This is a genomic window from Rhodococcus sp. RCBS9 (assembly GCF_029457415.1).
Lineage (GTDB): Bacteria > Actinomycetota > Actinomycetes > Mycobacteriales > Mycobacteriaceae > Rhodococcus_F > Rhodococcus_F qingshengii.
This window is the reverse complement of sequence record NZ_CP120422.1, coordinates 4293820-4407197: the sequence shown is the minus strand read 5'-3', so window position 1 is coordinate 4407197 and position 113378 is coordinate 4293820. Positions and strand designations below refer to the sequence as shown.

The following is a 113378-nucleotide window of genomic DNA, read 5'->3' as shown; positions in this document are numbered from 1 at the left end:
AGGGTGCCGAACTTCGCGTCGGATGTGCTCGACGCAAGGTCTGCGCTGACGCCGGGTCCGCCGACAGCGACGGCGTAGGGATCGTCACCACGATTCGATGCGCAGGCTGACGCCAGAACGGCGGTCGCGGCGAGTGCCACGATCAGCTTCGTGGACTTGTTGGGCTTCACGGTCGGAGCTCTCCTTCTCACTGACAGACACCGAGAAACAGGGGTGAAACCCCTGTTCCGGTGCGCTCGGTGCCCGTAGGTAATCAGCGTTTAAAACGGTCCGAATGTGCCTTCCCGGTGAGTGAGACCAAAAAGTGAGGTCCCACACAGGGTTCCGATTTCGTGGCGCTGAACACATCGCGAACGGCAGCGCCGCAGCCCACGCGCGGGGACGTACTCCGCGGAGCCCCTGTTCGCATCCCGTTCGCTGTACTTTTACGCGTTCGATACGCACAATTCACGTTGTGACCGCAGAGCTCGTAATCCTCCTGGTGGTAGTTGTCACCGCCCTCGCGTTCGATTTCACGAATGGTTTTCACGACACCGGTAACGCAATGGCCACCTCCATCGCGACCGGAGCACTCAAGCCCAAAGTTGCGGTCACACTTTCCGCGATCCTGAACCTGGTCGGTGCGTTCCTGTCCGTCGAGGTCGCCGCGACGGTAGCCAAAGGCGTCGTCAACCTCGGTGCGGTCAGTGGGCAGGATCTGCTGCTGATCGTCTTCGCCGGTCTCGTCGGCGGAATCATCTGGAATCTGGCGACCTGGCTGCTCGGATTGCCGTCGAGCTCCTCACACGCACTGTTCGGCGGATTGATCGGCGCCGCAATCGCCTCCATCGGTATGGGCGGCGTCGAGTGGGGTGGAGTTCTGACCAAGGTCGTCGTCCCCGCGATCCTCGCGCCGGTCGTCGCGGCCCTGGTCGCAGGCGTCGGTACCAAGCTCGTGTACCGAATCACCGCATCCGTCAAGGAAGACGAGCGTGAGCGCGGTTTCCGTTTCGGCCAGATCGGCACCGCCTCATTGATCTCACTTGCGCACGGCACCAATGACGCCCAGAAGACTATGGGCGTCATCTTTTTGGCCCTGGTCGCTCACGGCACCATCACCGCCGAGACCGAGATGCCGTTCTGGGTGAAGTTCACCTGTGCCGTCGCGATCGCTCTCGGCACATACCTGGGCGGTTGGCGCATCATCCGCACCCTGGGCAAGGGCCTTGTCGAGATCGCCGCGCCGCAGGGTCTGGCAGCCGAAGCGTCGTCCGCAGCCATCATTCTCACGTCGAGCCACCTCGGACTCCCCCTCTCGACCACCCACGTCGCCACCGGATCGATCCTCGGTACCGGCATCGGGCGCAAGGGCGCCGAGGTCCGCTGGGGCGTCGCAGGCCGGATGGCCGCCGCCTGGTTGATCACCTTGCCGTCGGCCGCAGTGGTCGGCGCCATCTGCTGGGCACTCGCGCATCTGATCGGCGGCCTGGCCGGCGTGCTCGTCGTCTTCGCTGCCCTCATCGCGTTCGCGATCTTCATGTACCTGCGTTCGCGTAAGGAACCCGTAGACGCCGCCAACGTGACCGCCGAATGGGACGAGAATCCGGATGCGACGGCTCGCGAGATTCCGACTGCTGATCCCACTCCGTCCACCGAACCCACTCGCAACTCCTGAAAGGGGCGCAAGAGAATGCATCTACTCACCGATACCCTCGATTCGCTCTGGCAGGTAGTGGCAGTCGGACTGCTCTTCGGAGCCGGACTGCCGGCGATCTTCGCCTTCGGCCTCAAGTCGCTGAGTCTGCCGAACGCCGACGGCACCGAAGGACCGTCCACCCTGGGTAAAATGGGTGCGTACCTCTGTTTTGCGGTCGTGCTCGTCACGATCTTCGCCGGAATTCTGTTGTTGATGAAGAACTTCTTGGCCAGCACGTTCGGAATCCACGTCTTCTGAGTGGTCGTCGCGGCGCACCACTGAAACCACCGAAACGAAAATGAGGCCGAGGATTTGAGCAAGTATTCATTGCGCAGCGTGCTCGACTGGCTGCGTGCCGGGTATCCCGAGGGCATCCCGGACAAGGATCATTTTGCGCTGCTCGCCGTTCTCCGTCGTCGTCTGACCGACGAGGAGATCGAGCAGGTCGTTTCGATGTCCATCGAGTCGGCACACGAAGTGCCGGACCGCCACGTCGACTACGACACCATCCGCGCCATCATCGAGGGAATCCTCAACGAGGAGCCGTCCGAGGACGACGTCGATCGTGTCACCGAAAGGCTGCGCGCAGGTGGGTGGCCGGTCATCGAAGACGTGGACACCGACAACGAAGTTCGAGACGTGAGCTGACGTCATGGCCCTTCCGCCCTTCCTCACGTCGATAGTCGGCTGGTTGCGGGCCGGCTATCCCAATGGCGTCCCCGAGCAGGACTACATCCCACTTTTCGCGCTCCTCACTCGCAGACTCTCCGAAACCGAGGTCGACGCCGTCGCCGACGCGTTGATCGAGGACGGCGATCTACCCATCGAGAAGACCGACATCCAGGTCCTCATCACGAAGATCACCAACGAGATGCCACTCGAAACCGACGTCGACCGCGTACGAAGCCATCTGGCTGCCGGTGGTTGGCCGCTGGCTGGACCGGACGTCCGGTGAACGTTCTTCGCACACTGGCTGTTCCACAGGGTGAGGCGGTCTTCGAGGTACTGCCTGCCATCGCGCAGATCCTGGACGGCGTGCACGACGCCGTGCTTCCCGTCCCTGCGGCCGACGCACGCGAGACGGCCCGACTGAGCGACGCTCTGCACCCAGATCAGCCCATCGACGACGGCATCTCGCTGGTGGTCGCCACGTCGGGGACCACCGGAACCCCGAAGGGCGCGATGCTCACCGCGAGCGCACTGCGAGCCAGCGGCGACGCGACCCATGAACGCCTCGGCGGCACCGGATCCTGGTTGCTGGTTCTCCCCCCGCACCACATCGCCGGGATGCAAGTTCTGTTGCGCAGTGTCCTCGCCGAAACACGACCGGTGATCGTCGACGTCAGTGCGGGTTTCGACCCTGCCGCATTGCCGGGCGCTGTCGCCGCGATGAGCGGACCGCGCCGCTACACCTCGTTGGTGCCGACGCAGTTGGTCAAGGCACTCGGTGATCGCTCCGCGGTCGAGGCTCTGGCTTCGCTCGACGCGGTTCTGCTCGGCGGCGCTGCTACTCCCGCACCGGTACTCGCGCAGGCCACCGAAGCGGGCATCACCGTCGTCCGCACCTACGGGATGAGCGAAACGTCCGGCGGTTGCGTCTACGACGGAATCCCGTTGTCCGAAGCACAGATTCGTATCGACGACGGGCGAGTACTGCTGGGCGGACCGATGCTCGCGTCCGGGTACCGCGGGCTTCCCGACCACCCCGCTTTCGCCGAGCCCGGGTGGTTCCGGACCGACGACGCCGGATCAGTGGTCGACGGAGTCCTGCGCATCACCGGCCGGTTGGACGAGGCAATCTCCACCGGCGGGCTGACCGTCGTACCGCAGGTGGTCGAGGCCGCGCTGGCCGATCACCCCGCCGTTCGCGAGTGCGCGGTGATCGGCATCGAGGACCCGCGGCTGGGGCAGCGGGTGGTGGCCGTCGTCGTACCAGAGGGCGAAGCTCCGACGCTCGACGAACTGCGCGCACATGCTCAGCGGACACTCGACGTCACCGCGGCGCCGCGGGAACTCTTCGTCGTGGACGCGCTCCCCCTGCGTGGACCGGGCAAGCTCGACCGCGCCGCCCTGGTGGCTCGGTTCAGCTAGCAGCCGCAGCACCGACCTCGCGCGCTGTGCAAGTAACCGCAAGTTCCACGCAAGGTCCATGCAAGATCGGTCTGCCAAGCTTCATCCCATGAACCACACAGCTTCGCCTCTTGCCATCGAGGCCGACGGACTCGTCAAGAAGTTCGGCGAGCACCGCGCGGTCGACGGCGTCAGCCTCACCGTCCCCACCGGCTCGGTGTTCGGCGTCCTCGGGCCGAACGGCGCCGGCAAGACCACCACCGTCCGCATGCTCGCCACTCTCCTGCGCCCCGACGGCGGTGAGGCGCGCATCTTCGGCCACGACGTCAGCCGTGAACCCACCGCGGTCCGATCCCTGATCGGCGTCACCGGTCAGTACGCCTCCGTCGACGAGGATCTGACGGCGACCGAGAACCTCGTGATCTTCTCGCGGCTGCTCGGCCTGAGCCGCCGCGATGCGCGCACCAAGTCCCTGGAACTCCTCGAGGAGTTCGATCTGGTCGAGGCCGCGACCAAACCGCTGAAGAACTTCTCCGGTGGCATGCGTCGACGCCTGGATCTGGCGGCAAGCCTGATCGCGCGCCCGCCGCTGCTGTTTCTCGACGAGCCCACCACCGGCCTCGATCCGCGCACCCGCGCCCAGATGTGGGTGACCATCCGGCGACTCGTCGCCGAGGGTTCGACGGTGTTGCTCACCACGCAGTACCTCGACGAAGCCGATCAACTGGCCGATCGCATCGCGGTGATCGACCGCGGCCGCGTGATCGCCAACGGCACCGCCGACGAACTCAAGGCTTCGGTCGGGATCTCCTCGCTCCAACTCAAGCTGGTCGATCGTGATCGCACCGAGGAGGCTCGCTCGCTCATCGCCGCTGCGCTGAGCGTCGAGGTGGGTGTCACTCCCGAGGTCGGGCGGATCACCGCCCCGCTGAGCGACCCGTCGATCACGGCGGACCTGTTGATCCGTCTGCGTGAGCAAGGTATCGCCGTCGACGAAATCAACGTACAGAAACCCAGCCTGGACGAAGTGTTCCTGACCATCACCGGGCACCAGCCCGAAGACACTGGTCGCAACGACGCCCAGTCCGACAACGACTCCGATCGGAGCGTCGCATGACAACCACTCTCACCAAACCCCGGTCGCCGATAGCCCAGCCGGATGCCGCACCCCGCCGCATCAGCCTGCAGCAGAGCTTCGCGAACACGTTCACGATGGCGTACCGCGGAATTCTCAAGATCAAGCACAACCCCGAGCAACTGTTCGACGTCGTCATCCAGCCGATCATCTTCACGTTGATGTTCACCTACATCTTCGGCGGCGCGATCGCCGGTGACGTGACGGCATATCTGCCGACGATCATCCCCGGCATCCTCGTCCAGACCGTCATCACCGGTTCCATCGTCACGGGCACTCAGCTTCGTGAGGACATGGACAAGGGCGTGTTCGACCGCTTCAAGTCCCTTCCCATCGCTCGTATCGCCCCGCTGTCCGGTGCATTGCTCGCCGACGTCGTGCGCTACGGCATCGCCACGACCATCACGTTCATCGTCGGTTTCGCGATGGGTTACCGCCCCGCAGGCGGCGTGGTCGGCATTCTGTCTGCCGCGATCCTGGTCATGGTGTGCGCGTTCTCCATCAGCTGGATCTTCGCTCTCATGGGCGTGCTGATGAACAAAGCGTCCACGGTGCAGGGTGTTTCGATGCTCGTGCTGTTCCCGCTGACGTTCCTGTCGAATGCGTTCGTCGATCCTGCCACCATGCCGAGTTGGCTTCAGAAGTTCGTGAACGTCAATCCGGTCTCACACCTGGTGACCGCGGTTCGCGAGCTGGCCAACGACGGCCACTTCGGTATCCACGTCGTGTGGTCGCTGGTGGGCGCCGCGGTGATCGTTGCCGTCATGGCACCTTTGACCGTGCGGATGTACATGCGCAAGACATAAGTCCCGCACCATCGTCCAGACCTAGTCCAGCACCGGTCCGCGAAGCGCAGCCAACACTGCTTCGCGGACCGCTCTGCGTGAGTAACCCGATACCTTCTCGGTTTCCACAGACCACCTGTCGGCTCCGACCAGACCAACCGCGAAGTCGGAGAGGCGCGCGTGATGGAGCGAGACGAAGTCTTGTCTCCCCGGCATTTTCAACGACAAAGCCATCAGTTCGACTCCGCGTTCGATGTTGCCCGTGACAAGATCGAACGACCCGATCGCCGACGCCAACGAACCCGCGAGCGGCAGGTCCGCGTAACCGTTGGGATCGAGCTTGAGAGCACTCGACTCCTTCATCTGCAGAACGCGGCCCGCCACCAGTTCGTGCCGGCCGTGAACTGCGTGAGCGCACACAGCCGCGGCACCGAGCAGAACGACGAAGGGATCACCGAAGATGTTCTCGATCGCAGAACCCAACAGCTCCAGCGCTTCTCGATACCGAGCCAAGCCCTCGTCGATACGGCCGTCCGCGAGATCCGCCTCGGCGATACTCGCTATGAGCGCCGCGCGCCGTTGATCGGTTTCGATGGCCCCGGTCCCACCCGAATGCGCCAATGCCGGACGTGCACGATCGAGAAGCACCCGACCACCAGCGGTGTCACCGGCCGCGATCATTGCTCCGGCTTGAAAGCAGATGAGCTGCATCGCCTCGTCACGCGCACCGAGGCGTTCCATCGACGCCGCCGCGATCGCGTAGAACTCGATGGCCTCGCCATAGCGGGCGGATTGGCTGTGAACCGACCCGACATGTTGGGCCGCCATCGCCAGACCCCACTCGTCACCGATGCTGGTGGCGTAGTCGAACAGAGTCTCCCCGTCCAGCAACGCACCGCGCAGATCTCCGATGTTCTCCCGCATGTTCGAACGCGCGGACAGCGCCGCCATTCGGGTCTCGGGATCGGAACTGCGAACGCCTTCGGCCACCAACCGCGCAAGTTTGTGGTTGGCGATCCCACTCGTGGCCAGCTTGATCAGAAATGCGAACAACGGACCGAGATCATCGCGCTCACGCAACAGCTTTCGAAGTCGGATCCGCGCACGGGCATGGTTTCGATCGGCCTCTCCGAAGAAGAGATGCATCGCCACCAGGATGAACGTAGCGCCCACCAGTTCTGCATTCACGTCGCGCAGATCGTTGTCCGCGGTCGCCCCGACGATCTTCGACGCCCAGTTCGAAATTTCCGAGTTCGATCCTCGTACGGCCCACAGAATCGCAAGGACGGGGAAGACGTTGGCTACGGTCACCGCGTCGCCGCGTTCCACGGCCCAGCGAAGTACAGCCAGAAGGTTGTCGTGCTCGGCATCGAGGTCGGCAATCAGACGGAGCTGATCCGTCCGTGCACGCACGACGGCATCCTCGGCGATCGCAATCGCCCAGTCGTCGAGGCGCCGAATCACTTCCGGTCCCTCCCCGGACGCGGCGAGTTGCTCCTCGCCGTATTCACGGACAGTCTCGAGCATGTAGTACCGAAGATCTCCCTGCCCGTCGCTGACGGATAGAAGTGACTGATTCACCAGCGCTTCGACGGCGCTTGCCACATCGGTCAACTCGCCCCACCCGGCAACGGCCTGCGCCGAAGAAAGGGTGAAGCCGGCCGGGAATCGGCACAATCGACGCAGCGCAATCTGATCCCCGCTGCCCAACAGATTCCAGCTCCAGTCGATCACCGCGTGCAGGGTGCGATGCCGATCCGGAGACGTCGGATCATCGGAGCGCAACAACGCGAACCTGTCTCGCAGTCTCGAACCGATTTCGTCGACGCTCATGGTGCGGACCCGCGCGGCAGCGAGCTCGATCGCCAGCGGGAGTCCGTCGAGCGTCGTACACAGCTTGACTACCGCGTCGACGTCCAGATGAACAGACGGCCGCACCGCACGGGCTCTCGCCGAGAAGAGTTCGACTGCCGAGCCGGTTCCGTCTTCGATCGCCAACGGCGGCAACGGGTACACCGCCTCGGCACTGATCATGAGCGGAGAACGACTGGTGGTCAGAACCGTCAGCTGACGACCGGCCGCGATCATCTCGGCCACGATCTCCGAACACGCGCCGATCACGTGCTCACAATTGTCGAGGATGAGCAACATCGGACCGGCGGACAGCGCCTCTTTGAGTCGCTCTCTCGCCGAATGCGTTCGGCCGACGGTCAATTTGCCTGGCGCCAGATCGGATTCGCTGATTCCGAGGGTGCCTCCGATGGCCGCGATGACATCTTCGCTGCTGCGCAACGACGCCAACTCCACGAGGACCACCGAGACGCCCGGCTGATTCACGGATCCGCGCAGGCCCAATTCGTGTGCGAGACGGGTCTTTCCGGCGCCACCAGGTCCGAGAATGGTGACGACGCGCGAGCGGGCGAGCAAGGATTCGATCTGGTCGATGTCGTTGTCGCGACCGAGCAAGGTGTTGGGGGCAGCGCGGAGACCGATCGCACGCGCGGCCCGCGGTGTAGCCGCAGGTGCCCCGAGAAGTTCCGCGTTGAGAGTCACCAGTGCGGGTGACGGATCAGCGCCCAGGCGATTGGCGAGGTGGTTGCGGAACTCCGCGAACACTTCGAGTGCCTCGTTGACTCGGCCTGCTCCGGCGAGCGCACGCATCAACGCCTCGGCCGCTGTGTCGTCGAATGGGCTCGCCAGATGGCGTCCGCGCACCAGGGGAATGGCTGCCGCGTACTCCCCCAATGTGAGCAACGCGTCGATCTGCGCCGTCTCCAGTTCGTCGTACACCCGGCCTGCGTCGAGCGCCAGACGATCTGCAACGTCGCCGACGACGTCACTCCCGGGGGTACCGCGCCACAGGCGCAATGACGCGGTCGTGACGGCGAGCGCTTCGGACGCTTCGGCGCCGACGGTGCGCAGACCACGGGCGGCGTCCGCTGCCCTGGCCAGGTCGACACGCTCCCGAGCGAGAGTGAGCCGGTATCCGGCCGCCGTGACTTCGAGGGCCCCGTCCGGGAGTGCAGATCGCAGGCGCGAGACCTGAGTGTGGAGGGCGTTCATCGGTGAGCGCGGCGGCTCCAGCCCCCAGACGTCGTCGATCAGGCTCTGCGCGGTACGTGGCTCACCCGGATTGCGAGCCAGCGCAACCAGCAGAGTTCGAGCTCGCGGACCCGGCAACGGAACCAGACGACCGCCCACTTTGGTCGAAACGGGTCCGAGCAAGGCAATGTCTGCCAGGTCTTCGCCCGACTGCGCGTACCTGGCGCGCTCACTCACGTCTCGAGTCATGTGCTGATCCACCGCGTTCGATCGTATTGCACAGTGCAAAGATCGTTGTATGGCAACAGCTGCTCAATGGATCGAAGGCGCGAGGCCGCGCACACTCCCGAACGCGATTGCGCCCGTGCTGGTCGGCACCGGAGCCGCGGCGTCCCTGGACCTCGCAGTGTGGTGGAAGGCGCTCCTGGCACTGATCGTCTCCTTGGCCTTGATCGTCGGGGTGAATTTCGCGAACGACTACTCCGACGGAATCCGCGGAACGGACGACGACCGCGTCGGGCCACTGCGCTTGGTCGGATCGAAGTTGGTCAGTCCCGGAGCCGTGAAGGCCGCGGCGATCAGCTGCTTCACCGTTGCCGCGGTAGCCGGGTTCGTTCTGGCGGCGACCACAGCCTGGTGGCTGGTTGCGGTCGGCGTGTTCTGCATCATCGGTGCCTGGTTCTACACCGGCGGCAAGAAGCCGTACGGATACAGCGGGTTCGGCGAGATCGCCGTGTTCATCTTCTTCGGACTGATTGCAGTGCTGGGAACTCAGTTCGTACAGGCCGAACGGGTGGATCTGGCCGGGCTGGCCGGCGCGATCGCCATCGGTTCGTTCTCGAGCGCGGTGCTCGTTGCCAACAATCTTCGAGACATCCCGACCGACACCGAGTCCGGAAAGATCACTCTCGCAGTCCGGCTCGGCGACGCCAAGACCCGCACACTGCACGTGATCCTGCTGGCCGTCCCGTTCGTCGCGACCCTGCTGCTGATCCTGCGCACTCCGTGGGCATTGCTCGGATTGCTGGCGTTGCCACTGGCAATCCGAGCCAACGCCCCACTGCGTTCGGGCGGGCAGGGTATGGCCCTGATCCCCGCGTTGCGCGACACCGGACTCGCCATGCTCGTCTGGGGTGCCGCGACCGCAGTTGCGCTCAGTCTCGCCTGAAAGTCGACGGACTCAACGGTTGTCCGGGACGAACGCGCTGAGCAGGAAGTTCACGATCGAGATGATCAGCGCGCCCCAGACTGCCGTCCAGAAGCCGTCGACCGTCAAGCCGTAGGACGTTCCAGACGAGATCCACGCCGTCAGCATCAGCATTAGGGCGTTGATCACGAGCGTGAACAATCCGAGAGTCAGGATGAGCAGCGGTAGCGAGAGAAGCTGCACTACCGGCTTGATGAACGCGTTGACCACCGTGAAGATCAAAGCGATCACCGCGATCACGAGAACCGTGCCCCAGGTGCCGTTGTCGTGGTTGGCGATCGTGATGCCGGTGACCCACGCCGACGCCAGCCAGATGGCTATGCCGTTGATGATGAGACGTGCCAGAAATGTCATGTCTGAATGCTGGCACATCCCGCCCCGTGCATGCGGAGCCGTGCCGAATCTAGGCGGCGCGATTCATCTTCGCTTCCAAGCGCTCACGGATCACCGACATCGTGACCTGCGTTTCGAGGGCCTGACGGGTAGGCCCGTCGGCGACACGCAGGATGCCGAGCAGGATGTGTTCGGCGCCGATGCGGTTGTCCTTGTGCGCGAGCGCTTCACGGAGCGAGAGTTCCAACACCTTCTTGGAGTCCTTCTCGAATCGTGAACGAGGGAACCCGAATCGGCTCTTGCGAGAAGTGTCGACGCCGTCCGGCACAGGAGTCTCGTCCAGCACACCTTCGCCGAAGGACTGCTCGAGACTCTCCCGAACCGCATCGAGATCGATGCCGATCGACTTGAGTATCTCGGCGTCGTCGTCGAAATTGTTGGAGCTACCTTCGTTCGATCCGGCGCCGGCGTGGCGGATCACGTCGAGCGTGACACCAGACTCGGTGAGCACCTCGGTGGCGATGCCCCGATCAGAGGTGATCAGCGCGGTCAGAAGTTCCATCGGCGTGACAGGACCGGAGCCGGCGACAGCATCGACAACGACGCTTCGAGCCTGTGCGGAGAACCTTTCGAACATGGCAATTACCTGCCCTTCTCGCGCAGTGAACGCAGCATCGATTCCGACTGCGCGGACGCGTATTTCTTGTGGACGGCTTGACGGCTGACCTCGAGAGCTTCCGCGATCGCCTGCCAGGACCATCCGTGACGGCGCGCATTGGCGACCTGAATGGCCTCGAGTTTTTCGAGAAGACGACGCAGCGCTCGAACAGCACGCAATCCCTCGGTGGGATCCGGGCTACCGGCGGCAGCAGCGAGAGAGGTTGCTTCGGTCATGTTGTCAATTTAGGTTGACAACCGGAATTTGTCAACCAAAATTGACAGGCGCGCCTAGTACCCGGCGACGGCCCCGTCCACTGCCACCTGCAAGTCGGCCTGCACAGTTCGGGCGATATCCATCGGCTTGTCCGGAAGTTCGGTCACCGGCATTCCGACAAAGACACTCGCAGCCTTGACGTCGCCGGCCACTGGACCGTAATTGATGCCGATCGACACCAGTGCCGGTGAGCATCCCAACTTCTCGGCGCGCGCGACGATGTGGCCGATTCCGCTGTTGACGTGCTGCAGCCGCGTCGGATCTTCGGTGTTGCACGTCCCTTCCGGGAAAATCGCCAGACAGTCCCCGTTGCCCAGCCGCTCGGCCGCGACGTCCATCATCACTCGGCCGGCATCCGAAACTGCACGGAGGCCGTAGTTCTTGCTGCGAAAAACCGGGATGCTGCCCATCATGTCGACCTTCTTGCGCTGTGAAGGATCAACGAAGAGTTCGTCTTTGGCGAGGACCCGGGTCCGTCCGATCACTCGACGCAACGGAGTACGCCACGCGGTCGCGGCGAGCGTGAACTGGTCGCTCTCGGTCAGATGATTGACTGCCACGACCAACTGCGTCTTACGTTCCAGCAGAGTCTTCAGCGCACCTTCCGCACCCGGCGCGTACCTCACTCGCGGGCGGTACTTCAGCGCCAATGCGGCATAAGCGAGCTTCGCCACGAATCGGTTCTGCTGATGACTGCGGTAGTACTCGTACACAGCCTCGTAATTGTCGAGTGAAACTTCAGGATTGCCCATGATCCGCCCTCGCTGGAGAAGTGCCCCTTGACCAAACGATACACAACCTACGGTTGCGTAGGTTTGCGTTACAGAAGGCGTAGCGCTGGGAGAAACGCACTTCTCGAGGTAAAACGGTTTCTGTGATCCGCTCGGCCATATCCACCGACCTACCCGCACTGCAACAGATCGAGATCGCCGCGGGCGAACCGTTCCGAGACATCGGGATGGACGCCATCGCAGACGATCCACCGCCGACGCTCGACGAGTTGAACGATTTTCTCGCAGCCGAGCACATCTGGGTTCAGACCGACGCGAACGACGTACCCGTTGCGTACGCACTCGTCGAGATCGTGGACGGCGGCGCGCATATCGAGCAGGTCTCCGTTCACCCCGATCATGCCCGGAAAGGCCTCGGAGCCCAGCTGATCGACGCCGTCACCGAATGGGCGGCGGACCATCACCACGATCTCGTGACTCTGACGACGTTCGTCGACGTTCCGTGGAACGCGCCGTACTACGAGCGCCTCGGGTTCGTGCGCCTGGCCGAGAACACGCTCTCCCCCGGCCTGATACGCATCAGAACGGACGAGCAGTCGTCCGGGTTGGACGCCTGGCCGCGCGTGACGATGAGCCGCCCGTCACACGGTCCAGCGCCGGCGATTCAGGAACTGGCCGTCCACGCACCCGAACGGACGAACTCGTCCAGCACTGTCGTCGGGCCGAGCAGGTCGATCCCTTCCGAAGCCACCCATTCGTCGTTGTAATACGTGCCTGAGTAACGCTCTCCGCCGTCGCACAGGAGGGTGACGACGCTGCCGCTGCGCCCGGCCGCCATCATTTCGGCAATCAACGCAAAAGCTCCCCACAGGTTCGTCCCCGTCGAGCCGCCCACTTTGCGCCCCAGGGCTGCGCTGGCATGCCGGGCAGCCGCGATCGAGCCTGCGTCCGGCACCTTGATCATTCGGTCGACCACCTGACCGACAAAAGACGGTTCGACGCGCGGACGGCCGATGCCCTCGATCCGGGAACCTCGAGTACCGACGATCGACGGATCGCTCGCTCGCCACGCGTCGAAAAACACGGAGTGCTCCGGGTCCACCACGCACAGCCCCGTGTCGAATTTCCGGTAACGAAGAAAGCGGCCGATCGTGGCACCGGTTCCGCCCGTCCCGGCTCCGACGACCACCCAGTCGGGAATCGGATGTTCCTCGTGTTCGAGCTGAGTGAAGATCGATTCGGCGATGTTGTTGTTTCCTCGCCAATCCGTCGCGCGCTCGGCGTGGGTGAACTGGTCCATGTAGTGACCGTTCAACTCACTCGCGAGCCGATGCGATTCCGAGTAGATCGACGACGGATCGCTCACGAAATGACAACGTCCCCCCTGCGCCTCGATCAACGCGATCTTGGCGGGACTCGTGCTCGCGGGCATCACCGCGACAAAATCCAGGCCCAGCAACTTCGCGAAATACGCCTCGCTGACAGCCGTCGATCCGGACGACGCTTCGATGACAGTGGTCTCTTCGGTAACCCAGCCGTTGCAGATCGCGTAGAGGAAAAGCGACCGTGCGAGTCGATGCTTGAGACTCCCCGTGATGTGGGTCGACTCGTCCTTCAGATAAAGCTGGACGGTCCAGTTACTCGGCAGCGGATAGCGCAGCAGGTGAGTGTCCGCGCTGCGTTGCGCGTCGGCTTCGATCAACCGCACCGCGTTGTCGACCCACTGGCGTGAGGTCCGACGGTCGACGTCGAGCGACCCCGTGGTCACCGCCCGTCTCCGCGCAGCTTGGAGCGAAGATCGTCACGATCGGACCGACGCTGGGCGTCGACCGCCGCAATGCCCGCATTGACACGCTTGCGCAGTTTCGCGAAGAGCAGCAACGACAGCGGCAGCGCGATCAGAACTGCGAACAGCGCCGCGACGATCAAGGGAACGTCCGTGCCGGCGAGCTTTCCGCCACCGATGATGACGGCACCGATCACGACGACAAGCAGCAGCCGAGCGACCGAGTACAGCACCACATCGCGGGCTAGTTGACCCTTGGTCACCGGCCCGGAAGCCGACTTTGCTTGCCCAGAGTTTGCGGAAGGTTTACTGGCCTTGACCGGCTCAGAAGGAACATTTTCGGGGTTTTCAGACAACTGACTCACCCTCTCAGGTTACCCATTCCGAATACGGGTGGGACCGAGCCCGCTATATCCATTTTGTCCTTTACTTAAACATTACTTTTTCTTGAAAGATCGACTACCCGGCTATATCTGTGCAAACATTGCGCTACCACTCAGAAAACGGTCGAATGTGAGCGAAGGACTTCGAAACAAACTCGACGCAGGTTTTTGGCAACTGGTCGACACACCGGTTCGGAACCAAAGTTCGGAATCACTGCTCGGTTCGGAATCACTGTTCGTCAAACGTTCGACATCAACATGGAGGACCTCACAATGAGCGCACCAACCTTCAATACCGCCGCAGACGCACTCATGACGCCCGGACAGGTAGCGGCATTGTTTCATGTCGATCCCAAGACCGTGACCCGCTGGGCACACGCAGGACGACTGGGCTCGCTTCGCACGCCAGGAGGACATCGTCGATTCCGTGAGACCGAGGTCATGCAGCTTCTGCGCTCGCTGACCACCGAAGCAGACAACAACTGAGCAACTTCAGCTCACTTCGAAGCACTTTGCGGTACCCGACAGATCTTGCAGTACCCGACAGATACAGCACTAGCGCACTGAGCCGAAACGCTTGTCCGCACCACTTCTGGTGAAGCGGGGCGGAGACTGAGTAGGCTCGACTTCAGTTCCCTGAGGAGGTGCGCCGTGTTGTATCTGTTGGCGTTGGTGGGTTTGGTGACATTGATCGTTCTGATGTGGAAGGCATTCGGGCCCGATCCGTCGACGCGCACCCCGGTGAGCGGTGTACGCGGGCCGGATGACGATCCCGAATTCCTGTGGAATGTGAACCAGCAAACACGACGCAAGCGCACGGAAGGTCCGGACGTACCGCCGACTGACGCGTCGACGTAGCGTCCGGGCTCGCCCGGCTATCCGATTACCGCCCCGTCAACGCGAACGGGGAGGCCGGAAAGTCCTGCGCAACCACCGCAGCCAACTCCAGCACCGCTTCCCGAGTACCTGGACGCAGCCGGTCCAGATCGATTTCGGCGCCCTCTTCCAAATGCGGATCGAACGGAATCAGTTTCACCGCTCGACAGCGCTGCTCGAAGTGCTCGACGACCCGCGGCAGATCAACCTTGCCCGAGCGAGGCCGTACCGCGTTGATGACAGCCACGGACGTGGCGACCAGCCTGCTGTAACCGTGAGCGTCGAGCCAGTCAAGTGTTGCGGAGGCGCTACGTGCACCGTCGACGGAACCGGAACTGACGACGATCAACGAATCTGCACCTTCGAGAATGGCCTGCATCGCCGAGTGCATCAATCCGGTGCCGCAATCGGTCAGAACTATGCTGTAGAACTTCTCGAGCATGTCGACCGTGCGCGTGTAGTCCCCACCGCTGAAGGCCTCTGAAACTGCTGGATCGCTGTCGGAGGCAAGCACTTCGAGCCGGTGTCGATTTTGCGATGTGTAGCCACGGACGTCGCTGTACTTCTCGATGCTGTTCTCGTCGCGCAGCAGGTTTCGCACTGTTGCCGGAGTTTCGAGCGGGATCTTCTGGCTCAGCGTTCCCCGGTCGGGGTTTGCATCGACAGCGACGACGCGATCGCCGCGGATCGAGCCGAACATCGACCCCAGTGTCGCTGTGGTCGTGGTCTTTCCGACGCCGCCTTTGAGACTGAGCACCGCAACCTTGTAGCAGCCCTGCAGCGGCTGGTTGATCTGGCGCGTCAACTCGACGAGGTGCTGCTCCTTTGCACCGTTTCCGAGGTTCACCGATCGGCCGGACAACGTGTACAGCGCCTTGCGCCAGCCGCCCACCGGCGCAGGCCGGACAGGCCGCTTGACGAGGAGCGCAGCCGAGAGATCTTGCGCAGTCATCGGGAGAGCGGACTCGAAGCGACTGTCCGGAGCCGAGGTGAGTCCGGTCTGCGGCATCGGAGCGCGAGTAGGTGGCACTGTCGGCGGGGCCATCGGCACGGCCTGACCATTCTGGAGGGTGTGGCCGTTCTGCACCGGCGCAGCGCCGGGATGACCGAACTGCCGAATCGCGGGATTGGGCGGATGGACGCCGGGCGAAAAAGGTGCCTGCGGTTGCTGGAGCGGTCTCGCGGATGAATGCGCCGTCGGGCCGGGCTGCGAATTCTGAACAGGATGCAGGTTCCGAACAGGCTGCGAGTTCCGAACAGGCTGCGAATTCTGAACAGGCTGCGGAACGCCAGTTCGTGAATCCGGAAGCGACCCTCCACGATTCGTAGGTTCGTAGGTCTGCATCGGCATCGCAGGCGAGGTCGAGAACTGGCCGTTGATCGGGCCTGGCTGCGCTGCCGGATACTGGATGACCGGAGTCTTGGGACCTGGTACCGGAGCCGCTGGGGTCGTCGTCGGCGGCGGAGCGGCGGGTGCACTGGGCGCCTGGCCGGCGACTTGCTGGAGCGGCCCGGAGTCGACCGGGGCCACGAAGAGACTACGAACGTCGCTGGGAACCGAGTCCGATGACGGCTCGGGCGCGGATGCGCGCGGCTCGCGCCGCGTCGGCTCGGCAGGGCGCACCGGCTCCCACAATCCTGCTCCGGCGTCTTCAATCTTGTCGGCCATCTCGCCGCTCCCCCTCGTCGATCCCACAGCTACCAGACAGCTAGTAATTCGCCAAGCTGCATCGTAACTGTTGCCCGCCCCTGACGTACCTACCGGTAATACCTACAGACCGGTCGGCAGCCACCCACGGTACCTCGAGAGGATCAGGTGAGTCCCGCGTAGGAGTGCAAGCCGGAGACGACCATGTTGATGATGAAGAGATTGAACAGCATCGCAACAAAACCGGCGATGTTGATCCAGGCGGCCTTCGTCTCCCGCCACCCGGAGGTTGCCCTCGCATGCAGGTAGGCCGCGTAGATCACCCAGGCGATGAAGGACATCGTCTCCTTCGGATCCCAACCCCAGAAGCGTCCCCACGCAGCTTCCGCCCAGATGGCACCGAGGATGACGCCGGCGCCGAACAGCGGAAACGCGATGATCGTGCTCTTGTACGCCAAGCGGTCGAGAGTCTGGGCATCCGGCAGTCGCTCTGCGATCCGGCCACCGATGCTCGTGCCTTCCTCACCGGGCGGGAACTTCAGTCGCAGCAGGAACAGAAGGCTCGCGATACCGCCGATCATGAAGATTCCGGAGCCGACGCTGACGATCGTCACGTGAATCGGAAGCCAGTACGAGCGTAGCGCCGGCACCACGGGAGCCGCGTCGGCGTAGAGGACCGTGCCGGCGAGGAACATCAAGATCAGAACCGGCACCAGCAAGAAGACCCACATCGGACGGTACGCCGGCTTGATCAACAGGACGTGCCCGACCAGCAACGACGCCGCACACGCCATCGCCACGAATTCGTACATGTTGCCGAGCGGGAATCGTTCCGTCGCAAATCCGCGGAGCACGATCGACGCGATGATCAGCACCGTTCCGACGACCAGGACAGCTCGGCCCATTCCGCCGAATCGTTCCGAGAGCGACTTGCTCGGAGTCTCCGCGACCCTGCCAGGCACGGATGCGTCGACACCGCCGGCGGAGACCAGTTCCTTGTCCTGAACCGCCTTTGCTCTGGCCGACGCGTACTGCACGATGAGCAGCACAAACGCCAGCACGAGCACGGTGAAGGCGGACTTGAAGGCCCAGTCGCTGTACTGCGCGAGTGTCTCGTTCGTTGTCATCGGGCGTTCTCCTGCGCGTGCGGTTGGTTCACCGCGGTGGTCGGATTGCTTTTCAGCAAGCGGTCGGCGAGGCGGTCGAACTCGTCGCCCCAGCCTGCGTGGTCGGTGCGGGCAAGCCCACCAAGTTCTACTACAGTACGTCGTTCGTCATCTGGATAGATACGTGCCCAGACGCGGCGACGCTTGATCACGAGCGAGACGAGTAGGCCCGCCATCATGGTCAACGCCGAAACCAACACCCACACCTGAGCGGGATCGTGGGAGACCTGCAGGTTCACAAAGTCGACGGCACCATCGAATCGCACCTGGGTTCCGTCGGCAAGCGTCGCGCTCTCCCCCGGAAACAGATTGACTCGATCCTGCTTGACCAGTCGGCCCTGATTGATCAGTTCGGTGTTGAGTTCGAACAGCGATTGCGGGTTACCGGTATCGAGTCCGGTGTCGCCCTTGTAGATGTCGATGGCGACTGCCGGATCGTTCATCGCCGGGTAACTCGACGACAGCAGGTTGCCGTGGAACAGCGCGGTGGGCGCGAACAATCCTTCGATGGCAATCTGATTCTTCCGACGCTCGTCCGCATCGGGATACATGCCGCCCGGCGGGTCGAAGCGCATCGCGCCACTGCTCAGGAACGTCGTGGCGTCGTCCGGACGCCACTGGAGCGTCTCGGTGCGGGTCTCACCGTTCGGGAACGTGACGGTGAACGTCGGCGCGTATCCGTGTCCCTGCAGGTACACACGATCGCCGGCGATCCGCAGCGGGTGGTTCACCTGGATGGTCGTGTCCCGCCAGGTATCGGACTCGAGGTCGTCGCCTGCCTGGTACGAGATGTCCGAGGTGAACATCTCGGCCTGACCGGTCTCGAGGTAGTCGGCCTGGAAATTCTTCACACGTACACACAGCGGGGTCATGCCGGTGCCGTCGAGGCTCAGACCGGCGACGAAGGAGTCGAACACTGCCGGCGAGGTCGTGCAGAACCCGGGGCCGTCGTTGGCGATGACGATGCGATTGCCCTCGTAGCCGAACAACTTGCCCGCGGCGATCGCGATCAACAATCCGACCAGCGAGAGGTGGAACACGAGGTTGCCGAACTCGCGGAGGTATCCCTTCTCCGCCGAGATGGTGATCTCGCCTTCGCGTCGTGATTTCGAATCGCCGCGACGCGTTTCGACGCGCCACCCGCGCAGTTCTTTCGACACCCGGGCAGCAAGTTCGTCGGGAGTCTCGCCGTCCACGACGCTCGTGGTGTGGTGCGGCAGGCGAGCAAGATTGCGCGGCGCATTCACCGGACGGGTGCGCAGCGCCTTCGCGTGCTCCACGCAACGCGGCAGGATGCAGCCGACCAGCGAGATGAAGAGCAATGCATAGATCGCGGTGAACCAGAAACTGCTGAACACGTCGAACAATTCGAGGCGGTCCATCCACGGACCGAGCGTCGGACGCGCGGCGATGTAGTCGGTGACCTTGCCCTCGTTGAGGGTTCGCTGTGGCAGCAGGGCGCCGGGGATCGCAGCGAGCGCGAGGAGGAACAGCAGTACCAGCGCGGTCCGCATCGAGGTGAGCCCGCGCCAGGTGTTGCGCCCGAGTGCAACGACTCGACCGATCACCGACTGCTTCGGCAGCACGGGTTTCGGGTGGTCGTTATTGTCGTCAGCTGTCATATCGGCAGCGTCACCTCCGAGATAAATGCGTCGCGAACCCAGCCGACGAACTGGTCCCACGCGCCGGTGACGAGGGCGATTCCCACTGCCACCAACATGATTCCGCCGAAAATTTGAATGGTGCGTGCATTACGACGCAACCAGCCGACGCCGGTCAGCGCGCGCGCCGATCCCAGCGCCAAGATGATGAACGGCAGGCCGAGTCCGATGCAGTACGCGACGATCAACGTGACACCACGCGCGGCGGTCATCCCGTCGGTTCCCGCCGCTACGGACATCACGCCTGCCAATGTCGGACCGAGGCACGGCGTCCAGCCCAGAGCGAACACTCCCCCGAGCAGCGGCGCACCCACCAGTGACGACACGCGACGCGGTTCGAAACGAACGTCCTTCTGCAGCGCCGGAATCAGCCCGATGAAGACGAGACCCATTGCGATGGTGACGACACCGCCCACTCGCATCAGGACCTCGCGGTTGACGAGCAGCGTGGAGATCACGCCGAATACCGACGCGGTCGCGAGGACGAACACAACGGTGAAGCCCGCGACGAACAGTCCGGCCGCACCGGCCACCCTCAGTCGACTGCTCCGGGTGATCGTCCGCGTCTTCGCCTCTTCGGCGGTGATCGCGGGAGCGTCGGCACCGACGACGCCGGCCAGGTAGGACAGGTAGCCGGGAACGAGCGGCACGACGCACGGTGAAGCGAACGACACCAGACCGGCGAGCACACAGGCGCCGAGGGCGAGCAGAAGCGGACCGGACGACGCCGCGTTCTGAAACGCTTCGCCCACACCGGCACTCAATGTGTCGCTGCCGGCCAGCAGCGTAGTGGTCGTGGTTGTCATCTTTACTGCGCGTCTTCCTGAGCTACTCGCTGGACGACGGGCAGTAAATCCTCGGCGAGAAGTTCTTGGAGGAACACCGCGGCGACGCGATGCTGGCGGTCCAGGACGATCGTCGTCGGAATGACCGACGTGGGGTAGCCGTCACCGAGGGCGATCAGCGAACGCATCGACGGGTCGTAGATCGACGGGTACGAGACCTTGTTGTCGACCACGAAGTCCTGCGCTTTGTTCTTGGTGTCGTCGCGGACGTTGATGCCGAGGAACTGCACGCTCGAATCCTTGGTCTGCTCGTAGACCTGTTCCAGGTCGTCGGCTTCGGCGCGGCACGGTCCGCACCACTGACCCCAGACGTTGAGAACGACGACCTTGCCCTCGAAGTCCTCGACACCGACCTTCTGACCTTCGTTCATCAGGTCGGGCCCGGAGAGCTTGCCGATGGTGCCTCGGTCGGACGGCGGATCGTAGAAGATCTTGGTTTGTCCGCCCGGTGAGACGAAGTCGAAAGTTCCGCCCTGTGCGACGGCGTCATCGCCGGTCGCGCAGGACGAGAGAAGAAGCATCGCCGACGCAGCGGCTGCGAATGCTGCGGCGATGCGGCGCGAAATCATGCTCCTGTCACTCTCGGGTCGGAGGCGCCGGCAGGTTCGGAGTAGACGATGTCGACCAGGGTGTCGCCTTCGTAGACCAGTGAAGTCAACGAGGCCAGTCCACACTGACGGTGACGGGGATCGTGCCAGAGACGCTCGCCCTGCAGGAATCGACGCAGTGTCCAGACCGGAAGTTGATGGCTGACGACGACGGCTTCGTGTCCGACTGCCGCGACGCGTGCGGCATTGACGGCTGCGAGCATGCGATGGGCGATCTGCAGGTAGGGCTCGCCCCAGGACGGGGTGAACGGGTCACGCAGTTTCCACCAGTGACGCGGACGCGAGAGCGCACCGTCCCCGACGGCAACCTTGAGACCCTCGAACTCGTTGCCTGCCTCGATCAGGTTTTCGTCCGTGACGATGTCGAGCTTGTGTGCCTCGGCGATCGGAGTCGCGGTCTCTTGTGCCCGCTGCAGCGGCGACGCGACCACGTGGGTGATGTCGTGATCGGCGAGCACCGACGCGACCGCACGAGCCTGAGCTTCGCCCGCCACCGACAACCGGAAACCCGGGAGCCGTCCGTAGAGGATCCCGCGCGGGTTGTGTACTTCGCCGTGGCGCAGGACGTGGACGATGGTGCGGGTGGACGTGTGGTCGGGGTGATCGGCGTCGGTCACAGTCGAGGGTCCTCGCTGAAGATGATGGATGTCGGAAGCGTGCGGTGTTCTGGAACTGGAACTGCTCAGGGCTTGACGGCAGCAGCTGCGGCCTTGGCTGCGTGAGGCATGGCGTCGGCGATGATCGAGAAGGCTCGATCGTCGAGGGCTGCGGAGACGAACCACGCTTCGAACGCGCTCGGCGGCGGGTACACGCCGCGGGAGAGCAGCGCGTGGAAGAAGGCGGGGAATCGCCAGGTCTGCGCGGCTTTGGCTTCGTCGTAGTTGGTCACCGTGTTCTCGGTGAAGAACACGCTCACCAAGGTGCCTGCGTACTGCACTCGGTGTTCGACGCCTTCGGCGGTGAGTGCTTGGGTCATGAGGTCGCCGAGGGCGGTCGCGTTCCGGCCGAGCTTGGCGTACACCTCGGCGTCGGCGGCGCGCAGGCTCGCGAGTCCGGCGGCGACGGCTACGGGGTTACCCGAGAGGGTGCCTGCCTGGTAGACGGGACCGTCCGGTGCGAGGTGGCCCATGATGTCGGCGCGGCCGCCGAATGCTGCGGCAGGCAGGCCGCCGCTCATGACCTTGCCGAAGGTGTAGAGGTCGCCTGCGACGTTGTCGATGCCGTACCAACCCGAGGCACTGACGCGGAATCCGGTCATCACCTCGTCCATGATCAGGAGTGCGCCGTGCTCACGGGTGAGACGACGCAGACCCTCGTTGAAACCGGGAAGCGGTGCGACGGCGCCCATGTTTCCGGCGGCAGCTTCGGTGATGACGCACGCGATGGCGCCGGGATTGGCCGCGAAGGCCGCGGCCACCGCGTCGAGATCGTTGTAGCGCACGACGATGGTGTCTTCTGCTTGAGCGCCGGTCACGCCGGGAGAGGTCGGCAGCCCAAACGTCGCGAGGCCGGATCCGGCGTCGGCGAGAAGGGCGTCGACGTGGCCGTGATAGCAACCGGAGAACTTGACGATCTTGGTCCGCCCGGTGAATCCGCGGGCGAGGCGGACTGCGCTCATCGTGGCTTCGGTTCCGGAGTTGACCAGACGAACCTTTTCCACGGGCGCGACGCGGGCGACGATTTCCTCGGCGAGAGCAACTTCGCCTTCGGTCGGCGCACCGAAGGAGAGACCTCCGAGGGCTGCTTCGCGAACTGCTTCGACGACTGCCGGGTGAGCGTGCCCGAGAATCATCGGACCCCAGGACGACACCAGGTCGACGTAGTTGTTTCCGTCGACGTCGGTGAGGGTGTAGCCGGATGCTTCGCGAATGAATCGCGGTGTTCCGCCGACCGAACCGAACGCGCGGACGGGCGAGTTGACGCCACCCGGAATCACGTTGCCGGCACGTTCGAAGAGCCGAGCGGAGTTCGTTGCATGCACGTCGGGATCACCGGAAGACACAGTCACGGCTTCCAGTGTCCCAGTTCTGTCGAATCTGACAACGACAGGGTGTAGGACTTCGGTGCTCGAGGCGAGTTTTCCGGTCGAACCGGGCCCCGCGTGAGACGATTCCGGGCATGAAGCGACTGTTGACGACGCTGATGGTCTCGGCTGCGATTCTTCTCACATCGTGTGGTTCGGACGCTTCGAACGACGACAAGGCGACAGTTTCGTCGCCGCCGAGTGCCACCGACTCGGCTCGAACCACCGCGGCGACGAGCACCGACCCCGCGTTTCTCGGCGGGTGTTCGGCGGTGTCCGTCTACGTTCAGCAGCGTGTTCAGAGCGGCGACACGTCGACCCAGACGGCGGGCGCCGACTTCCTGAAGATCGTCGAGAACGACCCTTCGTACCAGGCTATGTCCGAGAGCGAGAAGGAACTCTTCCGCCAAGGAATCGAAGCGGGTGCCGCGGGCTCCTGCTGAATGTGAGGTTGGGATCGAACCGGGTTGCCCGCGGTGCGCTACGCGCTATCGTCGGTTCCATGGCCACCACAGCGGACCACCTCAGGACAACACTCGACGGACGCTGGCGGGAGGTGCGTGAGCGCGTTCGCGGCGAATTGAACGACGAACGTTTTGCTCCGCACTACACACCCAACACCGCCATTGCGCGCTCCAAGGCTCTCGAACAGATGCGGGTCCTCGCCGATCTCGGGTACGCCGCAAACGGTTTCGCGGTCTCTCACGGCGGAACGGGCGACGCGGGTGGCGCCGTCACCAGCATCGAGATGCTCGCGATGTCCGACCTCTCACTGATGGTCAAGGCCGGCGTCCAGTGGGGTCTGTTCGGCGGCGCCATCGAAAACCTCGGCACCGAGCGTCACCACCAGGCGTACGTCAAGCCGCTGATCGATCTGGACCTGCTCGGTTGCTTTGCGATGACCGAGACCGGTCACGGCAGCGACGTCCAGGAACTCGAAACCACGGCGACCTACGACGTCGAGACGGGCGAGTTCGTCGTCAACTCCCCCACTCCGTCCTCTCGCAAGGACTACATCGGCGGCGCTGCCCAGCACGCCACCGTCGCAGCGGTGTTCGCACAGCTGATCACCGGAGGCGAAAGTCAGGGCGTCCACTGCTTTGTCGTGCCGATTCGTGACGACGCCGGCAACGACCTCCCCGGCGTCACGACGTCCGACTGCGGGCTCAAGGGTGGACTGCCCGGAGTCGACAACGGCCGCATCGTCTTCGACCAGGTCCGCATCCCGCGTGAGAATCTACTCAACCGTTACGCCGACGTCGCCGAGGACGGCACGTACAGCTCGGCGATCGAGAACCCGAACCGTCGTTTCTTCACGATGGTCGGCACACTGGTTCGTGGACGTGTCACCGTCGGTGGTTCCGCGGCAGCGGCCGCCCGCGTCGGATTGGCCATCGCCGGTCGATACGCCCTGCAGCGCAGGCAGTTCAGTGCTCCGAAGAGTGACGACGAAGTCCTGATCATGGACTACCTCGTCCACCAGAAGCGTCTGCTGCCGTTGATCGCCCGCTCGTACGCTCTGCAGTTCGCACAGAACGAACTCGTAGCCGCGATGCACGACATCCAGAGCAGCGACGACCCGGATCCGCAGGAGCAGCGCGAACTCGAAGGTCGCGCCGCCGGACTCAAGGCCGCCAACACCTGGCATGCCACTCGGGCCATCCAGGAGGCACGCGAAGCCTGCGGCGGCGCAGGCTATCTCGCCGAGAACCGCCTCACCGCACTCAAGGCGGACACCGACGTCTTCACCACGTTCGAGGGTGACAACCACGTTCTGACGCAGTTGGTCGCAAAAGAACTCCTCACCTCCTACGCCGACGAAGTCCGCGGCATGAGCCCGGTCGACTGGATGCGCTTCGCCGCTACGACGGTCTCCGACGTGGTCAAGAAACGCACGGCAGCGCAGCAGATCCTGCAGACGATCGTCGACACTCGCCAGGACAACGAAGAGGACGGCAGCCTCTTCAATCGCGGCACCCAGATGAAGATGTTCGAAGACCGCGAAGAGTACCTACTCGCCACTGCGGCAAGGCGATTGCAGGCAGCGCAGAAGCGCGAGGAGAACCCGTTCGACGCGTTCAACTTCGTGCAGGACCACGTGCTCAAAGCCGCTCAGGCGCACATCGAGCGCGTCATCCTGGAAGCATTCGTCGCCGGCATCGACTCGTGTGAGGACGAGACCGCAAAGGAACTCTTCGGCGAGGTGTGCGATCTCTACGCACTGTCCGTGATCGAAGAGGACAAGGCCTGGTTCATGGAGCACCGGCATCTGTCGGTGGAGCGTTCGAAGGCCGTGACGCGCGGAATCAACGAGCGTTGCCGCACCCTGCGCCCCCACGTCGAGACACTGATCGACGGGTTCGGCATTCCGGACATCCTGCTGGGGTCCGCGATGCTCGACGGACCGGGCACCGACGCGGTACGGCTGAAGTAAAGGGTTCGGGTGGGGTCGGCAATCGCCGGCCCCACCACACTCAGTGCGCTGCTGCCTTTTTCGACTGGCGAGAGGCGAGCAGTCCGGTCAGGCCGAGTGCCGCGACCAGCCAGATCCCCAGAACGAGCAGGTGCGGTCCGGCGCCGTTGCCACTGAAGTAGATGACGGAGCGGATGGGCTCCATGGCTGCCGATCCGAGCCAGAACGAATGGATGTGCTGCCAGAATCCCGGCAGGAACGACACCGGAATGGCACCACCCGAACTCGGGAAGTTGATGAAAACGAGCACCGTCAGCACCGCGAAGATCGCGGCTTGGCCGAGCAGTCGATTGAGCAGAATGCTCACCGCACCGACGGTGAACGTGTAAACCATCGAGATTCCCAGCAGTTGCAGGATCTGGCCGAATGACGCCCCGAAGGCGTGCATGAAGATGCTGGTGATGCCGAAGGCTATGAGCGGGGTGAGTATCGCCGCACCGGCCAGGATCGAATACTGCTCTCGCAACCGCATTCTCGGCGCAACCTGACTGAGCACCGTGATGGTCAGGTAGCCACCGAGGGTGCAGACGATCAGGAAGTAGAAGAGTCCGACGGTCGAGGAGTCTCGCGCCGTGACAGGCGCCGAGTCGATCACCGTGACCTGCTGCCCCGTCTGCTCCGCAACCGAATGCGCCAAGCTGCTCACCACGGAAACCGTCGAGGCGCCCGCGCCGGTGGCGATATGTGCGGTCACGGTGTCACCGATCTCGATGGCGCCGATCGCATCGCGGTTGTCGATCCGAGAGAGTGCGTCGGCGGCGTTGGCTGTGGCAACGATGTCGAACTTGTCACCCGACGAAGCCTGGATTCCGTCGATCAGCGGGGCCGTGACGGACGGCGACCCGACCACCACGATCGGTGCCTGATTCGGCGTCGGCGAATGGAAGGCGCTGACGTAGCACAGGCAGAACATGATGACGAAGAACAACGGAAATGCGAGTCCACTGCCCACCATCTTCCAATTGGTCGGCGGATCGACAACTTCTTCGCTGGGTACTCGGACGTCGGTATCTGTCATATTCCACGCTCTCTTCACTAACCGCATCTAGCTGTCAACACCGTTGACAGACTCAACAGTCAACACCGTTGACACGTTATAGTCAACGCCGTTGACAACGCGGTCGGCGAGCGAGCACAGAGGTCGATGTCGTGACACCCACGAGGCACACGCCAGAGCAGGAGCAACCCTCGACATCCGAGGCGATTCGCGCGGCGGCGTTCCAACTGTTCGGCGAGCACGGGTTCGGCGGCACGTCAGTTCGCGCCATCGCCAAAGTTGCCGGAATCGATCCGGCCCTGGTCATCCGGCATTTCGGGTCCAAAGAAGCACTGTTCCTGGAAACCACGCCGGTTGCGGACTACTTCGAAGGCCAGTTCGACGGCCCACTCGACACCCTCGGTGAGCGAATCGCCGCCTTCGTCCTGGGCAAGGCCGACGCCCGGATGCTGTCGGTGTACACAGCGCTCATGCGAGCGTCGGACAGTCCACGCATCCGGGAGCGACTCCGAGACATGACCGGAGTATTCGCCACCAATCTCGCCGCTCGTCTAGACGGCGAAGACGCGTACACCCGCGCACTCCTGGTCTCCGCCCAGGTGTCCGGGCTGTTGAGCGTCCTCAGCGACGAGAGTATCCCCCAGTCCGCAGATCGCGACGAGTTGGCAAAACTCTACGGCCGGGCGATGCAGACGCTGATCGATCAGTACTGAGCGATGACCTCCTCGGCAAACCGCCGAACGGAGTCGAGTCGTCCCTGACGATCACCGGAGTCAACTCCGTAGTGATACCAGGGCAAAACTCTGATTTCCGTGACTCCGAGAGTCTCGAGTTCGCGATATCCGTCCAGATCACGAACATCCGTCGGCGAGACGTTGACGCCGAAAGGAACATCGGCACGACCGTACTCGACCCGCAATTCCGTGAGACGATCGATGGCGCAGGCTAATTCGGCTTTGGTCGTGTTCACCGACATCCAACCGTCAGCCAGCCTGGCTGCACGACGCAACCCCGGTTCGCTGTGCCCACCGATGTAGATCGGAACCGGAATCTCCGGAGCAGGACTGATCATCAGAGCGTCGAAATCGTAGTGCTTGCCGTGGTATTCGACCCATTCCGGCCCACGTCCCGCACACACCGCCTTGATGATCTCGATGGCTTCGTCGGTACGCGCGCCGCGGGTGCGCATCTCGGTACCGGTGAAGGTGAATTCCTCGGGAATCCAGGACAAACCGACGCCGAGAGCGACGCGGTTCCTCGACATCACGGCCATGGTCGCGACCTGCTTGGCAGTCAACAGCGGATCGCGCAGTGGAAGTTTGAACACGTTGGTGTAGAACTGAATTCGCGATGTGACGGCCGCCATCGCCGCCATGGCAATGAACGGATCAGGCATCGGCGTCTCGGGCGCCCACATCCGCTTCCCGTCAGCAGTGTACGGGTACGGCGCCGACACCTGCTCCGGATAGAACACGGAATCCGGCATCGCGATTCCGTCGAACCCCACCTCTTCGGCGACCTGCGCCAACTCGCACAGTTCCAGCGCGTCGATCATCGCACCCGCCAAGGACCACTTCATCGTTCCACCGTTTCGCCGTTGGGCGAGATCCAAGCGCCGCCCAAGAACATAATGTCGGTGATGTTGCGAACGACGCCGTGAACGTTGCCGTCCCATGCGGTCAACACCGACGCCGGCCCCCAGATCACGTAAGGCACAGTCGCGTTGGCGTACTCCTGCACCTTGCTGATCGCCTCACGGACAGCATTGTCCGTCGATGCCGTCTGCACAGCTGTGATCATCGCGTCCATCTCCGGGTCCGCGAAGCCGGACGGGTTGTTCTTCGAATCACTGGCCATACTGTTGTACAAATTGAGGTACGGCGCTTCTTCTCCGACCGGAGCGCCACCTCTGGTCATGTCGAAATCGTGGTCCTTGTATACCCGTCGAACCAGATCGGTCACATCGGTCGCGTAGTCGATGGTGACGTCGAAACCGATCGCGTTCAGCGAAGCCTGAACCGTCAGTGCCGTCGCCTGTTGGCTCGGCTCCGAGGTGGTGAGGTAGCGGAGTTTCCCGTCGTACCCGTCGGACTTCGCTTGATCGAGCAGCGCCTTTGCCTTCACCTGATCGAACGGAATGCCTGCTGTGTTGTTGTACCAACGTGACGTCTGCGGGACCAGTTCGGAACTGGCGGTGCCCAATCCGTTGTTCGCCCGGGTATTGACCGCCGCCGGATCCACCCCGTAGGCGATCGCCTGACGGACGCGAACATCGGCCCCGGGCTTGCCCTCACGGTTGTTGATCGTGCCGATCCCGTTCTGTCCGGTCGGACTGAGGTAACCCGAGTATCCGTCGTCGAGAGCTTGTTCGATCACGGCCTCGTCGCGGAGAATGTACGTCATGTCGATCTGGCCGCTCTTCAACGATTCGTACTGAGACTGCGCACCCGACGTGGGAACAAACCGCACTGTGTCCAGTGGAGGTTTACCGCCCTGATAATCCGTGCGTGCGGCGAGTACCAGTTCTTCGTGCGGGGCGAACTTGGCCAAGGTGAACGGACCCGCCCCGATCGGTGTGAACGCTCCCTCCCCGGTTCCTGAAACCGACCCTGCCTCTCCCCCTGAACTTCGCGCAACGATCATTCCGGGCCCGAGCGACAACAGCGCCGGGAATTGACGCCAGGGCCGCTCGAGCACGAATTCGACTGTGGTGGCGTCGGGCGTCTCGATCCGATCCACGATGTTGAGCCAGGTCTGCGATACATCACCCTTGCCTGCCACGAATCGATCGATACTCCACTTCACCGCTTCCGCGTCGAGCGGACTTCCGTCGCTGAAGGTGAGGTCATCAGCCAAAGTGACGGTGTACGAAGTGAAGTCGCTGTTGTTCGACAGTGTCTTCGCGAGTTGTGGCACGAAGCTCCCGTTTGTGGAGTCGCTGCGTACCAGCGTGTCGTAAATCGCGGCCATTTCGGTTCCGCCGGTCGAACCGGCGGCTTGCGTTCTCGTGGGGTCCAACGAGGAAGGGAACGAATAGGACCCGAAGGTGAGAACACCGCCGTCGATCCGCTCCCCCACATCTGGGGCGCCCACAAAACCAGCTGCGCCACTACTGCTCGGTGAAGCCGATCCCGAGTTGTCCCCACTGCTCGACGCGCAGCCGGCCAACATCAATGCACCGGCAAGCCCGAGCGCGACAAAGCGAGGGCCGAACCTAATCTTCCTGGTGTACATACGTTCCCAATCTCCGCCAGCGTGTCAGATCTTGACTACCTTCGACGTCGGGATCGGGTGCGAGTCCGCCTTGATCCAGCGCAGCGCCCATGTCCCCTCGGCATGCGAATCGGTGTCGATCCAGTTGCCATAACCCGGATCCTTCGCCGCCACGACGATTGTCATGGTGCCGTCGTCGTTGAGCTTTGCGGTGTGATTGTTGATGTAGATGTTCGTGCGGTTGTAGTCGAGGGACTCGACCCAGAAGTTCTGCAGCACGAAGTTGAAGTACTCGCAGTTCGGAACCTCGGTCTCGATGACCCACGCCTCGTCCTCGGCGAGCTTCCAGTAACCGTGGAAGTAGAAGATCGTCGGATCGCCGCCGGCATCCTGGAAGTAGTCCTGTCCCCAGTCGAAGATCTCGTTGGTGTGCGGCTGGAATTTGCGCGACCATTCCAGGAAGGTCTCCGCCATCCCCTTCACGATCCCGACGGACTTGGTGAGACGCTCGCCGATCTCTTCCGGACTCAACGGGACGAACTCCCCGTCAGGGTTCAGGCATTCGATGGTCAGATCACCGACAACCTCGTTGCGTCGATCCTGGTGAGTTTGCCGAACGGAGATGAGGTTGCTGTCGCGCGCCAAAGGCAGCCAAGCGCCCTCATCGGGCTTGTCGACGCTCGCGATGAACTCGAAACGGCCGTTCTCGTCGACCTCGAGGTCGTGGATATGCAGATCGCCGGTCTGCAGCATGGTGCCGTCGATGTGGTACCGATTTACGCGCGAGCCGAAGGTGATCAGCGGGACGGTGCCTCGGGTGCCGATGATCCGGTAGTTGTACTTACCGGAAATGTTGGCGCGCATGTAGACGTTGTCCGGGTTGTCGGCACCGATCTTCGTCATCATGTTCGGGTTCGGAGCCGACGAGAACTGCGGCCACCGCGGATCGGTGTACTCGACACAGTTGATCGTGCCGTACCGAAGCAACCGACTCAGGTAGCGGACGCCCTCGGCTTGAGTCAGCGGATCCTGAGGGACGATCTCGTCTTCCAGGACCTTTCCGACCTCGAGCAGATCTGCGCAGAACTTTTCCCAAACAGCATTCATGTGAATCTCCTTGTTTCGGTTGGGGCTTCGCCCTGTGCGCCTTTTTGGTAGTCGGCACTACCAAAAAGGCGCACAGGGCCGGAGGGCTTCAGGGTGTGGTGGCGAACTTCGCTTCGACGTCGGCAGCGCTCACGCCGAAATCCTCGAGCGAATAGCGATGCGACGGACGACGGTGCTCGGCAAGGCTGGCCTGATGCGACGCCTCCACCGCGGCGCGGGCGTCGTCTGTGAAGGGCAGGGCGAACTGTGCATAGATCTTCTCGACGGTGCCGACCGCATCGGCGATGAAGTCCTTGTAGTCGACGTCGATGAACTGATCGGGGTTGTAACGGCTACGGGCATTGTTGAAGTTCGCATTCCCTCGCGCCCACAACTCCAGTTGCGTGCGCCCGATGGCCGGACGATCGAAGGCCCTCGACATGTCGTGTCCGCCCTGCTCTACGAGGCTGAAGGTGGACGCCATCGATGTCAACGGGTCTCGGAAGGTCCGAACGAACAGTGCATCCGGATAGACCGACATGATCTCGTCGATCGCGAAGACATGGCTCGGGCTTTTGAGCACCCACCGTCTGTCCTGGTCGTGCAGCCCGATCAACTGCAGGTTCTTCTTGTGCCGCGCATATGTTTCGGTCCAGTCCTGCTCCGCCAGCCACCGGGTGTAACTCGGCACGTACGCCACCGTCTCGAACGCGGTCGAGAGCATCGTCTGCTGCAGCAGCCGCCAGCATTCCTCGACCTCCTCCGCCCCCATGAAATGAACCTTCATCAGGTCTGCCTCGTTACGCTGGCGAGCACGGTAGAAGGCGTCGGAGCGAACGTAATCTTCGTTCTCCGACCACGTGTCGCGCTCGGGGCGCGGCTGCGGCGTCTCGGCGAGCCACATCTCGGCGCCCTGATGCGCTGGGTCGGCACCGAGCAAACGGTGCAGCGCGGTGCTGCCGGTGCGGGTCAACCCGACCACGAAGATCGGGCGTTCGATCGGAACATTTACGTGCTCTGGATATTTCGCGAATCCGGCCTCACTGGTCAGGCGACCCGCGAGCGCTCCGACGATCATCTTGCGAGCGATCACCTTGCCGTGAGGAGTGAGGTCGGCCTCGTTCTGGAACGACTCGAGGAGAACTCGAAGTCCTTCGAGATAGCTTTCGCTGCCGAAGTTTTCGTACCCGGCCGCCTCGCGCGCAGCCTGGTGCAGGTCATCGATGGAACCGATGCCGTCGTAATCCTGTGTCATGGCTAGTCCTTGTATGAGTTGATCAGTGGTGCGTGTGACCGCAGTTGACGTCGAGACATTGCCCTGTGATGGCCCTCGCTGAATCGGACAGGAGGAAGACGACAGCGTTTGCGATGTCATCTGGCTCCGGCAATCGGCGCAGATCGGCGCCCGCTGCGATCTCGTCGTAGATCATCTTGGGGTCGACTCCTGCCGCCGCCGCCTTCTTCTCGAACATGTTCTTGACCGAGTCCGCCCAGATATAGCCGGGAGCAACCGAATTGACTCGAACGCCCTTGGGACCGAGATCGATCGACAAACTGCGTGCCATTGCCAGGAGCCCGGATTTCATGATGCGGTAGGCCCCGAACCCGGGAAGCTGGTTGCGCAACACCATGGACGTGACCATCACGACGGACCCGTGCGACTCGATCAATGCCGGAGCAAATTCTCTGGTGACGTTCAACGCCGCGAGCAAGTTGATGTCGATGCCCGACTGGATGGACACCACGTCGGCGTCCAGGAGCGGGACCTGCGCGGGTTGAACAAATGCGTTGTTCACCAAGCAATGCACCGCACCGAACTCAGCGACAGTTGTCTCCGCCAACGAAGCGATCGAATCGATGTCGGTGAGGTTCGTCGGGACGGCCAACGCGATTCCGCCGCGGTCTCGAATCTCCCTTGCCACCGATTCCAAGCGCTCGGGTGTGCGGGCAGCCAGAACAACCTTCGCTCCGGCCGCCGCACTCTGCAGCGCAATCGAACGACCCAGCGCCGGGCCCACTCCCGAGACGACGACAACCTTGCCTGCCAGCAGGCCCTGATGGGTCAGCACAGCGCCTGCGGATCGAGAACAACACTCAGGGAGATGATCTTGCCGTTCTCGTCGAACTCGAACACATCGGTGGCAGCGAAGTCAGGGATACCGGCGCGCTGCACCCGAAGCTGCATGGCTGCGTACTTTCCCGTCACCGAAATCGGACCGAGCAGGCTGACTGTGAAATCGACCTGCGCGTTCGCGGTATCGAATTCGCGAATCTCGTCGATTCCGCGGTAGGTCTGGACCCCCAGCGGTTCGTGTTGAACTGCGTCGGGCGCAAACAGCGCAACCAGTCCGTCGACGTCGTGACTTCCGAGACACTTGACGTAATCTTCTACGGCAGAAACTATTTCAGCCCTGTCAGGCATGGATGCTCCTCGTGTTCAGGCGGATCAAGAAATGGTTCCGCGGGCGCGGAGATGGTCGACGATCGCGATCGCAGCGTCCTCGGTCGTCGTGACACTGGTGTCGATGTGAATGTCAGGGTTCTGCGGCGGTTCGTACGGCGAATCGATGCCGGTGAAGTTCACCAACTCGCCCCGTCGAGCCTTCTTGTACAGCCCCTTGGGATCTCGCTCCTCTGCGACGGCAAGCGCGGTGTCGACGAAGATTTCGACGAACTGTTCGTCGCCGATCAATTCGCGGGCGGCATGACGCTCGGCCTCGAACGGTGAAATGAAGGACGCGAGCACGATCAGACCGGCGTCCGCCATCAGTCGGGTGACCTCGGTGACGCGACGGATGTTCTCGACGCGGTCGGCTTCGGTGAATCCGAGGTCTCGATTCAGCCCGTGACGGACGTTGTCTCCGTCGAGGAGGTAGGTGTGCGCGCCGAGTGCGTGCAGTTGACGCTCGACATCGTTCGCGATGGTCGACTTTCCCGAACCGGAGAGACCGGTGAACCACAGAACTGCGGGTTGGTGTCCCTTGAGCCTGGTGTGCGCGGCCTCGTCGACGTCGACGGATTGCCAGTGAATGTTGTCCGATCGACGCAGCGAGTGCGTGATCATGCCCGCACCGACAGTGCCGTTGGTAAGGCGGTCGATGAGGATGAAGCTACCGGTGTCACGGTTGCCGACGTACGGGTCGAACGGGACCGGTCGATCGAAACTGAGGTTGCACACACCGATTTCGTTGAGCTCGAGAGTAGTCGTTGCGGTCTTCTCGAGAGTGTTGACGTTGATCTTGTGTTTCGGTTTGGTGATGCGCGCAGTGACTGTGACGGTACCGATCTGGCACAGGAACGGCCGTTCGGGCAGCATGGGAGCCTCACCCATCCAGACGATGCAGGCCTCGAACTGATCGGCTACGGCCGGCGGATTGTCGCCGATGGACAGCACATCACCGCGACTGATGTCGATCTCGTCGGCGAGCGTGATGGTGACCGAGCGGCCCGCACCGGCAACGTCGAGGTCGCCACCCATGGTCACGATGCGCTCGACTGTGGACGTCTTTCCACTGGGGAGCACGCGGATGGGATCTCCGGGAGATACGGTGCCTGAAACGATCTGGCCGGAGAATCCGCGGAAGTCGAGGTCCGGCCGGTTGACCCACTGCACCGGCATCCGGAACGGAGCCGCGGCGGCAGCATCGTCGATGTCCACGCTTTCGAGATGCTCGATCAGGCTTGGTCCGGAATACCACGGGGTATTCGCACTGCGCTCGGTGAGATTGTCACCCATGTATGCCGACATCGGGATGGCGACGAACCCGTCCAGACCGATCTCGTGAGCGAACTCTGCGTAATCCGCGGTAATGGCATCGAAGACCTCTTGCGAGTAGTCGACGAGGTCGAGCTTGTTCACGGCAAGCACCACGTGCTTGATCCCCAGCAACGACACCAGATACGAGTGCCGGCGGGTCTGAGTCAGTATCCCCTTGCGGGAATCGACAAGGATCACAGCAAGATCGGCGGTCGACGCGCCCGTCACCATGTTTCGGGTGTACTGCTCGTGCCCCGGAGTATCGGCGACGACGAACTTGCGTCGCTCGGTCGTGAAGTAGCGGTAGGCGACGTCGATCGTGATGCCCTGCTCACGTTCGGCGGCGAGACCGTCGACCAGGAGCGCGAAATCGAGCCCCTCCCCCTGGGTTCCGCTCTTGCGCGAATCGGCTTCGAGCGCCGTCAACTGGTCGTCGAAGACGAGTTTCGATTCGTAGAGCAGACGGCCGATCAAGGTGCTCTTGCCGTCGTCGACGCTGCCGCACGTGATGAATCGCAGCATGCTCTTGTTCGCATGACGTTCGAGGTACGCCTCGATGTCGTCAGCGATCAGATCCGAGGAAACAGTCATCAGAAGTACCCCTCTTGCTTCTTCTTCTCCATCGACGCACTGGAGTCGTGGTCGATGACCCGTCCCTGGCGTTCGGAAGTGGTGGTGAGCAACATTTCCGAGATGATCTCGGTCAGGCTCGTGGCGGTCGATTCGACGGCTCCGGTCAGCGGGTAGCAGCCGAGGGTGCGGAAACGAACGCTCTTGAGTTCCGGAGTCTCTCCCGGCAGCAACGGCATCCGGTCGTCGTCGACCATGATCAGCGCACCGTCCCGCTCGACGACGGGCCGCTTGTCGGCAAAATACAGCGGAACGATCGGAATCTCTTCCTGGCGTATGTATTCCCACACATCCAGCTCGGTCCAGTTCGAGAGAGGGAAGACGCGCAGGCTCTCGCCCGGCGCTTTGCGGACGTTGTACATCCGCCACAGTTCCGGTCGCTGCTGCTTGGGATCCCAACGGTGCGCAGCTGATCGGATCGAGAAGATGCGTTCCTTGGCGCGGGATTTTTCTTCGTCACGTCGGGCGCCGCCGAATGCAGCGTCGAACTTGTAGTGATCGAGGGCTTGTTTGAGGCCTTCGGTCTTCCACATATCGGTATGGACAGCGCTGCCGTGAGTGAACGGGTTGATCCCCTGCTTCACGCAGTCCGGGTTGGTGTGGACGATCAGATCGAGATCGCCTGCAGCAGCGGTACTGTCACGAAGTTTGTACATTTCACGGAACTTCCACGTGGTATCGACGTGCAGAAGCGGAAACGGCAGCTTCGACGGATAGAAGGCCTTGCGCGCCAGATGCAGCATCACGGCGGAGTCCTTGCCCACCGAGTACAACATCACCGGGTTCTCGCTCTGGGCAACAGCTTCACGCATGATGTGAATGCTCTCGGCTTCGAGTCGTTCGAGGTGCGTCAGTGTCGCGGTCATCGGCCCAGTTCCTCCAGTGCTTTCGGGGCGAGTTCGGGTCGGCAGATCAGCAGATCCGGCAACCACGGGTTTTCCTGGTTGTAGCGCAGTTCGCTGCCATCGATACGCGAAACATGCAGTCCCGCAGCACGTGCGACAGCAACGGGCGCCGCCGAATCCCACTCGTACTGTCCGCCCGCATGTGCATAGATGTCTGCCTCACCCGAGACGACCGCCATTGCTTTGGCTCCGGCGGATCCCATTTCGATCAACTCCGCGCCCATCGAGTCGGCCATGCGCATGACCGGTTCCGGACGACGCGTCCGCGATACGACGACTCGAACCGGCGTCGCGGCATCCCGTTCGGTTCGATCATCGCTGCTCGAATAGGTGACGCCAAGGGCAGGCATTGCGACCGCACCGGTTGTGAGGACACCGTTTTCGGTCAGTGCAACATGAACGGCCCAGTCCGGTCGTCCGGCCTCGCCGTACTCACGGGTGCCGTCGAGAGGGTCGACGATCCACACCCGATCCGCAGCCAGCCTCGCGAGGTCGTCAGCCCCTTCCTCCGACAGCACTGCATCCGCAGGAAAGCGTCGGGCAAGTTCGGCGACGATGAATTCGTGACTGAGCCGATCGGCCGCGTTCTTGAAAGTCGCGACATCACCGTCGTTTTCGCCGAGGGATTTCCGATGGTCGAGCAGAAGTTCTCCAGCCGCAGCGGCGATGTCGATCGCCGCGCGTTCATCGTTAGTGCGTGTCATAGGTACTCCACAACTGTGTAGACCTCCCGATCGATACGGGAAGAAAGGTCAGGCCGACCGCAGAGTGTCCAGCACTTTGCACTGGCCTCGATGTGGTCTGCGCCATACCGTAACACCAGAATGAACGATGTTCATTCTATTTCGAACAATGTTCATTCTATGATCTGAGTCACATCGAATTCTGGACGGCGCTCGACAACGAACAGTGTTCGATGTGAATTGAGGATGCCGACCACCGCGACTACGGTGATCAAATGAGCAGTACCAGCAGCAAGTCGATCTACGGCGACGCCGAAGTGCGTCGACGCCGAACTCTCGACGCGGCGATCTCGCTTCTGGACGAAGGAGGCTACTCCGCGCTCACGATCCGCGCTGTCGCCAAACGAGCCGGCACCAGCACTGGCCTGATCTACCAGTACTTCGTCGACAAGCAGGACATCTTCGCCGCCCTCCTCAGCGAAAGTCAGCTGGAAATGGCGGACTTCGTGAACTCGCTCCCCCGCGAGCAGGGACTGAGCGCCTTACTCGAGTCCATGATTTCCGAGTTTGCTCGGCACTGGGCACGGGTGGGTCGACTCACCACGACTTGGCGCGACATCGAAGGCATGGCCGGGTCCGACCGAGAAAGCATGCGGGAACTTCACGCATCCGTAGCGGTCTACAACTCGGCATTGATTCGAGCGCTCACCGAATCTGCTGCAGCCGAAGGGAGCCGGTTGATCGACGACCCCGCGTTGATCCATCTCGTGCTCTCCGGACTCAAAGGCCTGTCGGACACCATCGTCATCAACATCGCCAAAGAAGTCACACCCGAGTACTTCGTGAGCTTCTCCGCCCGGGCGCTCGCGCGGTCCATCACGGAGTGACGGACCGACACCTTACGAACGAACGAGGCGAGCGATGGCCGCCTGAGCTTCCTTGATCTTGACGTCCGCTTCCGGACCACCCTGCTTGGCAGCTTCGACGACGCAACCCGCAAGGTGGGCGTCGAGAAGCTTCAGGGACACGGACTGCAACGCGCTCGTCGCGGCGGATACCTGGGTGAGCACGTCGATGCAGTACCGGTCGTCTGCGACCATGCGTGAAATTCCGGCTACCTGACCTTCGATACGACGAAGGCGCTTGAGCAGATCGTCCTGCTCGGGGCTGTAACTACTCATACCGCAACTATACCCCCTACCCGTATGAGGGCTACTGCGATGCGACGAAGCCCACCCGGACGCGGCGCACGACATCGATGGCCATCAGCCCCGCAACCAGAATCGACAACCCGGCGCCCGAGATCCAGAGACCGTCGTAGTGCGTGCTCTCGAACGGTGGAGCGCCCTCCAGTATCGGTCCGAAGTCGGACGTCGTCGTACCCGCTCGCCAGCACACGACCGCCAGAATCGTTGCGGCGACGATACCGAGTACACCGATCCACGTCTTCACGTCGACACGCGGGGATGGCTGTGGCTCAGTCATCGGCAGACCCGTCCGGTTCGACACCAACCACAACGACCTGACTCAACGCCTCGCGCAGTGCCTGATCGTCCTTTGCCCACGCCCGCACCAATCCCCCGGTGGTCAAACGTAAGCCGATACCGTGCCGACGCCTGGGCACTCCGGACAGCTCACCGAGCGCGCGTGCCGTTTCCCACGGTTCCATTTCGTCCTCGTAGGCAGCGTCGTCGGACTCCGGGAACACCTCGGCGATCTCGGTGATCGGCACCTCTTCGGTTCCCTGACGCAACGTGGTCGCGGTCAGAAGTACGCTCGCGTGCCGCCGTGCTGCGATCACCTGCACGTAGACCAATCCGGTGAGGATCACGGCGAACATCGCCAGACCGAACCAATGCACCACCGGGCCCGTGAACAGTTCGATGACCAAGGCGATCAGGCAGAAGATCGGACCGAACGCGATGGCCCACCACCGAGAACCCGGTTCGTAGTACAGAACGTCCGGGCCGATTTCCGGCGCGCGATCAGCCACGGGCAAACCAACTTCGGGTGGTGTCGCGGTAGATCGCGACGCAGGCACAGATCAGCATGACGGGAACAACCAGCGCGAGCACGGTACTGATCCCGGCCACGACCAGCGCGATCTGCAGCACCGCGAACACTCCGGACACGATCACCAGGATCCGTCGGCACAACGCCCTTCCGGCGCGAGTGGGACCGGCGAGGCCGCCGATCGCGAGGCCGGTCAACAGCAGAACCAGCCCTGACACCCGCACGAAGGTGACGTAGATGTCGATGTTTCCGGCAGAAACGCCTTGATCGGTGAACTGCTCACGCAACGAATACGAAGCGCTGGTGACATTGATCAGGCCGAAGAGTATGAGCAGGAACGCGCTGGCGATCCACAGCCAGAATGCTGCCTCGACAGCCGTCGGGCGCCTGACCTTCGTAGAGATACTCACGGGTTCAAGTGTGCGCTATCCGCTGACGATGCCCGGAATCATGAGCATCAGGAGTGTCACCAGAACAGAGGCTCCGAGGATCGCGAACAAGATCACTTCGGTGCGTGAACCACGTTGGCGCAGTGGCGCGTCGTGGGTGCTTTCCGTACGCAGGGCTTCCTGAGAACTCATCGCGTCCGACCTCTCCCCTACTACTTCAGTGACCCGTTTCACAGTACCCCGAGCTACCTACCGGTTCCCCGCCGGGGGGAAACGAAGAAAGTACGGATTGGACTCTTTTCGGTGCATCATCACGATCGCCCCGACAGCAGCAACTGCCTGCAGGATTTCCGCTCCGCCGAACAGCAGAGTGGCCGCGCCGCCGTCGCCGCCGAGCCCGAAGATCACCGGGATCGCGGAGACCAGCATGAAGACGCCACAGAACGTCAGCAACATTCGAGCCCAGTTCTTGCCGCGACTCATCGCGCGCACGAACAGAAGGAACACCGCGGTGACGATCACGACCAATACCGCAGAGAACACGATGACCAGTGGGAACATGCCCTCCACGTCGGAACGCGTCAGACCGGCGTCGACAGCTGCCTGATTTCTGAGCATCTCGTCGACGAACATCGACTTCTGCCCGAGCAGCATCCAGATCATCGCGCCGCCCTGGACCAACCCCAGCGCCGTCACAGCCCACCACAACTGAATCGCAGTCACGACGTCCGTCGGCGGCTCGGGTTTCGGCGCAGGTCCCGGGTATCCGTTGGAACCGGGGCCGTATCCCGGGATCTGACCCGTCGGCATCGGTCCGAGTTCGCGGTACGGCTGATTCTCGAACGGCTGGTTCTCGTAGGGAGGTTCCCGGCGGGGCGGTTCCTGGCGCGACGGCGGCCACTGCTCGGTCATGACACCAGCGTATCGGTCGATACCGGCGCAGCCACCATGCGTGACTCCGTCACAGCCATCCGGCAACTTCCGACGCCCAGTACGTGAGGACCACGTCGGCACCGGCGCGGCGAATGCTGATGAGCGATTCGAGAATCGCCGCGTCCCGATCGATCCAGCCGTTCTGCGCGGCCGCGGTGATCATCGAGTACTCCCCCGAGATCTGGTACGCAGCGACCGGAACCGGGGACCGGTCGGCGGTCTCACGCAGAATGTCCAGGTAGGACATTGCAGGCTTGACCATCACCATGTCGGCGCCCTCGGCGACGTCGAGGTCTACCTCGCGCATCGACTCGCGGCGATTGGCGCCGTCCTGCTGATACGTACGACGGTCGCCTTGCAGTGAGGATCCGACGGCTTCACGGAACGGGCCGTAGAACGCTGACGCATATTTCGCGGCATAGGCGAGCTGACCGACATCGACATACCCCGAAGCATCGAGTGCACCGCGGATCGCAGCCACCTGACCGTCCATCATGCCGCTGGGACCGAGCAGGTGCGCACCCGATTCAGCTTGTGCGAGAGCCATTTCGACGTATCGGATCAAGGTCGCGTCGTTGTCGACAGCGCCGCCGGCAGTCAACACGCCGCAGTGGCCGTGATCGGTGAACTCGTCGAGGCAGGTATCGGCCATGATGACCGTCGAATCGCCGAGTTCGTCTGCCAGAGCGCGCAATCCGACGTTGAGGATTCCGTCGGGATCGGAGGCACCGGACCCCTGGGGATCCTTGTCCTCCGCCTTCGGAACACCGAACAGCATCAGGCCACCGACGCCGGCTTCCACCGCTTCCACCGCTGCGGACCGCAGCGAATCGAGAGTGTGCTGGAAAACGCCTGGCATGGAACTGATCTCACGCGGTGCGTCGATGCCGTCGGCGACGAACATCGGCAAAACGAGGTGCCGGGGTTCGAGCGAGGTCTCTGCCACGAGTCGCCGGAGCGCAGGAGTGCGCCGGAGCCGGCGAGGGCGATGAGTGGGAAACACGAGAAGTAGCCCTCCTTCGTCGGAACCTGTGAGCGGTTGAGGAGTCCACAGACTCCTCAACCCCTCACGGGTGCGCTAGCGCCTTCGAGACTTCTTGCGCGGGGGCGGCAAAGCACCTTCGGCGCGCAGACGAGCAGCATGCTCGGCGAGAGCCTCCACCAGCGGTCCCACCTGCGAGGTCTCGGGCTGCACGTCGACGCGCAGACCGAACTCGATAGCGGTTTCGGCCGTCTTCGGGCCGATGCACGCGACCAACGTGCGGGCGTGCGGCTTGCCGGCGATGCCGACGAGGTTGCGCACGGTCGAGGACGAGGTGAAGCAGACGGCGTCGAATCCACCGGTCTTGATCATCTCGCGGGTCTCGGCCGGCGGCGGCGCTGCCCGGACGGTGCGGTAGGCGGTGACGTCGTCGATCTCCCAACCGCGTTCGCGCAGGCCCTCTGCGAGGGTTTCGGTCGCAATGTCCGCCCGCGGCAACAGAACCCGGTTGACCGGATCGAAAACGTCGTCGTACGGGGCGAATTCGGCCAACAGGCCTTCGCTGGACTGCTCACCGGTCGGGATCAGCTCGGGGTTGATGCCGAACGAGCGCACCTTGGCTGCGGTTGCTTCACCGATGCAGGCGATCTTCACACCGGAGAAGGCGCGAGCGTCGAGGCCGAACTCTTCGAACTTCTCCCACACTGCGCGAACAGCATTGGTGGAAGTGAAGACGACCCACTGGTAGCGACCGTCGACGAGTCCCTTGACCGAACGCTCCATCTGAGCCGGGCTGCGAGGCGGCTCGACGGCGATGGTCGGAACCTCGATCGGGATCGCTCCGTGAGTGACCAGACGGTCGCTCATCTCGCCGGCCTGATCCTTGGTGCGCGGCACGAGGACGGTCCAGCCGTACAGAGCGCGCGATTCCCACCACGACATCTTGTTGCGCTGCGCGACAACCTTGCCGACGGTGACGATGAGCGAGCCCACCAGTTCGGATCCGGCTTCGTTGAGCGTCGCGAGAGTTGCCTCGACGGTTCGCTGCTGACGAGTGGTACCGCGGACGGTGATCGCAGCAGGCGTCTGCGGGGCCAAGCCGTTCTCGACCAGCGCGCTGGCGGTCTCGGCGAGATGTCCGGACGTCGCGTGCAGGACAAGCGGTCCCGGTGCAGCGGCCAGAGCAGCCCAGTCGACTTCACCGCGAACGTCGGCCTCGGTGTGACCCGAGCCGAGCGCCATGCCGGCGTAGCTCGGCACAGCCGAACCGGAAGGTAGACCCGGGAGAACCTCGAACTGAACCTGCGTGCGGGCGACTGCGGTGACCTCTGCGATCACGGAATCCGTGGTCAGCGGGTCGCCGGAGACCAGACGCACGACGTCGTGACCGTTCTTGGCCTCGTGCACCAATGTCTTTGCAACCTCGGCAGGCTCGCCGAGTGCCGGACGCACGTCCGCGATCAGCTCGCCGGTCTCCTCGTCGCGGCCCATGTCGATCCCGACGAGTGCGACGACGCCCTTGTCGACATCCGGATCGGTGAATGCCATTGCGGCGCCGGTGAGGACGTCACGTGCGCGAACGGTGAGCAGGGCGGGGTCGCCCGGTCCCGATCCCACGAACAGGATCCGTCCGGGAGTGTTCTTTCGGACTCGGGTCATCGGTGATTCTCCAGTGCGCTGTATCGAAATGGGAACTTGGTGCAAGTGCAAAGTGGGGCGTCAAACATCGGCTGCCTCGCCTGTAGTCACGTTCATCAACTCGCGGGCGCCGAGTTCGAGTAACTCGCGCGCTACCGCTCGGCCGAGTTCCTCGGCCTTGTCCGGCGCACCCACTGCGCCGGTACGGATGACGTCCGAACCGTCGATGGCGGCTGCGCAGCCGCGTACCGACAGTTCGTCGAAGATTCTGCCGTCGTCGTCGAGGGATTCGACGATCTCCGCGATCGCTCCCACCGGAGCGGTGCAGCCGGCTTCCAACTCGGCGAGCAGGGCGCGCTCGGCAGTAACTGCCGCCCGGGTACCCGCGTCGTCGTGCTCGGCGAGGATCGCCGCCAATTCCGCATTGGCAGAAAGGCATTCGACGGCCAGGGCACCCTGCGCCGGAGCGGGGAGCATCTGCACGGGCTCGATGTTCTCGGTGATGAGATCGAGCAGACCGATACGAGACAGGCCGGCGCGAGCGAGGATCACGGCGTCGAGTTCACCGGATTCGACCTTGCCGAGACGGCGCTGCAGGTTGCCCCGCAACGGCACGATGTCGAGGCCGAGACCGAGTGCCTTCAGCTGCGAAACACGGCGCGGCGCCGAGGTTCCCACCTTGGAACCGGCCGGAAGCTCCCCGAGGACCAGACCGTCACGGGCGACCAGCGCGTCACGCGGATCTTCGCGTGGCGGAATCGCCGCGATGACGAAACGCGGGTCCTGCGCGGTCGGTAAGTCCTTGTAGGAATGCACCGCAACGTCGACGCGGTTGTCCAGCAAGGCTTCTCGAAGCTCTGCCGTGAACACTCCGACGCCGATCTTCTGGACGGGATCGGTGGACTGGTCGCCCTTGGTCTTGATGATGACCAACTCGGCGGGATGTCCGGCCGCAATGAGGGCATCGCGCACGGTACCGGCTTGCGTGGTCGCGAGAAGACTTCCGCGAGTGCCGATCCGCAGCGGGCTCCCCGATCGAGGGGTGGTGACGCTCATGCCTGCAGGTCCCTTCCAGTGCGGTCGCCGTCCACCAGATCGGTGGGTGTGGCCACGGCCGCGGGAGATCCGGGGCTGAGTTCGAAGAGTTCGCGCAGCGCTGCTGCGTAGGAGTCGCCGCCGGGGGCCGACGCCAGTTGCTTGACGCGCACGGTCGGGGCGTGGAGAAGCTTGTCCACGACGCGGCGCACGGTGCGCGCAACCTCGTCGCGCTGCGGATCGTCCAGGCCGGGCAGACGCGAATCGAGCCGCATCAGTTCGGCTTCGACGACGTCGGCGGCGCGCTGACGCAAAGCCGTGACGGTCGGAGTGACCTCGGCGAGACGCTGTCCCGCGAGGTACGTCGCAAGCTCACCGGCAACGATGGTGCGTGCGGCATCTGCGTCGGAAGCGGCGGCGCCTGCCGCTGGATCACGCTGCAGCGTCTCCATGTCGAGAACGGTCACACCCGGCAGGCCGGCGACGGCGGGATCGATGTCGCGCGGCAGCCCGAGGTCGCAGATGACGAGGTGCTTGGTGTTGTCGCGATCGGGCTCGGCGAGTGCGCGGTGCACATCCGCCAGGGTGACCACTGCCCCGACCGCGCCGGTACAGGTCACCATGACATCTGCCTGCGCCATCGCGGCCGAAAGCTGATCGAAGGCAACACCGTCGGCGTCGACGCCGTTGGAGCGTGCCGTCTCTGCCAGGTGCTCGGCGCGTTCCTGTGTCCGGTTGACGACGACGATGCGTGCGATTCCGGCGCGGGTGAGATGCGCAACCGACAGACCGCCCATCGAGCCTGCACCGACAACCACGGCAGTGCGGCCGACCAGGCCGCCCTCACCGATGATGCGCGCTGCACGATCGAGAGCCACGGACACGACTGATGCTCCGGCGGAGTCGATTCCGGTTTCGGAATGCACTCGCTTGCCGACGCGCAGTGCCTGCTGAGCCAGTTCGTGGACGACGCGTCCGGCGGCCTGCTGCGCATCCGAAGATGCGTAGGCCGAACGGATCTGGCCGAGGATCTGCTGTTCGCCGATCACCATGGAATCGAGGCCGCTGGCCACCGCGAAGAGATGTTCGACCGCTGCTTCGCTGTAGCGGACGTACGCGTGAGCGTGCAGCGCTGTCAGGTCGAGACCCGAATGGTCGGCCAGGATTTCACCGACCTCGGTGAGTGCACCGTGGAACGCGTCCACCACCGCGTAGACCTCCACCCGGTTACACGTGGAGACGATCATCGCTTCGGAGATGTGCGAAGACGCCAGAAGCTTGTCGATCAGCTTCGGACGATCGGTGTCGGTGACAGCTACTCGCTCGAGCACCGGGACGGGCGCGGTTCGATGCGAGACCCCGACAAGCAGAACACTCACGGCGCGATCACTGATCCGTTTCTTGTCGAACCTGCTCCGACCGGAGCGGGTGAACTGGTGGATGGGACTGACGAAGCGGATGCGGCGTGAGCCACTCGTACTCGCGGCGCGCTGGATGCCTGATCGGCATTGCGCGCACTGTTGAAGGAGAGAACCTGCATCTCGACGGCTAGATCTACACGTCGCAGTTCCACGTGATCGGGAACGTCGAGGGCGATCGGCGAAAAACTCATGATGCAGCGCAGCCCGGCGCTGACGAACTGGTCGCACACGCCCTGAGCTGCCTCGTCCGGAGTGGAGATGACGCCGATGGTCGCATTCAGTTCACGGCAGGCGACGGTCAGTTCCTCGGTACTGCGCACGACGAGATCCCCGACTCTGCTTCCGATTCGATCTGCATCACTGTCGAAGAGTCCGACCATCTCGAAACCGCGGCGGCTGAATCCGCCGTAGCCGACCAGCGCCTTGCCGAGGTTTCCGACTCCGACGAGAACGACCTTGTGCCCACGATCGAGTCCGAGTGCACGCTCGATGCGGATGCGGAGCCTGTTGACGTCGTACCCGACGCCGCGGACACCGTTGGGTCCGAGGAACGACAGATCCTTACGCAACTTCGCTGATCCGACACCTGACGCCTGCGCGAGTTCCTCGCTCGAGACGATGGAGGTACCCCGGTCGGACATCACTCCGAGGACCCGCAGGTATGCGGCCAAGCGCGTCACCGTAGCCTGGGGGATGACGCGATCCTGAGCGATCGGGTCGGTAACCGAGGCGCTGGAAGCGTCGGTGACGGAAGAGCCCGCAGCGCCGGTGACGCGCTGAGCCACAGGCTCATGCGTCTGGTGCGGTTCGGTCACGTCGCTGGCTCCTCGTCCGGTCGACACGACTGTCGACCTCCACGATGCTCCGGGGGAATGTTCACACCACGGTAACCGCTTGTGAACCCATGCACAAAGTTGCTCGAGACGGGTTCGATGTGCCGTTCACCTGCAAAGCGGCTCCGCGGACAACTTTGAGGGTTGCCTTACTTGCGTAAATCGTCACGAAGGCGCTCCTCGTCGACTTCCCAGTAACCGTGCTCGCGTCCGTCGAGAAGAATGACGGGCAATCTGTCTCCGTACTCCGCTCTCAGCTCTGGATCCGTCGCGGCAGCTTCGTCCACGTCGATGCACGTCAATTCCAGCTCGAACTCGGAACAGACCCGTCGCAGGACCTCCGCCGCGCCGACGCAGGACGCGCATCCTGCGCGTGTCAACAGGGTCACTTCATGCGTAGCTGCAGTCATCGACGCATACCTTTCTTCTACGGGGACGCCATCTACTTGATCGGTCGAGTGTGCCTCCGGAGCCCCACTCGGTGCCAAATCGGCGGAGAGGAACGTCACACACCACAGGGAAGGTCACCATCCAACCCATCGGGCCTCATCGCGGAGGATAGGCTGACTCGAAGAGTTCTCTGCTCGAGAATGCAACACGGGAGGTGCGGGTGCCTGCGCGATCACTACCGAACGGCTCCGGATTCGGATCAGGGCTTGCCGGGGTCATTCTCCCCGGGCGTCGCCACGTGAAGAATCCGCTGGGCCCGAGTGAGTCGGAAGTTCGAGCCAATCTCGCCGGCGAGGCGAGCGCTGACGCAGCTCTGGCATTGCACGAAGCCGCCAACCCCACAGAACCGGAAACCGGCGAAGAGCCCCCGGCCGTTCCGCGCGACCTCACAGCCGCCGCATTCTTCGACGTCGACAACACCATGGTGCAGGGTGCGTCGATCATCCACTTCGCCCGTGGTCTCGCTGCGCGAAAGTATCTCAAGACCTCGGATCTGGTGGATTTCGCGTGGAAGCAGATCAAGTTCCGAGTCACCGGCCGAGAAAGTAGTGACGACGTCGCCGAAGGCCGCGAGAAAGCACTGTCCTTCGTGGCCGGTCGATCCACCGCCGAACTCGCCCGCCTCGGCGAGGAGATCTACGACGAGGTCATCGCCGACAAGATCTGGCCAGGCACGAGGGCGTTGGCCCAGATGCACCTCGACGCCGGACAACAGGTGTGGTTGGTGACGGCAACTCCGGTCGAACTGGCTCAGGTCATCGCCGAGAAACTGGGATTGACCGGCGCCTTGGGCACTGTCGCCGAGAGTGAGGACGGCGTCTTCACCGGCCGACTCGTCGGCGACATCCTGCACGGCATGGGCAAGGCGCACGCCGTACGGACGTTGGCGGTGCGTGAAGGCCTCAATCTCAAGCGCTGTTCCGCCTACTCCGACAGCCACAACGACGTTCCGATGCTCTCGTTGGTGGGGACACCGGTGGCGATCAATCCCGACGCAGATCTTCGTGAACTCGCGAAGAACCGCGGGTGGGAAGTTCGCGATTTCCGCACCGGACGAAAGGCCGCCAAGATCGGCGTACCGACGGCGCTGGTGCTCGGAGCGGTCGGCGGGGCGCTCGCTGCAATTCTCGCCAGGCGCAAAGAACAGAACGCCTGAGCGGGTTCGGTCCGGATCGAGCAGCGATCCGGACCGAACTCAGCCGAGAAAGACGTTGCGGCGCTTGGCCAACAGTCGATACAGCGTCTGCTGAATGGTTTCCCGGACGTGGTCCGTCACCTCGAACAGGACCATCGGATCGTCGGCGGCACCGCTCTCGAAGGTGTCGGTGACGATGGGCTTTCCGAACTCGATGTACCACTTCGACGGCAACGGAACCAGGCCGAGCGGCCCGAAGTGCGGAAACAGCGGTGTCACCGGGAAATACGGAAGACCGAGAACGCGTGCGAGTGTGGTGAGATCACCGATTTTGGGATAGATCTCCTCCGAACCCACGATCGAGCACGGAATGATCGGAACACCGGTTCGCATTGCGGCCGACACGAAGCCACCGCGCCCGAACCGCTGCAACTTGTACCGCTCACTGAACGGTTTCCCGATGCCCTTGAATCCTTCCGGGAACACGGCCGCGACTTCACCGTCGTTGAGCAGACGCTCGGCGTCGGGGTTGCAGGCCAACGTATGGCCGGCTTTGCGCGCCAGTCCACCCACCACCGGCATCTCGAATGCCATGTCCGCAGCCAACATTCGCAGTGGACGATGCGCTGGATGGTGATCGTGCACGGCAACCGACGTCATCAGTCCGTCGATCGGGATCACACCGGCGTGGTTGGCGACCACAAGCGCTCCCCCGGTGAGGGGAATGTTCTCGATCCCACTGACCTCGACGCGAAACCACTTCTCGAACAACGGGCGCAACATCGGCATGACGACGTTGTCCGCGAAATGCGGGTCGAACCCGAACTCGTCGACCTCGTAGTCGCCGGACACCCGACGTCGGAGGAATTCTGCTGCCGAGGCGATCTGGTCGACGATCGCCGACCTGGCCGAATCGACGAACGTGCTCTCACCGCCGTGGTCGGCCGCCGAGGACACTCCGGACGGATGCCGACGTTCACTTTGTTCACGGATGTCACGCTCCGCACCGGTGACGGACTCACGCGAACGGGAAGTTGCCGACTTTCCGGTGTGAGTTGCGCTGGGCCGCAGGGGAATTACCTTCGCCACGTCAGTCACCCCTTCACCGCACTTCGTCCCGACAGCGGCATGTGCATCACGTCTGCACTTGTTGCCGCCGCGGCGGTGTCACCGCCGAGGATGGTGGTCAACGCATTCTCCGCCCGATCGATCCACTCGGACTTGATGATCCGGCGCGTCTGCATCGCACGCATGAAATCGTCGAGTGCTTGCATGGTGGTCCATCGCGGCTCGAACCCCAGCTCGCTGCGCATGCGAGTGGTGTCGAGTCCGCAGCCGAACCGGAAGTACTCGAGTTGCTCGTCGGTGTACAGCCTCATGGACGACCCCACCAACGCGCTCCCGACGCTGCGGAACAGAGCGAGCGGCATGGGAACTTCCACCCTGCCTGCCCGGCGGATCGCCTGCGACATCATGACCACTCCGTCGCCGGCGATGTTGTACGTACCCGAAGCGTGTCCGATGGTCGCCTTCTCCAGCGCCGCGAGGGCATCCTCGACGTGGAGCAATTGCAGGCGCGCGTTGCGCCCGACGATGGTGGGCACGAGTGGGGCGGTGACGTAGTGCCCGACGGTTGCAGTCAGCTGAGGTCCGATCAACGGCGCCAACCGCAGAATCCCGACCGAGATGTCCGGGCGCCGACGCCCCATTCCGCGGAGGTATCCCTCGATCTCGAGGCTGTCGCGGGCATATCCGCCCGGCGGCCGGCGGCGCGCACTCATTTCTTCGGTGAACTGAGCGGGATCCTTGGCACTGCACCCGTAGACGACCGAAGCCGAGCGCAGGATCACCTTGCGAACCGTCGGCGCTTTCTGGCAGACCGCGAACAGTTGCATGGCGCCGATGACGTTCATGTCCTTCATCGCGGCGCGGCTGCCGGCTTTGGGGGCTTTCTGAAGCGTCGACGCGTGCACGACGGTGTCGACCTCGGCGTTTCGGATCACTTTGCCGATCAGCGGATTGCGGATGTCTGCTCGCACGAATTCCGCGCGGCCCATTCTGCGCATCATGTCCTTGCTCGGACTGACGGCGTCGACGGCGATGACACGCTCGATCGACGGATTCTGCGCAAGCCTGGTCACCAGGTAGCCGCCGAGAAATCTGCTCGCCCCGGTCACCAGTACGACGCGAGGCGTCGTGCCCCCTGAAGTGTTGTCACCTTCAACCACCAAGTACCCCCATATCCAGTAGAAACGCGCTCTGCCGAAGCGTCCCTCCCGCGATTTTCCCCCACTTTACGGGCAGAGGGGGTCCCGCGCTGACTACCCAAATTTCGGCCATTCAAGACAAACCGCCCAGCCAATGAGACGTGGCACACATCGCTTCCCCCCGAATATGCTGATGCCCGCCACCCCGGAAGGGGTGGCGGGCATCAACAGGTACTGCTTATTTACCGAGTTTCCTGCGCTGTACTCGGGTACGACGAAGCAGCTTGCGGTGCTTCTTCTTCGACATGCGCTTGCGACGCTTCTTGATCACTGAACCCATAGCGGGTGTCCCTCACGTTCTTCTCTAGCGTTCCTGCGCACGCCGGTCACGTACGCCTGCGCCAAGCAATTGGCGCCTGGCCCTCGTTTTAACTAGCTCAGCGCCTTACGACACCAGCTTGCTGGTACGACAGTGACTCATCGTACCGGTGTGGAGTCACTCGGCATAAACCGAGCCTCCGGCACAGCAACCGCTGTGCCCGCGACTCGGCTCACGCCGAGGTCATCCTCTTCGAACCGGCTGGTCAGCCGGCATCGAAGTACGAGGTTTCGAGGTAATCGTGTACTGCCTTCGCATGTACACGGAACGAACGGCCCACTCGTACAGCAGGCAATTCGCCACTGTGTACCAACCGGTACACAGTCATTTTCGACACCCTCATCAAAGTTGCTACCTCAGCAACAGTGAGGAATTGCGTGCCGGCCACTGCCGGCTTTCCGTCGTGGGACGAACCCATGGACGGCTTGTTTGCAGACACCATTAATCCACATACCTCCAGCACGACTCGCGCCGCCGGCTTCCCCTCCGGCGGAACAGACACGTACGTACTAAGTCGAGCTTAGCTGTACTGGTGGGGTTAAAGCGACGGGTGTGGCTAAACGGACGACTAATCCGCAGCTGCACCCATCGCGGCCGAGCGCGACTTGGCGGCATCCAAGGCATCGAAGAACGCCGTCCGCAGGCCGCCCGCTTCGAGCTGACGCAGTGCCGCAGCCGTCGTTCCGCCCGGTGACGTCACCGCGGCGCGAAGATCCGTCGCGCTGTCGCCGGTGCGATCGAGCATCGCTGCGGAACCGACCATCGTCTGCACCACCAATTCGGTAGCGACCCGGCGCGTCAGGCCGAGACCGACTCCCGCGTCGATCATCGCTTCGGCGACCAGAAAGAAGTAGGCCGGGCCGGAACCGGAGACAGCCGTGACCGCGTCGATCTGCGATTCGGGAACCGTGACCACCTTGCCGACGCTGCCGAGGATGCCGCGTACGAGCTCGAGATGCTCGGCCTTGACGTGCCGTCCGGGCGAGAGCACGCTCACGCCCTCCCCGACCAACATGGGGGTGTTCGGCATGACGCGGATGACCGGGAACCCTGCGGGCAGACGCGTTTCGAAGAATCCCGTGGGGATTCCCGCCGCAAGGGAAACGATCAATTGTTCGAGGTCGCCGTCCAGATCGACCTTCGTCAACGCCGTGAGCGCTGACTCGACGTCGTTCGGCTTCACCGCGATGACGATGACGTCCGCACCCTCGGCGGCATCGGCGACCGTGCTGACGCGGATGGAGTATTCGGCGATCAATTCGTCTGCGCGAGGCTGATATTGCTCGGCGACGACCAGATCCTTGATGGCGTGGCCGGCCTGCAACAGCCCGGAGATCAGCGCCTCGCCGATCTTGCCGCCACCGATAATCGCAATTCTTGTCATGGCGAACAGCCTGCCACGACCGCAGCGATCGACCCTAGCGGGGCATCATCGCCAATTGACGACTCTGGACGACGACTGCGCCCGTCGAATCGAGAACAGCATGATCCTCTTCGAACCACGTGCTGCCCAGAACATCCGAGCTCGCCCGCACGCGAAGCCATCCCGGCGTCGGCAGTCGGCGCAGGTACGTCGTCAACTGCACGGTCGGCGCCCACCCGAACAGGCCGCGGTTCATCGTCACCGGCGCGCTGATGTCACCCGCCATGATCGCGAACAGCACAGCGGTGTCGAGGTCGTTTTCGTCCTCGGGTCGAGGACGGACCCACATCCTGACCTCGGCCTCGCCTTGGCTGCCGGTCAGGAAGTGCGCCGAGGTGGTGTCGATTCGCATGTCGCAACCCTGACCGACATGCACGACCTGCGCCATCGGGTGATCGCCGATGACTGCCACCGCACTCTCCGGCGGTTCCGGTGACATGTCGTCGATCGACGAGGCCGTGACGAAGGTGGGGTCGCCGTCATCGGGGAATCCGAGCGTGACCGCCGCGCGAACAGCGCTGCGGCCCGCCTGGCTCAACTCGACGTCGAACAACGCGACCTGGCGTCCCTGCTTTCGGACGATCACCTCCAGTTCGACTTCACCCGGATCTGGGGCCGACAGATAGTTGGCGCTCACCGCGAGTGGCTGCATCTTCAGAAGCGAGTCGTTCTCACCTGCGCCGTCGCGCAGACATTGACGCGCTGCAGCGGCGCACACAGCCATCATGGAGCCGCCGTGCACTTTCGGCCCGATGGTCCAGATCGAATCGATCGTTGCGGTGTATCGCCCGTCGCCGAGCGAGGTGAGGCGATTGAGATCTTGAAAGGGACTGGTGCTCATCGATTTTCCTGTTCGGTGCTTTCTCGGTGTTGCGGGAAATGTCGTGCGGCCAAATCTTGGTGCGCCAGGCGTCGCAAAGCTGTCAGGACGGGTTCGTACATGGCGGTTCCCAGGACCGCATAGCGAATGCCGTCCTCGGTCGAACTGGTAGGCATCAGCTCGATTTCCACTTCGGCAATCCCTCGGATGTGGTCGCCGTAGGCGCGCAGGCGCTCGTCCGAGAGACTCAGTCCTGCATCCTCGAGGCCGATCAGTGCCCGCTCGAGGTGCGCGACCGCCACGTACCTCGGTTCGAAGACCTGACCGAGAAACTCCAGAACCTTGCGAGCTCTGGGGAACTCTGGATCCGGTTCAGGTTCGACGTACGGGGGTAGTTGCGCGATTGCGCGGCCGAAAGTCTCGAATTCGGATCGCTCGTCACTGTCCACCAGTTCGAGCACCGCGCGAATCCGTGGAATCGCGAGTCCCGCCCCGGCCAGGGCCCTGATCAACGCGAGTCGCCGGACGTGCTGTTCGCCGTACCTCGCTCCCGTTGCGCTGGTCGGCTCACCAGGCATCAGCAGACCTTCACGGAGGTAGTACTTGATAGTGGCCAGTGCAACGCCGGACTGTGCGGCCAGTTCGGAAACCTTCACCGCTCCTCCGTCCAACTCGCTCGACCCTTTACTGGATAGTGATGCTATCCAATGGTGGCCGAGCATCGGTAAGGAGGACACGCCTTGCGCTAGGGTTGAACCTTCTTTGCGCACATCACCAGAAATTTCCGAACGGAGCGAACAGGCGGAATGACGGATTTGCAGTCGGAGGCTCAGCCCGACGAACAGTGGCGCATCGTGGAACCACTGACGCTGACTCCCCTGCTCACCGCCGCACTCGAGGTGTTCCACGAACTCGGTTACCACGGAGCGTCGGTTCGTGACATCGCAAAACGTGCCGGTGTCACCGTGCCGACGCTGTATTACCACCACGGCAACAAACAGGGCATCCTCGTCGCGCTGATGGAACCGGGCATCGAGAACGTCACCGCACGCGCGATCGCTGCGGTCGACGCTGCCGGACCGTCGCCGACGGCACAGTTCGGCAATCTCGTCGAGGCGTGTGTTCTGCACATGACCAGTCGCTCCGACATAGCCTTCCTCGATTCCGAACTGCGATACCTCGAGGACGCGGAACGAAAGAGCTACGCCGCCAAGCGAAAGAAGCTCGAGAACCTACTCGTCGACGTACTGACGGCAGGCGTCGAGAGCGGTGAGTTCACGGTCCCGGACATCACCGGAACGGGCCGTGCACTACTGGGAATGTGTCAGTCCGTCGTCCTCTGGTATCGACTCGACGGACCGCAGACTCCGCGCGAAGTCAGTGTTCTCTACCGCGAGATAGCCCTGAAAGCCGTCGGCGTCACTTCTTGAGCACTGAACTTCCCGGCATGTCCGATTAGCCCTTAACTGACGAACGTCACACCTGTCGGCTGACACCGAAACCGGGACGCGCCCACGGTCGCGGGTCCACACTTAGAAGCAGAGATGCGCGGGGTGGATCCGCAGACCGAGGGAGTTCTTGACGTATGGCCAACAGCAATCCATTTGTTCCTCCTAGCGCGGTCGACGTCGACCTTTCCGCGGTCGCCTGGGGGGCGAACCGCACGATGTCCGACTTCGAGACTGGAATGTGGCGGATGGAAGAGGCGCAGCCGCAACTGCGCTCACCGATCGTTGCGGTAGAGGTACTCGATCGTGCCCCGGACTGGGATCGACTTCTCGACGCAGTCGAGTGGGCATCGCACGTGGTTCCGCGTATTCGTATGCGAGCAGTGGAACCGGCAATGCAGCTGGGCAACCCGGTGTGGTCCGTCGATCCCGAGTTCGACATCGGCTACCACCTACGACGCGTCCGCTTACCTGCACCGGCGGACTTCGATCACGCACTGCGCATGTGTCGTCACCTTGCGACGGAACCTTTCGACAAGGCTCGACCGCCGTGGAGCGCGCTGCTCATCGAAGGTCTCGACGACGGTCGCGCCGTGTTCGTGGTCAAGACTCACCACTCCATCACCGACGGCATGGGCGGCATCCAGATGATGACGCTCCTGCACAGCAGACGCCCGGACCCCACTCCGAACAAGCCCGACCGCACACCGCCTGCTCCTGAGCATCTGTCGTCGGTGGGCGCCTTCGGCGAGGAGGTGGTCAGCGAGATCCGGCGTGCGCCCTCGCGTATCGCCAAGCTGGTCCGTGGTGCCACCAATGTTGCGACCACGGCGATCTCGAGTCCGATCACGACAGCTTCCGAGGTCCTCGGTTACGCCAATTCACTCCGCAAGATCGTCACTCCCCCAGCTCGTTCCGGTTCCCCTCTGCTCCACGATCGTGGTCTCGGACGATGGTTCGGAACTCTCGAAGTGGGTGTTCCCGAGCTCAAGGCCGGAGCAAAAGCTGCCGGCGGGTCACTCAACGACGCGTACGTCGCCGCTTTGCTCGGCGGCTTCCGTCGCTACCACGAAGCCTTCGGACAGTCCGTCGACAGCATTCCGATGGGTATGCCGATCAGCATGCGTACGGGCGCAGACGCCAACGGCGGCAACAGGTTTGCAGCCGTTCGCTTCAACGGCCCGGTCTCCGAAACCGATCCGGCCAAACGCATCAGGCAGGTGCGAGAGATCGTACTGGGTCTGCGGGAGGAGCCCGCGTTGGACGCTCTCGACGTCGCCGCCCCGATCCTCGCCCGCCTGCCGAATTATCTACTCGCGAACTGGTATCTGTCACAGTCGACGGGTCTGGACCTGCAGGCCAGCAACGTCGCCGGCGTACCGGTACCGGTCTATCTCGCCGGAGCGAAGATCGAGCGGATGTTCCCGTTCGGCCCGGCGCCCGGTTGCGCGGCAATGGCGACACTGGTCTCCCACGTCGGGGTGTGCTGTATCGGAATCAATCTCGACACCGCTGCGATCACAAAACCCGCGCTGCTGATGCAGTGCTTGCAGGAGAGCCTGGACGAGATCGTCGCTCTCGGAGTCACAACGGAAGGTGCGTGAGTCATGAGCGAGAACACGACCAACCCGCGCGTGTACCTCACCGAAACCATGACAGAGGCCGAAGCCGGCGTGCTGCGAAAGTGGCTTGCCGACAAGGCAAGCTCATCCGAAACTCGGCCGGTCACCGTCAACATCACCGACAAGACCCTGGCAGAACTGGCGGCACGGACCGACGACCCGATGCTCGCACCGCTTCGCGTGGTGTGGATTCCGGACACCCATACCAAGCACAACGTCGCGGTGCGACTACGTGATGCGCTGGCACCACGCGATCCTCTCCACCCCGGACGCGGTGCACAACGCAGAACCCTGCGCACCGACCCCTCTCGGTGCCAGGTCATCGAAGGTGAACCCGCACCACTGAGCGATCTCGAGCGTCGCCTCGAAAAGAGCGGTGGCGGTTCGCTACCGGAGTTCATCCGACGGCAGGCCGCTCTGGCACTCGAACGCGCCGAATTGGGCCTACTGGGTGGCCAGTACAAGGTGTCACGGTTCGTCGTCGACGAGATCACCGACACCCGCCGATTCGCCACCGAGGTCATGGCTTTGGCCGACCGGTTGAACATCGCCGTCGCCGAAGTCGATCGCCGCGCACGTGAAGCTCTCGAAGAAATGGTTGCCACCCAGAGTCGCCAAGCCATCGCGGTGTGGGATCGCCTGGGCCGCTACTTCGCTCGCGCCTACAAGCTGGACGTGGACACGAGCCGCTTCGAGGAACTCCGTGAGCTGAACAAGGAACACTCACTGGTCTTCCTCCCCAGTCACCGTTCGTACCTCGATCCCCTCGTCCTGCGTCCGGCGTTGATCGCGAACGGCTTGCCGCTCAATCACGTCATGGGCGGCCTCAACATCAGTTTCTGGCCCATGGGCTCGATCCTCAAGCGCAGCGGCACCGTCTTCATTCGTCGAAGCATCGGCAACGACGAGGTCTACAAATGGTCGATGCACGAGTACATGCGCTATCTGCTGACCAAGCGCTTCAATCTGGAGTGGTACATCGAAGGTGGACGCGGACGTACCGGGAAACTACGCCCGCCGCGCTTCGGTCTCCTGACCTACCTGACCAAGGCATTTCAGGTCAGCGGAGCGTCCGACGTGTACCTCGTCCCGGTTGCGCTGAGCTACGACCAACTCTACGAGGTCGGGGCCATGGCTGCCGAGGCGCTCGGCGCCGAGAAGACACCGGAAGGCCTGCGCTGGATGGTGGGTTACGTACGCGCCCAGGGAAAACGCAACGGTGTCGCGCACGTGACCATCGGCCGGCCGCTCTCACTCGCGGACGCACTCAGCCAGGAAACCGATCAGCGCCTCGCCATTCAGAAGGCCGGCATCGAGGTGTGTCACCGCATCAACGAGGTCACCCCGGTGACCGTGTCTTCACTGGCGATGTTGGCGTTCCTCGGAATCGAAGACCGGGCGTTGACAGTTCGTGAACTCACCGCGATTCTCACGCCGCTGTTCGGCTACATCACCGCGCGAAATCTTCCGATCGCCGGCGACGTCGAACTGTCCGATCCGCGTGTCATCGAGAAGGCATTGCAGACACACGTCGATTCCGGGGTGCTCGAGCGCTTCGATCGGGGCGGCGAGCAGGTCTTCTACCTCGGCAAGGACCAGCATCTTGTCGCTGCCTTCTACCGCAACAACACGATTCACTTTCTTGTCGTGCGTGCCATCACCGAACTCGTACTTCAGGCAGCCGTCGAAGAGCGGTTCGAGGACCCCATCGGGGACGGGTGGGCAGAGGCCAAGCGCATCCGAGATTTGTTGAAATTCGAGTTCTTCTTCAGTGACCGGGACACGTTCGAGCAGGAGATGCGGACCGAGCTGACGCTGATCGACCCCGAGTGGGAAACCGTCATGGCCGACGACAAACGAACCGAGCACATGATCGAGACGGTTCGCCCGTACCTCGCGCACCGCGTGCTCCAACCGTTCCTCGAGGCGTACCAGGTTGTCGCCGATCAGCTTGTGCTCGCGCCGATTTCGACATCGTTCGACGAAAAGTCGTTCATCAGCAACTGCATCGACGTCGCACATCAGCGTCGACTGCGGCAGCAGATCGCCAGCAACGAATCCGTCTCCGGCGAGTTGTTCGCCACCGCACTGAATTTGGCGCGCAACCGTAACTTGATCGAAGTCGACGACGACGGAGTCCGGGCCAGGCGCCTGGCATTCGCTGCCGAGATCAAGGTTCAGGTCGAGCGCCTGCGTCACCTTCGCGCACTCGCGCATGCACGACTCGATCAGGTGGCGATGCCGGTACCGGACGCCGCCGCGGTAGTGACCATTCCAGAAGCAAACCGAGCGCCCGCCGCGAACGAGGAAGTAGGACTGTGACCGGACTCGAGCGTCTGCACTCCGCCATCGAAGCCGCCCCGCCCGGGCCCGGAACGATCGCCGCCTTCGACCTCGACGGCACCTTGATCAGCGGGTACTCGGCCAGCGTTGTGTACCGAGACCGCCTGCGACGCTTGGATATCAGCGTCGGCGAACTCTTGCGCACCACCGGTGCCGCGATCGACACCCAATTCCGCGGTGCTGACGTCGGAGCACTCATGGACATCGGCGTTCGAGCCTTGGGCGGCCGTACCGTCGAGGAACTGAACGACTGGGGCCGACGGCTGTTCAAGCAGGAAATCGCCGCGATGATCTACCCGGAAACCCGCGGGCTACTGGCGGCACACCGGCGAGCCGGCCACACGATCGTGATGGCTACGTCGGCGACTCCGTTCCAGGCCAAGTACGTCGCCGAAGATCTCGACATCGAAGACGTGCTGTGCACCGAACCCGAAGTCGTCGACGGCATGCTCACCGGCGAACTGTCTTCGCCCGCACTGTGGGGGCCGGCCAAGGCCAATGCCCTTGCAGGCTATGCCGAGAAGATGGGCGCCGATCTGAAGAACGCGTTTGCGTACTCCAACGGTGTCGAAGACGTCTTCATGCTCGAGGCCGTCGGGCGACCTGTCGCGTTGAATCCCGATCGTGGTCTGGCCAAGATCGCGTTGCGCAATCACTGGCCTTCGGTCAGCCTGCGTAAACCGCAACGAGGCGCAACACCGATCTCCACGATCCGAACGGCGACGGCCATGGGCGCGCTTGCTGCCACCGCCGCCCTCGGTGCGTCGGCAGGCATTGTCACCGGGAACCGTCAACTGGGTGCGAACCTGGTCGGCACGTACGGCCCCGACATCTCGCTCTCACTGCTGGGCATCGACGTCGAGATCGACGGCGAGCACAACGTGTGGGATCACCGCCCGGCGGTGTTCATGTTCAACCATCAGAGTTCCCTGGACATGTTGGTCCTGGGCACCGTGATCAAGCGTGACGTGACCGGCGTCGCGAAGAAGGAAGCGGCAAGCGATCCGCGGTTCATGCCCGTCGGTGCACTGCTCGACGTCGCCTACATCGACCGCACCGACACCACGAAGGCGAAGGCTGCACTGCAACCGGCAGTCGACAAGCTGAAGAATGGTGTCTCGATAGTCATAGCTCCGGAGGGCACCCGTTCTCCGACGCCACGTCTGGGCCCTTTCAAGAAGGGTGGATTCCACTTGGCGATCCAAGCCGGTGTGCCGATCGTGCCCGTGGTGATTCACAACGCGGGTGAACGGATGTGGCGCAATTCGCTTGTCGCCCATCCAGGCCCGGTCTATGTCTCGGTGCTCGATCCCATCTCGACCGAAGGCTGGGAGACCAAAGACCTCGACGCACACGTCGAGAAGGTGCGCGCGCAGTTCGAAGCTGCGCTACTTGCCGGCCACCGCTGAGCGTGCCAGGTGCTCGCGTGCAAACGCGAGCGCCTGCGCCAGCATCGACGACCGCTCCCGCCGGGTGCGCGCGTTCTGCGTGTTGATCTCGATGACTGCCTGGCCGCTGAATTCGCTCGCAGCCAATTGCTGACACAACTCCGCGCACGGCTGTGAGCCATGCCCCGGAATCAGGTGCTCGTCCATCGACGCCCCGCGACCGTCGGCCAGGTGCAGGTGCTCGAGCCCCTTGCCCATACGGGAGGCCAACTCCAGGGCATCCATGCCCGCCGTCGCGGTGTGCGACAGGTCGAGTGTGTAGTGAGCATGATCGGAATCGGTCGGGTCGTACGACGGACTGAACGCGGACAACGCTGCCCCTGGACCGCCACGTTTACGCAGACGCTCCGCGGACTTGTCCTTGCCGCCGAAGAAGCTGTCGGCGCGCATGGGGAACATGTTCTCCACCGCCACCACGACGCTGCTCTTCGATTCGAGTTCGACAACCTGTTCCGCGAAGCCTTCGGCGTACTTGCGCTGCCACCGGAACGGCGGGTGGACGACCACCGTCGTCGCTCCCAAGGTTTCGGCGGTGCGCACCGAACGCTCGAGCTTCTCGACCGGATCGGAACCCCACACGCGCTGCGAAATCAGCAGACACGGCGCATGCACCGCCTGCACCGGAATGGCGTACTTGCGAACGAGGGCGGCAACAGCACCGATGTCCTGACTCACGGATTCGGCCCACACCATCAGTTCGACACCGTCGTATCCGAGATCAGCGGCGTAGCGAAATGCTGCTTCCGTGTTCTCCGGATATACCGAAGCCGTCGACAGGCCGACGGCTATCGGCCGACGAACCATGCGCTGCGATCCCCCGATCATCGTCCGATCAACCCGAGGTCAACAAGAACGCCAGTGGACCGAGCGTCACGATCATGCCGACGACCACCGCGATCACGAAACTCGTGATGTCGTCCGTCTTCCGCAGAACCCGCACGACAGCAACCAGGCCGACGATCACGATCAGCGCGAGCACCAACGCCACCCACGGCAGCATGTCCCACAGCTTCTCGAAGCCCTTGAACATCGCGCCGCCGACGATCAGTGCAACAACCACCTGACCGGCAAGCACTGCCCATTCACGGATCGAGTTACGCTCGCCTGCCTCTTCCGCTGCCGGTTCGGCTTCGACATCGGACTCCGCGGCGGCACTGGTCTTTTTTGCACCGTCATCGACAGCCGGCGCCTTGACCAGATCGACCACGGCGGTGGATTCGGCCTCGCCGGCATCCGCGTCTGCGATCTTGTCGATCAGTTCGGTGCTCTCTTCCGGCGCGGCCGGAGCGGGAGCGGTCTGTGCAGGTGCCTTGGCGACGGGAGTGGGGACACGCGGCGGCAGGATCGGCGGACGCAACGACGGCGACTGCGTTGCGGCGCGCTCCTGACGCATCAGGTCGCCCGCCAGGGTCTGACCCGACAGCAGGGCTGGTTCCTGCGTTACCTGCGTCGGTGACGAGGAGTTGAGCGGTGCCCGGCTCACCCACTGCCCGGGCGAGGACTTCGAGGTCTGTCCCGGCGAAGGTGTGGAAGTCGGCTTCGGAGTGGTGACCGGCGGCGCAGCAACCGGCTTCGACTCACCCTTGGGTGCCTGCGGCTCGTCATCGTCATCGTCGTCGTCGAACGAGACGGCGAAGGCTGCGGTGCGATCGGCGGGAACCTTCGGTGCCGGTTCGACTGACTTGGCGGTTTCCGCGACGGCCTCGGCCGGCGCTGAAGGTGCAGAGTTTTCCGGCGCAGCGGCTTCGGGCCGGGCTGCTGGTTCGTCGGACTCGGGCTCGGCGGCCGCGCGCGATCCCGATTGGCGAACGATCGGGATCTCACCCGTCAGTTCGGCGACGGAGATGCCACCGGCTACGCCGCGCCGGCGTCGTCCACCTCGGGATTCGACGCTCTGACCGTTCCGCTTGAGCAGTTCCGCTACGGAAATCTGCTGACTGTCCTCGGTCATCAAGCACTCACCACCAATTCACCGCCCATTTCTGTGTCGAGCTTTCGCAGAATCAGACCCTCACGCAGTGCCCAGGGACAAATTTCCAGTTCGTCCACTCCGAGCGCCCGCATGGTTGCCTCTGCGATGAGCGCGCCGGCCACAATCTGCTGTGACCGATCCGAGCTCACTCCTTCCAATTCTGCACGGTCCGCCGCCGTCATCCTGGATATGAAGGCTATGAGTTGCCTGAGTCCGCTGGAAGTCAGGGTCCGTTTTGCCCGGGGGCCTGCGGCAGAAGGGGCCGCGCCGGTGAGCCGAGCCAACGATCGGAAGGTCTTCGAAGTCCCGACCGTGCGGTCCCAGTCGCCGGCGGCGCGCAGTTCCTTGGCTGGTCCGACCAACTCCGCGTCCAGCCAGTCGCGCAATACAGCGACCCGGCGCTTGCCCGGCGGATCGGCCTGTAGCCAGTCGCGCGTCAACCGTCCGGCACCGAGTTGCAGTGAGAAGGCGACGTCCGGATCCTCGTCACCACCTGCTGTGAGTTCGAGCGAGCCGCCGCCGATGTCCAGGTTCAGGATGCGTCCGGCGCTCCAGCCGTACCAGCGGCGCACGGCCAGAAAGGTCAAGCGGGCTTCGTCGACCCCGGACAGAACCTCGAGGTTGACTCCGGTCTCGGCGCGGACGCGGGCGAGTACGGCTTCGGAATTGTTGGCGTCACGGACCGCGGAAGTGGCAAAAGCCATCATTTCCTCGCACCCGGACGTCTTGGCGATACCGGCGAATTCGGAAACCGTCGACACCAACCGATCGGCTCCTGACGTGGTGATATCGCCGCGGTCGTCAGTGTTTTCTGCCAGCCTCAACGTGGACTTGGTCGAGCTCATGGGTGTTGGGTGGCCGCCCCGATGGGCGTCCACAACCAATAGATGGACGGTATTGCTTCCGACGTCGAGTACCCCTAGTCGCACATCGCCACGTTACTGGGTCTACGGTCGGCCCTTGTGACAGCAGGTAACCCAGACCGGTCCCACAAGATGACTCCGAGCCCCGAGGTCGATCTCGATTTCCCGCGCGAATGGGTCGAATTTGTCGATCCGGATAACTCCGAACACCTCATTTCCGCTGATATGACGTGGTTGCTCTCGCATTGGACCTGCGTGTTCGGTACGCCGGCGTGTCAGGGCATCATCGGAGACCGCCCGGACGACGGTTGCTGCTCGCACGGCGCTTTCCTCTCCGATCAGGAAGATCAGGACAAGCTCGATGCGTCAGTGAAAATGCTCACAGCCGAAGACTGGCAGTTCATGGAAAAGGGTCTCGGCAAGAAGGGCTACGTCGAAGAAGACGACCTCGAGGACGAGCCCGCGCTGCGCACCCGCCGCTACAAAGGAGCGTGCATCTTCCTCAACCGGCCGGGTTTTGCCGGAGGCGAGGGCTGCGCTCTGCATTCCATGGCGCTCAAGAAGGGCATCGAGCCGCTCGAGGTGAAACCGGACGTGTGCTGGCAGCTACCGATCCGCCGCACCCAGGACTGGGTCGACCGGCCGGACGGCGTCCAGATCCTCAAGACCACGATCACCGAGTACGACCGCCGCGGCTGGGGTGAGGGCGGCGACGACCTCGCCTGGTACTGCTCCGGCTCCCCCGACGCTCATGTCGGGGAGCGGCAGGTCTGGCAGTCCTACGGGCCCGAGTTGACGGAACTTCTCGGAAAGCGCGCGTACGACGAGCTGGCTCGCCTCTGCAGGCGTCGCGCGGGCCTCGGCCTCATCGCAGTCCATCCGGCGACCACGATCGCTCAGAACAAAGCTCAGGGCTGACTCCGCCTGAACAAAAAGAATTCAGCCGCTCACACGATCGTGTGAGCGGCTGAATTCTTCTCGACATTTCTTCTCGACGAGGTTCGATCACGCTTCGAGCTTGTAACCCAATCCACGGACCGTGACCAGATGTTCCGGCTTGGCCGGATCCGATTCGATCTTCGAACGCAACCGCTTCACGTGTACGTCAAGGGTTTTGGTGTCACCGACGTAGTCGGCGCCCCAGACGCGGTCGATCAACTGTCCGCGGGTCAGCACCCGACCGGAGTTGCGGAGCAGGTACTCGAGGAGATCGAACTCCTTGAGCGGCAACGTCACCGGGTTACCCGCGACCTGCACGACGTGGCGCTCGACGTCCATCCGTACCGGTCCGGCCTCGAGCACCCCGTTGTCGGAGGCGAGGTCCGCCTCGTTCTCCACCCCGCGGCGCAGCACCGCACGGATGCGAGCGATCAGCTCACGCGCCGAATACGGTTTGGTCACATAGTCGTCCGCACCGAGTTCCAGGCCGACGACCTTGTCGATCTCACTGTCACGCGCCGTCACCATGATGACGGGGACGCCGGAGCGCGACCGCAGCGCCTTGCAGACGTCCGTGCCACTCATGCCGGGCAGCATGAGGTCGAGCAGGACGATGTCCGCTCCGGAGCGATCGAATTCCGCCAACGCCGACGGTCCGTCGTTGACGATGGTGGTCTCGAAGCCTTCCTTGCGGAGCAGGAACGCCAGCGGGTCCGCCAAGGACTCCTCGTCCTCCACGATCAGCACACTCGTCATCGTTTGGCCTCCATGCCGTTTTCTCTACTGCCTTGTTCTCGTCTGCCGATCCGCGTGGAACCGGCGGTTCCCGCGTCGTCAGAGTCGATGTCGTCGTCCGACTCCACGTGTGCCGGTATCTGCAACGTGAAGGTAGACCCTGTACCCGGTTTGCTCCACAGTTCGATGGAGCCGTTGTGATTGGCCGCGACGTGTTTGACGATCGCCAGCCCCAGACCGGTTCCACCGGTCTGCCGTGACCGCGCCTTGTCCACGCGGAAGAATCTCTCGAACACTCGCTCCTGGTCCGCTTTCGCGATGCCTTCTCCTCGGTCGGTGACTGCGATCGCGACATTGTCGCCGCGTACCGACCGACTGACGGAAACCGGAGAACCCTTGGGCGAGTATGCAATAGCGTTCTCGATGAGGTTGGACAATGCCGTGACGAGGAGAGTCTGATCCCCGAGTACTTCCAGCCCACTCGGATGGTCGGTGGTGACCGTGATCCCGGCGGCCTCGGCCGACAGATTCGACCTCGACAGTGCTTCGGACACCACGGTGTCGACGTCGACCACGTCGAGATCCGGCAGCTTCTCGGCACCTTGCAGACGCGAGAGTGCGATCAACTCGGTGACCATCTTGCCCAGACGAATCGACTCACCGAGCACCCGTTCGCCGAAGTGGCGCACCGATTCCGGGTCGTCAGCGGACTCGAGCAGCGCCTCCGCGAGCAGGCTCATCGCACCGACCGGCGTCTTGAGTTCGTGGCTGACGTTCGCGACGAAATCGCGTCGGGTCGCCTCCATGCGGACCTGCTCGGAATCGTCGTCGGCGAACAGGACCACGAAGTTGCGATCGTCCTTGCTGAGCAACCGGGCCGTGCCACGTACCGCGATCTTGTCGCGGCCCCGCTGAGCGGTCTGCGCCGTCAGATCGACCTCGACAGGTTGACCGGTCCGCAGAACTTCCTGAGCAGCCCGCCAAGCTCGCTCGTCGACCAGACGATTCTTGACGAGACCGAGTTCCTCGGCGCGAGGATTGAAGAGCACGACGTCGTGAAAACCGTCGACGACGGCGATACCGCTTTCCGAAGCCAACACGATGAGGTCGAGAACCTGGGACATCGTGAGCCCGGTCTGTTCGTCCGAGCGCTGACTCTGGCGCGACGACAGCCTGGGGACCAGCACCCCGCCGACGAGGTAGCCGACCAAGCCGGCGACCACGACCAGCAGCACTGCAATCACGACACTCACGGCGCAATCGTACGTTCGCGCGAAGAGTCGGTTACGGCGGGTTCGGACGTTCCCACCCGCGTAATCCGCCAGGTGGACGGCGTTGGTTCGTCGTTCATCTGTTGTTGGTCGAGGCCCCCCGAAATCACCGTTCGGGGGGCCTCGACGCACATCATCGGGTTGCTACTTTCCGCCCTGATTCGCCACCGCGGCGGCGCCGGCAGCTGCGGCCTCCGGATCCAGGTAGGTGCCGCCGGGATTGAGCGGCTTCAGGTTCTCGTCGAGGTCGTAACGCAGCGGGATTCCGGTCGGGATGTTCAGGCCCGCGATGTCCTCGTCCGAGATGCCGTCGAGGTGCTTGACCAACGCACGCAGCGAGTTGCCGTGCGCGGTGACCAGCACGTTCCGACCGGCGAGCAGCTCCTGGGAGATGGTGTCCTCCCAGTACGGGATCAGACGCTTGACGACGTCGAGCAGGCACTCGGTCAAGGGAACCTCGTCGAGGTTCGCGTACCGGGGATCGGTGTCCTGGCTGTACTCGCTGCCGGCTTCGATGGCGGGCGGCGGGGTGTCGTAGCTACGACGCCAGAGCATGAACTGCTCGTTTCCGTACTCTTCCTTGGTCTGCGCCTTGTTCTTGCCCTGCAGAGCGCCGTAATGGCGCTCGTTGAGACGCCAGTCGCGCACTACCGGGATCCAGTGGCGATCGGCGGCGTCGAGCGCGAGGTTGGCTGTGCTGATCGCGCGGCGCAGCAGAGACGTGTAGAGAACGTCGGGCAACAGGTTGTGCTCGGCGAGCAGTTCGCCGGCGCGCTTGCCCTCGGCCATGCCCTTGTCTGTCAGGTGTACGTCCACCCAGCCGGTGAACAGATTGAGTGCATTCCATTCGCTCTCGCCGTGGCGGAGCAGGACCAGGGTTCCGATACTCATGGCGTTCATCCTGGCACGAGTACCGGAACCCTTCTTGATCAACCCTGTCCGGAAATCAGCTCGGGGCTACTTCCGCAGTTCGCAGATCCTTGCGGAGGATCTTTCCGGCCGCGGATTTCGGCACGGTGCTGATGAACGAAACCTGGCGAACCTTCTTGTGCGGCGAGACGCGCTCGGCGACGAACGAGATCACGTCGGCTTCGGTCAACTCGGCGCCGTCCTGGAGCACCACGAATGCCTTCGGAACCTCTTCGCCCTCGGCGTCGAGCACGCCGATCACTGCGGCGTCGGCGATCTGCGGGTGGGTCAGCAGCAAGGCCTCGAGTTCCGCCGGGGGAACCTGGTAGCCCTTGTACTTGATCAGTTCCTTGAGGCGGTCGACGATCTTGACGACGCCGTCGCCGTCGACGGTCGCGATGTCACCGGTGTGCAGGTAACCGTCGTCGTCGAGGGTGTCCTTGGTGGCCTGGTCGTTGCCGAGGTAGCCGAGCATGATGTTCGGGCCCTTGCACCACAGTTCGCCGGGCTCGCTGACGCCGTCCGAGCCGAGAGCCGGGTACGCGACCTCTTCGCCCGTTCCGGGGTCGACGAGCTTGCATTCCATGTTGGCGATGGTCGGACCGCACGTGTCGAGGGCGATGTCGTCACGATCGAAAGGGATCGCGTGCGAGACCGGGCTCATCTCGGACATGCCGTAGCCCTGGCGGACGTGGCAGTTCAACCGGTCGGCGACAGCCTTGCCGAGCGCCGCGTCGAGCGGGGCCGCACCGGAGAAGATGGTGTGCACGCTCGAGAGGTCGTACTGATCGACGAGCGGATGCTTGGCCAGCGCGACGGCAACGGGCGGTGCGACGAAGATGTACGTCGACTTCTGCTCGGCGACGATCCGCAGGAACTCGACGAGATCGAACTTCGGCATCGTGATGAGGCTCGCGCGGCGGTAGAGCGCAGCGTTGAGCAGGACCGTCATGCCGTAGATGTGGAAGAACGGCAGGACCGCGAGAATCTTGTCGTCGGTCTCGATGCCCATCCGCGGAATGATCTGGCAGACGTTGGCCACGAGGTTGCGATGAGTGAGCATGACCCCCTTGGGTCGGCCGGTGGTGCCAGACGAGTACGGCAGCACCGCGAGTTGGGTGGCCGGATCGAAGGAGACCTCGGGCGCCGCTGCACCCTCGCCGAGCAGATCACGCAGCGAGAGGTGGCCTTCGGCCCCGTCGAGCACGAAGACGTTCTCGGCCGGGATACCGACCAGGTCAGCAGCGGCCTTTGCCTGCGGCAGGAGCGGCGAGACGGTGAAGAGGAACTTTGCCTTGGAATCGGTGAGCTGCTTGGCGATGTCCTCGGCGGTGTAGAGCGCGTTGATCGTGGTCGCGACGCCACCGGCACGAAGGATGCCGTGGAAGACGGAACCGAAGGCCGGGACGTTGGGCGAATGCAGCCCGACCACGTCGCCGACGGCGAGTCCGCGCGCTGCGAGAGCGCCTGCAACGCCGTTGATCTGTGCGATCAGCGAAGCGTATGTGGTGACTGCGCCCGAACTGCCCTCGACGAAGGCCGTCTTGTCGAGGTCTGCGGGGTCGGTGTTTCCGAACAGGAAGTCGTAGACGCTGAGGTTGGGGATTTCAACGTCGGGGAACGGACTCTTGAAGCTCACTGTGCTCCTCGAAAAGTTGCGCGGCGGGGTGGTGTGACCAACTTACTGTGACTCACGGGAACAGTATTATTCCGTGACGACAGTCACAAGTAAAGGCCACTTTACGTGACACATCCGCGATGTGTCTCACCCCGCTCGATCAGCTCTGCGCGGGCTCTTCCTCGATGAGGTGCTTGAACGGTTCGAGATTCGCCAGCGACTCACCTCGCGACACCCGCCACGCCCACTCACGCTTGATGGACGAGGAGAAGCCGAGTTCGAGGATGACGTTGAAATCGCCGTCGGCGGCTTCGAGAACCTGACCGAGCACTCGGTCGAGTTCATCGCCGGTCACGGCATGCTCTGCGATCTTGCCGACGAGGTAGATGTCCCCGACCTTGTCGAGTGTGTACGCCACCCCGTACAGACGACGGTTGCGCTTGAGCAGGAATTTGTAGACGCCTTCGAAGTTCTCGTCCACCTTGCGGCACACGAAGGCCTCGACCCGCACACCGTGATTGCCGACGGTGAGCAGAGTCGACGTCTTGAGTTTGTGTTCACCGGGAAGTTCGACGATGAAATGCGCGTCGTCTTTTCTGGTGAAGTCGAGTTCGCGCTCGGTGAGGGCCTGCTCGATGGTGTCCGAAATGCTGCTCATGTACGCACTCCCCCGGTCCGGCGCAGACGCCACAGACCCCGCGCACGGCGGGGCGAGAAGTCGCTGGGACCGGTTCCGTTGTTGTAGTTGACTGCGGCTTTGCGATAGCTCTCGAGCAAACCGTCCGCGGTGTGTTCCCACGAGAAATTTTCGGCGTGGCGCGGTGCCTGCGCGGCGAGTTCGGCCAAGCGCGTCGGTGCTGTCACCAAGGATTCGAGGGCGCCGGCCCAATCTTCGGTGCGGTGTCCTTGAACCAGCAGGCCGGTCTCACCGTTGCGTACGGCTACTCCCAGTCCGCCGACGTCGGCGGCGATCACGGGAGTTCCGCAGGCTTGAGCTTCGATGGCGACCAATCCGAAGGACTCCGAATAGCTCGGCACCGCAACCAGATCCGAGGCACGGTAGACATCGGCGAGACGCTCCGGTGCCTGCGGCGGCAAGAATGTCACCTGCGCGCTGATGCCGAGTGATCGTGCAAGTTCGATCAGCACGTCCGGCCGCGCGAGGCCAGTTCCCGACGGCCCGCCGACGACGAGGATGCGCAACGGCAACTCGGGGCGACGGCTGATCACTTCGGCGGCAGCACGCAGCAGAACGTCCGGTGCTTTCAGAGGTTGGATCCGGCCGACGAAAGTCACGACGATCTCGCCCGGGTCCAACCCCAACGACGCGCGGGCGGAATCGCGATCGCCCGGTCGGTAGCGGGTGAGATCGGCGCCGGGAGCCACGACGTCGATACGCGTGGGGTCTGCGCCGTACAACTCGTGCAGCGCCTTGGCTTCGTCGGTGGTGTTGGCGACCAGGCGATCGGACTCGGCGACTACTTGCTGCTCGCCGATCTGACGTGCTGCCGGCTCCGGGGTGTCTCCCTCGGCAAGCGAAAGATTCTTCACCGCCGCGAGGGTGTGGGCGGTGTGTACGAGGGGCACGCCCCAGCGGTCGCGGGCCAGCCAGCCGACCTGACCGGACAACCAGTAGTGCGAGTGAATCAGGCTGTAGTACCCGGGCTCGTGGCGCGCTTCCTCCCGTAGAACTCCTGCGACGAAGGCACACAGTTGAGTCGGCAGATCCGCCTTGTCCAGCCCTTCGAAGGGACCAGCAGCAATGTTCCGAACCCGCACTCCGGGAGCGGCGTCCACCACAGGTGCGTCGGCCGAGGACGTCGCGCGGGTGAATATCTCCACCTCGACGCCACGTTTGGCGAGCTGAATGGCGGATTGCAGAACGTAGACGTTCATCCCACCCGCGTCACCGGTGCCGGGTTGCGCCAATGGCGAGGTGTGGACCGAGAGAACGGCCACCCGGCGAGGGCGCGAAATGTGCATGGGCGTCACGACTCCATACTGCCCCCTCACCGGGCGCGAACTCTAACCGAGGCTCGAGATGAACGTTCGCACTTCGGACACGAATCGTGTCGGATCCTCCACGAACGGGCCGTGATTGCAGCCTTCCCAGTACGACGCCTGGGACTTGGGAATCAGTTCCTCGGCGTGCTTACCTGCGCTCACGTCGACGACGGAGTCGTCGGTTCCGTGCAGAACGAGGACCGGGATGTCCAGATTGCGAAGCAACTCGTCGTGACCGACAGCACGGTTGAACAATGCTGCGCGCACCCGCGGACGCGTCGAGAGGCTGTACCCGAACAAGGCCTGCGACGCTGCACCCTTGCCCTCGGGTGGGCCGGTGAGAGCATTGCCGAAAGCGCCGAGTGCACGGATCGCCTCGCGGGGATCTTCGGACATCGCGCCGGGAACTGCGCTACGCATCGCCGAGCCGACCTTGCCACCTTTTTCGCCGCGCCCGATGCTGGTGATCGCCCCGACCAGAACCGCGCCCGCCACCGCGCCGGTGCCGTGCGCTGCCAGGTAATCGCAGATCACCAGACCGCCGTACGACCAGCCGAGCAGGATCGCGTTCTCGGTGACGCCTTCGGCCGCAAGAACAGCCGCGACGTCGCCGGCCCAGTTCGCGGAATCGTCGTATCCGGATTCGGGCGCATCGGAGTAACCGTGGCCGCGCAGATCGACGGCGATCAGCCGATAGTCCGCGGCCAGGTCCGCGAGGACCTGCTCGCCCCAGCACTGCGAGGACTGAGCCCAGCCGTGCAGCAACACCAGCGGGGTCCCCGCCGAATTTCCGGTTACTCGATAGACGATGGACGTGCCGTCGACGCTGACGGCTTCACGAATAGACATGCCGTCACGATAGAGGCTGCGACTGCGGCGCCGACGGCGAGCATGTAGGCCGACGGGACGCCGTAGCGATCGATCAGCTGTCCGGCCAGCGCAGACCCGAGCGCCACGCCGACGCCGAGGCCGGTAACCGTCAGGGTCATTCCCTCGGTGAGCTTTTCCGGCGGGACGATCTGTTCGACCAGGGCTGTCGCGATGATGAGCGTCGGTGCGATGGTCGCGCCCGCCAGCACGTAGGCACCCGCAAGTGCGGCCACGTTTCCGACCAACAGAAGCGGGACGCTGAGAACGGCGACCGCCGAGGACGCGATCATCAACTGCCCGCGCAGCGATCGCGCCGGGTGCATCGACCCGAAGATCAGTCCCGCGATTCCCGAACCGCCGGCGAACAGCGCGAGGACCAGCGTCGCGGATCCCGGCGAATTCTGTTCCTTGGTGAACGCGATGGCGCCGACGTCGATGACGCCGAAGATCGTTCCGAGCATCACCATGATGACGATGACGATCCACATCACGTGGTTACCGAGAACCGATCGTCCGCGGCCGGGTCGACGCGGATGCACCTTCGGTTCGGTTCCGCGCTGTATGACCAGCAGCAGGGTTCCGGTGACCAGCAGGATCAACCCTGCCAGTGGTCCAGCCTCGGGGAAGAGCCCGATGCTCAGACCTACCGATATGACCGGGCCCGCCACGAAGCAGAGCTCGTCCACCACCGATTCGAAGGCGAAGGCGGTGCGCAGCTGAGGTTTTCCGACATAGATCGCCACCCACCTGGCGCGAATCATCGCGCCGATCGTCGGAGTGGCGCCGCCGGGGACGACCAGAACGAACAGCAGCCAGTCGGGAGCTTCCATCCGGACTGCGAGCAGGAGCGCCCCGATCGCGGTGACGCTCACGGCTGCGGCAATCGGCAGGACCGCTCGCTGTCCGAAGCGGTCGACCGCACGCGAGACCGCGGGCGCGATGATCGCCGACGAGAGCGCAAAAACCGCGGCGAGCGCGCCGGCGAGCGCGTAGTCACCACGAAGTTGCGAGATCATCGTCACGATTCCGATACCGATCATGGCGATCGGCAGCCTTGCGACAAATCCGGCGGCCGAGAAGGCGACCGATCCGGGGGCGGCAAAGATCTCGCGGTAGGCGCTCAGCAGGCCTTTGTTGGTGGATTCGCTCATGTCAGCTTCTCGTGCACTGAACAAGGTTCACAGAGCCGAGGCCGACTCGACAAATCGTTTTCACTGTGCGCTCGGGTTGACCTGTCGGTAACTTGCCTTACGATTGCGCGAATGAGTGTCCTGGTGTGTTTCCACGCCCATCCCGATGACGAAGTTTTCACTACGGGCGGCGTGATGAGAATGGCCGCCGACGCAGGTCACCGCGTCGTAGTCGTCACCGCTACCGACGGTGCTCTCGGTGAATTCCCCGACGGACTGTTGGACGAATACGAGACGTTGGCTCAGCGCCGCAGCCGTGAGCTCGAGGCGTCCACCGACGCGTTGGGTGCCAGTCGCGTCGTGTCCCTGCACTACCCGGATTCGGGGATGGTGGGTACGCCCGAGAACGAGAATCCGGAAGCGTTCTGCAACGTCGACGTCGAGAAGGCCGCCGAGCGTCTGGCCGAGGTTCTTCGTGAAGAGAACGCCGATGTCCTGACCATCTACGACCCCAACGGCGGATACGGCCACCCGGATCACATCCAGGTCCACCACGTCGGCGTTCGTGCTGCAGAACTCGCGGGCACGCCGTTCGTCTACGAGGCGTCCACCAACCGCGATCACATGAAGATGCTGATGCAGGCCAACCCCGAGTGGACCGAGGAGGCGCAGCCGCCGGACATCGAATCGTTCGGGCTTCCGGCTGACCAACTCACCACCGCGGTCGATGTCAGTTCGGTGATCTCGTCCAAGCGCGCGGCCATGTACGCGCACGCAACGCAGGTCGGCGATTTCGGCCCGTTCCTCGAAATGCCGACGGAGCAGCTCGCCGCGGCATTCGGCACCGAGTGGTTCCGTCGTCGCAACGCGCCGGAAGGGCTGTCGGAAACCGCCCTGCCCCTGTGAGTCACCGCCCTCGATAAACCGAAGTCCCGACGGAGGTTTCGGCGGCTCGTTAACATCGGTAGGCATGGACCTCGAACAACTTGTCGCGAGCATGCCTTTTGCAGTTCACACCGGAATTCAGTTGGACAGCGCGGCACCCGAACAGGTTGTCGGCCATCTGGATTGGGACAGCCACCGCACCACCGCCGGCAACGGAATGCACGGCGGCGCCTTGATGACGCTGGCAGACAGCGTCGGCGCCGTCTGTGCATTCCTCAATCTGCCGCCCGGCGCAAGTACGTCCACCACCAGTTCGTCGACCGTGTTCACCCGCGGGGTTCGTAAAGGCACGGTCACCGCAACTGCCCGTCCATTGCACGCGGGACGCAGCACCATCTCGGTCGTGACCGAGATTCGTGACGACGAGGGCCGCCTCGTCGCTCAGGTCACCGCATCACAGGCAGTATTGGGACCGTGAAGCGTCCCGCGTACCGCGCCTCGGGTGGCACCCTGCCGTACGGCAATCTGCTTGCCTCCCATGACGTTGCGATGGAGGGTTACTTCTGGCGATTCACGATGCCAGAGAGCGGGCGGGTGGTGATTGCGCTCGCCGGAATCAACAAGTCCGACGGCGGCAACTGGTCGACGCTCGGTCTCGCGGCACATCCAGGCGGATTCCTCCGTACTGCTGAGCACCCGAGCGGATCGGCCGATCCCCGCATCCTGGGGGCCTACGCCGACAACGCTTTCCGCGGCAATGCCGATCGACTGCAGGTCGATTTCGGCGACAGCCATCTCGACGTGCGGATCAGCAATCAGCGATTCTGGCCGCACCGCCGCTTCGGGGGATCGAGCTACTTCCAATCAGTTCCCGCACTCAATCAATACTGGCATCCGTGGCTGCTCGGCGGCCGGGTCGAGGGAAGCGCCGTCATCGACGGGCAGAACTGGGATCTCACCGGGGCACAGGTGTACGGCGAGAAGAACTGGGGAAAGGGAGGATTCCCGGAATCCTGGTGGTGGGGACAGGCACAGGGGTTCACCGATCCTCGAGCCTGCGTGGCGTTTGCCGGCGGACAGGTCAGCGCCGGACCTCTGCGCACCGAAGTCACCGCCGTCGTTGCCGCGCTACCGGACGGAACGGTGTTGCGGCTGGGTAATCCTCTGACGTCACAGGTGGAGACGACGGTGTCCGACGATCGCTGGACGCTTCGGGGTTACAGCCGGAAGTGGAGCGTCGACATCGACGGGACCGCGCCCATCGCCGACGCACATATTCTTCCTGTTCCGATACCTGCCGAGCGTCGAAACGTGCCAGGAGCGCTCGAGCATCTCGGTGGAACCATGTCGGTCATCGTCCGCCGGCGCGGCACCATAGTCTGGAAGGACAGGTCACGGTTGGCCGCTCTCGAGCACGGCGGATTGGATCGGGCGCAGGCCGAACTCACTCGGCGGGAACAGCTCTCGCAAGATCGATGAGAGCAGAGGCCGCCGGATTCTTGCCGCCCGACGAACGCCAGACCAATTCCAGCCGAGATCGTGCTTCCGGTTCGAGATCGATCCGATGCAACTCCCCCACTGTCGACTCCGGAAGCACGGCCATTCCCAGCCCCTGCGCTGCCAATGAAACGATGATGCCGAGGTTGCTTGCCTCGAGCGCAACCGTCGGCTTGGTGCCGGCTGCGGCGCACGCGAAGTCCAGACACGTTCTGATGCCGGTTCCCTCCGGCAGACAGATGACCGATTGCGTCGCGAGTTCGGCAAACGGCAGAGACGACACCTCGGCCAGCGGATGATCCGCCGCCACTCCGGCCACCAGTCGTTCGTCGGTGATCACCCTCGATTCGAGCCCTTCCGGCAGCTTGCCCGCCACCCCGATGACGGCTATGTCGAAGGTTCCGTCCGACACTCCGGCAAGCAAACTGCGCGAATCGTCCTCGGCCAGCGAAATGTCCAGTCCGGGGTGTTTGTTGTGCAACCGACTGAGCAGATCTGTGAGGTCGGCGGAAGCGCAGGCGGTAACCATCCCGACCGAAACGGAACCCCGAACCAGTCCGTTCAAGGCATCGACAGCGTCGCGGGTGCTCTGAACGGAAGCGAGTGCAGCGTAGGCGTGCGGGAGGACAGCTCGCCCGGCGTCGGTCAGACGAACGGTTCGACCACTACGATCGAGCAATTCCTGCCCCAACTCACGTTCCAGCCGTTTGACCTGCGCACTCACACCCGGTTGGGCTACATGAAGCCGCTCGGCGGCGCGAGTGAAGTTGGCTTCCTCCACTACCGTGACAAAGTATTCGAGCTGCCGAAGTTCCATAACTGTTGATTCTAGCTGCGAGACAAACTAGATCTTGGACTTATCACCGGTGCGGTAGAACGATGGAAGCATGACAACAACAGATGACGTTCAGAAGGCCGGAACCCCGGAAGACATCGCGAAGCTTTTTGTGCAGTTCGCCAACGCTGGTGACGCAGACGCCGTCGCCGCACTCTACGAGGAGGATGCGGTGATGGCCTTCCCGCCCGGATCACTCACCGTGGGCCGCCAAGCCATCCGCGAGGTGATCTCTCAGATGCTGGCAGCTGCACCGAGATTCACCGTCGAGGAAGCCCTACCAACGGTGATCAGCGACGACCTCGCCATGACCTCGACCAAACCTTCCGACGGAACCGGCGGACGCACACAGGTGGCGCGCCGCCAGCCCGACGGTTCGTGGTTGCGGGTGCTCGATCGACCGGAACTCTGACTGCCCTCTTCGCAGTCAGACGGCCGACGCACGCCGCATGGCCGCCGCCGGATCGGCGAACAGCGAGCTCAGTGACACGACCGTGGAAGCGTATTCCTGAACCCGATTGCCGAAACCGGTAATTCGAATGTCCTTACGCTCCAAGGAGGATGCCGTCGAGAAGGCCTCGGCGACATGGGGCACCCCGGCCGGATAGTCGGTGAATGCCTGACCACCCAGAATCACCCGATCCGGGTTGAACAGGTCACGCAGCATCGCCACTGTCCGGCCGAGGACGCGTGCTCGATCAACCAGAAGCTCGTGTGCCGGAATGGAACCCGACGACGCGGCCCGGTAGACGTCCGCGATCGTGACACGCTCGCTGCCCTGGATCACGGCGCCCGAAGACAAAGCCCGCGCGACTACGGCGCGGTCACTGATCGTCGCTTCAAGGCAACCCACGGCTCCGCAGGTGCACCGTGCGGACGAACCGGTGGGGAGGTGCGCGATCGAACCGGGTCCGCTGGACGGCGTGTGTACTCGCCCTTCGAAAGTGATTGCGATACCGGCAGTTTCACGAGCATAGAAGTACAGGCCGGTAGTGCCCGGCGTCGGGGCTTCGGCACGGTCGGTGCTGAGCAGAAGTTCCGACGCGGCCATCGCCTCGACGTGGGCGGCTACCGATACAGGGAGATCCAAGCCGGCTCCGATGATGGACCCGACCTTGGCGCCCTTCCATCCCAGACGCGGGTGATCGACGACTCCGGTCGCTGAATCGACGCGACCGCCGATGGCCACGCCGACGGCGAGCGGACGACGCTTGTGCCACCGCGAGGCAAAGGATTTGGCCGAGCGCGCAATGGTGGCAAGCGCGACAGCAGAATTGGTGGCAGGCGTCGGAATCTCGACGGCGCCGAGCACCTTTCCACGAATGTCGCTGGCAATGATGCTGGTGACGACGGCACCGATGTGGATGCCGACTGTCAGATAAGGCTCGTGGTTGACCTCGAACGGAACTCGCGGACGCCCGATTGCTCCGGAGGCCGTCAGGTCCGCGCGTTCGCGCAGGATCCCGAGGTCCAGCAGGCTCGTGACCTGCCGGTTCACGGTGGCGATGCTCAGTCCTGATGCCTTTGCCGCAGTGTCACGTGAGAGCGGCCCACGGGATCGAGCAATGCGCAACACAGTCGCGGACGGGCCGTCGGCGATGCGTAGTTCGGGCGCAACTATCTGGGTACGGGTCCGGGTTCCCGAGAGCGCGGTTCGCGATCGGATATTCGGAATGGCGGAGATTGTGGGTGTCGACATGGCTGTCCCTTGCAGAAGGAGGAGAAGGCGCATATCTCTGTCGACCGAGAAATCAGCGTTTCCACTGGTCACACGAAGAAATAGACAGAAAAGGCGCAGAAATTAGCTGCAGAAAGAACGGCGGCGACAACACAGCTCTCGCGCCAGAGGCAGACGCGAACCAAGCGCAGCGGTCACATAGGTGACCCGCAAAGCGGCAGGCTGGTCGGTCGACATGGCTCCAAAAGTAGCAGCTTCACCGAGATTCACAAATCAGGTGCGGTAACGATCACACTGAACGCAACCCTGTCGGGGCGAAATCTCGCGTGTTTGGGTGGGCACACTCCCCACGAAAGGTGCACCATGTCTACAGCTTTCGCCAAGCCGACCCTCACGAATTCGGCATCAACGAACGGAGCGGCCGTTGACGCCGCTCGCGGCACTGTCACCACCCTCGGCGCGCATATCGGCGCCCGAATCGACGGAATCACTCTCGGCGGGCATCTCGACCCGGCGACGATTTCCCTCATCCGGCAAGCACTTCTCGAACACAAGGTGATCTTCTTTCGCGGGCAAGACCACCTCGACAACGATTCGCAGTACGAGTTCGCCCATCTGCTGGGTACCCCGACCACTGCCCACCCCACCGTGAAGTCGCACGGCGCAAAAGTTCTGCCCATCGACTCGGACCTGGGCAAGGCCAACAGCTGGCACACCGACGTCACCTTCGTCGACCGCATCCCCAAGGCTTCGATCCTGCGCGCGGTGCAGCTACCCGAATACGGCGGTTCCACGACGTGGGCGTCAGGGGTAGCCGCCTACAACGGACTGCCGGATCCGCTCAAGGCGCTCGCGGAGAACCTCTGGGCTCGCCACACGAACGTCTACGACTATGCGGCAACCAGCGCCGAGCGGCTCACCGAAGATCGCACGGCCGCCTACCGCGAGGAGTTCCAGTCCACGTACTTCGAGACGGAACACCCGGTGGTGCGGGTCCACCCCGAAACCGGAGAACGCACGCTCGTCCTCGGACATTTTGTCAAGAACTTCGTCGGGTTGAGCACCGAACAGTCGAACGGTGTATTCAAGCTCTTGCAGGATCACGCCATCAAGCTCGAGTACACGACGCGGTGGAACTGGGAAGCGGGTGACGTCGCGATCTGGGACAACCGCGCCACCCAGCACTACGCGATCGCCGACTACGACGATCAGTACCGGCGGCTGGAGCGCATCACCCTTGCCGGCGACATCCCGGTCAACATCCACGGGGAACGAAGCCGCAGCATCGCCGGCGACGCTTCCGAATACTCGATCATCGAAGGCGCCTCGACTCTCCCATGACTTCACCGGATTCCGCCCCTCCTCCGCACGCCCGCGGATACGAAGGCTTCGAGGGTCGAATCGGCCGCACCGCAGCCGATTCGACCCCGTCGTGGCCCACCTCCACGACCCCGATTCCCGGATCACCCAACATCGTCGTGGTTCTGATCGACGACATGGGGTACAGCGACATCGGGCCGTTCGGCTCCGAGATCGAGACTCCCACCCTCGACCGCCTTGCCGCGCAGGGCATTCGGATGACCAACTATCACACGACGCCCCTCTGCTCTCCGTCGCGCGCAGCTCTTCTCACCGGCCTGAATCCGCACCGCGCCGGGTACGGTTTTGTCGCCAACGCCGATCCGGGCTACCCCGGACTGCGTCTGGAATTGGCCGACGACGTCCAGACACTCCCCGAAATCCTCCGCGGCGCGGGCTATGCGACCTATGCCGTCGGCAAGTGGCACCTCGTACGCGACGCCAACCTGGCCCCGGGACGAAGTCGTGACTCCTGGCCGACGCAGCGCGGTTTCGATCGCTACTACGGCTCACTCGAAGGCCTCAACTCCTTCTACTATCCCAATCAACTGATCTCCGACAATTCTGTGGTCGACGTGGACGAGTACCCCGAGGGGTACTACCTCACCGACGATCTGACCGACAAAGCGGTCGGGTACATCAAGGACCTCCGCGCCCACGATCAGGACAAGCCGTTCTTCCTCTACTTCGCACACGTCGCCATGCACGGACCGTTGCAGGCCAAGCCTGCCGACCAGGAAAAGTACCGCGGCCGCTACGACGAAGGGTGGGATCGAATCCGCGAGTCGCGGTTCGCCTCTCAGCTCGTGCAAGGCCTCTTTCCGGAAGGTACGCAACAAGCACCGCGAAACTCCGAACCCGGCTTCGACGTCCCCGAATGGGAATCACTCACGCCGGAAGTGCAGTCCAGGTTCGCCCGCTACATGGAGGTGTACGCGGCGATGGTCGACTCGATCGATCAGAGCGTCGGACGCATCGTCGACACCCTGGACGAACTCGGCGAGCTCGACAACACGATCATCGTCTTCACCTCCGACAACGGCGGCACCGCCGAGGGCGGTTCGGACGGGACCCGAAGCTACTTCGCACAGTTCGCGCATATTCAGGATCCGGACTGGGTGGGCGATGTCCCCCACGACGAATCCCTCATCGGCGGACCTGAATTGGGCGTCCACTATCCACGTGGATGGGGACAGACGTCCAACACCCCGTTCCGGTTCTACAAAGGGCAATCCTTTGCCGGCGGGATCCGTGTTCCTTTTCTCCTGTCCTGGCCCGCTGGACTGAAACCCGGAGCAGACGACAACGGGATTCGCGACCAGTTCGCGTACGTCACCGACCTGACCCCTACGCTGCTCGAACTGGCCGGAATCGACGCACCCAGTGTGCGAAACGGGCTCCCGGTGAAAGAGTTCGACGGGGTGTCTTCCGCGTCCGTTCTGCGTTCGTCTGCCGCTCCGAGCACTCACACCGAGCAGTACACCGAGATGACCGGCAACCGTGGCTACTACAAGGACGGCTGGAAACTGCTGGCTCTCACCCCGGCGGACATCGACAAACCGCACTGGCAGTTGTTCGACGTCCGCACCGACCCGACCGAGCTCGACGACCTGGCATCACGGTTTCCCGACAAGGTTCGCGAACTCGCCGAGGCCTGGGACCACTCGGCGTGGGCGAACACCGTGTTTCCTCTACTCGGCAATACCGTCGGCGCGGTTCGCCGTCCGGAGGAAGGAGCACTCTCACGCCCGGTGCGACTACTTGCCGGAACGCCCCCGCTGGAGCGCTACCGCTCATCCAAGCTGATCGGGTTCCGCGACTTCGACATCACGGTCGAACTCGACGGTTACCGCGAAAGTGACGCCGGTGTCCTTGTCGCCCATGGCGATCCGCAGGGTGGGTACCTTCTCTACGTCGAGGACGGGCACCTGCATCTCGGGTACAACGCGTTCGGTTCCTACTCCGTTGTCGACGCCGGACCGCTGGCGCTCGGCACCGAACGCATCGAGCTGTCGGTGACGGTGGTACCGCGGTTGCGTTGGGATCTCCACGTCAGCGTCGACGGCATTCACGCGGGCCGGCTGCTCGGGCAAGTACAACTGGTGGGAATGGCGCCGTGGACCGGTATCTCGGTCGGTGTCGACGCCAGGGGACCTGTGTCGTGGGAGGTACGACGACGCCATGGTCCCTTCCGGTACAGCGGCGCGCTGCGCGCCGTCACCTACACACCCGGTCGGATACAAGTACCGCGTCGTCACATCGAATCCATCGAACGGGAAGCAGAGTATGCCGCCGACTAGCCCTACGATTGCATCATGACCATTTCTTCCGATGCCCGCATCGCCGTAGTCACCGGAGCCAGCTCCGGAATCGGTGAGGCCACCGCCCGCACCCTGGCAGCTCAGGGATTCCACGTCGTGATCGGTGCTCGCCGCGTCGATCGTCTCGAGAAGATCGCCGAGGAAATCGGTGGTACCGCTCTCGAACTCGACGTCACCGACGAGGATTCCGTCGACGCGTTTGCGGCCGTGGTCCCACGTGTCGACGTGTTGGTCAACAACGCGGGTGGTGCAAAGGGTCTGGCAACAGTCCTGGACGCCGATCTGGACGACTGGCGGTGGATGTGGGAGACCAATGTTCTGGGCACGTTGCGTGTGACGAAGGCACTGCTGCCCAAGCTGATCGATTCGGGTGACGGTCTGGTCGTGACCATCACCTCGGTGGCCGCGCTGGAGGCATACGACAACGGCTCGGGCTACACCACCGCCAAGCACGCTCAAGCCGTCCTTCATCGGACATTGCGTGGTGAACTGTTGGGCAAGCCCGTTCGACTGACCGAAATCGCGCCGGGAGCCGTCGAGACGGAGTTCTCACTCGTCCGGTTCGAGGGCGATCAGGACAAGGCCGACAAGGTGTACGAGGGAATCACACCGTTGGTGGCGCAGGACATCGCCGAGATCATCGGTTTTGTCGCGTCGCGGCCGTCACATGTGAACCTCGATCAGATCATCGTCAAGCCGAGGGATCAGGCAAGCCCCGGTCGGTTCCACCGCACCACCAGCTAGTTCGAATCGTTCTGACTAACCAGTGCGAATCACCCGGTGCAGGACGAGGCCGAGATTGCGTGCAATCTCGGCCTCCGTCATTTCCGTGGAAGCGCTACGGGCACTTACGGTTTCATCAGCGGTGACGATGTACCGACCATCTCCGGCATAGTCGTACCAGTGGAACGTTATTCCGTCGTCTGTCGGTCTGCTGTCCACCGCTCCTCCCGGGTATGTGGTGACTTCACCGATCGAGGTCCGCTCTCGGCCGAAGAATCTGCTCACTTCCTCGCTCCCGCGCGCACCGGCAGCACTGCTCAGAAAGCTCGCTCTACCGGAAGTTTTCGGCCTTTCGATGCTCACACCACGCTCCGATCCAGCGGGGCAGGTCGGCAGGTGATCGACGAGCATCCGTGGAATTGCCGATGGGCGTACCACGGTGAAAACCACGTCGGAGCCACAGTCGACAGTTCTGCCGGGCAGTTGAGTCAGGAGCACCCCCAGGTCGCCGGCAACAACGCCGTGCAATCGCGTCACCGTACTCATGTTCTGCCCGTGAAAACCGGAAACCTCAACGCGAGCATCAGGATTCGCAAGAGCACCGAGAACGTGATGCAGCCGATCGTCGAGCAACCAAGCCAGGTGTGCTCCCGCTCGACGTCGCTCTTCTGTCAGCTCGTTCATGGTTTCGGCCGTCGGACGAAACCGCAGCGGGTACGGGAGTCGGTCACGTCCGACCGCTTCCCAGAGAATCTGGAATTCGAGGCCGGTGAACTGCCACTGCATGGTGGTCATTCGCCCAGCACCGCCGGGGAGACCATCGGTAGGTCGCCGACCAGGGCATTGCCGTTCTCGACTGTGACGAGGTAGCCGGGGGTGTCGTGAACGTTGTCTTCGTCTTGCCCTTGCCCTCGTCCCGGTGCCATGCCGCCGACGCCACCCATCGCGCCCCGACCGCTCTGCGCGCCCGTCGCCGAGGTACCGCCAGCTCCGTTGACGCCCCCACGTCCGCCACCGGCGAGGCCGCCCACGCCGCCAGGGCCGAGGGCTCCGACTCCGGTTCCGCCTGGCCCGAAGCCTCCGGTACCGATTCCACCAGCAGGACCACCACCCGAACCGCTACCTACCAGGCCTGACGGCGTTCCGGAACCAAGCTGAGCACCATTCGGAGTTGCACGAGCTAGGCTATCTGGCGCTGCACCGGCGGACAGTGGACCGGCTTGTGCCGCCGTGGTCCGGGCCGGGTCGGAATCGGTTCCGGATCGAACTGCATCGACGTTCGGATTCCCTTGGGCATCAACGCCGCTACGGTTGTCACCATTTCCGGAATCGGTGCCGGATGGATTCTGACCGGAACCGTGTCCGGGCGGGTTTGCCCCGCCGGAGTTTCCACCGTCCGCTCCCCCGCCAATTCCGCCACCCGATGTAGATGGCGTGCCGAGCCCGTTTCCTGGACCCGAAGTGTTCCCCCCGTCGGCACCACCACCACCGAATGCACCGCCACTTCCAGCCCCGCCACTTCCAGCCCCTCCACCGCCGGTGACCGGATTGAATGCGGCCGGGAGGATCGGCACCTGATCGTCCGCACGCTTCATGGACGGCAGATACACGTCCTTCATCACCTGGCGCGCTTGACGTTCGGCTTCTTCCGCTTCGTATTGGGCCTGCTTCCATGTAGCCCCGGGAACCATGCTGAGAAACCTCTCGACCGTGGAGGCGCCGTCGGGTGCCGGAATCGAGCGTTTGGCCTCGTCGAGTGCGATCTTCGCCTCCTCGATCTTGTTCGAGATCAGATCGACCCGCACCTTCAGCTCACCGGCATCAGCCGAGTAGGCCAGCACTGCTTCCAGCGCAGCCGAGCCGCCGCGCCCCTGCCAGCCTTCGGTGATCGCACCGTTCACGTCGTTCTGGAACTTCCCGATGCCGGCTTCGACCCGGCCTGCAATGGCCTTCCAAGCCTCACCGATCGCACTCAGGGTTGCCGGATTCATCTCGTTGACGTGGTCGAAGATTTCGGAGTGCGACATCGCATCGAACGGATCGTCGTCCACGATTGCGTGTTCGCTGTACTCGAGCGACGACGTCTGAGCGGTGAGGGCATCGCGCTCACCCCAGGCTCGTGCGCGCTCCACATCGGCGTCGACGGTCGCAGCAGCCATCTCGTCGTCGAACGCGCCGCGGTCGTCGGTTATGGATTGCACCAGAGCAGATGTAGCGATTGCGCTCGCGATGGGAGTGCCGACAACTGGCAATGCCGCCACGCCGGGAGGCACGGCCTGCGTCGCATCGGAGATTCTTCCCAGCACGTCTTCCAGAAATGGAATGCCCACCGCTGTCCCCCTGAAGTCGAAAACCCCCGTCGGACTCCCCCGAGCCGACAGCACTTACCTGTACAGACGCAAGCAGAGCCCGGACGGTTCCCTCATCCACGGATTTACCGCAGTACAGAGTTACGGCAGTGCCGACATCGACTTCCAGGTCGGCAGATCGATTGCCCAGTCGTAGATGTCGCCGTCCGCAGGAGACAGGTCGATCGACGTGCCGGTCACCTCTACGGGGTCACCGTAGAGGGCGGTTCCGAAGTATTCCTGCGCGTCGGATGTCGACAGGTTGATGCAACCGTTCGTGACGTTCGACGAGCCCTGCACCCCGGTGGTCTCAGGATTGGCGTGGATGAATTCGCCGTTGTTGGAGATGCGCACGGCCCAACGCTCACGCACGTTCTCGTAGAACGGCGGATTGGACATCATGAAGTCTTCGTACTTCTCCGTCACCATGTGAATGCCGCTGCGCGTGACGTTGCGAGGTTCGTTTCCCTCGCCGTAGCTGACGGGAATGTCCATGATCGTCTGACCGTCGCGCACCACCTGCATGCGGTGGCTGGGCGCATTCGCCTTCACGATCTGGCTACGACCGATCGTGAAGTCGAGCGTGAGATCCTGGTCGCCGAAGGCGCCACCGCCGTAGTTCAAGCCGTATAGCTTGGCGTCCAGATGGACAGTCGTGCCCGGCACCCAGTAATCGGCCGGACGCCAATGGGCCCGCGATCCGCCGTTGTCGTCGGCCAGCCAAGCCCACGATCCGGCGGTGGGCGGCACGGTGGTCACGACAAGCGCCTTCTCGACGGCCGCCTTGTCGACGACGGAGTTGTCGAACTGCAACGTGATCGGTGCCGCGATACCAACTTCTTGGCCGTCGGCGATGTTGAGGGTGGCGCCGGTGGTCGACTCCGGGGCAACCGTCGTAAAGCTCCCTTGGACTGGCACGGATTTACCGTCGGTCCCGGTTGCCGAGCCCGACCACGAATACGTGGTGCCGTAGCCGAGTGCCTCACTGACGGTGAACGATGTCTTGTCAGGCGACAATTGTCCTGCAACGGCTTTACCGGCCGCATTGCTGAGGCTGACGTCGGACAGCGTTCCCTGGGTCACGGCTACCGAGACGGGGGCGACCGGGCTGACATCTTTGGTGCCGGGCGCCGGCGTCGACACCACGGTCGCCACCGGTGCTGGCTCGGCGGCCGCCGCGCCGCCCTGTCCGTCCTTGCCACCGATCGTGCAGCCGACGACGGCCACCATCACAGCGAGCAATACAGCTACCAACGCAACAAGACGCGAACGACTTCTCCTACCACCCAGCTCATGCACTTCAACAGGCTACCTGCGGGCTCCGTCAGGAATCAGATGGTGCAGCCCACAGTTACCGGTTCCGGTTCCAGGTGGACACCGAACGCGGCTTCGACGCCGTCGCGCACTGTCCGCGCGAGCGAGACCACATCCGCGCTCGTTGCCGACCCTCTGTTGGTCAACGCCAAGGTGTGTTTCGTCGACAGCCTGGCCGGTGCATCTTCACCGGGATAACCCTTCGAGAATCCGGCCCGTTCGATCAACCATCCGGCCGAGAGCTTGGTTCCACCACTGCCGGGGAACTGCGGCACGGTGACGTCGCCGAGCTGTTCGGCGATGGCTGCGAGCACGGCAGGCAGCTTGTCGTCGGGCACCACGGGGTTGGTGAAGAAGGAACCCGCGCTCCAGGTGTCGTGGTCGTACGGATCGAGCACCATCGCCTTACCCGTCCGAAGTCCCAGAACTGCCTCGCGGACCTGCGACGCAGGTAACCGCTCGCCTTCTTCTGCCCCCAGTGCGGTGAACAGTTCGCGGTACGCGAGCGGGGCGCTCAATCCGTCGGTCGACGCGTCGAATTCGACGGCGAGAACCAGTGCTGCGTCCGAATGCTTGAGGACGCTCGACCGGTAACCCAATTCGAGTTTCGACGGTTCGACCCACGACACTTCGCCATTGCGTCGGTCGAGCAGTTGAACTCGCCGGAGTCGCGAGCCCACCTCGACGCCGTACGCGCCGACGTTCTGCACCGGCGTCGCACCGGTCGAGCCCGGAATCCCGGACAGGCACTCGAGGCCACCCAGTTCCGCGGCGACCGATTGACCGACTACTTCGTCCCACACCGCGCCCGCTTCGGCGACGACGCGGTCCGTGTCGAGGCTCACGGTGGTGTTGGCCACACGAACGACAACTCCGTCGAATCCCGAGTCGGAGATCACGAGATTGGATCCGCCGGCGAGAATCAGCGTCGGGATCTGCTCGCGATCGAGCAGCGTCACGACGTCGATCAACGACTGCGTCGTCGGACATTCGGCGAGCAGCCGCGCCGGTCCCCCGATTCGGAGCGTCGTCAATCCCGACAAGTCAACGTTCTCGGACACGAAAGCGCCTGATTCCACGACGCGTCTGCCAATGGTTACGTCCCACACATCGATAAACGGTAGCCTCCACAATCGTGAGCCGTCGCATCGAGCATTCGTCGAAGTACACAGTCCCCGCCGAGAAGGTCCATGAGGCGGTGACCTCCGAGCAGTACTGGCGCGACCGAATCGTCGCTGTCGGTGGTCCCGGCGCAACGATCGAAGAGCTGACCGTTCGCGACGAGACCGTCGCGGTCACGATGTCGCAGATCATTGCCGCAGAGCATCTCCCCAGCATGGTGTCGAAAGTCGTCAACGGCGACATCGTCATCAAGCGCAGTGAAACGATGGCGCCTTTCAAGGACGGCAAGGCCACCGGCACCTTTTCCGCCCACGTCGACGGCGTTCCCGCCCGTGTCGAGGGCACGCAGGTGCTGACAGGTGACGAGAACTCCGCCACTCTCGAGATCGACGGTGAGGTCGAGGTCAAGATCCCGTTCCTCGGCGGAAAGATCGAAAGTGCGATTGTCGACGAGGTTGTCCGGCTCATCCAGGCCGAACAGGACTTCACCCGGGAGTGGATCACGAAGTAAAACCCTGCGAGCGGCGGCAGTTGTGGATACAGCCGATTTGGCTTGTCACAGCGTGTAACCGGTATTCTTTACGATCATGGCTCGCCGCATCGACTACTCCGCCCGCTATCAGCACTCCCCCGAGCAGGTCTATGCGGCGCTGGCGGACCGCTCGTACTGGGAGGCCCGTGTCGAGGAGATGCGCAAGCATTCCGAGAACCATGTGGAACATTTCGAGGTCACCGATTCCGGAATCGATCTCGTGCTCCACCACATTCTTCCGCGCACGGATTTGCCTGACATCGCTCAGACGGTGATGAAGAAGGATCTTGTCATCACTCGTAAGGAGTCGTACGGCGCCTTCGGTGACACCGTGACCGGAACGTACGAAGCGTCCATCCCGGCCGGGCCGGGGAGTTTGTCCGGCACCATGGAGTTGTTCGCGACCGATACCGGGTCCACGCTGCGAACCACGTCCGAGGCCAAGGTCTTCATACCGTTCATCGGCGCGAAGTTGGAGCAACTGATGCTCATCAACCTCGTAGATCTGTTCCGCACCGAAGCCCAGGTCACCGCGACCTGGCTCGCCGCACGCTGAACCCGGCGTGAAGAAAGCTCCACCCCCGAAGATCGAGGGGGTCATCACCCGTGGCACGACGGGAATCAACAGACTGCGACGTAGTGACCGGTGGATCGTGCACAACCGCACTATCGCGCACGCCCTGAACAACGCGACCGATCCGTTGATCGTCGACCTCGGGTACGGGGCGAGGCCGGACACCACCTTCGAGATGGCAAGCCGCCTCACCGCTGTCCGGCGGGATCGACGCGTCATCGGGCTCGAGATCGACCCCGCCCGCGTGGTCGAGAGTCGTGACGGTGTCAGCTTCGCCCGTGGTGGATTCGAACTTGCCGGTCTCACACCCGTCTTCGTACGCGCCTTCAACGTGCTCCGGCAGTATCCGGAGGAGGCTGTGGACTCTGCGTGGGCACACATTCAGTCCGGTCTCGCACCGGGCGGGCTGCTACTCGACGGAACCTGCGACGAACTCGGGAGACGTTGCGCTTGGGTGCTTCTCGACGCTGATCGTCCATTGACCCTGACACTGGCCTGGGATCCCTTCGACATCGAGCGCCCTTCCGACATCGCGGAACGTCTCCCGAAGGCTCTCATCCACCGCAACGTTCCCGGTGAGCCGATCCACGCGTTGCTCAGCGCGGCCGATCGAGCCTGGGCCACCGCCGCGCCGCACGCCTCGTTCGGACCTCGCCATCGTTGGGCTGCCGCATTGGAAATTCTTCGGGCGCAAGGAATTCCCGTGCAGCCCGCGCGGCGACGTCTTCGTGACTGCATCCTGACCGTGCCCTGGCACGTCGTAGCGCCGAATCCCTGAACTCATAGACGGGAAACGCCCCGCCGCGGAGGTGTTCTCCGCGGCGAGGCGTCTGTGTGCAGGCGTCGGGCTAGGACCCGAAGATGTTTTCCAGGCTTCCCAGTGAACCGGTCGAACTGCCGCCGTTGCCGGGATCCCCGCCGTCGGACGCTGCCGTTACCCTGACAGTGACTGCGGCCTGGGTCTCGGAACCGAGATAGCCGTCAGTTCCACTGAACACCGCGGTGATTCGGCGATCTCCGAGTTCGGTGAAGGTGTGCGAGAGCGTGGCCTTACCGTTCACCACGGCAACCGGTCCACCGATCGGGGTGGTTCCGTCCATGAACTGGACCGTTCCTGCGCTGAGCGTAGGTACCACTGCCGCAACAAGATCGACCTTCGCGCCCTTGACCGCTGACGCCGGAGCGCTCACGGTGATGGACGTTTCCTGATCCTCCGCGGCCGGAGCCGTGACCGAAACCGACTGAGCAGCCGAGGTAGAGGTGAGGAATCCTGTTGCACCCGAGTAGACGGCCGTGATGTCGTGCGTACCGACGCTCGCGAACTCGTGCATGATCGACGCCTTGCCCTCGACGACCGGCACCGGTGAGCCGAGATTGCCCGAGCCGTCCTTGAACTGCACTGTGCCGCCAACCGGCGTCGGCGTGACGGTTACGGACAGACCAACTGCCGTACCGGTTTTTGCATCCGCCGGAACGGTCAAGACCGTCTGGGTCTGCTGGTCGGTGGGAGCCGGCGCCTTGACGTTCACGGTCTGGGCGTTCGATGTCGAGCCCAGGTAGTTACCCGACCCCGAGAACACTGCGGTGATGCTGTACTCACCCGCCACGTTGAAGATCGGCGTGGTTGTCGCTTTTCCGGTTGCGTCCACGGGAATCGGGGAGCCCAGATCCCTGCCACTTTCCTTGAACTGCACGGTGCCACCTGCAACACCGGTCGAGACCGAGGCAGTGAACGACAATGTCTCTCCGGTCGAAGCGGTCGACGGGCCGACGAGGGTAGTCGTTGTGTTCTCCTCGACCACCACCGGAGCGACTGTCAACGCATGTGGCGCCGACGTCGAAGTCTGGTAGACACCGGAACCGGAGTACACCGCCACGATCGAATGCGCGCCTTCTGCATAGGAATTCGTCAGCGAAGCCTTGCCGTTGGCATCGACGGGAACGGCGCCGCCGAGGTCGGTTGCACCGTCCTTGAACTGCACCGTGCCACCCGCCGGAGTGGGCGACACCGTAGCCTCGACGGTCACGGACTCACCTGCAACTGCACTTGCGGGACCGGTGATCGCGGTTGCAGTGCTCTTGTCCGCTTCGGACACTACGACGTCGACAGCCGACGACGTGGAGGTCGCCACCTTTGCATTACCGAGATACTTGGCCGTCACGCTGTGGGTTCGGACGTCAGCCGGTGTCCAGGCAAGCGTTGCAACACCATTGGCGAGCGCGCCCGCACCGATCTTGGAACCGGCGTCGAAGAACTCCACCGAATCACCGTCGGCACCACCGGTCACCGTCGCACTCAACGTCACCGGCTGCCCCACCTGAGCGCCACTGACCGGTGACACGGTGGTCGTCGACACGTTCTTCTGAACGTTGATCGACGGACCACGACCATTCGTCGTGTCGTCAACGAACACCGTCCCGTCGAAATGCACCGTCGTCGACAAATCAGTACCACGAGCACAATCCGCACCGACGCGATACTGGAATTCGAACGTCTTGACGTCACCACCCCACATCGGCCATTCCGTAGCACCCGCACTCAAACGAACAGAATCAGTAGCCACCTCGTTGACACGGAACGCACTACCGTTCACCGTCGCCGAACCATCGACATACGTCATACACGCCGGATGAAAATCGCGCACCGCATACAGATTGTGAACCGCGGCAGTTCGCTTGAACACCGTCTTCGACGTGATCACATCACCCTCGGACGGCGTCCCGTTACTGATCGTCCGAGTCACCTTGTACCCGTCGGAATTGAACTCCGCCGTCACCGGAGCCGCACCAGCAACCCCGACACCCGCAACCACCGCGAAACCCGCAGCAACAGCAAACACACTCAAACCTGCAACTGCACGGCGTGCAGAACCTACAGACATAGCTTTTCCTTCTCGAGAAGTGAGCGAAATGGGTGATGCCCCAACGCCGAACGCGGGCGGGGCATCACCAGGTGTCGGCGGCTAGGAGCCGAAGATGTTGCCGAGGCTGCCGAGCGAACCGGTGCCGTTGCCTGGTTCTTCACCGTCGACGGGTGCGGCGATCTGGACGGAGACCTGATCGGACGATGCCGTCACCGTGCCGGCGCCCGAGTACTCCGCCGCGACAACTCGCTGCCCTCGAGTTGCGGGCTTCCACGAAAGGCTGGCCTTTCCGGATGAATCGACCGTGGCCGTGCCGATGACGGTCTCGCCGTCCTTGAAGGTGACTGTGCCACCCGCATTGGCGGGGCTGATTTGAGCGGAGATCGTCTGGGCAACGCCGACCTGGCCCGCTACTACGCTGAGATCTGTTGTGGAGCTTGTTGTTCCGGCGGGCTGTTCGGCGACTGTCACATTCGCGGTGGTACTCGACCCGGTGACACCGGATCGACCGGCGAATACGGCTTCCACCGTCTGTGCACCGGCGACCGTCGGAACCCAGGCATAGGTCGCTTCACCGTTGCCTGCCACCGGCACCGAAGCGAGCACCGTTCCGCCGACCTTGAACGTGACCGTTCCACCGGTGCCCGACGCGGACACAGTCGCTTTGAGATTGGTCGACTTGCCGACCTGCGCGCCCGAGATCGGCGCCAGCGTCGTACTGGACTGAGCATCGGCCTGCGAAACGTTCACGATCAGCGCTGCCGAAGCGGAACCGACGGCACGCGCCGTGTCGGCGAACTTCGCTGTGATCGAGTGGTCTCCACGGGTGGTCGGTGTCCAGGCAAGTGTTGCAACACCATTGGCGAGCGCGCCCGCACCGATCTTGGAACCGGCGTCGAAGAACTCCACCGAATCACCGTCGGCACCACCGGTCACCGTCGCACTCAACGTCACCGGCTGCCCCACCTGAGCGCCACTGACCGGTGACACGGTGGTCGTCGACACGTTCTTCTGAACGTTGATCGACGGACCACGACCATTCGTCGTGTCGTCAACGAACACCGTCCCGTCGAAATGCACCGTCGTCGACAAATCAGTACCACGAGCACAATCCGCACCGACGCGATACTGGAATTCGAACGTCTTGACGTCACCACCCCACATCGGCCATTCCGTAGCACCCGCACTCAAACGAACAGAATCAGTAGCCACCTCGTTGACACGGAACGCACTACCGTTCACCGTCGCCGAACCATCGACATACGTCATACACGCCGGATGAAAATCGCGCACCGCATACAGATTGTGAACCGCGGCAGTTCGCTTGAACACCGTCTTCGACGTGATCACATCACCCTCGGACGGCGTCCCGTTACTGATCGTCCGAGTCACCTTGTACCCGTCGGAATTGAACTCCGCCGTCACCGGAGCCGCACCAGCAACCCCGACACCCGCAACCACCGCGAAGCCCGCAGAAACAGCAAAAACACTCAACCCACCGACAACACGACGAACACCACTCACGGACATCCAGATCCCTCTCGACAACGGGGCAGACAGGCGTCCAGGACAAGCGTCCGTCTGCTTTCGATGCCGTGACGTTATCCCATTGACTGTAAAGTAACTACGCTTTTCGCAGATTTAGTTCATCGGCGACATCGCCGAACTGCAGTAACAGTGGGCTGAACGTCCCGCACCGCACATCTGGATGCGTTCTTACCTGCGCTAAAGACAAAACAGTCGCCCGAAAATAGCGATTTACAAATCTCTGATATCGGCGTCATATTCGATTTCGGGCGTGATGCCAGAAGGTCGCAGGAGCCTCGAAGATCTCTCTCGGCTACAGGCTTGCGGCCAGAGCCAACTCGACCCGAACAGCAACGTCGACGCTCGCGTTCTCACACGAGAGATACAGCTCGTGCGCGTCCAGTCGGCCTATCGCGACCGCATCGGCGACTACTTCGTTGAGCAGGACTTGAGAAATTCCACCGGAAGCGAGGTCGTGCACGGTACGCAAAGGCGTGGTGATGCGGATGGGCCCGATCTGTTCACACTCGTCGTCCGCGAGCGGCAGTCGGTGCAGCGCTACCTGGCGGGTCGGCGCCGCGAGAGGGTGCGCAACGGAGAGGTGAATGAAGCGAGGTTGCAGGTGCCCGAGGCCATGCAGATCTGCGGCACTGTAGTGCGAGACGGTGGCGCTACCGGCGAACCACGTGCACCACTTCGCGAACTCGTCCAAGGCGGTATGTCTGACGCGTTCGAGGCGAAAAAGCCCGCGGCACTCACATGTCCATGTTCCGGATTCCGTCATTTCTTCCATCAACGCCAGACCGAAACCCAGTTCGGATGCCTGGAGAGCCGTGACAAATCCGCACTGTCGCAGCGCCAGCAACTCGAGTGATTCGTAGTCCGAAGCCATGACCACCTCCGGTGACCGTCGAAAACGCCGTTTCGAACAGACTACGGGCGAGTGTGTCGCGCATCACAGGAATGAGGAAGTGCGTATTCACAGAGTTCGTTCAGACTCGTCGGGAAGAATCTGGCGAATGACTGTCGCAGCGAACAACCCTCGTCCGCGCAACCGAGTGCTCATCATCCTTCTCGTGGTGATCGCCGTACTCGTCGCGGCGCTCGTCGGTGGAGAACTGTACGTACGCAACCAGGTGAAGACCTGCATGGCCGATCAGTTCCAGAGCGAACTGGGATCCCAGGTCGACGTCGGGTTGAGCTGGAAGCCCGTACTCCTGCAGGCAGTCGACAAGAAGGTGCCGTACATCAGCATCGACAGTGACGACTCTTCGTTCGGCCCCGCAACGGGAATGCAGGTTCACGCGAAGGTGAACGACATCAACTTGCAGCCCTCGGCGGGCAACAGCGGCACCATCGGCAGCTCCAGCGCCGACGTCACCTGGTCTACCGCAGGCATTCTCGCCACCTTGCAGGAACAGACCTTCGGCGGGCTCGTCTCCGGCGTCACCGCCGACTCGAGCGCCGGAACACTCGCGTTCGACGTCGGTCCGGTCGGGCTCGCGAAGCTCACGGTCAAGCCCACCGTCACCAACGGTGTGGTCGACGTCCAGACCGTCGGCGCCGAGATTCTCGGATTGGGTCTGCCGACCGATCTGGTCGACGGCATCGTCCAGACACTCACCGACAGCCTGCAGACCTACCCGCTGGACATGAAGCCCACGAAGCTGACCGTCACCGACGACGCTATCCAGATCTCGTTGGAGGGCGGCGCTTACGCCATGCCCGTCGCCGACGCGAACAACCAGAACACCTCGGCGGTTCCGGACAGCTGCGGCCTGCTGACCTAGTCGGCCAGACCGTCCAATACTGCTCGACTTCCGGATAGTCCGAGGCGGGTGGCGCCGGCCGCGATCATGTCGAGCGCTGCCTGCGTCGTACGTATTCCGCCACTGGCCTTGACTCCCACGCCCGGGCCGACCGTCTGCGCCATCAGTGCGACGGCCTCCACCGTCGCTCCACCCGCGGGGTGGAAGCCGGTGGAGGTCTTGACGAAGTTCGCCCCGGCACGCACAGCTGCGCGGCAACATTCGACGATGGCCTCGTCGGACAGCGCTGCGGTTTCGAGGATCACTTTGAGGATCGCACTCTCCCCCATCGCCTCGCGGACGGTGAGGATATCGGCCAACACCGCGCTGTAGTCGCCGGCGACCGCCGCTCCTACGTCGATGACCATGTCGATCTCGGCTGCGCCTTGATCGACGGCCAGTCGCGCTTCAGCACCCTTGACCAGCGAATGATGCTTCCCCGACGGGAATCCGACGACGGCCGCCGTCACAAGTCCCTCGGCGCGAATCGGCAACATCGACGGCGAGACACAGACAGCCAGCACACCGAGGCTGCGTGCTTCGTCGATCAGGGCGGTCACATCGGCCGCGGTGGCTTCGGGTTTGAGGAGAGTGTGGTCCACCATCGCGGCAACCTGGGAACGAGTGAGTGCAGCTTCAGACATGTTGGAAAGCTTGGCACACCACCACACGACCGTCGCTGCAGCCGCACCTGAGAGACTAGGCCGCATGACCGCTGCACCATCGATCGATGATCGTCGCTATGTTCTGTCCCTCGGCTGCCCCGACACCACGGGCATCGTCGCACGCATCTCGACCTTTCTCACCGACGTCGGTGGATGGATCGTGGAGGCTGCATACCACGCCGATGCCGACACCGGATGGTTCTTCACGCGTCAGGCGGTCCGTGCATCGTCGGTGAGCATGAGCATCGACGAGCTTCGTGAACGGTTCAAAGCTGTTGCGGCCGAGATCGGTCCGGAAACCGAGTGGACTCTTCACGACTCCGGCGCACCCAAGAAGATCGTGTTGCTCGTGAGCAAGGAAGGTCACTGCTTGCATGACCTCCTTGGCCGCGCCGCGGGCGGGGAACTCCCCGCAGAAATCAGCGCCGTCATCGGAAACCACGAAGATCTGCGCAGTGTCACCGAGCGCCACGGGATCGACTTCCACCATGTTCCGTTCGCCAAGGACCCGGCAGAACGGGGACCGTCCTTCGAGAAGGTTCGCGCCCTGGTCGACGCTCACAATCCCGACGCCGTGGTTCTTGCCCGATTCATGCAGGTGCTGCCCGAATCACTGTGCGAGCACTGGGCCGGGCGCGCGATCAACATCCACCACAGCTTCTTGCCGTCGTTCATCGGTGCCCGCCCCTATCACCAGGCGTTCGCCCGCGGCGTGAAGTTGATCGGCGCCACCTGCCACTACGTGACCGCCGAACTCGATGCCGGTCCGATCATCGAGCAGGACGTGATCCGTGTGGACCACGCCGACGATGTCGCCGACATGGTCCGTCAGGGTCGAGACATCGAAAAGCTCGTACTCTCCCGCGGACTGCGCTGGCACCTCGAGGATCGTGTGCTGGTCCACGGGCGCAAGACGGTCGTCTTCAGCTAAGGCTGATCAGCAGGCAAGAGGGCAAGGACCTCCGGTACCGGCCGGAGATGTGCGGCCAGAATTTCGAGAGCCTTGTCTGCATCGGATTCGTCCAGCGCCGCAACCAAGGCGCGGTGCTGGGCATTGATCGTGTCGAGGCGGTGCGGTCCCACGTTGAGTGCGCGCACCGCAACTCTCTGCTGCCGTGACCGCAGCGACTCGTAGAGTTCGGTCAGTACCGAGTTCTGAGCAGCTCTGACCATCGCAAGATGGAACTGCCGGTCGAGACCGGAAACCTCGAACCAATCACGCTCGCGCCCTGCTGCTTCCATCGGTTCGATCAGCTCGATCATCGACGTCGGTGCGCCGAAGCCTCGGGCGCACAGCACAGTCACCGCGTGACCCTCGATCAGTTGCCGGCTCTGGTAGACCTCTTCGAGCTCTCGGGCCGTCACCGTTCGTACCTGCGCACCCTTGCGCGGCAGGAGGGTGATGAACTTTTCGGCGGCGAGCCGATGGAATGCCTCTCTGACCGGTGTTCGGGACACTCCCATGGTTCCGGAGACCCACAGCTCGTCCAGGAATCGGCCGCCCTCGATCGATCCACGAATGATCTCGTCCCGCAACCAGACGTAGACACGGTCGCGTGCCGGCCCCTGGGCGGCTGACGGGTCGGCAGTTGCCGGTGTCGACATCACAATCCCTTCGCACTGGCGTCCGCCGGGTTGACGAACTTGTAACAAATTCATCATACCGACTCTGGACACACCAAGTATTCACTGTGTATACATGACGTATACGACAGTTGTGCGGGCCGTCACACGATCCGATCAGTCGTAGAATCCCAACTGCCAAGGAGCCCACCAGCATGTTCAGCACTCCCGCCGACCGCCGTCACGCGATCTGGCTGTCCGATCCGAGCTTTGCCGCAGCAGAAATCGCGCGCGGACTCGGCTACGGCGCGGTGATCCTCGACATCGAACACGGGTCGTTCGACCTTGCCGACCTCGAGCGATTCATCCCCTTCCTTCGCGCCCTGGAAATGGAGGTTCTCGCGAAAGTCCTCGGACCCGAGCGCGGACCCATTCAGCAGGCTCTGGACTTCGGCGCTACTGCCGTTGTCATTCCACACATCGAAAATGCTTCTCATGCAAAGGAAGTCACTGCGTTCGCCAAGTTCCCACCGCTCGGTGATCGCAGTTTCGCGGGCGGACGCACGACCAACTACGGCGGCTTCACCGACGACTGGGTCCGTCGCCAGGACACGTCCACTCGCTGCTACCCGATGATCGAAGACGCGGGAGCAATCGAGAACATCGCGGACATTCTGGCACTGGAGACCGTCGACGGCGTGTTCGTGGGCCCGTCTGATCTATCGCTGCGCCGAGAACGCGGTGCGTACACACGCACCGACGGCGATTTCGCCGACCTCGCTATCGTTGCCGCAGCGGCAGCCGAAGCAGGCAAGCCATGGGTGCTGCCGGCGTGGAGTGTGGAAGAGAAGGAATTCGCCGTCCGACACGGCGCTGATCAGATGGCGTTGATTATGCAGCACGGTGCCCTCGCCGCCGGCTTCGCCGGACCGCTTGATCAGATCACTCGGATTCGGGAGTCTCGATGACAACACAAACCTCGGAGCCCGGCTCGTCACCGACGGAGACGGCCGTCCCGCAGAAGATCGGCCGTGCTCGTTGGGGTATCGCCGGAGTACTCGGTGTCGGCATGTTCGTCAACTACATCGACCGCGTGAACCTCTCCATCGCCGCACCGGAGATCATGCGCGACTTCGACATCAGCGCTTCGCAGATGGGAATGGTCTCGTCCGCGTTCCTGTGGACGTACGCCATGCTCCAGATGCCGATCGGTTCGTTCATCGACCGCATCGGCGTGCGGTGGGTCAATCGAGCTGCCGCGTTTCTCTGGGCCGTGGCGTCGTTCGCCTCCGCTGCGGCAGGTGGACTGGGAATGCTCCTGGTCGCCCGACTCGTCCTCGGTGTCGGCGAAGCGCCTACTGTCCCAGCCGGCTGGAAAGCAATCGGCCAATGGTTCCCGAAGCAGGAGCGCGGGACCGCGACTTCCATCTTCGACGGGTGCGCCAAGATCTCGAACGTGATCGGCATCCCGATCATGGCGTTCTTGGTCACGACGTTCAGCTGGCACGCGGCCTTCATCTTCACCGGCATCCTCTCCGTGGCCTACCTCGCGATTTGGTGGCTGCTGTATCTGACGCCCAAAGAGGCACTGGCGAAAGGTCGGCTGAGCCAAGCGGAGTTCGACTACATCCGCGAGGGCGGCGCCGAAGACGAGGACGCAGAAACCAGCGGTTCGCTCAATGGTTTGGGCTACCTCCTGCGGCGACGCAAGACTTGGGGACTCGCCCTCGGGTACGCGTCCTATACGTACGCCTACTACGTGCTCTTGACCTGGCTCCCCGCCTACTTGGAGAAGAGTTTCGGGGTCAACCTCCTCAAGGGCGGCATCTACACGATGATCCCGTGGCTCGTCGCCGTGATCGCACAGTTCCTCATCGCCGGCATCCTGATGGACAGGTGGTTGGCCAAAACGGGTGACGTCACCAAGGTCCGCCGTACGGTCCTCGTGGTCAGCCTCCTGGCATCACTTGCTGTCACGGGAGCGGCATACGCGGGATCGATCGCAGTCGCCCTGATCTTCCTCTCGATCGGAGCCGCAGGACTGGCAGTGTCGGTCCCCGCAGGTTCGTCCATCGTGGCGCTTATCGCGCCGGAGGGATACACCGGGTCGCTCGGCGGCATCGTCAATTTCGTGGCGAATCTGCTCGGAATCGCGGCGCCCATCGTGACCGGCATGGTGGTCGACGCCACCGGTTCGTTCGCCGGCGCGTTCATCGCGACCGGTGCGGTACTCATCGGCGGAATCTTCTGTTACACCGTGGTGCTCGGCAAGATCGAGAGAATGCCGGCGCCCCAAGCCCAGAAAGGCACAACCACATGGTCGACGTAGCAATCGCACAGTACGCCCCAGGACTCGACAAGCAGTCGAATCTCGAGCAACTCACGAAACTGGCAAGCGAAGCGGCGGAATCCGGTGCTCGCATCGTGGTCGCTCCCGAGTACGCGATGTTCACGGCTCCGAGCATGGACTCACGTTTCGTCTTGACCGCCGAGTCGCTCGACGGCGAATTCGTCTCAGCGCTGGCAGACCTCGCAACAACTCTCGGTATTCACATAGTCGCCGGGATCAACGAGGCAGTTACGGGCTCCGACAAGATCTCGAACACCTTGGTCGCCCTGGCCCCGAAACTCGGTGTCGTTGCGATCTACCGAAAACTGCACCTGTACGACGCTTTCGGTTACAAGGAATCGGACGTCGTCCGTGCCGGTGAGATTTACGACCCCGAAACCTTTGTCGTGGAAGACGTCCGGTTCGGTCTTCAGACTTGCTACGACCTTCGCTTCCCGGAAACGACACGACGGATCGTCGATGTAGGCGCCGACGTTCTCCTCCTCCCGGCAGAGTGGGTGCCCGGCCCGTTGAAGGAAGATCACTGGACAACTCTCGTCCGCGCCCGCGCGATCGAGAACACGATCTACGTCGCGGCGGCCGACCAATGCGCACCGGCGGGATCAGGCGCGAGCATGATTGTGGATCCGATGGGCGTCATCGTCGCATCTCTGGGAGAACGCGTGGGTATGGCGACTGCAACCGTCTCCCTCGAACGAATCGCGGAGGTTCGGATGAAGAATCCGGCTCTCGAACTACGCAGATTCGGAGTCACCGCGCGCTAGAGATTGCGCAGTCGCACGATTTCCTTGTCGAACTCGTCGATGTTCTCGATCGACGACATGTGACCGACGCCCGGCAACACGATCAACCGTTCGAGGTTGCCGGCGTCGTCGAGGACTTGCGCAAGCTTGCGCGCATGGACCGGCGGAGTGAGCCGATCGAGCGAACCGACGAGCACGGTGGTCGGCACTTCGAGATTGTCGAGTCCCTCGTGAATGTCGAGGGTGCTCAGCGCTGCTCCCCAACCTCCACGGATGCGGGGCTTGCACTCACGAACGATGTTCTCGCAGAACTGAATCTCGGCCTTGGTCGCGTTCGGTGACATCGAGACGTACTGGATCGCCTTCGTCATGGCGCCCGAGGAGACGAACGGAACGGGCGAACTGAGGATGGCGCGGCCCACGGGGACCGGCACGCGAGGGAAACGATTAGGCAGTGGGATGACCGTGGTCTCGGCGATCAACCTTTCGCTCGCGGTGCTCGCGAGCATGACCGCCGACGCGTACTTCTTGACCTCGTCGGGGTGACGACCTGCCCAGGCGATGATGCTCATCCCGCCCATGCTGTGACCGACGATGACGGCCTTCTTGTCCTCGCGAACCGTGGCCGCCAGCACTGCAGAGAGATCGTCGGCAAGGACGTCCGGGCCGAGCGGAAGATTGCCGACGGTGCTGCGGCCGTGACCGCGCTGATCGTAGGTGATGACGCGATATTCGCCGGCAAGCGCATTGACCTGCGGGTACCAGAATTCGGTAGAGCACGTCCAGCCGTGACTGAGAACGATCGGATCGCCGTCGACGGGACCGTAAGCCCGGACATTGATGATCGCACCGTCGTCGGTGGTCAGTTCGCTGATGTCAGCTTTGAGAGTCGGAGTCTTCAGGAGTGCATTGGGCTCGACGTCGCTCGAAAGAGTCAACCCACGCGTGGATCGCCGATGACGGATCCCAGCGACGGCCGCGACGAGTGCTCCCACTCCGACGGCGCCTGCCAGTACTCGAAGCTCTGTGGTGCGCGAACGACTGGACATGCATTTACCCCTGACTGCTGCTGACGACAGACGGATGCAATCTATGTGTGACTGCCGTTAACCGACACTATCACTCGAACAACGCCCGTTGTCAGCGTTGGAGAGAAGAGTGGGGCAGCACACCATGAGCCGGGAACCACGGCTCGGAATGAGCGGGAGTGCGGCAAACTACCAGCGAGAACCGCCGTGCTGAATGTCGTCCACCCGCGGGCGAACGTCGACGAGATACACGCACACTGCAACGACCGCGATGATGCCCAGGAGCCCGACAGGGGACGTCGCCAAGAGGATCAACGCCGCGACGATCAGAATTCCCAGCCAGATCGGCTTGGTCAATTTGTTGACCGCGGTGAAAGCGTCAGGACGCTGCCTGACGGCATGAACGATCGCGTAGACAGCACCCACCAATGCGAGCACTTTGAGTGCGAGAAAGATCAGACCGACTAGCCCATCGACTTGAGTCACAACTACATCCTAAGTTCTCATCCGGTTCCCGACGAACACGAAGGCTCCCACACTCGGCTGAGCGCGGGAGCCTTCGTCAGGTGGAGCTGGGCAAATCAGGCCTTCTTGGCCGGAGCAGCCTTCTTGGCCGGAGCCGGTGCGGTGGCCTTGGCCGGAGCAGCCTTGGCGGGTGCAGCCTTGGCCGGAGCGGCCTTCTTCGCGGCGGTGGTCGCGCGCTCCTGGACGTCGGAAGCAGCAGCGGTCACGCGAGCGGCAGCTTCCTTGGAAGCCTCGTCAGCCTGGTCACCGAGGTCGAGGACCTTCAGTGCAGCCTCGTCGCCTGCGTCGGCGATCTTCTCACCGGCGTCAGAGATCTTCTCGCCGACCTCTTCTGCGGTGTCGGAGATGCGTCCGGCAGCGCGGCCGGCCAGCTTGGCAGCCTGCTCGCCCACGGCGCGCGTCTGACGAGCAACGGTTCCGAGTGCGTCTTCGGTCAGCTCGACGGCGTCGCCGAGTGCCGACTCTGCAGCAGCGATGCCTTCTTCGACTGCGGGCTGCTTGCGGATGCGCTCGACTGCGTCTTCGCCACGTTCTGCGAGGGAGTTGTACAGATCTCCGGCAACCTTGAGGTATGCCTCGGCGACCTTGCGGAGTTCCTCGGGTGAGAACTTCTCGCGCAGCTCGGCAAGCTCTTCGGGCAGCTCGGACGGCAGGCCGGCGAGACGCTCGCGCAGCGCATCGACGCTCTCGGCAACGTCACCCTGGACGGAAGCGAGCTTCTCGCGAGCACCGTCGACACGGCCGTTGACATCGCCCTGGGTGTTCTCGGCGCGCTCACGAACCTGAGCAACTACATCGGCCACGGCCTGGACAACCAGGTCGCCTGCGCCGACGGCGGCGTAGAGCGAGGTCTTGACGCTGTCGATGGCGTTCTTGTCAGTCATCTTGTTCTCCTAGTGAAGTCTCGGTGTCTGGAATTGCGGCCGATTCAGCGAAATCGGGCGCTGCGGCTGGTCTTGACGACTCGTTCTCGCGACAGAACGAGTCGTAGATTTCGAGCAGTACTTGCTTCTGCCGTTCGTTGATGGCCGTCTCGGCCAACACCGCGTCCCTGATGGGACTGTGCGGGCGTTGCTCGAGATATCCCGCTTGGACGTACAGCACTTCTGATGAGACTCGAAGGCCCTTGGCGATTTGCGCCAGTACGTCCGCCGACGGTTTGCGCAATCCGCGTTCGATCTGACTCAGATACGGATTGCTGACGCCGGCGAGTTGAGCGAGTTGGCGCATCGAAACTTGGGCGGCTTCCCGCTGTGCACGAATGAACCCCCCGATGTCGTGTGCCGCAGAGCTGACGACGCGAGCTGCCAAGTCGCTTGCTCCGGCTGCGGCACCGGATGATTCACGATCTCCGTCATCGGAGTTCGTCGACTTCGCTGGCATTGCGTCCTCCCTTTCCAGTGGACATTTCCCAGGATAGGAGAGGGTGCTAACTATTGCAAGCACTACTGCTAGCACTCGTGGTGGACGTCACATACTGGACAGCTCAGCCGAAGATGAGCGTCGAAATCGTGTAGATCAGCAGTCCGGCGATCGAGCCCACAACGGTGCCGTTGATACGGATGAACTGAAGATCTCGACCGACCTGCAACTCGATCTTCTGGCTCGCTTCGTCGGCGTCCCACCGCTCGACGGTGTCACTGATGACTCCAGTGATCTCGTCGGTGTAGTTCTCCGCGATGTACTTGGTGCCCTGCACCAGCCAGCCGTCGACCTTCTCACGCATGGACTCGTCGTCACGCAGCCTGACTCCGAAGCCGGCGACGTTCTCGGCGACCTTGGTCCGCAGGGTGCTGTTCGGATCGTCGACGGACTCCATGATGAGCCGCTTGGCAACCTGCCATGTCGACGACGCCAGACCCGTCACTTCCTCGCGACCCATGATCTCGGCCTTGATCCCCTCGGCCTTCTTGATGGTCTCCGGGTCGTTCTGCAGATCATCGGCGAAGTCGATCAGGAAGCGGTTGGCGGCGAGGCGTACCTCGTGTTCGGGGTTGGAACGGACCTTCCAGGTGAACTCGACGAGTTCCTTGTATATCTTCTCCCCCAGCATGGCGTCGACGAACTTCGGCGACCACGCGGGCGAATCGCGAACGATCACACGATCGATCGTCTCCTGGCTGCCGAGAGCCCACTGATGTGCCCGCTCGGCAAGCAATTCGATGATCGGCAGTTGCTTGTTGTCCTTGAGAAGTTCACCGAGCACTCGGCCGATCGGCGGTCCCCACATGGGCTCGGCCAGACGCTTCACGATCGTGTTGTCGATGATCTGGGCGATGTCCTCGTCGCGAAGAACCTCGACCATGCCGCGCAAGACCGTCGACGTCTCGGCGGCGACGCGAGCGGCGTTGGCAGGTTCGGCCATCCACGTGCCGAGCCGCAGCGGAATCTGCGCCTGCTGCACCTTGGCCGACACAACCTCGGGAGCCAGGAAGTTTTGACCGACGAATGAGCTCAGGCTGGCTCCGAGCTGGTCTTTCTTACGCTTGATGATGGCAGTGTGCGGGATGGGAAGGCCCATCGGATGACGGAAGAGCGCGGTGACGGCAAACCAGTCGGCAAGCGCGCCGACCATGCCTGCCTCGGACGCGGCCCGGACGTACCCGACCCACTCTCCGGCGCCGCGGGATTCCTGCCACCGGCAGAAGATGTAGACCACCGTCGCGAAGCCCAGAAGGCCAGTAGCGAAGACCTTCATCTTGCGAAGGTCCCGACGCTTGGCGGCGTCGTCGAAGGCGGAGAGGCTCAGTTGCTGCACCCTCGCCATTGTGCCGAAAGGTGTGACGCGGCGTAGCGCGAGCGACACGAAGTCCGATTCTGCAGGACCTAATCCCCCGAACTGCGGATGTGAGTGCCCGAGATAAAGGCGCGGACATTAAGCTGGACCGGAAAGTAGACCGATCGGACGTGGCTCGCACCACAGATATGAGATGACTCGTGGCCAAGAATGCCGTGCAGGACAACGAGCAGGTAGACGGCCCAGTCGTTGCTGATGCGAAGCCCGAGAAATCCGACGGTCGGAAGCGTCGTTGGCGTGAGCACAAGATCGCTCGCCGCGAGGAACTCGTCGACGGCACCATCGCCGCCATCCGCGCGCGCGGCCGTGAGATCGGCATGGACGAGATCGCGTCCGAGATCGGTGTCTCCAAGACCGTGCTCTACCGATACTTCGCCGACAAGAGCGACCTCACCACCGCCACGATGATGCGGTACGTCGAGACCATCCTGTCGCCGCGTATCTACGAAGCGATCAGTGGCGATCTCGACGATTTCGAACTCACCCAGGCGAGCATCACCGCATACGTCGAGACGGTGGCATCCGACCCCGACATCTACCTCTACGTCATGGCCAACGGCGCCGGCGCCAACCGCGACGTCGTTGCCGATTCCGAGCGCATGATCGCCGAATTGCTCTCCACGGTGTTGGGCAATCGTCTTCGCGAGATGGAGATGGATTCCGGCGGTTCGCTGCCGTGGGCGTTCGGGATCGTGGGCGGAATTCAGCTCGCGACGCACTGGTGGATCTCCAACAAGTCGATGTCCGCGGAATCGCTGATCGACTACCTCACGATGATGACGTGGGGCGGCATCACCGGCATAGCTGCGGTCAACGGATCACCGGCCAAGTTCAAGTCGGTTCCGCATCCCCTCGTCAAGCCTGCCGAGGACTGACTCGCCCGAGACCGAACTTTCGGGCCACCGGGCGCGATCCTGTGGCACTCTTTCGGCATGGCACAAGACTCGCTGTGGGAAACACCGGCCGCCAAGACCCTGCGGGCGGAGCCCGGGTTCGAACTCGATCAACTCGATCGCAACAGCACTCCGGGATTCACCGGAAACAAAGCTGACGGCGAACGTCTGCTCGAGGAGCGCGGCGCGGTTCTGTCCGACCTGCAGGAGTTGCTGTACGCCAACGGCCGGTCCGGGGACAGTCGTTCAGTCCTGCTGGTTCTGCAAGGAATGGACACCGCAGGCAAGGGCGGCATGGTCCGACACGTGATCGGTCACGTGGATCCTTCGGGAGTTCAGCACGCGGCCTTCGGCGTCCCGACCGAAGAGGAAAAGCAACATCACTACCTTTGGCGGATCAAGAAGGAACTCCCCCGCGGCGGCTATCTCGGTGTGTTCGATCGCTCCCACTACGAGGACGTCCTGGTAGTGCGCGTCCACGATCTTGTCCCGGAGGATGTCTGGAGCAAGCGCTACGACGAGATCAACCAGTTCGAAAAGGAACTCGTCGACGCCGGAACCACCATCGTGAAAGTCGCGATGTTCGTCTCGCTCGACGAGCAGAAGAAGCGACTCGAAGAACGTCTCGACCGCCCGGACAAGTATTGGAAGTACAACCCCGGCGACGTGACCGAACGCGGTTTGTGGCCTGCATATCAACAGGCGTATCAGGCAATGCTCGACAAGACGTCGACCGAGCACGCGCCGTGGTACGTCGTGCCGTGTGATCGGAAGTGGTACAGCCGCATTGCGGTAACCGAGCTACTGATCGACGCTCTGGAAAAGCTCGAGCTCGACTGGCCCCCTGCCGACTTCGACATCGAGGTGGAGAAGGCACGACTCGCACAGTCTTGATCAGAAGCAGGCCTGATCAGAACAGGTGTGGGGATTCGCGGTGCACTTTGTGGTCGTGACGCACAGTACTGGCGTACAGGGCTACCGCGAGGCCGATGCACGCGACGCCGGCGAGGCCGGCGATCAATGCCCAACCACCCTGGCCTGAACCTGCCGCCACCAGAAAACTGCCGAGGCAGACCACTGTGGCCAGCACCAGGAAATACGACGCCCACGCTGCAAAGAGATTGAGCTTCATCGTTCGCTCCTCCGGTCGGATCTCTTTCGTTTCGACCGTACGCCGGAGCATGACGGTCGACAAGACACCGCCGTCGCGAGGTTTCCCGACGTCTACGCCGGGTAGCCGAATTACATGGACATCGGAACTCTTTATCGCGGAATCGAATCCGCTCGCGGACTGGACGGTCCGTCCACTGGCCTCAGGCGCAGAATCCTCGAGATCACGGAGCGATCCGACCGATCGCGCACTGTCGCCGCACTTCTGCGCGGCGCCGCCGTCGGGCATCCCATCCATCCTGCCCTCGTGACCATTCCCGCGGGCGCGTGGACGGCTTCGTTGGTCTTCGATGTTCTAGGCGATCCGCAGACTGCACGACGGCTGATCGGGCTCGGATTGGTTTCGACTCCGCCGGTTCTGCTGACGGGATGGCTGGACTGGTCCGAACGTGGCGACGTCGCACGCCGAGTGGGGCTGGTGCACGCGGCGTCGAATGCAGTGGGGATCTGGTCTTTTGCGGCGTCGTACAGGCTACGCGGAAAGGACTCACTCGCGCTGGCGCGAGTGCTGTCGGTGCTGGGGCTCACCGCGGTCGGTGTCGGTGGCGCGCTCGGTGGTCACATCGTTTTCAAGCTCATGGACGATCCGGCCGTGGAGGCTGCAGCGACTCCGGTTCTCGATCCCATCCTGGATGTAGTCAACTGAGCCGATCGGACCTCGATACTGTTCAGGCGTAAGCACTTCCGGAGTAGCTCCGCAGTTCTCGCGCGGTCTCGTCCGAATCCGCCAATGGTCTGTTCATGACCCAGTGTGGGCTGCGCGTGCCCAGTGTCGCGGCAAAATCGGCGACGGCGTCCGGGGTCGGCACTGCGTGTTCGCCCAGATATCCGAGAACGATGAGGTCCTCCCCTGATCTGGTCTCCACGGCCAGGGCCCAACCGCACGTCTCCTCCCACAGCAAAGCCACCTCGCGCCCGGGGAAACGCGGCACAGTTCGGTCCAATGCGATGTAAGCCTCCAGAGGGTGCTCGCGCCTGCAACACCACTGCTCGATGCCGGCCCCCACACCGACCGCCACCCGTTGTACGTACCGCTCGAACCCGAGTCCGACGGTTGCGTCGACCAGCATTTGTTCTGTCATCGAACCTCACTCCTCGCCATCGTGTTTGGAATGTGCCCAGCGCTGACCGCGTCGAAACCCGGTTCAGATCACGGACTCCGGGTATCCCCAGACGAACCGATCAAGTGGAGAGGGGACCCGATGAAGTACTCGCCCGCTATGGCTCCCGGACGAATGCTGAAGATCTCCATGGTGTCGGTGAACGCCGATCCACTCGCACCGGTGGGCTGCTCGGCAGCCGGTGCACAGAACCTGCACGTCGACGAACTGTCTGCCGCCTTGGTTCGTGCCGGACACGACGTCACCGTCTTCACCAGGCGTGCCCACGTCGGTGGGCCGGACCGCGTTCGCGCCCGCGCCGGGTACTCCGTCGACTATCTCGAGGCCGGCCCGACGCAGGCTCTTCCGGATGCCGACATCCTCCCTCACCTGGGAACCTTTGCCAGCATTCTGCGCGCTCAGTGGAGTACCGACCGACCCGATGTGGTGCACTCGCACTTCTGGATGTCCGGTGTGGCAACGGAACTCGCGACCCGATCGCTCGGCATCCCCGTACTTCAGACATTCCATTCCCTGGGATCTGCGGCGCACCGCCACCTCGGAGCAGCCGACGACAGCCCCTCGGAGCGGACTCACCTGGAACCGTTGATCGCCAGGGGCGCAACCCATGTCATCGCGACCAGTTCGGACGAAATCTTCGATCTGGTCCGGCAGGGATCACCACGATCACGGACCACGATGGTGCCCTCGGGCGTGGACACCGAAGCATTCACCCCGGAGGGACCCGCCGCGAAGAAAACCGCACCGCATCGATTGATCTGCGTCGGAAGACTGGTGGAGCAGAAGGGCTTCGATGTTGCCGTCGCCGCGCTGGCTTCGCTGCCGGATACGGAGTTGGTGGTGATCGGCGGGCCACCCGTCGCGCAACTGAGCACCGACGAAGTGGCGATCCGCTTGGTCAAGCTCGCCGAGCGCCTCGGCGTCGCAGATCGCGTCCAATTGTTGGGACGGGTTCCGCACCGCCAACTACCGAAACTGATGCGATCGGCCGACGCCCTCGTGTGCACCCCTCGATACGAACCGTTCGGAATCGCGGCACTGGAAGCAATGGCGTGCGGAGTTCCCGTAGTCGCGACTCCTGTTGGCGGACTGCGGGATACGGTGATCGACGGACTCACCGGGCGTCGGGTCCCGGTCAACAACCCGGTGGAAACCGCTCGCGCAGTCCGCCATCTTCTCGACGACGAGGACGAAGGCGCGGCGTTTGCACGGCAGAGCCGGGCCCGAGCGTGCGAATCGTATTCGTGGGATCACGTCGCCACCGAAGTGGTCCGCACCTACGGCCGCTGCGTCACAGCACCGCCGAGAGCCCGCCAACACAAGGGCACTCACCGAAGTGAAGTGCACTGACGCTGACGGGCTCTACGAAACTGAATTCACGAAGCTTGGACTGAAACTGCGTGATCAAGCGGGGAAACGTCGGGTCTCTTCGAGTCCGATTGCATGATCGAGCGACTCGTAGCAGGCAAACATCGACTCCTGACCAGCTGCTTTGAGCAACCTTTGCACCGGGCGGGCGCAGACGAGCGCGAGTGTGCCGCCCACGTCGCGTGATCGCGTCGACAGGACCGACAGTACGGACAAGCCGCACGTCCCCATGAATTCGAGTTCGGATAGATCGACGACCAGCGTCCGGTCCGCGGCCACGTGGTACGTCAAGAAGTCACGAAAAGCATTGGCGCTCATCAGATCGATCTCACCACGAACTTTGATCACAGCGGTGTGTGCACTGATGCGGTGCGCGTGAAACGATGCGGTCGCTGTCCCGGTCGCGGGAGGTCCGTAGTCTACCGATCCCTTCGCCGCGTTCGTAAAGCCTGAAATAGATGATCCTGGAACAACAGTCATGGTTCTCCCATCCCGCAACGGTTTACACTCTGCAAAAGAGAAGGGACCTCCGAAGGAGACGCACGATGAACGGGTCTCCAGAAATACGGATAAATCCCTCATCGGCTGTGTGCTCAACCTCGGTTTGAAACAGTACGCCAGCATGACGGACGTCACAAGTGCGTTGCGACCATTCGTTTCGGTGTTCCGAACAAAAATGTGGTTTGGTCTGCGGTTCCGCGAGGTAATCCGATGTTGCGATCGCCAACGGTCGTGAGCAGAATCGTGTCGTTTACCCCGGCACCACCATCGACCAAATTTCGTGTTCGGGGGTCACTGTGAAGGTCGGGATGGGTATCGTTCTCGGCACCAGACTTCACCGCGACCCCTGGTACGACGATCCGGAGAACTTATGGCACACCTCAGCGCACTCGAGCCCGATCAGGATCAGACTCAGCCAGTTGTGGAGTTGAGGATTCAAGCGACTCTCGATCAGCTGTCGATTTTGCGTGCACTGGCCGCCACCGTTGCCATTCAGGAAAACTTCGACCTCGACGCCATCGCCGACATCAAACTGGCCATGGACGAAATCTGTACGCATCTGATCGTTCGCGCTGCGCCTGATTCGGTTCTGGTGTGTCGGTTCGTCTTCACGCCCCCGCAATTGCACGTGTCCGTGTCCACGACGACCACGGAGTACGAGGACAGCAGTCAGCGTTCGTTCGGGTGGCACATCCTCACCGAACTCACCGATTCGATTTCGCTCGACCAGGAAGAGAACCTCGGCGGCGTCGGCTACATCACCACCATGAAGTTCACCAAGGCCCTCAGCGGGCGCCTGTGACCGCTTCCGCAGACGGCCCGTCACGCCCGCGTCGGCGGTCCACCGACGAATATCGGGACGTAATACCAGTTTTCGAGGAACTGCGGACCCTCGAGCCCCACAGCCCGGAGTACGAACGAGTGCGCACTGCACTCATCACCAGATGCCTACCGTTGGCCGAGCACATCGCCAGACGATTCGACGGTCGTGGCGAGGCACACGACGATCTGGTTCAGGTGGCGCGTCTCGGTCTGGTCAACGCCGTCGACCGTTTCGATTCCACGCGCGGATCCGATTTCGTCTCGTTCGCAGTTCCCACCGTGATGGGCGAGGTTCGACGACACTTCCGCGACACCGGTTGGGCATTGCGGGTTCCCCGCCGGATGAAGGAGTTGCACTTCCAACTCGGGCAGGCCATCAGCGAGCTGTCACAACAGCTCGGGCACGCGCCGACCGTCGACGAGTTGGCCGAGACGTTGGGGATCGAACGCGAAGAAGTTGCCCAGGCCTTGATCGCCGGCAACGCGTATCAGACGGTCTCGGTCGACGGTGCCGCGTCCAATCACACCGACGATCTCCCGCTCGTGGAGACACTCGGTGACTACGACGCAGCTCTCGAGAACGTCGAGAATCACGAGGCGTTGCGTCCGCTTCTCGACAAGCTGCCCGAGCGAGAGCGGACGGTGTTGATGCTCAGATTCTTCGGAAATCTGACGCAGACACAGATCGCCGAGAAAGTCGGTGTGTCCCAGATGCACGTGTCGAGGTTGCTCGCGAAGACATTGAGTAATCTTCGCGAGCAACTCGACTGAGCTCCGCGAACAATTCGACTGAGCAGGACCGAGCGGGTCAGATTGTTGCGGTGTCGATCACGAATCGGTATCGGACGTCGCTCTTGATCACGCGCTCGTAAGCGTCGTTGATGTCGCTCGCCGGGATCAGTTCGATTTCTGCGCCGATGCCGTGCTCGGCGCAGAAGTCGAGCATCTCCTGTGTCTGCGGGATACCGCCGACCATGGAGCCGGCGAGGCTACGACGGTTTGCGGCGAGCGAGAATGCTCGAACTTCGATCGGCTTCTCGGGCAGGCCGAGTTCGACGAGAGTGCCGTTGATGGCGAGCAAGGACATGTAGGCGTCGATGTCGAGGTTGACCGAGACCGTGTTGAGGATCAGGTCGAACTCGCCACGAAGAGCCTTGAACGTCTCACGGTCGTTGGTCGCGTAGTAGTGATCGGCACCGAGACGAAGGCCGTCTTCCTTCTTGCCGAGCGTCTGGCTCAGGACGGTGACTTCCGCGCCGAGCGCCTTGGCGATCTTCACACCGACGTGACCGAGGCCGCCGAACCCGATGATGGCGACCTTCTTGCCGGGGCCGGCATTCCAGTGCCGCAGCGGTGAGTACAAGGTGATGCCCGCGCACAGGAGCGGCGCTGCAACGTCGAGTTCGATGCCCTCCGGGATCGAGAGCACGAAGTGCTCGGTGACGACGATGTGCGTCGAGTAGCCACCCTGAGTGCGCTCGCCGTCGCGGCCGGTGGCGTTGTACGTACCCGTCACACCCTTGCGGCAGTACTGCTCTTCACCGGCGGTGCAGGCGTCGCACTCCCCGCACGAGTCGACGAAGCAGCCGACGCCCACTCGGTCGCCGACCTTGTGCTTGGTGACATCGGACCCCACGGCGGCGACGACGCCGGCGATTTCGTGTCCGGGGACGATCGGGTACTTCGCTCCGCCCCACTCGTTGCGAGCGGTGTGGATGTCGGAATGGCAGATGCCGGCAAATTTGATGTCGATGAGAATGTCCAGTGGACCGAGCTCGCGGCGTTCGACAGTGGTCTTCTCGAGGGGACCGTCAGCGGACGTCGCGGCATAAGCAGCAGCAGTAACCATGCACACATGCCTACCCGTGCATGGAGGGACCTGCAACTCGCAGGCCCCTCCATGACTTGTTCTTTACGTGACTTACCCGGCGTCGCGCTCGGCTTGCTCGGCCCGACGACGCAGGCGCCTCGCGGCCGCAACCATATTGCGCAGCGAAGGCTCGAGTTGCCACGGATGGCGGGTCTTGAGGCCGCCGTCCGGGTTTGCCCACAAGCGATCGAGAGAGATCGATTCGCTTGCCTCGGTGAGCAATTCGTCGAGTTCGTCGATGTCGGGAATCCGAGCCGAGCGAGATTCGTAGACACCGGGGCCGACGCCGTGCGTGAGCGCGCCTTCCTTGAGTGCTTCGAGAACCCACGTGATGGAGCGGGTCGCGACGATAGCCGTCACATCGGCGTCCAACCGTTCGATGGCGTCGACCACCGACGACCGAGCGGAGTACGTCAGATGTGTGTGGATCTGTGTTTCCGGCTTCGCTCCACCTGTTGCCAGACGGAACGCGTCGACGGCCCACTCCAGGTAGGCCTCCCGGCCGTCCTCACGCAGTGGCAGCAGTTCACGAATTGCCGGTTCGTCCACCTGGATGATGGCGATTCCGGCAGCTTCGAGATCCGCGATTTCGTCTCGAATGACAAGTGCCAGTTGCTCTGCCGTTTCGTAGAGCGGCTGATCCTGGCGAACGAACGAACGGGCGATCATGGTGACCGGACCCGTCAGCATTCCCTTGACCGGCTTGTCGGTCAGCGACTGCGCGTACGCAATCCACTCGACCGTCATCGGCTTCGGACGTGCGATGTCGCCGTAGAGAATCGGCGGACGCGTGCAACGAGATCCGTAGGCCTGAACCCAACCGTTGTGCGTGAAGGCATAGCCCTCGAGCAGTTCGGCGAAGTACTGGACCATGTCGTTGCGCTCGTGCTCGCCGTGCACGAAAACATCGAGACCGATGTCCTCTTGCAGACGGATTGTGCGCTCGATCTCTTCCTGGATGCGCTTGTAGTAGTCGTCCCACTCCAAACGCCCCTGGCCGAGTTCGTAACGAGCCTGGCGAATCGCGTCGGTCTGCGGGAACGAACCCAGTGTCTGGGCCGGCACCAAGGGCAGATTCAACCGTTCCTGCTGAGCCTTACGACGCTCCTCGTACGGTGCACGCACACGATCTTCGGGCTTGATCGCGTTCACCCGAGCACGGACAGCGTGCTTGAGCTTGAAGTGCACCTTCGTCGGACGCTTACGCCACTTGTCCGAAGGACCTTCGGCGAGCGCCTTCGCCAGTGAGACGACTTCGCCGACCTTCTGCTTCGCAAAAGCCAGACGGTCTGCGACGTCTCCCGGAATGTCGTACTCGGAGAGCACGTCGTACGGCACGTGCAGCAGCGACGACGACGTGGAGACGACGAGGTCAGGCACAACGTCTTTGAGTTCGTTCAGGTACGTCAAGGTGTTGAACCGGTCGACGCGCCAGACGTTGCGACCGTCGACGACGCCCGCGTAGATGCGCTTGCGCTTGATGTTCGGCACCGCGGCCAGTTCCTCGGCCGTGATCTTGCCGTGCACCAGGTCCAGACCGAAGGCTTCGATCTTGGTGGGCGCCAAGATGTTGAGGGCTTCGCCGAACTTGCCGTACGGACCCGTCACCAACAGGCGCGGGCGCAGCGGGGCCGTCGAAAGCTTCTCGTACGCACGTCCCAGAGCGGCTAGCTCCTCGGGGGTGCGGTCCTCGGTGACCGAAGGCTCGTCCAACTGAACACAGGTCGCACCGGCCTTGGCGAGCTGCTCGAAGAGCTTCTCGTACTCGGGCAGGAGCGCGTCCAACAGGTCGAGCGGGGTGAAGTTCGGATCGGACTTCTCGGTGGCAGGTCCGACCTTCGAAAGCAGAAGCAGCGAGACGGGCCCCATGATGACGGGGCGCAATTCGATGCCGCGCGCCTTCGCACGTTCGAACTCGTCGAGAAGTGCATCCGAGTTGAGCGAGAACACCGTGTTCGCGTCGATCTCGGGCTGACGGTAGTAGTAGTTCGTACCGAAGAAGCGCACCAGCTCGAGAGGCGGGAAGTCCGGGCGGCCGCGGGCCATCGTGAAGTAGAAATCGAGCGGCTCGAGGGCGCCCTCGAGCGGCTTGAACCGCTCCGGCACTGCGCCGAAGAGCAGCGCATTGTCGAGCACGTGATCGTAGAAGGAGAAGGTGTTGCCGGGAACCTGGCTCAATCCCGTCGCAGCCAATTCGCTCCAGGTCGATTCCTGGAGTTCCTTGGCGACCGCGAGAAGTGCGTCCTTGTCCGAAGTGCCGTGCCAGTAGGACTCGAGGGCGCGCTTGAGCTCACGGCGCGGCCCGATGCGCGGATACCCCAGGACGCTGGAGCCGAATGCTGCAGTGCTGCTGGACATGCGGTCGACCTTTCTAACCGAGGGGCGCGAGCGCCCTGTGCGCCTTTGTGGTAGCCGGAACTACCAGAAAGGCGCACAGGGGCGTTGGGCCTTAGCTTGCCTGCTTGGTGGAGCGACCGTTGTCGGCGTACTCGTAGAAGCCCGCGCCGGACTTCTTGCCGGTCAAGCCTGCTTCGACCATACGCAGGAGCAACGGCGGAGCGGAGTACAGCGGCTCCTTGAACTCTTCGTACATGGAGTCGGCGATGGACTTGACGGTGTCGAGTCCGACCAGGTCCGTCAGAGCCAGCGGACCCATGGGGTGCGCGAGGCCGAGAACCGTTGCCTTGTCGATGTCTTCCTTGGTCGCGAAGCCCGACTCGACCATGCGGATCGCCGAGAGCAGGTACGGCACCAGGAGTGCGTTGACGACGAAGCCGGAGCGGTCGGCACTGCGGACGACCTGCTTGCCGAGGATGTCGCTGGCAAAAGCCTCGGCGCGCTGCGAGACGGAGGCACTGGTCTTGAGCGTCGTCACCAATTCGACGAGCGGCAGAACCGGAACCGGGTTGAAGAAGTGCATGCCGATGACTCGCTCGGGACGCTTGGTCGAGATGCCGAGCTTCATGATCGGGATCGACGACGTGTTGGACGCGAGAACCGCATCCGGGTCCGTCACGACCGCGTCGAGCTCGGCGAAGATTTCGCTCTTGATCTTCTCGTCTTCGACGACGGCCTCCACGACGAGCTGGCGGT

118 protein-coding genes and 1 pseudogene (2 of these 119 only partly in view) are annotated in these 113378 nt (G+C 63.1%); 42 read left to right on the top strand and 77 right to left on the bottom strand.

From position 1 onward, the window contains the following. A protein-coding gene (locus P0M12_RS20805; protein ID WP_003942040.1) for an ABC transporter substrate-binding protein crosses the window boundary here: on the bottom strand, positions 1-170 show its beginning. The gene continues 1255 nt to the left of window position 1, outside the view; 170 of the gene's 1425 nt are visible here — the first part of the coding sequence; the start codon lies at positions 168-170; its stop codon lies off the left edge, out of view. A 284-nt stretch (positions 171-454) separates the two neighbouring features. Between P0M12_RS20805 and P0M12_RS20800 the strand changes: the two genes are divergently transcribed. The 7 genes from P0M12_RS20800 (at position 455) to P0M12_RS20770 (ending at position 5686) form a co-directional block, all read left to right on the top strand. After that, positions 455-1654, top strand: coding sequence for an inorganic phosphate transporter (locus P0M12_RS20800; protein ID WP_007728486.1), 1200 nt, complete (start codon positions 455-457; stop codon positions 1652-1654). A 15-nt stretch (positions 1655-1669) separates the two neighbouring features. Next, positions 1670-1933 (top strand): hypothetical protein, encoded by a 264-nt coding sequence (locus P0M12_RS20795; protein ID WP_003942079.1) that lies wholly within the window; start codon positions 1670-1672, stop codon positions 1931-1933. 54 nt (positions 1934-1987) lie between these two features. Beyond that, positions 1988-2323 (top strand): DUF3349 domain-containing protein, encoded by a 336-nt coding sequence (locus P0M12_RS20790; protein WP_003941853.1) that lies wholly within the window; start codon positions 1988-1990, stop codon positions 2321-2323. Positions 2324-2327: 4 nt separating this feature from the next. Further along, positions 2328-2630, top strand: a complete 303-nt coding sequence (locus P0M12_RS20785; RefSeq protein ID WP_003941976.1) for a DUF3349 domain-containing protein — start codon at positions 2328-2330, stop codon at positions 2628-2630. Continuing rightward, positions 2627-3766: an o-succinylbenzoate--CoA ligase gene (gene menE, locus P0M12_RS20780; RefSeq protein ID WP_192712111.1), complete on the top strand. Its 1140-nt coding sequence runs from the start codon at positions 2627-2629 to the stop codon at positions 3764-3766. The genes P0M12_RS20785 and menE overlap by 4 nt, the downstream gene beginning before the upstream one ends. A gap of 88 nt (positions 3767-3854) precedes the next feature. Continuing rightward, on the top strand, positions 3855-4862 hold the full coding sequence (locus P0M12_RS20775) for an ATP-binding cassette domain-containing protein (RefSeq protein ID WP_192712110.1): 1008 nt from the start codon (positions 3855-3857) through the stop codon (positions 4860-4862). Beyond that, entirely contained in the window at positions 4859-5686 is an 828-nt protein-coding gene (locus P0M12_RS20770; RefSeq protein ID WP_003941848.1) for an ABC transporter permease, read from the top strand. The genes P0M12_RS20775 and P0M12_RS20770 overlap by 4 nt, the downstream gene beginning before the upstream one ends. Positions 5687-5707: 21 nt before the next feature. On the opposite strand, the gene P0M12_RS20765 is transcribed toward P0M12_RS20770, so the two are convergent. Next, a complete protein-coding gene (locus P0M12_RS20765) occupies positions 5708-8956 on the bottom strand; it encodes a BTAD domain-containing putative transcriptional regulator (protein WP_192712109.1) in 3249 nt (1082 codons plus the stop codon). Between the two features lie 49 nt (positions 8957-9005). Between P0M12_RS20765 and P0M12_RS20760 the strand changes: the two genes are divergently transcribed. Next, complete coding sequence (locus P0M12_RS20760) at positions 9006-9875, top strand: 1,4-dihydroxy-2-naphthoate polyprenyltransferase (RefSeq protein ID WP_019744341.1); 870 nt, start codon at positions 9006-9008, stop codon at positions 9873-9875. Positions 9876-9887: 12 nt separating this feature from the next. Here the strand turns inward: P0M12_RS20760 and P0M12_RS20755 are convergent, their stop codons facing one another. Genes P0M12_RS20755 through P0M12_RS20740 form a run of 4 tightly spaced genes read right to left on the bottom strand, consistent with a single transcriptional unit; the run spans position 9888 to position 11933 of the window. Continuing rightward, positions 9888-10268 (bottom strand): phage holin family protein, encoded by a 381-nt coding sequence (locus P0M12_RS20755; protein WP_003941998.1) that lies wholly within the window; start codon positions 10266-10268, stop codon positions 9888-9890. Between the two features lie 49 nt (positions 10269-10317). Beyond that, a complete protein-coding gene (locus P0M12_RS20750; protein WP_192712108.1) occupies positions 10318-10884 on the bottom strand; it encodes a Clp protease N-terminal domain-containing protein in 567 nt (188 codons plus the stop codon). A 5-nt stretch (positions 10885-10889) separates the two neighbouring features. Continuing rightward, positions 10890-11141 carry an HTH domain-containing protein gene (locus P0M12_RS20745; protein ID WP_003941869.1) on the bottom strand — a complete coding sequence of 84 codons (252 nt, stop codon included), beginning with the start codon at positions 11139-11141 and terminating at the stop codon, positions 10890-10892. 54 nt (positions 11142-11195) lie between these two features. Next, positions 11196-11933 (bottom strand): 1-acyl-sn-glycerol-3-phosphate acyltransferase, encoded by a 738-nt coding sequence (locus P0M12_RS20740; protein ID WP_065352133.1) that lies wholly within the window; start codon positions 11931-11933, stop codon positions 11196-11198. A 122-nt stretch (positions 11934-12055) separates the two neighbouring features. On the opposite strand from P0M12_RS20740, the gene P0M12_RS20735 reads away from it, so the two are divergent. After that, the gene (locus P0M12_RS20735; protein WP_054187825.1) at positions 12056-12679 is read left to right on the top strand and encodes a GNAT family N-acetyltransferase; all 624 of its coding nucleotides are present in this window, start codon (positions 12056-12058) and stop codon (positions 12677-12679) included. Here P0M12_RS20735 and P0M12_RS20730 read toward each other — a convergent pair. Together P0M12_RS20730 and P0M12_RS20725 are read right to left on the bottom strand one after the other, a co-directional pair. Further along, on the bottom strand, positions 12577-13680 hold the full coding sequence (locus P0M12_RS20730; protein WP_003941980.1) for a PLP-dependent cysteine synthase family protein: 1104 nt from the start codon (positions 13678-13680) through the stop codon (positions 12577-12579). The genes P0M12_RS20735 and P0M12_RS20730 overlap by 103 nt on opposite strands. Next, entirely contained in the window at positions 13677-13961 is a 285-nt protein-coding gene (locus tag P0M12_RS20725) for a DUF4229 domain-containing protein (RefSeq protein WP_007728513.1), read from the bottom strand. The genes P0M12_RS20730 and P0M12_RS20725 overlap by 4 nt, the downstream gene beginning before the upstream one ends. A gap of 393 nt (positions 13962-14354) precedes the next feature. On the opposite strand from P0M12_RS20725, the gene P0M12_RS20720 reads away from it, so the two are divergent. After that, positions 14355-14567: a BldC family transcriptional regulator gene (locus P0M12_RS20720; protein WP_003942029.1), complete on the top strand. Its 213-nt coding sequence runs from the start codon at positions 14355-14357 to the stop codon at positions 14565-14567. A 165-nt stretch (positions 14568-14732) separates the two neighbouring features. Then, a complete protein-coding gene (locus P0M12_RS20715; RefSeq protein ID WP_003941996.1) occupies positions 14733-14939 on the top strand; it encodes a hypothetical protein in 207 nt (68 codons plus the stop codon). 25 nt (positions 14940-14964) lie between these two features. On the opposite strand, the gene P0M12_RS20710 is transcribed toward P0M12_RS20715, so the two are convergent. The 7 genes from P0M12_RS20710 to hemL all read right to left on the bottom strand — a co-directional run bounded on the left by P0M12_RS20710 (position 14965) and on the right by hemL (position 22893). Next, positions 14965-16188: a MinD/ParA family protein gene (locus P0M12_RS20710; protein ID WP_238704815.1), complete on the bottom strand. Its 1224-nt coding sequence runs from the start codon at positions 16186-16188 to the stop codon at positions 14965-14967. Positions 16189-16769: 581 nt separating this feature from the next. Next, positions 16770-17732 carry a c-type cytochrome biogenesis protein CcsB gene (ccsB, locus tag P0M12_RS20705; RefSeq protein ID WP_047268895.1) on the bottom strand — a complete coding sequence of 321 codons (963 nt, stop codon included), beginning with the start codon at positions 17730-17732 and terminating at the stop codon, positions 16770-16772. Beyond that, positions 17729-19393 carry a cytochrome c biogenesis protein ResB gene (locus tag P0M12_RS20700; protein WP_042453041.1) on the bottom strand — a complete coding sequence of 555 codons (1665 nt, stop codon included), beginning with the start codon at positions 19391-19393 and terminating at the stop codon, positions 17729-17731. The genes ccsB and P0M12_RS20700 overlap by 4 nt, the downstream gene beginning before the upstream one ends. Further along, entirely contained in the window at positions 19390-20238 is an 849-nt protein-coding gene (locus tag P0M12_RS20695) for a cytochrome c biogenesis CcdA family protein (protein WP_007735278.1), read from the bottom strand. Before P0M12_RS20695 ends, P0M12_RS20700 begins: the two co-directional genes overlap by 4 nt. Before the next feature lie 2 nt (positions 20239-20240). Beyond that, positions 20241-20846, bottom strand: coding sequence for a TlpA disulfide reductase family protein (locus P0M12_RS20690; protein WP_192712107.1), 606 nt, complete (start codon positions 20844-20846; stop codon positions 20241-20243). Beyond that, positions 20843-21502, bottom strand: a complete 660-nt coding sequence (locus P0M12_RS20685; RefSeq protein WP_003941868.1) for a histidine phosphatase family protein — start codon at positions 21500-21502, stop codon at positions 20843-20845. The genes P0M12_RS20690 and P0M12_RS20685 overlap by 4 nt, the downstream gene beginning before the upstream one ends. Before the next feature lie 65 nt (positions 21503-21567). After that, positions 21568-22893 (bottom strand): glutamate-1-semialdehyde 2,1-aminomutase, encoded by a 1326-nt coding sequence (hemL, locus tag P0M12_RS20680; protein WP_037129903.1) that lies wholly within the window; start codon positions 22891-22893, stop codon positions 21568-21570. 110 nt (positions 22894-23003) lie between these two features. On the opposite strand from hemL, the gene P0M12_RS20675 reads away from it, so the two are divergent. Further along, positions 23004-23351, top strand: a complete 348-nt coding sequence (locus tag P0M12_RS20675; protein ID WP_007735283.1) for a hypothetical protein — start codon at positions 23004-23006, stop codon at positions 23349-23351. A gap of 59 nt (positions 23352-23410) precedes the next feature. Further along, entirely contained in the window at positions 23411-25342 is a 1932-nt protein-coding gene (locus P0M12_RS20670; protein ID WP_024487810.1) for an acyl-CoA dehydrogenase, read from the top strand. Between the two features lie 40 nt (positions 25343-25382). On the opposite strand, the gene P0M12_RS20665 is transcribed toward P0M12_RS20670, so the two are convergent. After that, entirely contained in the window at positions 25383-26399 is a 1017-nt protein-coding gene (locus tag P0M12_RS20665) for an ABC transporter permease (RefSeq protein WP_003941940.1), read from the bottom strand. Positions 26400-26530: 131 nt separating this feature from the next. Between P0M12_RS20665 and P0M12_RS20660 the strand changes: the two genes are divergently transcribed. Beyond that, positions 26531-27091: a TetR family transcriptional regulator gene (locus P0M12_RS20660; RefSeq protein ID WP_003941925.1), complete on the top strand. Its 561-nt coding sequence runs from the start codon at positions 26531-26533 to the stop codon at positions 27089-27091. On the opposite strand, the gene P0M12_RS20655 is transcribed toward P0M12_RS20660, so the two are convergent. From P0M12_RS20655 to P0M12_RS20615, 9 genes are all read right to left on the bottom strand, one after another. After that, positions 27082-27957, bottom strand: a complete 876-nt coding sequence (locus P0M12_RS20655; protein ID WP_081557560.1) for a TIGR03619 family F420-dependent LLM class oxidoreductase — start codon at positions 27955-27957, stop codon at positions 27082-27084. The two genes, P0M12_RS20660 and P0M12_RS20655, sit on opposite strands and share 10 nt — an antisense overlap. Next, positions 27954-29612: an ABC transporter substrate-binding protein gene (locus P0M12_RS20650; RefSeq protein ID WP_277376764.1), complete on the bottom strand. Its 1659-nt coding sequence runs from the start codon at positions 29610-29612 to the stop codon at positions 27954-27956. The genes P0M12_RS20655 and P0M12_RS20650 overlap by 4 nt, the downstream gene beginning before the upstream one ends. A gap of 24 nt (positions 29613-29636) precedes the next feature. Further along, positions 29637-30698, bottom strand: coding sequence for a DUF1214 domain-containing protein (locus P0M12_RS20645; protein ID WP_277376763.1), 1062 nt, complete (start codon positions 30696-30698; stop codon positions 29637-29639). An 88-nt stretch (positions 30699-30786) separates the two neighbouring features. Beyond that, positions 30787-31932, bottom strand: a complete 1146-nt coding sequence (locus tag P0M12_RS20640; protein ID WP_277376762.1) for a sulfotransferase — start codon at positions 31930-31932, stop codon at positions 30787-30789. A gap of 22 nt (positions 31933-31954) precedes the next feature. Continuing rightward, the gene (locus P0M12_RS20635) at positions 31955-32746 is read right to left on the bottom strand and encodes an SDR family oxidoreductase (RefSeq protein WP_277376761.1); all 792 of its coding nucleotides are present in this window, start codon (positions 32744-32746) and stop codon (positions 31955-31957) included. Continuing rightward, positions 32740-33099 carry a nuclear transport factor 2 family protein gene (locus P0M12_RS20630; RefSeq protein ID WP_003942015.1) on the bottom strand — a complete coding sequence of 120 codons (360 nt, stop codon included), beginning with the start codon at positions 33097-33099 and terminating at the stop codon, positions 32740-32742. Before P0M12_RS20630 ends, P0M12_RS20635 begins: the two co-directional genes overlap by 7 nt. A 24-nt stretch (positions 33100-33123) precedes the next feature. Beyond that, complete coding sequence (cysN, locus tag P0M12_RS20625) at positions 33124-35025, bottom strand: sulfate adenylyltransferase subunit CysN (RefSeq protein WP_065352126.1); 1902 nt, start codon at positions 35023-35025, stop codon at positions 33124-33126. After that, complete coding sequence (gene cysD, locus P0M12_RS20620; protein WP_019744365.1) at positions 35025-35930, bottom strand: sulfate adenylyltransferase subunit CysD; 906 nt, start codon at positions 35928-35930, stop codon at positions 35025-35027. Before cysD ends, cysN begins: the two co-directional genes overlap by 1 nt. After that, the gene (locus P0M12_RS20615; protein WP_064074197.1) at positions 35927-36673 is read right to left on the bottom strand and encodes a 3'(2'),5'-bisphosphate nucleotidase CysQ; all 747 of its coding nucleotides are present in this window, start codon (positions 36671-36673) and stop codon (positions 35927-35929) included. Before P0M12_RS20615 ends, cysD begins: the two co-directional genes overlap by 4 nt. A 254-nt stretch (positions 36674-36927) precedes the next feature. Between P0M12_RS20615 and P0M12_RS20610 the strand changes: the two genes are divergently transcribed. Continuing rightward, the gene (locus tag P0M12_RS20610) at positions 36928-37539 is read left to right on the top strand and encodes a TetR/AcrR family transcriptional regulator (protein WP_003942004.1); all 612 of its coding nucleotides are present in this window, start codon (positions 36928-36930) and stop codon (positions 37537-37539) included. Positions 37540-37551: 12 nt separating this feature from the next. Here the strand turns inward: P0M12_RS20610 and P0M12_RS20605 are convergent, their stop codons facing one another. From P0M12_RS20605 to P0M12_RS20550, 12 genes and pseudogenes are all read right to left on the bottom strand, one after another. Further along, positions 37552-37833 carry a metal-sensitive transcriptional regulator gene (locus P0M12_RS20605; RefSeq protein ID WP_003942012.1) on the bottom strand — a complete coding sequence of 94 codons (282 nt, stop codon included), beginning with the start codon at positions 37831-37833 and terminating at the stop codon, positions 37552-37554. Between the two features lie 31 nt (positions 37834-37864). Beyond that, the gene (locus P0M12_RS20600; RefSeq protein ID WP_007735305.1) at positions 37865-38137 is read right to left on the bottom strand and encodes a hypothetical protein; all 273 of its coding nucleotides are present in this window, start codon (positions 38135-38137) and stop codon (positions 37865-37867) included. Continuing rightward, positions 38130-38645, bottom strand: a complete 516-nt coding sequence (locus tag P0M12_RS20595) for a hypothetical protein (protein ID WP_003941872.1) — start codon at positions 38643-38645, stop codon at positions 38130-38132. The genes P0M12_RS20600 and P0M12_RS20595 overlap by 8 nt, the downstream gene beginning before the upstream one ends. Further along, the gene (locus tag P0M12_RS20590; RefSeq protein ID WP_003942066.1) at positions 38638-39075 is read right to left on the bottom strand and encodes a hypothetical protein; all 438 of its coding nucleotides are present in this window, start codon (positions 39073-39075) and stop codon (positions 38638-38640) included. Before P0M12_RS20590 ends, P0M12_RS20595 begins: the two co-directional genes overlap by 8 nt. 15 nt (positions 39076-39090) lie before the next feature. Beyond that, complete coding sequence (locus P0M12_RS20585) at positions 39091-39246, bottom strand: hypothetical protein (protein WP_003941930.1); 156 nt, start codon at positions 39244-39246, stop codon at positions 39091-39093. Positions 39247-39303: 57 nt separating this feature from the next. Beyond that, entirely contained in the window at positions 39304-39966 is a 663-nt protein-coding gene (locus P0M12_RS20580) for a hypothetical protein (protein WP_277376759.1), read from the bottom strand. A 49-nt stretch (positions 39967-40015) separates the two neighbouring features. Beyond that, the gene (gene hemB, locus P0M12_RS20575) at positions 40016-40990 is read right to left on the bottom strand and encodes a porphobilinogen synthase (protein WP_007735309.1); all 975 of its coding nucleotides are present in this window, start codon (positions 40988-40990) and stop codon (positions 40016-40018) included. A 75-nt stretch (positions 40991-41065) separates the two neighbouring features. Further along, positions 41066-42628, bottom strand: coding sequence for a bifunctional uroporphyrinogen-III C-methyltransferase/uroporphyrinogen-III synthase (locus P0M12_RS20570; protein ID WP_003941969.1), 1563 nt, complete (start codon positions 42626-42628; stop codon positions 41066-41068). A 60-nt stretch (positions 42629-42688) separates the two neighbouring features. Further along, on the bottom strand, positions 42689-43663 hold the full coding sequence (hemC, locus tag P0M12_RS20565; protein ID WP_019744374.1) for a hydroxymethylbilane synthase: 975 nt from the start codon (positions 43661-43663) through the stop codon (positions 42689-42691). Positions 43664-43698: 35 nt separating this feature from the next. Then, positions 43699-45021, bottom strand: a pseudogene (locus P0M12_RS20560) (glutamyl-tRNA reductase); the annotation flags it as partial. Beyond that, a complete protein-coding gene (locus tag P0M12_RS20555; RefSeq protein ID WP_007735314.1) occupies positions 45018-45905 on the bottom strand; it encodes a redox-sensing transcriptional repressor Rex in 888 nt (295 codons plus the stop codon). The pseudogene P0M12_RS20560 and the gene P0M12_RS20555, both read right to left, overlap by 4 nt. A 140-nt stretch (positions 45906-46045) precedes the next feature. Continuing rightward, a complete protein-coding gene (locus P0M12_RS20550; protein WP_003941953.1) occupies positions 46046-46306 on the bottom strand; it encodes a glutaredoxin family protein in 261 nt (86 codons plus the stop codon). A 200-nt stretch (positions 46307-46506) separates the two neighbouring features. Between P0M12_RS20550 and P0M12_RS20545 the strand changes: the two genes are divergently transcribed. After that, on the top strand, positions 46507-47502 hold the full coding sequence (locus P0M12_RS20545; RefSeq protein WP_020968932.1) for an HAD-IB family hydrolase: 996 nt from the start codon (positions 46507-46509) through the stop codon (positions 47500-47502). 39 nt (positions 47503-47541) lie between these two features. Here P0M12_RS20545 and P0M12_RS20540 read toward each other — a convergent pair whose 3' ends face one another. The 7 genes from P0M12_RS20540 to P0M12_RS20510 form a co-directional block, all read right to left on the bottom strand. Next, on the bottom strand, positions 47542-48579 hold the full coding sequence (locus P0M12_RS20540; protein WP_007735315.1) for a lysophospholipid acyltransferase family protein: 1038 nt from the start codon (positions 48577-48579) through the stop codon (positions 47542-47544). Beyond that, positions 48576-49709: an NAD-dependent epimerase/dehydratase family protein gene (locus P0M12_RS20535; protein WP_007735316.1), complete on the bottom strand. Its 1134-nt coding sequence runs from the start codon at positions 49707-49709 to the stop codon at positions 48576-48578. Before P0M12_RS20535 ends, P0M12_RS20540 begins: the two co-directional genes overlap by 4 nt. A 217-nt stretch (positions 49710-49926) precedes the next feature. Next, positions 49927-50028, bottom strand: coding sequence for an AURKAIP1/COX24 domain-containing protein (locus P0M12_RS20530; protein WP_003402602.1), 102 nt, complete (start codon positions 50026-50028; stop codon positions 49927-49929). 244 nt (positions 50029-50272) lie between these two features. Next, positions 50273-50485, bottom strand: coding sequence for a helix-turn-helix domain-containing protein (locus tag P0M12_RS20525; protein WP_263284141.1), 213 nt, complete (start codon positions 50483-50485; stop codon positions 50273-50275). A gap of 150 nt (positions 50486-50635) precedes the next feature. Beyond that, positions 50636-51451, bottom strand: a complete 816-nt coding sequence (gene proC, locus P0M12_RS20520) for a pyrroline-5-carboxylate reductase (protein WP_277376757.1) — start codon at positions 51449-51451, stop codon at positions 50636-50638. 34 nt (positions 51452-51485) lie between these two features. Next, positions 51486-52331 carry a thioesterase family protein gene (locus P0M12_RS20515; RefSeq protein ID WP_116057027.1) on the bottom strand — a complete coding sequence of 282 codons (846 nt, stop codon included), beginning with the start codon at positions 52329-52331 and terminating at the stop codon, positions 51486-51488. Further along, positions 52328-52966 (bottom strand): MerR family transcriptional regulator, encoded by a 639-nt coding sequence (locus P0M12_RS20510; RefSeq protein WP_058038152.1) that lies wholly within the window; start codon positions 52964-52966, stop codon positions 52328-52330. Before P0M12_RS20510 ends, P0M12_RS20515 begins: the two co-directional genes overlap by 4 nt. 150 nt (positions 52967-53116) lie before the next feature. Between P0M12_RS20510 and P0M12_RS20505 the strand changes: the two genes are divergently transcribed. The 4 genes from P0M12_RS20505 to P0M12_RS20490 all read left to right on the top strand — a co-directional run bounded on the left by P0M12_RS20505 (position 53117) and on the right by P0M12_RS20490 (position 59132). Further along, positions 53117-53740 (top strand): TetR/AcrR family transcriptional regulator, encoded by a 624-nt coding sequence (locus P0M12_RS20505; RefSeq protein WP_277376756.1) that lies wholly within the window; start codon positions 53117-53119, stop codon positions 53738-53740. 155 nt (positions 53741-53895) lie between these two features. Beyond that, positions 53896-55362: a wax ester/triacylglycerol synthase domain-containing protein gene (locus P0M12_RS20500; protein ID WP_007735322.1), complete on the top strand. Its 1467-nt coding sequence runs from the start codon at positions 53896-53898 to the stop codon at positions 55360-55362. A 3-nt stretch (positions 55363-55365) separates the two neighbouring features. After that, on the top strand, positions 55366-57702 hold the full coding sequence (locus P0M12_RS20495; RefSeq protein ID WP_007735324.1) for a glycerol-3-phosphate 1-O-acyltransferase: 2337 nt from the start codon (positions 55366-55368) through the stop codon (positions 57700-57702). Further along, positions 57699-59132, top strand: coding sequence for an HAD-IB family hydrolase (locus tag P0M12_RS20490; RefSeq protein WP_277376755.1), 1434 nt, complete (start codon positions 57699-57701; stop codon positions 59130-59132). Before P0M12_RS20495 ends, P0M12_RS20490 begins: the two co-directional genes overlap by 4 nt. Here the strand turns inward: P0M12_RS20490 and P0M12_RS20485 are convergent. The 3 genes from P0M12_RS20485 to P0M12_RS20475 are packed head-to-tail and all read right to left on the bottom strand — an operon-like array spanning position 59112 to position 62072. Beyond that, complete coding sequence (locus tag P0M12_RS20485) at positions 59112-59996, bottom strand: sugar phosphate isomerase/epimerase (RefSeq protein ID WP_042923251.1); 885 nt, start codon at positions 59994-59996, stop codon at positions 59112-59114. The two genes, P0M12_RS20490 and P0M12_RS20485, sit on opposite strands and share 21 nt — an antisense overlap. 7 nt (positions 59997-60003) lie before the next feature. Next, positions 60004-61122 (bottom strand): hypothetical protein, encoded by a 1119-nt coding sequence (locus P0M12_RS20480; protein ID WP_118606382.1) that lies wholly within the window; start codon positions 61120-61122, stop codon positions 60004-60006. Beyond that, on the bottom strand, positions 61122-62072 hold the full coding sequence (locus tag P0M12_RS20475) for a Ppx/GppA phosphatase family protein (protein WP_003941975.1): 951 nt from the start codon (positions 62070-62072) through the stop codon (positions 61122-61124). The genes P0M12_RS20480 and P0M12_RS20475 overlap by 1 nt, the downstream gene beginning before the upstream one ends. A 66-nt stretch (positions 62073-62138) precedes the next feature. Here P0M12_RS20475 and P0M12_RS20470 point away from each other — a divergent pair, with 66 nt between their 5' ends. Further along, positions 62139-62924 (top strand): hypothetical protein, encoded by a 786-nt coding sequence (locus P0M12_RS20470; protein WP_003941928.1) that lies wholly within the window; start codon positions 62139-62141, stop codon positions 62922-62924. Between the two features lie 87 nt (positions 62925-63011). On the opposite strand, the gene P0M12_RS20465 is transcribed toward P0M12_RS20470, so the two are convergent. The 8 genes from P0M12_RS20465 to P0M12_RS20430 all read right to left on the bottom strand — a co-directional run bounded on the left by P0M12_RS20465 (position 63012) and on the right by P0M12_RS20430 (position 71503). Further along, on the bottom strand, positions 63012-63701 hold the full coding sequence (locus P0M12_RS20465; protein WP_003942020.1) for a response regulator transcription factor: 690 nt from the start codon (positions 63699-63701) through the stop codon (positions 63012-63014). Continuing rightward, a complete protein-coding gene (locus P0M12_RS20460; RefSeq protein ID WP_003941938.1) occupies positions 63698-64933 on the bottom strand; it encodes an ATP-binding protein in 1236 nt (411 codons plus the stop codon). Before P0M12_RS20460 ends, P0M12_RS20465 begins: the two co-directional genes overlap by 4 nt. A gap of 162 nt (positions 64934-65095) precedes the next feature. Beyond that, the gene (locus P0M12_RS20455) at positions 65096-65851 is read right to left on the bottom strand and encodes a phosphoglyceromutase (RefSeq protein WP_003941992.1); all 756 of its coding nucleotides are present in this window, start codon (positions 65849-65851) and stop codon (positions 65096-65098) included. A gap of 46 nt (positions 65852-65897) precedes the next feature. Beyond that, complete coding sequence (locus P0M12_RS20450; protein WP_029254834.1) at positions 65898-67499, bottom strand: AMP-binding protein; 1602 nt, start codon at positions 67497-67499, stop codon at positions 65898-65900. A gap of 139 nt (positions 67500-67638) precedes the next feature. Then, positions 67639-68136 carry a YbjN domain-containing protein gene (locus P0M12_RS20445; RefSeq protein ID WP_047268888.1) on the bottom strand — a complete coding sequence of 166 codons (498 nt, stop codon included), beginning with the start codon at positions 68134-68136 and terminating at the stop codon, positions 67639-67641. Further along, complete coding sequence (mshA, locus tag P0M12_RS20440; protein ID WP_083059045.1) at positions 68133-69461, bottom strand: D-inositol-3-phosphate glycosyltransferase; 1329 nt, start codon at positions 69459-69461, stop codon at positions 68133-68135. The genes P0M12_RS20445 and mshA overlap by 4 nt, the downstream gene beginning before the upstream one ends. 42 nt (positions 69462-69503) lie before the next feature. Further along, complete coding sequence (locus P0M12_RS20435) at positions 69504-70331, bottom strand: alpha/beta hydrolase (protein ID WP_042452989.1); 828 nt, start codon at positions 70329-70331, stop codon at positions 69504-69506. Continuing rightward, on the bottom strand, positions 70277-71503 hold the full coding sequence (locus P0M12_RS20430; RefSeq protein ID WP_003942019.1) for an MFS transporter: 1227 nt from the start codon (positions 71501-71503) through the stop codon (positions 70277-70279). Before P0M12_RS20430 ends, P0M12_RS20435 begins: the two co-directional genes overlap by 55 nt. A gap of 111 nt (positions 71504-71614) precedes the next feature. On the opposite strand from P0M12_RS20430, the gene P0M12_RS20425 reads away from it, so the two are divergent. The 3 genes from P0M12_RS20425 (at position 71615) to P0M12_RS20415 (ending at position 73846) form a co-directional block, all read left to right on the top strand. After that, positions 71615-72388, top strand: coding sequence for a PIG-L family deacetylase (locus P0M12_RS20425; protein ID WP_003942001.1), 774 nt, complete (start codon positions 71615-71617; stop codon positions 72386-72388). A gap of 64 nt (positions 72389-72452) precedes the next feature. Further along, the gene (locus tag P0M12_RS20420) at positions 72453-72845 is read left to right on the top strand and encodes a PaaI family thioesterase (RefSeq protein ID WP_277376753.1); all 393 of its coding nucleotides are present in this window, start codon (positions 72453-72455) and stop codon (positions 72843-72845) included. Beyond that, entirely contained in the window at positions 72842-73846 is a 1005-nt protein-coding gene (locus P0M12_RS20415; protein ID WP_158170616.1) for a tocopherol cyclase family protein, read from the top strand. The genes P0M12_RS20420 and P0M12_RS20415 overlap by 4 nt, the downstream gene beginning before the upstream one ends. On the opposite strand, the gene P0M12_RS20410 is transcribed toward P0M12_RS20415, so the two are convergent. Beyond that, positions 73812-74681, bottom strand: a complete 870-nt coding sequence (locus P0M12_RS20410) for a LysR family transcriptional regulator (RefSeq protein WP_042452978.1) — start codon at positions 74679-74681, stop codon at positions 73812-73814. The genes P0M12_RS20415 and P0M12_RS20410 overlap by 35 nt on opposite strands. Positions 74682-74751: 70 nt before the next feature. On the opposite strand from P0M12_RS20410, the gene P0M12_RS20405 reads away from it, so the two are divergent. Continuing rightward, on the top strand, positions 74752-75111 hold the full coding sequence (locus P0M12_RS20405) for an SgcJ/EcaC family oxidoreductase (protein WP_054782316.1): 360 nt from the start codon (positions 74752-74754) through the stop codon (positions 75109-75111). 15 nt (positions 75112-75126) lie between these two features. Here P0M12_RS20405 and P0M12_RS20400 read toward each other — a convergent pair whose 3' ends face one another. Further along, entirely contained in the window at positions 75127-76398 is a 1272-nt protein-coding gene (locus P0M12_RS20400) for an ROK family protein (protein ID WP_082845690.1), read from the bottom strand. Positions 76399-76740: 342 nt separating this feature from the next. On the opposite strand from P0M12_RS20400, the gene P0M12_RS20395 reads away from it, so the two are divergent. Genes P0M12_RS20395 through P0M12_RS20385 form a run of 3 tightly spaced genes read left to right on the top strand, consistent with a single transcriptional unit; the run spans position 76741 to position 80801 of the window. Next, entirely contained in the window at positions 76741-77718 is a 978-nt protein-coding gene (locus P0M12_RS20395; RefSeq protein WP_007735342.1) for a TauD/TfdA family dioxygenase, read from the top strand. Further along, positions 77715-80036 (top strand): arylsulfatase, encoded by a 2322-nt coding sequence (locus P0M12_RS20390; RefSeq protein ID WP_065455926.1) that lies wholly within the window; start codon positions 77715-77717, stop codon positions 80034-80036. The genes P0M12_RS20395 and P0M12_RS20390 overlap by 4 nt, the downstream gene beginning before the upstream one ends. Positions 80037-80051: 15 nt before the next feature. Further along, on the top strand, positions 80052-80801 hold the full coding sequence (locus P0M12_RS20385; protein ID WP_003942076.1) for an SDR family oxidoreductase: 750 nt from the start codon (positions 80052-80054) through the stop codon (positions 80799-80801). 15 nt (positions 80802-80816) lie between these two features. Here the strand turns inward: P0M12_RS20385 and P0M12_RS20380 are convergent, their stop codons facing one another. The 4 genes from P0M12_RS20380 to P0M12_RS20365 all read right to left on the bottom strand — a co-directional run bounded on the left by P0M12_RS20380 (position 80817) and on the right by P0M12_RS20365 (position 85503). Continuing rightward, a complete protein-coding gene (locus tag P0M12_RS20380) occupies positions 80817-81575 on the bottom strand; it encodes an ESX secretion-associated protein EspG (RefSeq protein ID WP_054187843.1) in 759 nt (252 codons plus the stop codon). Continuing rightward, positions 81572-83110: a hypothetical protein gene (locus P0M12_RS20375; protein ID WP_277376752.1), complete on the bottom strand. Its 1539-nt coding sequence runs from the start codon at positions 83108-83110 to the stop codon at positions 81572-81574. The genes P0M12_RS20380 and P0M12_RS20375 overlap by 4 nt, the downstream gene beginning before the upstream one ends. A gap of 120 nt (positions 83111-83230) precedes the next feature. Continuing rightward, positions 83231-84427 (bottom strand): Ig-like domain-containing protein, encoded by a 1197-nt coding sequence (locus tag P0M12_RS20370; RefSeq protein WP_042452959.1) that lies wholly within the window; start codon positions 84425-84427, stop codon positions 83231-83233. A 32-nt stretch (positions 84428-84459) separates the two neighbouring features. Next, entirely contained in the window at positions 84460-85503 is a 1044-nt protein-coding gene (locus tag P0M12_RS20365; protein ID WP_158170618.1) for a UDP-N-acetylmuramate dehydrogenase, read from the bottom strand. Positions 85504-85577: 74 nt separating this feature from the next. Here P0M12_RS20365 and P0M12_RS20360 point away from each other — a divergent pair, with 74 nt between their 5' ends. The 3 genes from P0M12_RS20360 to P0M12_RS20350 all read left to right on the top strand — a co-directional run bounded on the left by P0M12_RS20360 (position 85578) and on the right by P0M12_RS20350 (position 87448). After that, the gene (locus tag P0M12_RS20360; RefSeq protein WP_042452956.1) at positions 85578-86075 is read left to right on the top strand and encodes a DUF2505 domain-containing protein; all 498 of its coding nucleotides are present in this window, start codon (positions 85578-85580) and stop codon (positions 86073-86075) included. A gap of 76 nt (positions 86076-86151) precedes the next feature. Further along, on the top strand, positions 86152-86652 hold the full coding sequence (locus P0M12_RS20355; RefSeq protein ID WP_007735352.1) for a DUF2505 domain-containing protein: 501 nt from the start codon (positions 86152-86154) through the stop codon (positions 86650-86652). A gap of 7 nt (positions 86653-86659) precedes the next feature. Next, positions 86660-87448, top strand: a complete 789-nt coding sequence (locus P0M12_RS20350; RefSeq protein WP_007735354.1) for a hypothetical protein — start codon at positions 86660-86662, stop codon at positions 87446-87448. A gap of 70 nt (positions 87449-87518) precedes the next feature. Here P0M12_RS20350 and P0M12_RS20345 read toward each other — a convergent pair whose 3' ends face one another. From P0M12_RS20345 to P0M12_RS20335, 3 genes are all read right to left on the bottom strand, one after another. Continuing rightward, positions 87519-89552: an Ig-like domain-containing protein gene (locus tag P0M12_RS20345; protein ID WP_270009033.1), complete on the bottom strand. Its 2034-nt coding sequence runs from the start codon at positions 89550-89552 to the stop codon at positions 87519-87521. Between the two features lie 81 nt (positions 89553-89633). Further along, complete coding sequence (locus tag P0M12_RS20340) at positions 89634-91064, bottom strand: Ig-like domain-containing protein (RefSeq protein WP_277376751.1); 1431 nt, start codon at positions 91062-91064, stop codon at positions 89634-89636. A 310-nt stretch (positions 91065-91374) separates the two neighbouring features. Then, positions 91375-91953, bottom strand: a complete 579-nt coding sequence (locus tag P0M12_RS20335) for a hypothetical protein (RefSeq protein WP_003941523.1) — start codon at positions 91951-91953, stop codon at positions 91375-91377. A 127-nt stretch (positions 91954-92080) separates the two neighbouring features. Between P0M12_RS20335 and P0M12_RS20330 the strand changes: the two genes are divergently transcribed. Further along, positions 92081-92851, top strand: a complete 771-nt coding sequence (locus tag P0M12_RS20330) for a DUF2993 domain-containing protein (RefSeq protein ID WP_007735358.1) — start codon at positions 92081-92083, stop codon at positions 92849-92851. Here P0M12_RS20330 and deoC read toward each other — a convergent pair. Continuing rightward, positions 92848-93513, bottom strand: a complete 666-nt coding sequence (gene deoC, locus P0M12_RS20325; protein ID WP_047268935.1) for a deoxyribose-phosphate aldolase — start codon at positions 93511-93513, stop codon at positions 92848-92850. The two genes, P0M12_RS20330 and deoC, sit on opposite strands and share 4 nt — an antisense overlap. A 64-nt stretch (positions 93514-93577) precedes the next feature. Here deoC and purU point away from each other — a divergent pair, with 64 nt between their 5' ends. Continuing rightward, a complete protein-coding gene (purU, locus tag P0M12_RS20320) occupies positions 93578-94465 on the top strand; it encodes a formyltetrahydrofolate deformylase (RefSeq protein WP_003941509.1) in 888 nt (295 codons plus the stop codon). Here the strand turns inward: purU and P0M12_RS20315 are convergent. After that, a complete protein-coding gene (locus P0M12_RS20315; protein ID WP_050793986.1) occupies positions 94462-95139 on the bottom strand; it encodes a GntR family transcriptional regulator in 678 nt (225 codons plus the stop codon). The two genes, purU and P0M12_RS20315, sit on opposite strands and share 4 nt — an antisense overlap. Before the next feature lie 173 nt (positions 95140-95312). Here P0M12_RS20315 and P0M12_RS20310 point away from each other — a divergent pair, with 173 nt between their 5' ends. From P0M12_RS20310 to P0M12_RS20300, 3 genes are read left to right on the top strand one after another with little or no spacing between them, the layout of a single operon-like run. Further along, positions 95313-96065: an aldolase/citrate lyase family protein gene (locus P0M12_RS20310; protein WP_162114626.1), complete on the top strand. Its 753-nt coding sequence runs from the start codon at positions 95313-95315 to the stop codon at positions 96063-96065. After that, positions 96062-97426, top strand: a complete 1365-nt coding sequence (locus P0M12_RS20305; protein WP_162114625.1) for an MFS transporter — start codon at positions 96062-96064, stop codon at positions 97424-97426. The genes P0M12_RS20310 and P0M12_RS20305 overlap by 4 nt, the downstream gene beginning before the upstream one ends. Next, a complete protein-coding gene (locus P0M12_RS20300) occupies positions 97414-98211 on the top strand; it encodes a carbon-nitrogen hydrolase family protein (protein WP_270009182.1) in 798 nt (265 codons plus the stop codon). The genes P0M12_RS20305 and P0M12_RS20300 overlap by 13 nt, the downstream gene beginning before the upstream one ends. Here P0M12_RS20300 and P0M12_RS20295 read toward each other — a convergent pair. The 5 genes from P0M12_RS20295 to P0M12_RS20275 form a co-directional block, all read right to left on the bottom strand. After that, a complete protein-coding gene (locus tag P0M12_RS20295; protein WP_021333908.1) occupies positions 98208-99239 on the bottom strand; it encodes an alpha/beta hydrolase in 1032 nt (343 codons plus the stop codon). The genes P0M12_RS20300 and P0M12_RS20295 overlap by 4 nt on opposite strands. Before the next feature lie 168 nt (positions 99240-99407). Then, complete coding sequence (locus P0M12_RS20290) at positions 99408-99704, bottom strand: DUF2516 family protein (protein ID WP_003941505.1); 297 nt, start codon at positions 99702-99704, stop codon at positions 99408-99410. Between the two features lie 95 nt (positions 99705-99799). Then, the gene (locus P0M12_RS20285; protein WP_003941552.1) at positions 99800-100627 is read right to left on the bottom strand and encodes a heparin-binding hemagglutinin; all 828 of its coding nucleotides are present in this window, start codon (positions 100625-100627) and stop codon (positions 99800-99802) included. Continuing rightward, complete coding sequence (locus tag P0M12_RS20280) at positions 100620-101126, bottom strand: helix-turn-helix transcriptional regulator (RefSeq protein WP_003941483.1); 507 nt, start codon at positions 101124-101126, stop codon at positions 100620-100622. Before P0M12_RS20280 ends, P0M12_RS20285 begins: the two co-directional genes overlap by 8 nt. A 103-nt stretch (positions 101127-101229) precedes the next feature. After that, positions 101230-102510: a DUF445 domain-containing protein gene (locus P0M12_RS20275; protein WP_020968906.1), complete on the bottom strand. Its 1281-nt coding sequence runs from the start codon at positions 102508-102510 to the stop codon at positions 101230-101232. 185 nt (positions 102511-102695) lie between these two features. Here P0M12_RS20275 and P0M12_RS20270 point away from each other — a divergent pair, with 185 nt between their 5' ends. Continuing rightward, positions 102696-103415 (top strand): TetR/AcrR family transcriptional regulator, encoded by a 720-nt coding sequence (locus tag P0M12_RS20270; RefSeq protein ID WP_020906745.1) that lies wholly within the window; start codon positions 102696-102698, stop codon positions 103413-103415. 57 nt (positions 103416-103472) lie between these two features. After that, on the top strand, positions 103473-104327 hold the full coding sequence (locus tag P0M12_RS20265; protein ID WP_277376749.1) for a polyphosphate kinase 2 family protein: 855 nt from the start codon (positions 103473-103475) through the stop codon (positions 104325-104327). 16 nt (positions 104328-104343) lie between these two features. Here the strand turns inward: P0M12_RS20265 and P0M12_RS20260 are convergent, their stop codons facing one another. After that, positions 104344-104565 carry a hypothetical protein gene (locus tag P0M12_RS20260; protein ID WP_039973486.1) on the bottom strand — a complete coding sequence of 74 codons (222 nt, stop codon included), beginning with the start codon at positions 104563-104565 and terminating at the stop codon, positions 104344-104346. Between the two features lie 114 nt (positions 104566-104679). Here P0M12_RS20260 and P0M12_RS20255 point away from each other — a divergent pair, with 114 nt between their 5' ends. After that, positions 104680-105249, top strand: coding sequence for a DUF2231 domain-containing protein (locus P0M12_RS20255; protein WP_042923281.1), 570 nt, complete (start codon positions 104680-104682; stop codon positions 105247-105249). 22 nt (positions 105250-105271) lie between these two features. On the opposite strand, the gene P0M12_RS20250 is transcribed toward P0M12_RS20255, so the two are convergent. Further along, positions 105272-105685 carry a DUF6292 family protein gene (locus tag P0M12_RS20250; RefSeq protein ID WP_003941464.1) on the bottom strand — a complete coding sequence of 138 codons (414 nt, stop codon included), beginning with the start codon at positions 105683-105685 and terminating at the stop codon, positions 105272-105274. Between the two features lie 120 nt (positions 105686-105805). On the opposite strand from P0M12_RS20250, the gene P0M12_RS20245 reads away from it, so the two are divergent. After that, positions 105806-107074 (top strand): glycosyltransferase, encoded by a 1269-nt coding sequence (locus P0M12_RS20245; RefSeq protein ID WP_003941555.1) that lies wholly within the window; start codon positions 105806-105808, stop codon positions 107072-107074. Between the two features lie 54 nt (positions 107075-107128). On the opposite strand, the gene P0M12_RS20240 is transcribed toward P0M12_RS20245, so the two are convergent. Further along, entirely contained in the window at positions 107129-107572 is a 444-nt protein-coding gene (locus P0M12_RS20240; protein WP_007735372.1) for an STAS domain-containing protein, read from the bottom strand. 391 nt (positions 107573-107963) lie between these two features. On the opposite strand from P0M12_RS20240, the gene P0M12_RS20235 reads away from it, so the two are divergent. Both P0M12_RS20235 and P0M12_RS20230 read left to right on the top strand, forming a co-directional pair. Next, positions 107964-108395 carry an ATP-binding protein gene (locus P0M12_RS20235; RefSeq protein ID WP_003941553.1) on the top strand — a complete coding sequence of 144 codons (432 nt, stop codon included), beginning with the start codon at positions 107964-107966 and terminating at the stop codon, positions 108393-108395. Next, positions 108392-109186 (top strand): RNA polymerase sigma factor SigF, encoded by a 795-nt coding sequence (locus tag P0M12_RS20230; RefSeq protein WP_003941515.1) that lies wholly within the window; start codon positions 108392-108394, stop codon positions 109184-109186. Before P0M12_RS20235 ends, P0M12_RS20230 begins: the two co-directional genes overlap by 4 nt. Positions 109187-109223: 37 nt before the next feature. On the opposite strand, the gene P0M12_RS20225 is transcribed toward P0M12_RS20230, so the two are convergent. The 3 genes from P0M12_RS20225 to P0M12_RS20215 form a co-directional block, all read right to left on the bottom strand. After that, entirely contained in the window at positions 109224-110264 is a 1041-nt protein-coding gene (locus tag P0M12_RS20225) for an NAD(P)-dependent alcohol dehydrogenase (RefSeq protein ID WP_042452947.1), read from the bottom strand. 72 nt (positions 110265-110336) lie between these two features. Continuing rightward, on the bottom strand, positions 110337-112643 hold the full coding sequence (gene metE / locus P0M12_RS20220; protein ID WP_064443305.1) for a 5-methyltetrahydropteroyltriglutamate--homocysteine S-methyltransferase: 2307 nt from the start codon (positions 112641-112643) through the stop codon (positions 110337-110339). Positions 112644-112734: 91 nt separating this feature from the next. After that, on the bottom strand, positions 112735-113378 hold the 3' portion of the coding sequence (locus P0M12_RS20215) for a 3-hydroxybutyryl-CoA dehydrogenase (protein ID WP_003941541.1). Its footprint extends 253 nt past the window's final position; the window shows 644 of its 897 coding nt (coding positions 254-897); the start codon falls outside the window, past its right edge — the gene reads right to left on this strand; the stop codon is at positions 112735-112737.

Coding starts and splice junctions, on each gene's coding strand:
- P0M12_RS20795 (WP_003942079.1), top strand. CDS start 1,670: ATGCATCTACTCACCGATACCCTCGATTCGCTCTGGCAGGTAGTGGCA.
- P0M12_RS20785 (WP_003941976.1), top strand. CDS start 2,328: ATGGCCCTTCCGCCCTTCCTCACGTCGATAGTCGGCTGGTTGCGGGCC.
- P0M12_RS20775 (WP_192712110.1), top strand. CDS start 3,855: ATGAACCACACAGCTTCGCCTCTTGCCATCGAGGCCGACGGACTCGTC.
- P0M12_RS20770 (WP_003941848.1), top strand. CDS start 4,859: ATGACAACCACTCTCACCAAACCCCGGTCGCCGATAGCCCAGCCGGAT.
- P0M12_RS20765 (WP_192712109.1), bottom strand. CDS start 8,956: ATGACTCGAGACGTGAGTGAGCGCGCCAGGTACGCGCAGTCGGGCGAA.
- P0M12_RS20760 (WP_019744341.1), top strand. CDS start 9,006: ATGGCAACAGCTGCTCAATGGATCGAAGGCGCGAGGCCGCGCACACTC.
- P0M12_RS20755 (WP_003941998.1), bottom strand. CDS start 10,268: ATGACATTTCTGGCACGTCTCATCATCAACGGCATAGCCATCTGGCTG.
- P0M12_RS20750 (WP_192712108.1), bottom strand. CDS start 10,884: ATGTTCGAAAGGTTCTCCGCACAGGCTCGAAGCGTCGTTGTCGATGCT.
- P0M12_RS20745 (WP_003941869.1), bottom strand. CDS start 11,141: ATGACCGAAGCAACCTCTCTCGCTGCTGCCGCCGGTAGCCCGGATCCC.
- P0M12_RS20740 (WP_065352133.1), bottom strand. CDS start 11,933: ATGGGCAATCCTGAAGTTTCACTCGACAATTACGAGGCTGTGTACGAG.
- P0M12_RS20720 (WP_003942029.1), top strand. CDS start 14,355: ATGAGCGCACCAACCTTCAATACCGCCGCAGACGCACTCATGACGCCC.
- ccsB (WP_047268895.1), bottom strand. CDS start 17,732: ATGACAACGAACGAGACACTCGCGCAGTACAGCGACTGGGCCTTCAAG.
- P0M12_RS20700 (WP_042453041.1), bottom strand. CDS start 19,393: ATGACAGCTGACGACAATAACGACCACCCGAAACCCGTGCTGCCGAAG.
- P0M12_RS20695 (WP_007735278.1), bottom strand. CDS start 20,238: ATGACAACCACGACCACTACGCTGCTGGCCGGCAGCGACACATTGAGT.
- P0M12_RS20690 (WP_192712107.1), bottom strand. CDS start 20,846: ATGATTTCGCGCCGCATCGCCGCAGCATTCGCAGCCGCTGCGTCGGCG.
- P0M12_RS20675 (WP_007735283.1), top strand. CDS start 23,004: ATGAAGCGACTGTTGACGACGCTGATGGTCTCGGCTGCGATTCTTCTC.
- P0M12_RS20670 (WP_024487810.1), top strand. CDS start 23,411: ATGGCCACCACAGCGGACCACCTCAGGACAACACTCGACGGACGCTGG.
- P0M12_RS20665 (WP_003941940.1), bottom strand. CDS start 26,399: ATGACAGATACCGACGTCCGAGTACCCAGCGAAGAAGTTGTCGATCCG.
- P0M12_RS20655 (WP_081557560.1), bottom strand. CDS start 27,957: ATGAAGTGGTCCTTGGCGGGTGCGATGATCGACGCGCTGGAACTGTGC.
- P0M12_RS20650 (WP_277376764.1), bottom strand. CDS start 29,612: ATGTACACCAGGAAGATTAGGTTCGGCCCTCGCTTTGTCGCGCTCGGG.
- P0M12_RS20645 (WP_277376763.1), bottom strand. CDS start 30,698: ATGAATGCTGTTTGGGAAAAGTTCTGCGCAGATCTGCTCGAGGTCGGA.
- P0M12_RS20640 (WP_277376762.1), bottom strand. CDS start 31,932: ATGACACAGGATTACGACGGCATCGGTTCCATCGATGACCTGCACCAG.
- P0M12_RS20630 (WP_003942015.1), bottom strand. CDS start 33,099: ATGCCTGACAGGGCTGAAATAGTTTCTGCCGTAGAAGATTACGTCAAG.
- cysN (WP_065352126.1), bottom strand. CDS start 35,025: ATGACTGTTTCCTCGGATCTGATCGCTGACGACATCGAGGCGTACCTC.
- cysD (WP_019744365.1), bottom strand. CDS start 35,930: ATGACCGCGACACTGACGCACCTCGAACGACTCGAAGCCGAGAGCATT.
- P0M12_RS20615 (WP_064074197.1), bottom strand. CDS start 36,673: ATGACACGCACTAACGATGAACGCGCGGCGATCGACATCGCCGCTGCG.
- P0M12_RS20610 (WP_003942004.1), top strand. CDS start 36,928: ATGAGCAGTACCAGCAGCAAGTCGATCTACGGCGACGCCGAAGTGCGT.
- P0M12_RS20605 (WP_003942012.1), bottom strand. CDS start 37,833: ATGAGTAGTTACAGCCCCGAGCAGGACGATCTGCTCAAGCGCCTTCGT.
- P0M12_RS20600 (WP_007735305.1), bottom strand. CDS start 38,137: ATGACTGAGCCACAGCCATCCCCGCGTGTCGACGTGAAGACGTGGATC.
- P0M12_RS20585 (WP_003941930.1), bottom strand. CDS start 39,246: ATGAGTTCTCAGGAAGCCCTGCGTACGGAAAGCACCCACGACGCGCCA.
- P0M12_RS20580 (WP_277376759.1), bottom strand. CDS start 39,966: ATGACCGAGCAGTGGCCGCCGTCGCGCCAGGAACCGCCCCGCCGGGAA.
- P0M12_RS20570 (WP_003941969.1), bottom strand. CDS start 42,628: ATGACCCGAGTCCGAAAGAACACTCCCGGACGGATCCTGTTCGTGGGA.
- hemC (WP_019744374.1), bottom strand. CDS start 43,663: ATGAGCGTCACCACCCCTCGATCGGGGAGCCCGCTGCGGATCGGCACT.
- P0M12_RS20550 (WP_003941953.1), bottom strand. CDS start 46,306: ATGACTGCAGCTACGCATGAAGTGACCCTGTTGACACGCGCAGGATGC.
- P0M12_RS20530 (WP_003402602.1), bottom strand. CDS start 50,028: ATGGGTTCAGTGATCAAGAAGCGTCGCAAGCGCATGTCGAAGAAGAAG.
- P0M12_RS20525 (WP_263284141.1), bottom strand. CDS start 50,485: ATGGGTTCGTCCCACGACGGAAAGCCGGCAGTGGCCGGCACGCAATTC.
- proC (WP_277376757.1), bottom strand. CDS start 51,451: ATGACAAGAATTGCGATTATCGGTGGCGGCAAGATCGGCGAGGCGCTG.
- P0M12_RS20515 (WP_116057027.1), bottom strand. CDS start 52,331: ATGAGCACCAGTCCCTTTCAAGATCTCAATCGCCTCACCTCGCTCGGC.
- P0M12_RS20505 (WP_277376756.1), top strand. CDS start 53,117: ATGACGGATTTGCAGTCGGAGGCTCAGCCCGACGAACAGTGGCGCATC.
- P0M12_RS20500 (WP_007735322.1), top strand. CDS start 53,896: ATGGCCAACAGCAATCCATTTGTTCCTCCTAGCGCGGTCGACGTCGAC.
- P0M12_RS20495 (WP_007735324.1), top strand. CDS start 55,366: ATGAGCGAGAACACGACCAACCCGCGCGTGTACCTCACCGAAACCATG.
- P0M12_RS20485 (WP_042923251.1), bottom strand. CDS start 59,996: ATGATCGGGGGATCGCAGCGCATGGTTCGTCGGCCGATAGCCGTCGGC.
- P0M12_RS20480 (WP_118606382.1), bottom strand. CDS start 61,122: ATGACCGAGGACAGTCAGCAGATTTCCGTAGCGGAACTGCTCAAGCGG.
- P0M12_RS20470 (WP_003941928.1), top strand. CDS start 62,139: ATGACTCCGAGCCCCGAGGTCGATCTCGATTTCCCGCGCGAATGGGTC.
- P0M12_RS20465 (WP_003942020.1), bottom strand. CDS start 63,701: ATGACGAGTGTGCTGATCGTGGAGGACGAGGAGTCCTTGGCGGACCCG.
- P0M12_RS20455 (WP_003941992.1), bottom strand. CDS start 65,851: ATGAACGCCATGAGTATCGGAACCCTGGTCCTGCTCCGCCACGGCGAG.
- P0M12_RS20445 (WP_047268888.1), bottom strand. CDS start 68,136: ATGAGCAGCATTTCGGACACCATCGAGCAGGCCCTCACCGAGCGCGAA.
- mshA (WP_083059045.1), bottom strand. CDS start 69,461: ATGCACATTTCGCGCCCTCGCCGGGTGGCCGTTCTCTCGGTCCACACC.
- P0M12_RS20435 (WP_042452989.1), bottom strand. CDS start 70,331: ATGTCTATTCGTGAAGCCGTCAGCGTCGACGGCACGTCCATCGTCTAT.
- P0M12_RS20430 (WP_003942019.1), bottom strand. CDS start 71,503: ATGAGCGAATCCACCAACAAAGGCCTGCTGAGCGCCTACCGCGAGATC.
- P0M12_RS20425 (WP_003942001.1), top strand. CDS start 71,615: ATGAGTGTCCTGGTGTGTTTCCACGCCCATCCCGATGACGAAGTTTTC.
- P0M12_RS20420 (WP_277376753.1), top strand. CDS start 72,453: ATGGACCTCGAACAACTTGTCGCGAGCATGCCTTTTGCAGTTCACACC.
- P0M12_RS20410 (WP_042452978.1), bottom strand. CDS start 74,681: ATGGAACTTCGGCAGCTCGAATACTTTGTCACGGTAGTGGAGGAAGCC.
- P0M12_RS20405 (WP_054782316.1), top strand. CDS start 74,752: ATGACAACAACAGATGACGTTCAGAAGGCCGGAACCCCGGAAGACATC.
- P0M12_RS20400 (WP_082845690.1), bottom strand. CDS start 76,398: ATGTCGACACCCACAATCTCCGCCATTCCGAATATCCGATCGCGAACC.
- P0M12_RS20395 (WP_007735342.1), top strand. CDS start 76,741: ATGTCTACAGCTTTCGCCAAGCCGACCCTCACGAATTCGGCATCAACG.
- P0M12_RS20390 (WP_065455926.1), top strand. CDS start 77,715: ATGACTTCACCGGATTCCGCCCCTCCTCCGCACGCCCGCGGATACGAA.
- P0M12_RS20385 (WP_003942076.1), top strand. CDS start 80,052: ATGACCATTTCTTCCGATGCCCGCATCGCCGTAGTCACCGGAGCCAGC.
- P0M12_RS20380 (WP_054187843.1), bottom strand. CDS start 81,575: ATGACCACCATGCAGTGGCAGTTCACCGGCCTCGAATTCCAGATTCTC.
- P0M12_RS20355 (WP_007735352.1), top strand. CDS start 86,152: ATGGCTCGCCGCATCGACTACTCCGCCCGCTATCAGCACTCCCCCGAG.
- P0M12_RS20345 (WP_270009033.1), bottom strand. CDS start 89,552: ATGTCTGTAGGTTCTGCACGCCGTGCAGTTGCAGGTTTGAGTGTGTTT.
- P0M12_RS20340 (WP_277376751.1), bottom strand. CDS start 91,064: ATGTCCGTGAGTGGTGTTCGTCGTGTTGTCGGTGGGTTGAGTGTTTTT.
- P0M12_RS20335 (WP_003941523.1), bottom strand. CDS start 91,953: ATGGCTTCGGACTACGAATCACTCGAGTTGCTGGCGCTGCGACAGTGC.
- P0M12_RS20330 (WP_007735358.1), top strand. CDS start 92,081: ATGACTGTCGCAGCGAACAACCCTCGTCCGCGCAACCGAGTGCTCATC.
- deoC (WP_047268935.1), bottom strand. CDS start 93,513: ATGTCTGAAGCTGCACTCACTCGTTCCCAGGTTGCCGCGATGGTGGAC.
- purU (WP_003941509.1), top strand. CDS start 93,578: ATGACCGCTGCACCATCGATCGATGATCGTCGCTATGTTCTGTCCCTC.
- P0M12_RS20315 (WP_050793986.1), bottom strand. CDS start 95,139: ATGTCGACACCGGCAACTGCCGACCCGTCAGCCGCCCAGGGGCCGGCA.
- P0M12_RS20310 (WP_162114626.1), top strand. CDS start 95,313: ATGTTCAGCACTCCCGCCGACCGCCGTCACGCGATCTGGCTGTCCGAT.
- P0M12_RS20305 (WP_162114625.1), top strand. CDS start 96,062: ATGACAACACAAACCTCGGAGCCCGGCTCGTCACCGACGGAGACGGCC.
- P0M12_RS20300 (WP_270009182.1), top strand. CDS start 97,414: ATGGTCGACGTAGCAATCGCACAGTACGCCCCAGGACTCGACAAGCAG.
- P0M12_RS20295 (WP_021333908.1), bottom strand. CDS start 99,239: ATGTCCAGTCGTTCGCGCACCACAGAGCTTCGAGTACTGGCAGGCGCC.
- P0M12_RS20285 (WP_003941552.1), bottom strand. CDS start 100,627: ATGACTGACAAGAACGCCATCGACAGCGTCAAGACCTCGCTCTACGCC.
- P0M12_RS20280 (WP_003941483.1), bottom strand. CDS start 101,126: ATGCCAGCGAAGTCGACGAACTCCGATGACGGAGATCGTGAATCATCC.
- P0M12_RS20275 (WP_020968906.1), bottom strand. CDS start 102,510: ATGGCGAGGGTGCAGCAACTGAGCCTCTCCGCCTTCGACGACGCCGCC.
- P0M12_RS20265 (WP_277376749.1), top strand. CDS start 103,473: ATGGCACAAGACTCGCTGTGGGAAACACCGGCCGCCAAGACCCTGCGG.
- P0M12_RS20260 (WP_039973486.1), bottom strand. CDS start 104,565: ATGAAGCTCAATCTCTTTGCAGCGTGGGCGTCGTATTTCCTGGTGCTG.
- P0M12_RS20255 (WP_042923281.1), top strand. CDS start 104,680: ATGGACATCGGAACTCTTTATCGCGGAATCGAATCCGCTCGCGGACTG.
- P0M12_RS20250 (WP_003941464.1), bottom strand. CDS start 105,685: ATGACAGAACAAATGCTGGTCGACGCAACCGTCGGACTCGGGTTCGAG.
- P0M12_RS20245 (WP_003941555.1), top strand. CDS start 105,806: ATGAAGTACTCGCCCGCTATGGCTCCCGGACGAATGCTGAAGATCTCC.
- P0M12_RS20240 (WP_007735372.1), bottom strand. CDS start 107,572: ATGACTGTTGTTCCAGGATCATCTATTTCAGGCTTTACGAACGCGGCG.
- P0M12_RS20235 (WP_003941553.1), top strand. CDS start 107,964: ATGGCACACCTCAGCGCACTCGAGCCCGATCAGGATCAGACTCAGCCA.
- P0M12_RS20225 (WP_042452947.1), bottom strand. CDS start 110,264: ATGGTTACTGCTGCTGCTTATGCCGCGACGTCCGCTGACGGTCCCCTC.
- metE (WP_064443305.1), bottom strand. CDS start 112,643: ATGTCCAGCAGCACTGCAGCATTCGGCTCCAGCGTCCTGGGGTATCCG.